General features: G+C 47.3%; 102 protein-coding genes, 1 riboswitch and 1 other annotated feature (1 of these 104 cut by a window edge). Of the genes, 37 read left to right on the top strand and 65 right to left on the bottom strand.

Annotated features, from left to right (window positions below; translation table 11 throughout):
- Nucleotides 1–21: 21 nt before the first annotated feature.
- Nucleotides 22–159 carry an anti-repressor SinI family protein gene (locus DRW41_RS12290; RefSeq protein WP_115452311.1) on the bottom strand — a complete coding sequence of 46 codons (138 nt, stop codon included), beginning with the start codon at nt 157–159 and terminating at the stop codon, nt 22–24.
- Between the two features lie 30 nt (nt 160–189).
- Nucleotides 190–279: riboswitch (cyclic di-GMP riboswitch) on the bottom strand.
- A 419-nt stretch (nt 280–698) separates the two neighbouring features.
- Between DRW41_RS12290 and DRW41_RS22995 the strand changes: the two genes are divergently transcribed.
- Entirely contained in the window at nt 699–866 is a 168-nt protein-coding gene (locus tag DRW41_RS22995) for a hypothetical protein (RefSeq protein WP_181884528.1), read from the top strand.
- 41 nt (nt 867–907) lie between these two features.
- On the opposite strand, the gene DRW41_RS12280 is transcribed toward DRW41_RS22995, so the two are convergent.
- The gene (locus DRW41_RS12280; RefSeq protein ID WP_115452294.1) at nt 908–1,282 is read right to left on the bottom strand and encodes a DnaJ family domain-containing protein; all 375 of its coding nucleotides are present in this window, start codon (nt 1,280–1,282) and stop codon (nt 908–910) included.
- Between the two features lie 180 nt (nt 1,283–1,462).
- On the opposite strand from DRW41_RS12280, the gene DRW41_RS22990 reads away from it, so the two are divergent.
- Nucleotides 1,463–1,636, top strand: a complete 174-nt coding sequence (locus DRW41_RS22990) for a hypothetical protein (protein ID WP_181884527.1) — start codon at nt 1,463–1,465, stop codon at nt 1,634–1,636.
- Nucleotides 1,637–1,721: 85 nt separating this feature from the next.
- Here DRW41_RS22990 and hutH read toward each other — a convergent pair whose 3' ends face one another.
- Nucleotides 1,722–3,239 (bottom strand): histidine ammonia-lyase, encoded by a 1,518-nt coding sequence (gene hutH / locus DRW41_RS12275; RefSeq protein ID WP_115452293.1) that lies wholly within the window; start codon nt 3,237–3,239, stop codon nt 1,722–1,724.
- A gap of 393 nt (nt 3,240–3,632) precedes the next feature.
- Between hutH and DRW41_RS12270 the strand changes: the two genes are divergently transcribed.
- Nucleotides 3,633–5,720, top strand: a complete 2,088-nt coding sequence (locus DRW41_RS12270) for a DNA topoisomerase III (protein ID WP_115452292.1) — start codon at nt 3,633–3,635, stop codon at nt 5,718–5,720.
- Between the two features lie 191 nt (nt 5,721–5,911).
- Here DRW41_RS12270 and DRW41_RS12265 read toward each other — a convergent pair whose 3' ends face one another.
- Nucleotides 5,912–6,277 carry a YkvA family protein gene (locus DRW41_RS12265; protein WP_115452291.1) on the bottom strand — a complete coding sequence of 122 codons (366 nt, stop codon included), beginning with the start codon at nt 6,275–6,277 and terminating at the stop codon, nt 5,912–5,914.
- 14 nt (nt 6,278–6,291) lie between these two features.
- Nucleotides 6,292–7,497 carry a hypothetical protein gene (locus DRW41_RS12260; RefSeq protein WP_115452290.1) on the bottom strand — a complete coding sequence of 402 codons (1,206 nt, stop codon included), beginning with the start codon at nt 7,495–7,497 and terminating at the stop codon, nt 6,292–6,294.
- Nucleotides 7,498–7,619: 122 nt separating this feature from the next.
- Between DRW41_RS12260 and DRW41_RS12255 the strand changes: the two genes are divergently transcribed.
- The 5 genes from DRW41_RS12255 to DRW41_RS12235 all read left to right on the top strand — a co-directional run bounded on the left by DRW41_RS12255 (nt 7,620) and on the right by DRW41_RS12235 (nt 13,702).
- The gene (locus DRW41_RS12255; protein ID WP_342771993.1) at nt 7,620–8,933 is read left to right on the top strand and encodes an MDR family MFS transporter; all 1,314 of its coding nucleotides are present in this window, start codon (nt 7,620–7,622) and stop codon (nt 8,931–8,933) included.
- A 15-nt stretch (nt 8,934–8,948) separates the two neighbouring features.
- Entirely contained in the window at nt 8,949–10,538 is a 1,590-nt protein-coding gene (locus tag DRW41_RS12250) for a M20/M25/M40 family metallo-hydrolase (RefSeq protein WP_115452288.1), read from the top strand.
- A gap of 470 nt (nt 10,539–11,008) precedes the next feature.
- Nucleotides 11,009–12,241 (top strand): aminopeptidase, encoded by a 1,233-nt coding sequence (locus tag DRW41_RS12245; RefSeq protein ID WP_115452287.1) that lies wholly within the window; start codon nt 11,009–11,011, stop codon nt 12,239–12,241.
- A 260-nt stretch (nt 12,242–12,501) separates the two neighbouring features.
- Nucleotides 12,502–12,906: a large conductance mechanosensitive channel protein MscL gene (gene mscL, locus DRW41_RS12240; protein ID WP_115452286.1), complete on the top strand. Its 405-nt coding sequence runs from the start codon at nt 12,502–12,504 to the stop codon at nt 12,904–12,906.
- Between the two features lie 160 nt (nt 12,907–13,066).
- On the top strand, nt 13,067–13,702 hold the full coding sequence (locus tag DRW41_RS12235) for a Bax inhibitor-1/YccA family protein (RefSeq protein ID WP_115452285.1): 636 nt from the start codon (nt 13,067–13,069) through the stop codon (nt 13,700–13,702).
- Nucleotides 13,703–13,764: 62 nt separating this feature from the next.
- Here the strand turns inward: DRW41_RS12235 and DRW41_RS12230 are convergent, their stop codons facing one another.
- Nucleotides 13,765–14,712 (bottom strand): magnesium transporter CorA family protein, encoded by a 948-nt coding sequence (locus DRW41_RS12230; RefSeq protein ID WP_115452284.1) that lies wholly within the window; start codon nt 14,710–14,712, stop codon nt 13,765–13,767.
- A gap of 181 nt (nt 14,713–14,893) precedes the next feature.
- Here DRW41_RS12230 and DRW41_RS12225 point away from each other — a divergent pair, with 181 nt between their 5' ends.
- On the top strand, nt 14,894–15,157 hold the full coding sequence (locus tag DRW41_RS12225) for a YbyB family protein (RefSeq protein WP_115452283.1): 264 nt from the start codon (nt 14,894–14,896) through the stop codon (nt 15,155–15,157).
- A 76-nt stretch (nt 15,158–15,233) separates the two neighbouring features.
- Entirely contained in the window at nt 15,234–15,950 is a 717-nt protein-coding gene (locus tag DRW41_RS12220) for a TrkA C-terminal domain-containing protein (RefSeq protein ID WP_115452282.1), read from the top strand.
- A 245-nt stretch (nt 15,951–16,195) separates the two neighbouring features.
- Here DRW41_RS12220 and DRW41_RS12215 read toward each other — a convergent pair whose 3' ends face one another.
- The 6 genes from DRW41_RS12215 to safA form a co-directional block, all read right to left on the bottom strand.
- Nucleotides 16,196–16,828 carry a response regulator transcription factor gene (locus DRW41_RS12215; protein ID WP_115452281.1) on the bottom strand — a complete coding sequence of 211 codons (633 nt, stop codon included), beginning with the start codon at nt 16,826–16,828 and terminating at the stop codon, nt 16,196–16,198.
- Complete coding sequence (locus tag DRW41_RS12210) at nt 16,821–17,867, bottom strand: sensor histidine kinase (RefSeq protein WP_115452280.1); 1,047 nt, start codon at nt 17,865–17,867, stop codon at nt 16,821–16,823. Before DRW41_RS12210 ends, DRW41_RS12215 begins: the two co-directional genes overlap by 8 nt.
- Nucleotides 17,864–18,598 (bottom strand): cell wall-active antibiotics response protein LiaF, encoded by a 735-nt coding sequence (liaF, locus tag DRW41_RS12205; protein ID WP_115452279.1) that lies wholly within the window; start codon nt 18,596–18,598, stop codon nt 17,864–17,866. Before liaF ends, DRW41_RS12210 begins: the two co-directional genes overlap by 4 nt.
- Nucleotides 18,599–18,820: 222 nt before the next feature.
- Entirely contained in the window at nt 18,821–19,465 is a 645-nt protein-coding gene (locus DRW41_RS12200; RefSeq protein ID WP_115452278.1) for a PspA/IM30 family protein, read from the bottom strand.
- A 21-nt stretch (nt 19,466–19,486) separates the two neighbouring features.
- Complete coding sequence (locus tag DRW41_RS12195; RefSeq protein WP_115452277.1) at nt 19,487–19,837, bottom strand: lmo0954 family membrane protein; 351 nt, start codon at nt 19,835–19,837, stop codon at nt 19,487–19,489.
- A 178-nt stretch (nt 19,838–20,015) separates the two neighbouring features.
- Nucleotides 20,016–20,627 carry a SafA/ExsA family spore coat assembly protein gene (gene safA, locus DRW41_RS12190; RefSeq protein WP_115452276.1) on the bottom strand — a complete coding sequence of 204 codons (612 nt, stop codon included), beginning with the start codon at nt 20,625–20,627 and terminating at the stop codon, nt 20,016–20,018.
- Nucleotides 20,628–20,784: 157 nt separating this feature from the next.
- Between safA and DRW41_RS12185 the strand changes: the two genes are divergently transcribed.
- Nucleotides 20,785–21,201, top strand: coding sequence for a DUF1360 domain-containing protein (locus DRW41_RS12185; RefSeq protein WP_115452275.1), 417 nt, complete (start codon nt 20,785–20,787; stop codon nt 21,199–21,201).
- Between the two features lie 257 nt (nt 21,202–21,458).
- On the opposite strand, the gene DRW41_RS12180 is transcribed toward DRW41_RS12185, so the two are convergent.
- Nucleotides 21,459–22,193, bottom strand: coding sequence for a CBS domain-containing protein (locus DRW41_RS12180; protein ID WP_115452274.1), 735 nt, complete (start codon nt 22,191–22,193; stop codon nt 21,459–21,461).
- Nucleotides 22,194–22,351: 158 nt separating this feature from the next.
- On the bottom strand, nt 22,352–23,500 hold the full coding sequence (locus tag DRW41_RS12175; protein WP_115452273.1) for a trans-sulfuration enzyme family protein: 1,149 nt from the start codon (nt 23,498–23,500) through the stop codon (nt 22,352–22,354).
- 223 nt (nt 23,501–23,723) lie between these two features.
- Between DRW41_RS12175 and DRW41_RS12170 the strand changes: the two genes are divergently transcribed.
- Nucleotides 23,724–25,247, top strand: coding sequence for an FAD-dependent oxidoreductase (locus DRW41_RS12170; protein WP_115452272.1), 1,524 nt, complete (start codon nt 23,724–23,726; stop codon nt 25,245–25,247).
- Between the two features lie 219 nt (nt 25,248–25,466).
- On the opposite strand, the gene DRW41_RS23625 is transcribed toward DRW41_RS12170, so the two are convergent.
- The 3 genes from DRW41_RS23625 to DRW41_RS12160 all read right to left on the bottom strand — a co-directional run bounded on the left by DRW41_RS23625 (nt 25,467) and on the right by DRW41_RS12160 (nt 28,792).
- Nucleotides 25,467–25,601, bottom strand: a complete 135-nt coding sequence (locus tag DRW41_RS23625) for a hypothetical protein (RefSeq protein ID WP_281272305.1) — start codon at nt 25,599–25,601, stop codon at nt 25,467–25,469.
- A 112-nt stretch (nt 25,602–25,713) separates the two neighbouring features.
- Nucleotides 25,714–27,198, bottom strand: coding sequence for an amidase (locus DRW41_RS12165; protein WP_115452271.1), 1,485 nt, complete (start codon nt 27,196–27,198; stop codon nt 25,714–25,716).
- Between the two features lie 433 nt (nt 27,199–27,631).
- Nucleotides 27,632–28,792, bottom strand: coding sequence for a DEAD/DEAH box helicase (locus tag DRW41_RS12160; protein ID WP_115452270.1), 1,161 nt, complete (start codon nt 28,790–28,792; stop codon nt 27,632–27,634).
- Between the two features lie 297 nt (nt 28,793–29,089).
- Here DRW41_RS12160 and DRW41_RS12155 point away from each other — a divergent pair, with 297 nt between their 5' ends.
- Nucleotides 29,090–29,350 carry a hypothetical protein gene (locus DRW41_RS12155; RefSeq protein WP_115452269.1) on the top strand — a complete coding sequence of 87 codons (261 nt, stop codon included), beginning with the start codon at nt 29,090–29,092 and terminating at the stop codon, nt 29,348–29,350.
- 219 nt (nt 29,351–29,569) lie between these two features.
- The gene (locus DRW41_RS12150; RefSeq protein ID WP_115452268.1) at nt 29,570–30,640 is read left to right on the top strand and encodes a diguanylate cyclase; all 1,071 of its coding nucleotides are present in this window, start codon (nt 29,570–29,572) and stop codon (nt 30,638–30,640) included.
- 199 nt (nt 30,641–30,839) lie between these two features.
- On the opposite strand, the gene DRW41_RS12145 is transcribed toward DRW41_RS12150, so the two are convergent.
- Nucleotides 30,840–31,859, bottom strand: a complete 1,020-nt coding sequence (locus DRW41_RS12145; protein WP_245959422.1) for a 4Fe-4S binding protein — start codon at nt 31,857–31,859, stop codon at nt 30,840–30,842.
- Nucleotides 31,860–31,995: 136 nt separating this feature from the next.
- On the bottom strand, nt 31,996–32,973 hold the full coding sequence (locus DRW41_RS12140) for a Gfo/Idh/MocA family protein (RefSeq protein ID WP_115452310.1): 978 nt from the start codon (nt 32,971–32,973) through the stop codon (nt 31,996–31,998).
- 180 nt (nt 32,974–33,153) lie between these two features.
- Here DRW41_RS12140 and DRW41_RS12135 point away from each other — a divergent pair, with 180 nt between their 5' ends.
- Nucleotides 33,154–34,812, top strand: a complete 1,659-nt coding sequence (locus tag DRW41_RS12135) for a glutamine--tRNA ligase/YqeY domain fusion protein (RefSeq protein WP_115452266.1) — start codon at nt 33,154–33,156, stop codon at nt 34,810–34,812.
- A 154-nt stretch (nt 34,813–34,966) separates the two neighbouring features.
- On the opposite strand, the gene DRW41_RS12130 is transcribed toward DRW41_RS12135, so the two are convergent.
- The 4 genes from DRW41_RS12130 to yknW are packed head-to-tail and all read right to left on the bottom strand — an operon-like array spanning nt 34,967 to nt 38,644.
- Nucleotides 34,967–36,160, bottom strand: a complete 1,194-nt coding sequence (locus tag DRW41_RS12130; protein WP_115452265.1) for an ABC transporter permease — start codon at nt 36,158–36,160, stop codon at nt 34,967–34,969.
- Complete coding sequence (locus DRW41_RS12125) at nt 36,157–36,849, bottom strand: ABC transporter ATP-binding protein (RefSeq protein WP_115452264.1); 693 nt, start codon at nt 36,847–36,849, stop codon at nt 36,157–36,159. The genes DRW41_RS12130 and DRW41_RS12125 overlap by 4 nt, the downstream gene beginning before the upstream one ends.
- A complete protein-coding gene (locus DRW41_RS12120; RefSeq protein WP_115452309.1) occupies nt 36,846–37,973 on the bottom strand; it encodes an efflux RND transporter periplasmic adaptor subunit in 1,128 nt (375 codons plus the stop codon). The genes DRW41_RS12125 and DRW41_RS12120 overlap by 4 nt, the downstream gene beginning before the upstream one ends.
- Nucleotides 37,973–38,644, bottom strand: a complete 672-nt coding sequence (gene yknW, locus DRW41_RS12115) for a YknW family membrane protein (protein WP_115452263.1) — start codon at nt 38,642–38,644, stop codon at nt 37,973–37,975. Before yknW ends, DRW41_RS12120 begins: the two co-directional genes overlap by 1 nt.
- 268 nt (nt 38,645–38,912) lie before the next feature.
- On the opposite strand from yknW, the gene DRW41_RS12110 reads away from it, so the two are divergent.
- Nucleotides 38,913–40,202, top strand: coding sequence for a purine/pyrimidine permease (locus DRW41_RS12110; RefSeq protein WP_115452262.1), 1,290 nt, complete (start codon nt 38,913–38,915; stop codon nt 40,200–40,202).
- Nucleotides 40,203–40,251: 49 nt separating this feature from the next.
- Here the strand turns inward: DRW41_RS12110 and DRW41_RS12105 are convergent, their stop codons facing one another.
- From DRW41_RS12105 to DRW41_RS12085, 5 genes are all read right to left on the bottom strand, one after another.
- The gene (locus DRW41_RS12105; protein WP_181884526.1) at nt 40,252–40,428 is read right to left on the bottom strand and encodes a DUF4083 family protein; all 177 of its coding nucleotides are present in this window, start codon (nt 40,426–40,428) and stop codon (nt 40,252–40,254) included.
- 72 nt (nt 40,429–40,500) lie between these two features.
- Nucleotides 40,501–41,115 (bottom strand): hypothetical protein, encoded by a 615-nt coding sequence (locus DRW41_RS12100; RefSeq protein ID WP_115452260.1) that lies wholly within the window; start codon nt 41,113–41,115, stop codon nt 40,501–40,503.
- Entirely contained in the window at nt 41,090–41,620 is a 531-nt protein-coding gene (locus DRW41_RS12095) for an RNA polymerase sigma factor (protein WP_115452259.1), read from the bottom strand. Before DRW41_RS12095 ends, DRW41_RS12100 begins: the two co-directional genes overlap by 26 nt.
- An 89-nt stretch (nt 41,621–41,709) precedes the next feature.
- Nucleotides 41,710–42,492, bottom strand: a complete 783-nt coding sequence (locus DRW41_RS12090; RefSeq protein WP_115452258.1) for a GNAT family N-acetyltransferase — start codon at nt 42,490–42,492, stop codon at nt 41,710–41,712.
- Nucleotides 42,493–43,146 (bottom strand): histidine phosphatase family protein, encoded by a 654-nt coding sequence (locus DRW41_RS12085; protein WP_342771992.1) that lies wholly within the window; start codon nt 43,144–43,146, stop codon nt 42,493–42,495.
- Nucleotides 43,147–43,310: 164 nt separating this feature from the next.
- Between DRW41_RS12085 and DRW41_RS12080 the strand changes: the two genes are divergently transcribed.
- Both DRW41_RS12080 and DRW41_RS12075 read left to right on the top strand, forming a co-directional pair.
- A complete protein-coding gene (locus DRW41_RS12080) occupies nt 43,311–43,664 on the top strand; it encodes a DUF485 domain-containing protein (RefSeq protein ID WP_115452257.1) in 354 nt (117 codons plus the stop codon).
- Entirely contained in the window at nt 43,661–45,187 is a 1,527-nt protein-coding gene (locus DRW41_RS12075) for a solute symporter family protein (protein ID WP_115452256.1), read from the top strand. Before DRW41_RS12080 ends, DRW41_RS12075 begins: the two co-directional genes overlap by 4 nt.
- An 81-nt stretch (nt 45,188–45,268) precedes the next feature.
- Here DRW41_RS12075 and DRW41_RS12070 read toward each other — a convergent pair whose 3' ends face one another.
- From DRW41_RS12070 to DRW41_RS11955, 24 genes are all read right to left on the bottom strand, one after another.
- Nucleotides 45,269–46,603, bottom strand: coding sequence for a PAS domain-containing sensor histidine kinase (locus DRW41_RS12070; RefSeq protein ID WP_115452255.1), 1,335 nt, complete (start codon nt 46,601–46,603; stop codon nt 45,269–45,271).
- 15 nt (nt 46,604–46,618) lie between these two features.
- Nucleotides 46,619–47,074, bottom strand: a complete 456-nt coding sequence (locus DRW41_RS12065; protein ID WP_115452254.1) for a GAF domain-containing protein — start codon at nt 47,072–47,074, stop codon at nt 46,619–46,621.
- Between the two features lie 15 nt (nt 47,075–47,089).
- Nucleotides 47,090–47,743, bottom strand: a complete 654-nt coding sequence (locus DRW41_RS12060; protein ID WP_115452253.1) for a response regulator — start codon at nt 47,741–47,743, stop codon at nt 47,090–47,092.
- Between the two features lie 57 nt (nt 47,744–47,800).
- Nucleotides 47,801–48,454 (bottom strand): sensor histidine kinase, encoded by a 654-nt coding sequence (locus DRW41_RS12055; protein WP_115452252.1) that lies wholly within the window; start codon nt 48,452–48,454, stop codon nt 47,801–47,803.
- A 33-nt stretch (nt 48,455–48,487) separates the two neighbouring features.
- Nucleotides 48,488–48,763, bottom strand: a complete 276-nt coding sequence (locus DRW41_RS12050) for a hypothetical protein (RefSeq protein WP_115452251.1) — start codon at nt 48,761–48,763, stop codon at nt 48,488–48,490.
- Nucleotides 48,750–49,061: a hypothetical protein gene (locus tag DRW41_RS12045; RefSeq protein WP_115452307.1), complete on the bottom strand. Its 312-nt coding sequence runs from the start codon at nt 49,059–49,061 to the stop codon at nt 48,750–48,752. Before DRW41_RS12045 ends, DRW41_RS12050 begins: the two co-directional genes overlap by 14 nt.
- A complete protein-coding gene (locus tag DRW41_RS12040; RefSeq protein ID WP_115452250.1) occupies nt 49,061–49,261 on the bottom strand; it encodes a hypothetical protein in 201 nt (66 codons plus the stop codon). The genes DRW41_RS12045 and DRW41_RS12040 overlap by 1 nt, the downstream gene beginning before the upstream one ends.
- Nucleotides 49,251–49,775 (bottom strand): Rieske 2Fe-2S domain-containing protein, encoded by a 525-nt coding sequence (locus tag DRW41_RS12035; protein WP_115452249.1) that lies wholly within the window; start codon nt 49,773–49,775, stop codon nt 49,251–49,253. The genes DRW41_RS12040 and DRW41_RS12035 overlap by 11 nt, the downstream gene beginning before the upstream one ends.
- Before the next feature lie 11 nt (nt 49,776–49,786).
- Complete coding sequence (locus tag DRW41_RS12030; RefSeq protein WP_115452248.1) at nt 49,787–50,350, bottom strand: 4Fe-4S dicluster domain-containing protein; 564 nt, start codon at nt 50,348–50,350, stop codon at nt 49,787–49,789.
- A complete protein-coding gene (locus tag DRW41_RS12025) occupies nt 50,350–52,554 on the bottom strand; it encodes a molybdopterin oxidoreductase family protein (protein ID WP_115452247.1) in 2,205 nt (734 codons plus the stop codon). The genes DRW41_RS12030 and DRW41_RS12025 overlap by 1 nt, the downstream gene beginning before the upstream one ends.
- Nucleotides 52,541–53,623 (bottom strand): hypothetical protein, encoded by a 1,083-nt coding sequence (locus DRW41_RS12020; RefSeq protein ID WP_115452306.1) that lies wholly within the window; start codon nt 53,621–53,623, stop codon nt 52,541–52,543. The genes DRW41_RS12025 and DRW41_RS12020 overlap by 14 nt, the downstream gene beginning before the upstream one ends.
- 223 nt (nt 53,624–53,846) lie before the next feature.
- Nucleotides 53,847–55,028, bottom strand: coding sequence for a hypothetical protein (locus tag DRW41_RS12015; RefSeq protein WP_115452246.1), 1,182 nt, complete (start codon nt 55,026–55,028; stop codon nt 53,847–53,849).
- A gap of 148 nt (nt 55,029–55,176) precedes the next feature.
- The gene (locus DRW41_RS12010) at nt 55,177–56,361 is read right to left on the bottom strand and encodes an HD-GYP domain-containing protein (protein WP_115452245.1); all 1,185 of its coding nucleotides are present in this window, start codon (nt 56,359–56,361) and stop codon (nt 55,177–55,179) included.
- Nucleotides 56,362–56,552: 191 nt separating this feature from the next.
- Nucleotides 56,553–57,782 carry an ATP-binding protein gene (locus DRW41_RS12005; protein ID WP_115452244.1) on the bottom strand — a complete coding sequence of 410 codons (1,230 nt, stop codon included), beginning with the start codon at nt 57,780–57,782 and terminating at the stop codon, nt 56,553–56,555.
- A 216-nt stretch (nt 57,783–57,998) separates the two neighbouring features.
- Nucleotides 57,999–59,297, bottom strand: a complete 1,299-nt coding sequence (locus tag DRW41_RS12000) for an ATP-binding protein (protein WP_115452243.1) — start codon at nt 59,295–59,297, stop codon at nt 57,999–58,001.
- A gap of 189 nt (nt 59,298–59,486) precedes the next feature.
- The gene (locus DRW41_RS11995; RefSeq protein ID WP_115452242.1) at nt 59,487–60,947 is read right to left on the bottom strand and encodes an alanine/glycine:cation symporter family protein; all 1,461 of its coding nucleotides are present in this window, start codon (nt 60,945–60,947) and stop codon (nt 59,487–59,489) included.
- Between the two features lie 224 nt (nt 60,948–61,171).
- Nucleotides 61,172–62,986, bottom strand: a complete 1,815-nt coding sequence (locus tag DRW41_RS11990; RefSeq protein WP_115452241.1) for an ABC transporter ATP-binding protein — start codon at nt 62,984–62,986, stop codon at nt 61,172–61,174.
- A complete protein-coding gene (locus DRW41_RS11985; RefSeq protein ID WP_115452240.1) occupies nt 62,967–64,709 on the bottom strand; it encodes an ABC transporter ATP-binding protein in 1,743 nt (580 codons plus the stop codon). Before DRW41_RS11985 ends, DRW41_RS11990 begins: the two co-directional genes overlap by 20 nt.
- Before the next feature lie 559 nt (nt 64,710–65,268).
- The gene (locus tag DRW41_RS11980; protein ID WP_115452239.1) at nt 65,269–66,288 is read right to left on the bottom strand and encodes a YflT domain-containing protein; all 1,020 of its coding nucleotides are present in this window, start codon (nt 66,286–66,288) and stop codon (nt 65,269–65,271) included.
- Nucleotides 66,289–67,907: 1,619 nt separating this feature from the next.
- On the bottom strand, nt 67,908–69,122 hold the full coding sequence (gene mtnK / locus DRW41_RS11975; protein WP_115452238.1) for an S-methyl-5-thioribose kinase: 1,215 nt from the start codon (nt 69,120–69,122) through the stop codon (nt 67,908–67,910).
- A gap of 144 nt (nt 69,123–69,266) precedes the next feature.
- Nucleotides 69,267–69,842: a TetR/AcrR family transcriptional regulator gene (locus DRW41_RS11970; protein WP_115452237.1), complete on the bottom strand. Its 576-nt coding sequence runs from the start codon at nt 69,840–69,842 to the stop codon at nt 69,267–69,269.
- A 3-nt stretch (nt 69,843–69,845) separates the two neighbouring features.
- Nucleotides 69,846–70,562 carry an MBL fold metallo-hydrolase gene (locus tag DRW41_RS11965; RefSeq protein ID WP_115452236.1) on the bottom strand — a complete coding sequence of 239 codons (717 nt, stop codon included), beginning with the start codon at nt 70,560–70,562 and terminating at the stop codon, nt 69,846–69,848.
- 175 nt (nt 70,563–70,737) lie between these two features.
- Nucleotides 70,738–71,178, bottom strand: coding sequence for a threonine/serine exporter family protein (locus DRW41_RS11960; protein WP_115452235.1), 441 nt, complete (start codon nt 71,176–71,178; stop codon nt 70,738–70,740).
- Nucleotides 71,179–71,196: 18 nt separating this feature from the next.
- A complete protein-coding gene (locus DRW41_RS11955; protein WP_181884533.1) occupies nt 71,197–71,958 on the bottom strand; it encodes a threonine/serine exporter family protein in 762 nt (253 codons plus the stop codon).
- Nucleotides 71,959–72,173: 215 nt separating this feature from the next.
- On the opposite strand from DRW41_RS11955, the gene DRW41_RS11950 reads away from it, so the two are divergent.
- Nucleotides 72,174–73,388 carry an MFS transporter gene (locus DRW41_RS11950; protein WP_439330870.1) on the top strand — a complete coding sequence of 405 codons (1,215 nt, stop codon included), beginning with the start codon at nt 72,174–72,176 and terminating at the stop codon, nt 73,386–73,388.
- 136 nt (nt 73,389–73,524) lie between these two features.
- On the opposite strand, the gene DRW41_RS11945 is transcribed toward DRW41_RS11950, so the two are convergent.
- Together DRW41_RS11945 and DRW41_RS11940 are read right to left on the bottom strand one after the other, a co-directional pair.
- Nucleotides 73,525–74,883 carry a TrkH family potassium uptake protein gene (locus DRW41_RS11945; protein WP_115452232.1) on the bottom strand — a complete coding sequence of 453 codons (1,359 nt, stop codon included), beginning with the start codon at nt 74,881–74,883 and terminating at the stop codon, nt 73,525–73,527.
- A gap of 161 nt (nt 74,884–75,044) precedes the next feature.
- The gene (locus DRW41_RS11940; protein ID WP_115452231.1) at nt 75,045–77,765 is read right to left on the bottom strand and encodes a tetratricopeptide repeat protein; all 2,721 of its coding nucleotides are present in this window, start codon (nt 77,763–77,765) and stop codon (nt 75,045–75,047) included.
- A 342-nt stretch (nt 77,766–78,107) separates the two neighbouring features.
- Between DRW41_RS11940 and DRW41_RS11935 the strand changes: the two genes are divergently transcribed.
- From DRW41_RS11935 to DRW41_RS11925, 3 genes are all read left to right on the top strand, one after another.
- Entirely contained in the window at nt 78,108–79,709 is a 1,602-nt protein-coding gene (locus tag DRW41_RS11935) for a glycosyl hydrolase family 28-related protein (protein ID WP_115452230.1), read from the top strand.
- 140 nt (nt 79,710–79,849) lie between these two features.
- Nucleotides 79,850–80,791, top strand: a complete 942-nt coding sequence (locus DRW41_RS11930) for a DMT family transporter (protein ID WP_245959421.1) — start codon at nt 79,850–79,852, stop codon at nt 80,789–80,791.
- Nucleotides 80,792–80,858: 67 nt separating this feature from the next.
- Complete coding sequence (locus tag DRW41_RS11925; protein WP_115452228.1) at nt 80,859–82,523, top strand: PAS domain-containing sensor histidine kinase; 1,665 nt, start codon at nt 80,859–80,861, stop codon at nt 82,521–82,523.
- Between the two features lie 64 nt (nt 82,524–82,587).
- On the opposite strand, the gene DRW41_RS11920 is transcribed toward DRW41_RS11925, so the two are convergent.
- Nucleotides 82,588–83,178 carry a DUF1836 domain-containing protein gene (locus tag DRW41_RS11920; protein ID WP_115452227.1) on the bottom strand — a complete coding sequence of 197 codons (591 nt, stop codon included), beginning with the start codon at nt 83,176–83,178 and terminating at the stop codon, nt 82,588–82,590.
- A 143-nt stretch (nt 83,179–83,321) separates the two neighbouring features.
- Here DRW41_RS11920 and trhA point away from each other — a divergent pair, with 143 nt between their 5' ends.
- The 3 genes from trhA to brnQ all read left to right on the top strand — a co-directional run bounded on the left by trhA (nt 83,322) and on the right by brnQ (nt 86,088).
- Nucleotides 83,322–83,969, top strand: coding sequence for a PAQR family membrane homeostasis protein TrhA (gene trhA / locus DRW41_RS11915; RefSeq protein WP_115452226.1), 648 nt, complete (start codon nt 83,322–83,324; stop codon nt 83,967–83,969).
- A gap of 11 nt (nt 83,970–83,980) precedes the next feature.
- Entirely contained in the window at nt 83,981–84,193 is a 213-nt protein-coding gene (locus tag DRW41_RS22685; RefSeq protein ID WP_142752231.1) for a hypothetical protein, read from the top strand.
- Between the two features lie 264 nt (nt 84,194–84,457).
- Nucleotides 84,458–84,703, top strand: a binding site (T-box leader).
- Nucleotides 84,704–84,756: 53 nt separating this feature from the next.
- Entirely contained in the window at nt 84,757–86,088 is a 1,332-nt protein-coding gene (gene brnQ, locus DRW41_RS11910; RefSeq protein ID WP_115452225.1) for a branched-chain amino acid transport system II carrier protein, read from the top strand.
- 209 nt (nt 86,089–86,297) lie between these two features.
- Here the strand turns inward: brnQ and DRW41_RS11905 are convergent, their stop codons facing one another.
- The 3 genes from DRW41_RS11905 to DRW41_RS11895 all read right to left on the bottom strand — a co-directional run bounded on the left by DRW41_RS11905 (nt 86,298) and on the right by DRW41_RS11895 (nt 88,965).
- Entirely contained in the window at nt 86,298–86,771 is a 474-nt protein-coding gene (locus DRW41_RS11905) for a flavodoxin domain-containing protein (protein WP_181884525.1), read from the bottom strand.
- Nucleotides 86,772–86,878: 107 nt separating this feature from the next.
- Nucleotides 86,879–88,225: an amino acid permease gene (locus tag DRW41_RS11900; protein WP_115452223.1), complete on the bottom strand. Its 1,347-nt coding sequence runs from the start codon at nt 88,223–88,225 to the stop codon at nt 86,879–86,881.
- Nucleotides 88,226–88,257: 32 nt separating this feature from the next.
- Complete coding sequence (locus tag DRW41_RS11895) at nt 88,258–88,965, bottom strand: DNA alkylation repair protein (RefSeq protein ID WP_115452222.1); 708 nt, start codon at nt 88,963–88,965, stop codon at nt 88,258–88,260.
- Nucleotides 88,966–89,468: 503 nt separating this feature from the next.
- Between DRW41_RS11895 and DRW41_RS11890 the strand changes: the two genes are divergently transcribed.
- Nucleotides 89,469–90,167 (top strand): CAP domain-containing protein, encoded by a 699-nt coding sequence (locus DRW41_RS11890; RefSeq protein ID WP_115452305.1) that lies wholly within the window; start codon nt 89,469–89,471, stop codon nt 90,165–90,167.
- Here the strand turns inward: DRW41_RS11890 and DRW41_RS11885 are convergent.
- On the bottom strand, nt 90,154–90,387 hold the full coding sequence (locus DRW41_RS11885) for a hypothetical protein (RefSeq protein ID WP_115452221.1): 234 nt from the start codon (nt 90,385–90,387) through the stop codon (nt 90,154–90,156). The two genes, DRW41_RS11890 and DRW41_RS11885, sit on opposite strands and share 14 nt — an antisense overlap.
- Here DRW41_RS11885 and DRW41_RS11880 point away from each other — a divergent pair.
- Nucleotides 90,368–91,075: a DUF3784 domain-containing protein gene (locus DRW41_RS11880; protein ID WP_115452220.1), complete on the top strand. Its 708-nt coding sequence runs from the start codon at nt 90,368–90,370 to the stop codon at nt 91,073–91,075. The genes DRW41_RS11885 and DRW41_RS11880 overlap by 20 nt on opposite strands.
- Nucleotides 91,076–91,202: 127 nt before the next feature.
- Entirely contained in the window at nt 91,203–91,778 is a 576-nt protein-coding gene (locus DRW41_RS11875) for a histidine phosphatase family protein (RefSeq protein ID WP_115452219.1), read from the top strand.
- A 208-nt stretch (nt 91,779–91,986) separates the two neighbouring features.
- Here the strand turns inward: DRW41_RS11875 and DRW41_RS11870 are convergent, their stop codons facing one another.
- From DRW41_RS11870 to DRW41_RS11855, 4 genes are all read right to left on the bottom strand, one after another.
- Nucleotides 91,987–93,297, bottom strand: coding sequence for a DUF4179 domain-containing protein (locus DRW41_RS11870; RefSeq protein ID WP_115452218.1), 1,311 nt, complete (start codon nt 93,295–93,297; stop codon nt 91,987–91,989).
- Complete coding sequence (locus DRW41_RS11865) at nt 93,290–93,811, bottom strand: sigma-70 family RNA polymerase sigma factor (RefSeq protein ID WP_245959419.1); 522 nt, start codon at nt 93,809–93,811, stop codon at nt 93,290–93,292. Before DRW41_RS11865 ends, DRW41_RS11870 begins: the two co-directional genes overlap by 8 nt.
- 99 nt (nt 93,812–93,910) lie before the next feature.
- Nucleotides 93,911–94,690: a hypothetical protein gene (locus tag DRW41_RS11860; RefSeq protein WP_142752230.1), complete on the bottom strand. Its 780-nt coding sequence runs from the start codon at nt 94,688–94,690 to the stop codon at nt 93,911–93,913.
- Nucleotides 94,657–95,118 (bottom strand): GNAT family N-acetyltransferase, encoded by a 462-nt coding sequence (locus tag DRW41_RS11855; RefSeq protein WP_115452216.1) that lies wholly within the window; start codon nt 95,116–95,118, stop codon nt 94,657–94,659. Before DRW41_RS11855 ends, DRW41_RS11860 begins: the two co-directional genes overlap by 34 nt.
- Before the next feature lie 154 nt (nt 95,119–95,272).
- Between DRW41_RS11855 and DRW41_RS23620 the strand changes: the two genes are divergently transcribed.
- Complete coding sequence (locus tag DRW41_RS23620; protein ID WP_281272304.1) at nt 95,273–95,407, top strand: hypothetical protein; 135 nt, start codon at nt 95,273–95,275, stop codon at nt 95,405–95,407.
- A gap of 152 nt (nt 95,408–95,559) precedes the next feature.
- A complete protein-coding gene (locus DRW41_RS11850) occupies nt 95,560–95,781 on the top strand; it encodes a hypothetical protein (RefSeq protein WP_245959418.1) in 222 nt (73 codons plus the stop codon).
- Nucleotides 95,782–95,832: 51 nt separating this feature from the next.
- On the opposite strand, the gene DRW41_RS11845 is transcribed toward DRW41_RS11850, so the two are convergent.
- Nucleotides 95,833–96,783, bottom strand: coding sequence for an urea transporter (locus tag DRW41_RS11845; RefSeq protein WP_115452215.1), 951 nt, complete (start codon nt 96,781–96,783; stop codon nt 95,833–95,835).
- Between the two features lie 180 nt (nt 96,784–96,963).
- Between DRW41_RS11845 and DRW41_RS11840 the strand changes: the two genes are divergently transcribed.
- The 7 genes from DRW41_RS11840 to DRW41_RS11810 are packed head-to-tail and all read left to right on the top strand — an operon-like array spanning nt 96,964 to nt 101,922.
- Entirely contained in the window at nt 96,964–97,266 is a 303-nt protein-coding gene (locus DRW41_RS11840) for an urease subunit gamma (protein WP_115452214.1), read from the top strand.
- Between the two features lie 23 nt (nt 97,267–97,289).
- Nucleotides 97,290–97,610 (top strand): urease subunit beta, encoded by a 321-nt coding sequence (gene ureB, locus DRW41_RS11835; protein ID WP_115452213.1) that lies wholly within the window; start codon nt 97,290–97,292, stop codon nt 97,608–97,610.
- A complete protein-coding gene (ureC, locus tag DRW41_RS11830) occupies nt 97,610–99,319 on the top strand; it encodes an urease subunit alpha (protein WP_181884524.1) in 1,710 nt (569 codons plus the stop codon). The genes ureB and ureC overlap by 1 nt, the downstream gene beginning before the upstream one ends.
- A 9-nt stretch (nt 99,320–99,328) precedes the next feature.
- Complete coding sequence (gene ureE / locus DRW41_RS11825; protein ID WP_115452212.1) at nt 99,329–99,784, top strand: urease accessory protein UreE; 456 nt, start codon at nt 99,329–99,331, stop codon at nt 99,782–99,784.
- Nucleotides 99,777–100,463: an urease accessory protein UreF gene (locus tag DRW41_RS11820; RefSeq protein WP_115452211.1), complete on the top strand. Its 687-nt coding sequence runs from the start codon at nt 99,777–99,779 to the stop codon at nt 100,461–100,463. The genes ureE and DRW41_RS11820 overlap by 8 nt, the downstream gene beginning before the upstream one ends.
- A gap of 23 nt (nt 100,464–100,486) precedes the next feature.
- Nucleotides 100,487–101,098 carry an urease accessory protein UreG gene (gene ureG, locus DRW41_RS11815; protein WP_115452210.1) on the top strand — a complete coding sequence of 204 codons (612 nt, stop codon included), beginning with the start codon at nt 100,487–100,489 and terminating at the stop codon, nt 101,096–101,098.
- Nucleotides 101,098–101,922: an urease accessory protein UreD gene (locus DRW41_RS11810; protein ID WP_115452209.1), complete on the top strand. Its 825-nt coding sequence runs from the start codon at nt 101,098–101,100 to the stop codon at nt 101,920–101,922. Before ureG ends, DRW41_RS11810 begins: the two co-directional genes overlap by 1 nt.
- 165 nt (nt 101,923–102,087) lie before the next feature.
- Here the strand turns inward: DRW41_RS11810 and DRW41_RS11805 are convergent, their stop codons facing one another.
- Nucleotides 102,088–102,578, bottom strand: partial view of an SWIM zinc finger family protein gene (locus DRW41_RS11805; RefSeq protein WP_142752229.1) — the 3' portion only. It continues 1,186 nt past the right edge of the window; the window shows 491 of its 1,677 coding nt (coding positions 1,187–1,677); its start codon lies beyond the right edge, outside the window — the gene reads right to left on this strand; it ends in the stop codon at nt 102,088–102,090.

Genomic DNA, 102,578 nt, shown 5'->3' with positions numbered 1-102,578 from the left:
TTTTTTTTTGAGCTAAAGCAATCATTTCAGTGCTGCTTTGTCGTTTTTGCTCAGGAAATCTCTGACCAAATCCGATTCGAGGCCTATCTCTTTTGCCTCCATGATAAGTGCGATCCACTCCTGATCCAGTCCCTCACAACCTCTTTCTTTAACTTGCACTTCCTCACCCCTAAAATACGATTTCGTATTCCAGGCAGCCCAGCCGTCATTGCACAACGTTACTGCAGAAGACCTGAAGCTTTGCGTCCCGCCCTTTCAAGCGGTTTGCCTTTTTCTGTTATGTACCTAAGCACAATCCCTCTTCTCTATTTTTAGTAACATGGATACATACTTAAGTAGTAGTTCTAAATCCATTATAGATAGTTCTTTTGGGGGAGGTTGTTAGATTTTGTCTTTTAAAAACCATAAAATCCCAATAAATTCATACAAAAATCTACAGTTAATATTCAGATAATTCAGCATATTTTGGATTTTTTTCTCTTGTTTTCTTATCATGTTAAAAAAGCTGAAGAAAAATTGTCGAAAGAATGTTTTTAAGAGAATGAACCATTCAATATTTAGGGGAAATTTGGCCGTGCTTTTCAAAAAGTGTTGTACGAAAATTGTGAATATTCTTTGAATTTTCTTCTTCCGTTGAATATAATATAAACAACATGAAAATGCAGAAAACTTCATATTGGTAGTTGGGAGGGATTGAATTGATCTTTATCCATATTTTAAATTACACAATCCCGATTGCGTTTATGATTTTCTTTGGCTTTTTACTAGATCGGATGTGCAGGCCCGCCCCCGCCCTACAGGAATCTGAAACTCCCGCGGAGGACCAGGCTGATAAACAGCCAATGAAAATTCAAACAGGGATATAGGATTGATTTGGGACCCGCCGCGCTGGCAGGTCCCTTTCACTTTATGTTAATTTCCTTAGCACTTTTTCTCCATAGTTTTTAAATACGGATGAGTTTGTTTTAGCCCCTCGTTTAGCCATCAAGCTATTGTACCTAAGGAGCTTCTGGTTGAGCTTTTTTTGCATGGAGGCGCGCTCGCTATCATCGGTACATTGGGCAATCATGCTTTCAAGCGAGACCATTTCCTGGCGCAGGGTTTTTGCTTCTTCCGTATATCCACCATTCTTCAGGATCCGGTATGCCATCCGCAATTCATCCGGAATACCCGCCAGATCGTCCGGCGGCAGCGGTTTGCCGAATCCGGGCAAATTTTCGAATTCACCATCATCATAAGCCTTTTTAATCCGGTCTTCCGATATGATTTGAAAATAATCCACCCTGTTTCCTCCTCAAATGGGAATGTGTATGGATGCGCCTGATGTTCTTATAAGTATACCATTTTTCCACTATCATCATCGAATAAACCCTTTGTCGAAGCGGTGTTTCTTTTTCATAAACCAGCAAGAGCAGGGAAAACTAACCTCGTGAAACCAGCTGAATGTGAAAGGAGTGCCAATATGGGCCGCGGCAAACAATTTGAGCACAAAAAGAAAGGGCATCCTGGCGAGTTCCCTCAGGATAGCCTTACCGAAAAGCATGTAAAGGAAGCAATTGGCGATGAGGAGTTCCTGGTCGTCAGAGAAGCGTTTAAAAACCGCGTCGAGCAAGGGGACGGGAACAGGTTCCATTAGCAAGCCCATTGTTCGTTTTCAGGCTATATATAAAAAACGGTTCCTACGCAGTTGGCGGAACCGTTTTTTTATTAATTTGGCATTTTTACACTTGTTCTTCTTTCGGGAGCAGGGCCTCGGCAAACTCCGCTTGCTTCAGCCAGACAGCGGCCGCTTCGATGTCTTTTGAAAAAACACGGTCATGGGTGATGCTCGGGATGATTTCCCTTGCTTCTTCATACATATGGCGTGTCGCAGTGGCTAATTTTTCCGGACCCCGGAATTCAGCGGCTTGCAGGCCACAGATTAGTTCAATTGCTAAAACCCTTCTTGCGTTTTGGACGATTTGCCAGGCGTGGCGGGCGGCGATTGTCCCCATTGAAACATGGTCTTCCTGGTTTGCGGATGATGGAATCGAATCGACGCTAGCCGGATGGGCCAGTGTTTTATTTTCCGAAACGAGCGAGGCCGCAGCGTATTGCATAATCATCGCGCCTGACTGAAGGCCGGGTTCCGGGCTAAGGAACGGCGGCAGGTCGTTCAGCTGCGGATTGACGAGTCGTTCAATGCGGCGCTCCGAAATATTGGCCAGCTCGGCAACGGCGATTTTCATGAAATCCATAGCGAGCGCAATCGGCTGTCCATGGAAATTTCCGCCCGAGACGATCATTTCGCCATCATGGAAAATGAGCGGATTGTCAGTCGCCGCGTTCAATTCGATTTCTAGTTTCTCACGAACATAGTCAAGCGCCTGCCAGGATGCGCCGTGAACCTGTGGAATGCAGCGGAGGCTATAGGCGTCCTGGACGCGCAGTTCTCCCTGTTTCGTCGTAAGCTGGCTGTCATTCAGATACGTGCGGATTCTTGCGGCTGTTTCAATTTGATGCTCATATCCCCTCGCCTGATGGATTTCGTCCGCGAATGCGTCCATGATTCCAGTCAGCCCTTCAATTGTCAGGCTGGCAATCAGTTCGCTTTGGAAGGCTAGCTGCTCGGCTTCAAGATAGCCGACCGCTCCCATCGCTGTCATCGCCTGCGTTCCATTAATAAGGGCAAGCCCCTCTTTCGCCTCAAGCGTAATTGGCACAATCCCTTCTTGCTGAAGCGCCGATGCCGCATTCATGCGGATTCCTTTATAAAAAACTTCCCCTTCACCAATCAGGACAAGCGCCAGGTGGGACAACGGGGCTAGGTCGCCGCTCGCGCCAAGCGAACCCTGCTGGGGAATAACGGGAATAATGTCGGTATTTACGAGATCGATAAGCCTTTCAATCACGACTGGACGCACTCCGGAAAAACCTTTCAGCAATGCATTCGCCCTTAGCAGAACCATCGCTTTTGAAACAACCTCAGGGAACGGTTCCCCAACGCCGCACGCATGCGAACGAATGAGGTTTAGCTGCAGGTCCCGGACATTGGCCTGGTCAATCAGCACATCGCTGAACTTGCCAAACCCTGTATTGATTCCATAGACGACCTTCTTTTCGGCGACAATCCGGTCGACTGCCTGCCTGCTTTTCTCCGCCTTCTCCATGCTATCCTTTGATGCTGCCACATAGGCCCCGTTATAAAGGACTTTCTTTACTTCCGCGAGCGTCAATGTGTTTCCTGTTAATGTAATCATCATTCTCACCTCTACCAATTTAGCAGGATAAAGAAAAAGGCTGGACGTCCAAACCTGTTAAGATTTGGGGTCCAGCCTTTTGTATATGCCTGCGAAATGTTTTATTTTCATCGGAATCATCCTTGTTTTTCAGAAAATAACGATAATTACCTTTATTGTATGCGTGCTGAGCTTCCATGTCAATCCAAAGTTTCCATCTCGCTTTCGATTACTCCTCATGATTTTTTGGGTCATCTATTAACTTTTAAGGATAATGATTCGTTTTTTGGTAAGTCAGAGGATCTTTCTTCACCCCGTTCATCTAGTTTTCAAAAATCCCGCATTTTCCGGTATACTTGTAAAAGGCCAGCCGGTCAGCCGGAATTGCCAGCCTGAATGAAAGGATTGAATACTGTGAAATCATTGGTACTTGCCGAGAAGCCAAGCGTGGGGCGCGAAATTGCCCGGGTGCTTGGATGCAGGCATTCATCTAAAAGCTATATGGAAGGCGATAAATACATTGTGACATGGGCGCTTGGCCACCTGGTGGAATTGAAGATGCCCGAACATTACGATACAAAATTCAAGAACTGGAACCTCGAGGACCTGCCGATCATCCCTGATAAAATGGGCATCAAGGTCATGAAGCAAACAAGCCACCAGTTCAGGGCAATTGAGAACCTTGCCAAGCGGAAAGATGTCGGAGAAGTTATCATCGCGACAGACGCCGGGCGTGAAGGAGAGCTGGTCGCACGCTGGATACTTGAAAAAATCCATTGGAAAAAGCCCGTTAAGCGGCTGTGGATTTCATCCCAAACCGACAAGGCGATCAAGGATGGTTTCCGGCAGCTGAAACCTGGTTCCCAGTTCGAAAGCCTTTATGAATCAGCTGTCTGCCGCGCTGAAGCGGACTGGCTGATCGGTTTGAATGTAACCCGGGCCCTGACAACGAAATACCAGGATCCCCTTTCCGCTGGCCGCGTCCAGACGCCGACATTGGCGATGGTACTTGAACGCGAGGATCAGATTCAGAAGTTCCAGCCTAAGGAGTACTGGACGATTTCCCTTGATTCGGGGCCGCTCTCGCTTGAATGGGAAAAGAACGGCGAGAAGCGCATTTTTGATAAGCAGAGAGCAGAAGAGATAGCCAGTAAAGCAAGAAATGCCAAAGCTGAAGTGGTGAAGATTGAAAGGAAAACAAAATCCGAGCCGCAGCCGCTCCCGTATGATTTGACCGAGTTGCAGCGGGACGCTAACAAGCGTTTTGGCTTTTCCGCTAAAAAGACGCTGAACACGATGCAGCGCCTGTACGAGCAATACAAATTGGTTACGTATCCAAGGACCGATTCCCGCTACTTGACTACCGACATGGAAGCAACGATGGCTGACCGCCTTGGCGGAGTCGCTGGCGCTTACAAGGAAGAGGCTCGGCCTGTACTGGGAAAAAGCCAAGTCCTCGCCAAGCGGGTCTTCAACAATGCGAAGGTGACCGACCACCATGCGATTATCCCGACCGAGGAGCGGCCGAACCTGTCCGAGCTCGATTCGGATGAGCGGAAAATTTACGACCTTATCGTCCGCCGATTTCTCACGCTCTTCTACCCGGCGTACGAGTACGAAACCATCTCGTTTGAAGTGGCGGCCGCGGGAGAAACGTTCACGACTAGAGAGACAGTAACGATTGAGGCGGGCTTCAAAAGGGTTCTTGGCAAGGAAGAGACTGTACCGCTAAAGCCGGCCGTCGCCGCGTTAAAAGTGGGCCAGGCGCTGGCAGTTTCCTCCGCGAACATAAACCAGAAATGGACCGAGCCGCCGTCCCGATATTCCGAGTCCGATATCCTTGGACAGATGGAAAAATTCGGCCTGGGCACGCCGGCAACCCGCGCCGAAATCATTGAGCGGCTCGTCGAAACGGAAGTCGTAGAGAGGCAGAACGGCCGCTTCCACCCTACCCGAAAAGGCAAGCAGCTGATCGAACTTGTCAATGATGATCTGAAATCGCCAGAGCTGACCGCAAAATGGGAAGATGAGCTTGAGAAAATCGCGAAAGGCAAAGGGGATGCGAAAGCGTTCGGCAAGAGAATCCGCGAACAAACAAAACTGCTCGTTTCCGAGATCAAAACAAGCGACAAATCGTACCGACCGCCAAACCTGACGGGTTCGAAATGCCCGGAATGCGGCTCATTCCTGAAGGAACGGAATACCAAGGAAGGCAAAGTCCTCGTATGCTCCAGCCTCGACTGCTCCTACCGTAAGCGGAAGGATCCAAAGCTGTCGAACCGCCGCTGCCCACAATGCCATAAGAAAATGGAGATGCATAATGGCAAAGCGGGCATGTACTTCCAATGTCGAACCTGCAATGTCGTAGAAAAAGCCGAGGAAAGAAAAAAAGCAGTCAACAAACGCGAGGAGAAAAAGCTTGTTCAGAAATACACAGCTAAGGAAGATTTCGGAACAAGCCTCGGTGACCTGCTTAAAAAGGCTTTGGAGAAAGAAGATTAATTATATGAAGACCGTTTTGACCGGGTTTCTCATTTGAAACGTCCTTCACATTCAACTAATTCCCAGAGGAAAACCGTTTCAATGTGAAACGGTCTTCAGGGCCTTTATGAATGTCCTGTTACTGAATAGACCATCAAAAAGAAGGGCCTGGCACGCATAAGCGCATCAGGCCCTCCTTGGGAGGCTTGTCCCTATTTTAAAAACAGCGCAGCCAAAACCGCGCCGATTCCCAAGGCCCATAGTAAAATGATAAAGGCCGCCCCCAACTTGCTGACCGGCCTTTTTGCGCTTTCCGCCTTTATAGCTGCTTCCCGCCTGAGTTCCTCAGGTATCAATTTTAAGGCTACCCAGATTCCCAGGGGGAGCAGGATGACGTCGTCGAGGTATCCTAGGATTGGGATGAAGTCGGGAATCAGGTCGATCGGACTTAGCGCATATGCGGCAACCATGGCCGCCACTAGCTTCGCATGCCACGGCATCCTGGGGTCCCGTACCGCGAAATAAAGAATCATTATTTGCTTTTTTAGATGTCTTGCCCATTGCTTCAGTTTTTGCATATATTCATTCCTGCCTATTCTTCAGGGTATAGGTAAAGGATATCCCCCTGTTTTCTGTAAGTCCCTTTTATTTCGCCGATGCCAGCCAGGACGAGTGCATCCTTCATTTCGACGGGCGCGGCATCCGAAATAAGATGCAGCTCTTTTATATGGCGATAATCCTCTTTAATGACCGCGACCACTGGCTGCTGGATGAGGTAATCCTTTTGGCCGATCGCCGCTTTAAGGTAATGGTTATGCAACAACTTCTCCCCATGCCTGAAGATATTCATCGGGTCGATGCCTTTAGCCGCCATATTTCCTTTTATGCAGACGCGCAACCCGGGCTTTTGATAAAAACGGTTGAATTCCTCTTCCCTTATTTCAAGAATCTCCTGGACAATGCCCCTGCTCTCCCCGCTTACAGATAACTTTACCGCGGGAAGTCCCATCCCATGCAAGGCTTCTTTTAAAATACCATATAACGTCTTATCGGATTCCATGAAAGATTCCTTCCAGCGCGGTGAAACTTTGTCGAGGATCAAACATAGAAAGATTCCCGTATAATAGCAGCTTCTGCGCAAATGGAAGGAAGATTCATAAGGTTCTTTGAGGAAATCCGCATAGTGTTCGAGAACTTTATCAAATGGAATCGGGCTTACGAGCGACTTTGCCTTCGCTTCGATATAAATGGCTGGCCCTTCGACGGTTTCAATTTTGTTTTCGTAATCGAGTGCTTCTCCAATCAGTTCCGAACGCTTTTCCCTAAGTGCTATAAAACGACCGATAAATTCACGCTTCAGGTCCATGCTGTCCGCCATGAATGCTTCATAGAGCGCTTGCCTCTCCTGAATCCTCGCCTCGACATTTTCCCCCAGGATGGGGTACATGATTCCGAGAAGTTCATTCGGAAACCGTTTTTCCCCTTTACTATATTGATAGCCATGGAAGAGTTCGTGGACCACGGTGGAAAAGAGCCCTTCATAGCTGTCATGCATTGATAGATTGGCTATCGCGGTTGGATGCCCTTCAAAAAGGATTATCGTTTCAGCGATGAACGAATCCGTCCATGGCAACACGCAGTAAGGCTTTTCACCTCCCGCAGGATAGTTTGGATGATTGAACAAAAAAACGTCCTTATCATTATAAAGCGCGAACGCAACATATTGAAAGCCTGGCCATATTTCTTCCGGGCTCGTTTGCCTCAAGTCTTCTGCTATCCGGTCGATCGTGCTATCCACGGAAATCCCCCCTCTTGTTTCATTCAAAAGTATAGTTCGTTATTCTTCATGGAAAAACCTTTCGCCAATACAATTATAGTATGCAACGAATCCATTATTGAAATTTCTTCCTCCAGGATAGTATGATTAAAAAGCTGTCCACTGTTAAAAAGAAATGGAGATTTACCATGAGACTTAAAGATTGGGATACGAATTTGCGCATCCGGCTCGCAGCCGAGGCGTCTTTTAATACAATGTTTTGGATGTTCTTCCCGTTCCTGGCGATCTATTTTTCCGAGGAATTCGGAAAAAGCAAAGCCGGGCTGCTGCTCGTCTTTTCACAAATATTCTCGGTTGCCGCTAACTTGATCGGAGGCTATTGCGCGGACCGGTTTGGCCGGAAAAGGATGATGGTCCTGTCCGCGGCGGGCCAGGGATTGTCCTTTCTCGTCTTTGGAATGGCCCAGTCGCCGTGGCTCGATTCCCCGATGCTCGGCTTTATTTGCTTCGCGCTAGCAGGGGTATTTGGCTCGTTTTACTGGCCTGCCAGCCAGGCGATGGTTGCGGATTTGGTTCCTGAAAAAGACCGCAGCGAAGTATTCGCCGTGTTTTACACCTCGATTAATATTTCGGTCGTTGTCGGGCCGATCCTTGGATCGATCTTTTTCGTCCGCTACCCTTTCGAGGTGCTGCTTGTTTCGGGTTTCATCGGCCTCCTGCTTTCATTTGTCCTTTTAAAATGGATTCGGGAAACAAGGCCATCAGCATCTTCTGATGCCAAAACCCGCCGTAACAGCTGGCATTCAGCGATCGTGGGCCAGTTCAAAGATTATGGAGTCATCATGTCCGATAAGATTTTCCTGCTGTTCATCATCGCCGGGATTGTTGTTGCGCAGACGTTCATGCAGCTCGATTTGCTGTTCCCTGTTTACATGAAGGAATTTGTCGGGACACAGACTGTCCTGAGCTTTGGGGACTGGGCTTTCAAGGTGAACGGGGAACAGGCTTTTGGCCTGATTCTTTCTGAAAACGGGCTGCTTGTCGCGCTGTTTACAGTTTTTGTGACAAGGTGGGTGACAAAATATAAGGAACAGCATGTATTCATCGCTTCGTCCATTTTATTCGCGATTTCAATTGTTCTGTTTGGGCAGACCGTGTGGATTTGGGGACTTATTTTTGCAATGGCGATCTTTACCCTCGGGGAACTTGCGACAGCTGGCGTCCAGCAAGGGTTTGTTTCAAAGCTTGCCCCTGAACACCTGCGCGGACAATATTTCGCCGCGGCCAGCCTCCGCTATACAATCGGCAGGACGATCGCCCCCCTGTCAATACCGCTGACCGAGTGGATCGGCTATAATTGGACGTTCGCCACCCTGGGCTTCCTGTCGCTTTTAAGCGCTGTGCTGTACTGGTTGACCTTTAGGATATATGATAAGCAAAAAGCGGTTACAGGCTAAAAGGAGGACCAGAACATGTTTTGGCAAACAAAACCTCAATTATCGGATCTACTGGCGCGGCTCGTCAGCATTCCCAGCATAACCGGGACTGAATCAGAAGCGATTTTCCCTGATCTGCTCGCGCTTGAGCTGAAAAAACTTCCCTACTTCCAGGAGAATGCCCATCATCTGAATGTCCATAATTCGGAAGACGGTTCATTCCTCTCTGCTTTTGTGGAAAAGAAGGGGTCAAAGAAGACAATAGTGATGATCAGCCACTTCGATGTCGTCGGGGTTGACGATTATGGGCAACTGAAGGAATTTGCGTTCAATATGGAAAAACTGACTGAGTTTTACCATAATGATCCCGGGCTGCTTCCGGACGCTTTCCGGGAAGAGTTCCAGTCCGGCGAATGGGTTTTCGGCCGGGGTTCAATGGATATGAAGGCAGGCATCGTTGCGCAGCTATCCCTTCTGGAAAAAGCCGCGGAAGGTAAAATTGATGGGAATCTCCTGTTCGTTACCGTTTCGGATGAGGAAGTCAGCTCAAAGGGAATGTTGAAAGCGATTGATGAAATCCTTCGCCTGAAAGAAGAACATGGGCTTGAGTACATCCTTTGCCTGAATTCAGAGCCATCATTTAAAGAACACCCGCATGATACAAACAAATACATGTATACCGGAACGATTGGGAAAATGATGCCGAGCTTTTTATGTATCGGCCAGGAAACGCATGTCGGGGAACCATTCGCCGGCCTGAACGCCTCACTAATGGCGGCCGCGCTGACGATGGAGTTTGAACTGAACAGCAACTTCGCCGAAACGATTGGCGAAGAGCGCACCCCAGCACTTACCAACCTGATGATGCGGGATTTGAAAGCGGGCTACAATGTTCAGACGCCAACCTCAGCGGTAGTGATGTATAACCTTCTGTATATGGAAAAAAAGCCTGAAGAATTGGCCAATGGGATTTTGGCGGTAACCAAAAAGGCCGCCGGAAAGATTGTAGATCTCTACCAATCAAGAGCCGAAGAAGCCGGTGTGCACGGTTTGCCTTTTAATATTGCCGTTTATACATGGGACGAGCTGTATGCGAAAGGAGTGTATTCGATTGGGGCTGAAGGAGCCGAACAATTGATTGCCTCCGCGCTTGCTGCCGCCACCGGGGAGGATGAACGCGGGAAGACTCTGAGGATCGTCCAGGAGTTTTCAGGGTTTGTGGATTCAAGGCCTTGTATCGTGTTTTATTTCAGCCCTCCATTCTACCCGGCTGTTTCATCCAGGAATTCGCAATTCATCCAGTTGCTTGCCTCTTTTGTGAAAAGAGAAAATGAAGCAATTATCGAACGAGGCTTTTTTCCCGGCCTTTGCGACTTGAGCTATGCCTCAGCGTCCATGTCGGAACAGGATGCCAGGATTCTCGCCGGCAATATGCCGCTCTATGGCCAAGGGTATTCGATCCCGTTTGACTCAATCAAAAAACTCGATATGCCAGTATTCAACCTCGGTCCCTACGGAGCTGACCCGCACCAGAAAACAGAACGGCTTGAACTCGGCTTCTCATTCAGCACGCTTCCCGAGCTCCTCGAAAAACTTGTCCAGCAAGCTTTTCGGCTATCCAAGTGAAGCAGGGGCGTATTTTGATTAATTTAGGCAATCCACTTTTGGGTTGCCTTCTTTTTTATAATTTTCGGCAGCCTTCCCCTGCCATTGGGCGCTTCCAGGGGCACTTGCGGTTTTTAAAGGTTTTTGTCAATATTCTTTTGTGAAAAATTGGTGAACTTTTAATTGAACTGTTTAAAAAATGAGCGTATACTTCGAGTTAACAGATACTTAACCATGTTGGGATGGTGAAAATGATGGATTGGATGTCTCCTACCTCCTTGTCAGGGATCATCGCATTCGCATCGCTGTTTTCCTGGGGGATTTACTTAAATATAAAATTGTACAGTGATATCGAGCAGTAGGCGGAGCCTGCTGCTTTTCGTTTGCCTTTTTTAGCTAAAATTTTTTGAAAACCCGCGTGTATATTATTTCTTTTTTTTCCAAAAAAACGATAAACTGAGGAGGATGAAACAGGAAGAGAGGTACATACGATGAATGATTTTCAAACAAGATTGGAAAAGTACGCGGAGCTTGCGGTCAAAGTTGGGGTGAATGTCCAGCCAGGCCAGACGCTTGTTATCAATGCGACGCTTGACGCGGCCGAATTTGTCAGGGTTGTAGCGAAAAAAGCATATGAATCCGGCGCATACAATGTCGTCGTCAACTGGAACGATGATACCGTATCCCGCCTAAAGTATGAACTCGCCCCAGAGGAAGTATTCAATGAGTACCCACAGTGGCGGGCGAAGGAAACAGAAGAGCTTGCCGAAAATGGTGCGGCATTCATGTCGATCGTTTCTTCAAGCCCAGATTTGCTGAAGGGTGTGCAGCCGCAGCGGATTTCCAGCTTCCAGAAAGCGGCCGGACAGGCTCTTGCCAACTACCGGAGGATGATTCAGTCCGATAAAGTTAGCTGGACAGTAATTGCCGTCCCTTCCCGCGAATGGGCCGCCAAAGTATTCCCTGATGCTCCGGAATCCGAGCAGGTTGAAAAGCTCTGGGATGCGATTTTCAAAGCTGTACGCGTCGACTCGGAAGATCCGGTCCAGGCGTGGAAACATCATGACGAGACCCTCCACGAAAAGGTCCGTATCCTGAACGGCAAGCGCTTTAAATTCCTTCACTACAAAGCTCCCGGCACAGATTTGACAATCGAGCTTCCAAACGGCCATCTGTGGGTCGGAGCCGGCAGCATCAATGAAAAAGGCTTTGAATTCATGGCCAATATGCCAACGGAGGAAGTATTCACCGTTCCGCTTAAAACCGGCGTTAACGGAGTCGTTTCAAGCACAAAACCGCTCAGCTATGGCGGGAACATCATTGACAGGTTCAGCCTGACGTTCCAAAATGGCCGGATTGTCGATGTAAAAGCCGAGGAAGGCGAAGAAATCCTGAAAAGGCTTGTGGAAACCGATGAAGGCTCCCATTACCTTGGCGAAGTGGCGCTGGTCCCTTACGACTCGCCAATTTCACAGTCAAATGTATTGTTCTTCAACACACTTTTCGATGAAAACGCGTCAAACCACCTGGCAATCGGAAGCGCGTACGCATTTTGCATCGAAGGCGGCAAAACAATGACTGCCAAGCAGCTTGCAGAAGCAGGGCTGAACGAAAGCCTTACCCACGTGGACTTCATGATTGGTTCCGCCGAAATGAATATCGATGGAATTACCGAGGACGGCAAATCAGAACCAGTCTTCCGCGGCGGAAACTGGGCCATTTAACTAATTGATCAAACGTTTGATCGAAAATGGTTTATCCCATGATAATGAGCATGACTTCATAAAATCAATCAAACGTTCGATTGAAAAGGCAGGCGGGGTTGAACAAACTCGGCCTGTTTTTTTATAAACTTTAAGCTTTTCCTAAATTCCTATCATTACTTATACGGGCAGGTGGGCCTCTCCTTTTATGTTTAAGACGGTGACAACTCCCTGTTTTCCTGGTAAAGTAGGCATATCATTTTTAAAACGGGGGATATGGAATGCTACAAGATTTCAAGAAATTCGCAATGAAAGGAAATGTGCTTGACCTGGCTGTCGGGGTCATCATCGGAGCGGCTTTTGGAAAAATTGTCACTTCGCTCGTACAAGATATCCTGATGCCGATCATAGGCCTGCTAATGGGAGGGATCAACCTTAAAGGCTTGAAAATTAAAGTTGGAGACGCCGAGGTCCTCTACGGAATTTTCCTTCAATCATTTGTCGACTTCCTTATTGTTTCTTTCTCGATCTTTCTTTTTATAAAGATCATCCAACACTTCAGGCATAAACATGAAGAAGAGGAGGAACAGGAAATTGAAGAGAAAGTCGATAAAACCGAGGAACTGCTGACGGAAATCCGGGACCTTCTCAAAGACCAGGCAAAGCAATCAGCGGACAGGGGCTAGCATTTTCCTTTTTAAAACCTTTGTAAACTTCATTACAAAAGGTCTTTTTTTACAGGCTGGCACTGCTAATAAAATCACATTTTTTTCAAAAAAATTGAAACCTTCAAATCATCCCGTCCGTACAACATTTATACCAAAAAAACTATGAGGTGAAGAACTGATGTATGTACAAACCAGCACGGAACATTTGCCATCCGTAATGAGGGCTTTCGCGATGTCGATCGCGTTCGCGCTCCTTGGCGCAATGGCTGGTGTATACGTTCCACCGGCATTATTCCTGCCACTAATTATCCTTGAAATCGGCATGCTGCTTTTCGCATTTTTGATTCGCAAGAAGCGGACGATTTCCTACACATTCCTATATGCCTTTACGTTCATTTCGGGTATAACCACATACCCAATCATTTACCACTACATGGCACAATCTGGCGGCAAAGTCGTCTTTCTTGCACTAGGTACAACAACGGTCGTTTTTGCCGGAATCGGCGTTTACGCGACAAAGACAAAGCGCAATTTCTCCTGGATGGGCGGCATGCTGATGGCAGCCCTGCTCGCACTTATCGCGATTTCAATTTTCAATTTGATCTGGCCGCTTAGCTCGACTGGAATGCTCGCTTTCTCATTCGTCGGCGTCCTTGTTTTCAGCGGCTACATCCTGTTTGATTTTAATAGAATGAAGCATTATGGCGTTACGGCTGAAGAAGTTCCGCTTATGGCCCTTAACCTGTATTTGGACTTCGTCAACCTGTTCATCAATTTGCTGCGCATATTCGGCATTTTGTCGAGCGACGATTAATATGAGTTCCCCCTTTTTGAATAGATAGCAAAGGCAGGCCTTCCCCCGGGCCTGCCTTTTGCTTATTTAAAGAAGGAATTCCGCTTTTTCCCTCGTAAAATATCCCCTGACCAGCCTTTTTTCCTCAGGACAATATAGAGGATAAGGGTCGAAATGGCAACCAATGCTATCGCAAACAAATACCCGTACTTCCATTCCAGCTCCGGCATGTTCCGGAAGTTCATTCCCCATAAAGCTCCAAGCGCGGTGATTGGGGTAAACAGTGTAGTCAGGACAGTCAATGTTTTCATAATTTCATTTCCACGGTGTGATGAAACGACTTCCTCGAGTTTAATGAGTGTATCAATTTCAGTCTGGTATTCGTTGGCGATATTAAATCCCCGTTCAATTTTCAGGGACGTTCTTTTGTATTCAGGTTTTCCTGAAGCCCTTTCCCCAAACGCTTCTTCCATGGCAATTTTTATTTCCTGAAGGGGAATCATCAGATGTTTAAGGACAAGCAGTTCATGGCGGGCATGATAAATTTTCTCTAGCAGCCCGGTACTGTTCTCTTTTTTTACCTTCCAAAAAAGGTCATTGAGCTTTACCTCAAATGGGTCGATTTCCAGAAGGCTGCTGGTCGTCATTTCCCCAATCAGTACAGAAAAGCCTTCAAGGGCATTTTCTCCATGGCCCATTTGTTCTTTAAGAAGGTTGTAATCTTTTTTTCCAAAGACATCAAAATCCAGGCCGCTGGTAATCATGAAGTTTTCCGCGACAAAAAAATGAAAATAGTGATAGTCTTCCTTATCCGTTAAACTTTGTTTAAAGACGAGCGTTCCGGCCAACCATTCCTCTCCCTTATGAAATGTATCGACCATGATATTATTCGTTTTCATCTTCGGTATTTTAGCTGCCCATTCATCTATATTATAGGGGCGCTTTTCCTCGGCAAATTTCCTGATTCCGGCAGTATCGGATTCCGGAAACTCCAGCCACTCCCAAGCCCCGTTTTTAAATACATGTCTCATTTACTGCCACATCCCATTCCATTCAATAAAAGGCAATTAGCTCTATTTAAAACATCCCCCCAGGAAGCCATTTCAAAACTTTTTTACACGGAAAGGGGCAGGAATGTTTTTTCGGACTGGCCACCGGGTAAATAAAACTTACACTCTCAAGAGAGAATATACGAAAAGGAGATGGGCTTGCATGAATAAGAATACCCGCTATATGGTCGCCGGCGCTGGAATTGGGGCACTCCTATGGTACGCGTTAAAACCATCCAAAATGAACATGAAAGAAATGGTTAATAACGTTGCAAGCAAGCTTCCATTTGGGAAAAGCAGCAATGAGCCTGTTGTCGCAAAAGCGGGCCTCTCCGATCCGATGGACCTTGATGACAACAAAATGGTTAGCGAAGGGTCGCAGTATGGAGTCCATTATTACAACCAGAACGAGCAGGATAAAGCCTAAAGGAGCCTTCCTTTAGGCTTTTTGTTGATTAATTGGACGCTTGGTTCTAATCAATCTGCAGGCGGAGGAAATCGCGATGGGTTATTTATTTATATTAATTTATATCGGGATTATATTGCTCGTAGTGGAAGTATGTACGACCTTATTTGTCCTGACAGGGTTAGAATCACCTATTGCCCGCTTCCAGGTAATCTCCATGCTCACAAGTACTGGTTTTACTACCGGTGAATCCGAGCTGATTATTTCCCACCCAATCAGGAGGAGGCTCGGCTCATTCCTAATATTGTTTGGGGCATTTTCCCTTGCTGTTATCATTTCCGCTATCAGCGGCATTCTCCAGAAAAATTTTCATATAACCGAACTCGGCATTATAGCCGGAATTCTCGTCCTGCTTTTGGCCACCCTTAAACTCCCTTTATTGAAAAAAAAGCTCTCTGCCAAGCTGGAGGAAGAATTGGAACATAACTTTAAACTCGAAGACCTTCCAATCAAAGACGTCCTATTGCATAATGACGATGATTACTTTGTCGATATCCATATTCACGAGGAATCGGATATGATTGGGCATACACTGAATGATAAGATCAAATCTGAGGAAGATATCAACATATTGTTTATCAGGAGGGGAGATGTAGCCATCCGCCACGAGCGGCACAGGGAAAAAATCCAGGCTGGCGACCAACTGATCCTTTACGGGGATAAATCACTTCTCAAGGAAAAGTTCGCTTCGGAAATCAACGCGCATAATGAAAAACTAGAGGAACATTCAGAAGCGAAATCCCACATGAAATGATTCTTTTATGTGCGGCCAACCTTCTAGCTATTGATAGCAAAAGGCTAGCATTTCCTAGCTTTTAGGAACCTGTTCGATAGATATATGAACCAGGTTAGAGTTTTATGGACCTAGTTAAGGTATTATGATCCTAATTATGGTTTACGAACCTGTTGAATAAAATAGGCCTCCTCCATATAAAAAAAGCCTCCGATCTCCAGAACGGAAGCTTTTCTATCTTCTAATAATCAAGGTTCCCACCCCTGCTATTTCGTAAGGTTGTGCTTGAATGCATAGATGACGGCCTGTGTCCGATCCTGGACTTGAAGTTTGGAAAGGATATTACTGACATGGGTTTTTACTGTTTTTAACGCGATGAATAGGTCGTCGGCAATTTCCTGGTTCGTTTTTCCTTCCGTCATCAACAGCAGAATTTCCATCTCCCGTTCCGTGAGTTCCTCGTGGGGCAGGAGTTCTTTTTTCTGGCGCATCTTGAGCATCATTTTCCCGGTAACTTCCGGTTCCAGAATTGATTGGCCCTCATATGTAGCCCGGACGGCGTTGGCGATTTCGCTTGCCTTCGATGTTTTTAGCATATAACTCGTCGCACCCGCTTCAAGGGCGGGGTACACTTTTTCGTCGTCAAGGAAGCTAGTAACAATAATGATTTTCGCCTCTGGCCATTGCTCGATAATTTGGCGCGTCGCCTCGATTCCATCCATCTCCTTCATCACAAGGTCCATCAGGATAATATCTGGCCGCAGTTCGAGCGCCATTTCGACGCCGCGTTTCCCGTTGTCCGCTTCGCCAACCACCTCGATATCCGGCTGCGCGGTTAGATAGGATGATACACCAATACGAACCATCTCATGGTCATCAACAAATACAACTTTAATCATTTTTCCCATCCCCATTCGACACAGCCGGAACCTTCACTTCAAGCCGCGTCCCTTTATTCTTTACAGAAACGATCTTCAGCGTCCCGCCTATTTCAAGCGCCCGCTCATGCATATTTTGCAGCCCATACGCGCCGGCTTTCCTGTCTTCTTCGTCAAATCCTACCCCGTCATCAACAACTCGCATGATTATAAGCCCATCCCTCTTGATCAAAAGCACCTCGAGTGACTTTGCTTTCGCGTGCCTGAGCGTATTCGAGACCGACTCCTGAAGGATCCGGAACAGATGGTCCTCCACTCCTTTATCCATCGGAAAGTCCTCCGCCCTCCAGGCAATGTCCATCATTACCTTCTGTGAAAGCTCATTAAGCAGCTCAGCGATACCTTCCTGAAGCGATTTCCCCTTCAATGCCGCCGGGCGGAGATGAAGCAGGAGCGCCCTCATTTCAATTTGGGACTGATGGATCATCCCTTCAACAAGCTTCAGCTGCTTGGCTTCAGGGCCTTCCTCTTCCCCTCTCGTTTCGGTGACGGCCGACATAAGCATTGAAGCGGCGAAAAGCTGCTGGCTCACTGAGTCGTGAAGTTCGCGGGCAAGCCGGTTTCGCTCCTGGGAGATGATTTCCTGAATCCTTACTTCCTGCTCTTCGGCTTTTTCGGTGGCGAGCCGTTGAGATACCTTTGCTTTTTCCGACAGCTGGGCATTCAGCTTTTGGAACCGTTCATGGATTTCCTGCATTTCATATATAGTACAGTCATCCTTGAATTCCGCTTGATGGCCTTCCTCAATCTGGCGAAGCGACTGTCCGATTAGGGAAAGCTGCGATTTCCAAAAAACTCCGGAAATCAAGCCGAACAAAATTCCAAATGCGCCGATTGACGCGGGCAAAAAAATGATGAACGGGATGCCCATCAGCTGCCTCTCCCAAAGCTGAGACAAGTCGGAAATCGGAAAAACGACAAAAAAAGCCACTGAACCAATCCCCATCAAAACGAAGGCGAACCCGAGGCTCCAGATGACTTGCCTTTGGATAGCGCTCATATCCGGCTCACCTCGAGATTCCCAACGATTAATGATGTAAAGATTTTAACCTTCTGGATTGATTCATCATAATCGGCTGTTTTGAGCTGATAGACCTGGTTAAAAACCTTCTCTTCCTCCTCGCCGAAAATCGTCGTGGATCCCGCCATCACCGAGTGGTTTATGCTGACCTCCATCTCATATGGGACAAGGATTTGGACATTGCCGATGAAGTTCCGGATAAAGATGACCGTCTCCCCTTTTGGAAAAACGGTGTAGCTTAAATCAATGGTCGTATCGCCAACCCCCGCCTGGATGTTGATGTCATTCCAGTCATAAACATGGCCCGGGGTCTTTTGCTGTCCAAACAATATATTTTCAAAAAGCGGTTTTGTCCTGGCCATTTGTCTTGGCCCGCCCTCAGGATTGGGTACTTCGATGGCCGGGGCAATCCGCTTCGGTGTCTTTTTCGACTGGATGAACTGGATGAAAACCATAACGAGCATCCCAATCAGCACTAATTTCAGTGTAATCATATTCATCAGGCTCGCGATTAAAACGGCAATCCCTATCCAGAAAAGGAACTTTCCAAATTTGGAAGGAGACTTTTTCCTGCCGATATAAATCAACGCCACAGACAGGAAAATGGAAAAAACAAGGCCGCTGTTAAAAAACGCGATTTCCAATAAAAGTATGATTCCGCCTCCAAAAATGAGCCAGCCCATGTAGTCCCCAGTCATTTTCCTATCCATTCTTCTTCCTCCCCGAAAGCCGCTTCTGTTCTATAAATCTTTGCGCCCTCTTTAGAATATCATTTACCATTGGTGGTTGTCTTTAACATATATATAATTGCGAATTGGGAGGGGCTGCCTCCGCAAACTTCCACTATTTTACAAATAGGGCGTCCCAGAGATTTCCCGGATCCGCCCCAGATTTCTATTGTAGTCGCATTCCCTTGCATCTACCAGCCAATCTTATTGCGCGTTTTGCAGTCCATCCTGGTCTTTCAGCTGTTTTTCTAGCTGGGCAATCCTTACATCGATTGTGCTGCGTATATAGTTGTTATTTGCATCATGTTCGATCGAATCAAGATAGGTTTCGATTTCACGGAAACGGTTTTCCGATTTCAGTTCGCCCGTTTCAACCACCTGGCTGATACGGTGATTGGCCCTGCTCATATTTTCCCGTCCCATCAGTTCCAGGCGGCGGATATTCATATCCTTCAGCTTGTGCTTCATTTCCTCGTATTTCGATTCAAGCTCATTGTGCTGCCTTGTGGCATGGGCAATCGCTTCTTCCAGCCGGGCTGCGCGCTCGGAGTATTGCAGGAATTCCCGTTCGGCAAATTCCTGAAGGCTTAGTTCCCCAGCTTTCGAGGCAATGTCCCCCTGATGCTTCCGCTTTGCGGCCATATCTTTTGCAAGGTGGAATTCGCGTGTGAATTCCTCCTTCAATGCATGCTGCCGTTCAACAAGCTTCCTTACTTTTTCAGTTTCTTTCTCGCACTGGCGAAGATACTCGTTCAGCATCGCAATTGGATTTTTCCTTTCCTTCTGGTCCAACGCTTCGTGCAGATCCGCCATCACTGTGTTTTTTAGTTTAGTAAATAGGTTTGCCATTTTCTTTTCTCTCCCTTACGATTAGTAGTTTTTATGCAGGTCGTTCCACTGCTTTTCAAAGTTGACGAATGGGTCCGATTCTGTAACGGGTTCGGAATACTTTGCTTCATTCCAGTTTTTGTACACGAGGTACAGCACATACGCCGCCGCGATTCCGAACAGGGCAGGCGCATTGCTTGCCGCCGCCGACAGAACGATCAAACCAAGGATGCCAAGGCCAATCCTCGCCGCCGTCGATTTTGTCTTCAGGAACTGCTTAATCACAAAGTACAGAATTGCCAGGCTGATGACCATTCCGGCGATCGGACCGATTGTCGATAACAAGACGATGGCCGCGATTCCTCCCGCCACGAGTAAACCAAATTTCTTCATTTCATTTCCTCTCCTTTCATGTCTCTATCTTACCTTCAAGCAGAATTTTCAATAACGTGCTCTAGCCAGATTTTCATCTAGGACTTGAGGCGGAGGACACGCTCGGACCAGCGGTATGACTGGCTTTTTTTAAAAAAAGAAAAGCACCCGCTTTGGAAAGCGGATGCCGGAATTAATCTTATTTCGAAATGAACATCTGTGTCCAGTAATGGCGCTGGGAACCGCCTGCCGCATAGCCAACGCCGATATGCGTATAGCCCCGGTTCAGGATATTCTCCCTGTGGCCCTGTGAATTCATCCATGCCCGGACTACTTCCGCCGCGGTTGTTTGCCCAGCCGCGATATTCTCACCGGCAGACCTGTAGGCAATGCCGAAATTCTTCATCATTGTGAACGGTGAACCGTACGTAGGGCTCGTATGGGAAAAATAGCCCTTGTCCCTCATATCGACTGACTTATATCTCGCCACCCTGGAGAGCTCCCAATCATGCGCAAGCGCCTTAAGCCCATGTTTGGCGCGCTCTTGATTTGTCAGGGTGATAACCTGCTGTTCAACCGACTTCGCGCCAATTGTCGGAATGGTTACCTTTTGGCCGGGATAAATAAGGTTCGGATTTTTAAATTGCGGGTTTGCCCTAATCAATTCATACAGCCCCACATGATATCGAACGGAAATTTTCCAAAGTGTATCCCCGCGGACAACTGTATGGGTTGTCTGTGCGCTTGAAATCCCCGGTACTGCAACAATGGCCATGACTAACACAAGTAAAATCAATAAAGCTTTTTTCATCTTATCGCCTCCTCGGGATAGATTGTGTTTTTTTCACAAAAATATACCGAGAAAGAGGGTCATAGGGCTTATTCTTTGGACGGGCGGGAAAACAGGTACTGTACCCTCATTCGTATTTGGGAAGACTACTATCGAAAGTTTTTACAGGAGGCGCAACATGGAAAACCTAACGTGGCTGGAACTGATTGTCCTCATTCTGGCGAGCTACCGCCTGACCCACTTGATTGTTTTTGATAAAATCACAGAATTTATCCGCAAGCCATTCATGAAAAAGAAAAAGATCAAGACTTCGCATGGGAGCGAGGTTAAAGACGTCCCGAAAAACATGTTTGGCTACCTGCTTAACTGTTATTGGTGCGCGGGCATTTGGAGCGCGATTTTCCTTGGGGGAGGCTATCTGCTCTTTCCAAAAGCATTCCTTGTCCTCGGCCTGATCCTCGCTATTGCCGGAGGGCAGTCCGTCATTGAAACATTTGTTGGTGTCAACATCAAAAAGGTCGCCTACTATTCGGCAAAGGAGCATGAAAGCAAAACCCCTGATGTCGGCCCGCCAAAGGAACATCCGAAAGGCTAACACGTAAAAAAACTCGCCAACCGTGGCGAGTTTTTTATATGAAAATGCGAACAGTGCCTGTCACTCCCCGAAAAATCTTGTTTCACAGGGTGTTTCACGGGAGAAAAATGCGAACAGTGCCTGGCACCACCCGAATTTTCTTGTTTCACAGGTGTTGTTTCACAGCTAATGATGGTTCGGCCGTGATGTTTTTAAGATTAACTTGGCAGTCATTTACCTGCTCAAAAAGGAATGGGCAGCATCCTGAAGTATGCCATTTAGTCCGTATCCATTTTTATCAAATCCCACGAGGAAACGATTCCGATTGGCATTTCCTTTTGGGAGCCATTTTCCGTAATAATGACGGCCTCCAGCTTGTTTTCATGCTCTGGACGCGAGTCGTACAAATCCTGGAGTTCGAAGATGTTCATATCCTTGGATACAATCTTAACCGTATTAGTCTTTTCATGCTTTTGGACATCGCTCAGCTTTTGCCCGGCGAGGTCGATTTCGGAGCCTTTCAGCCTGCTCGCGAAATAGCTCCTTAGCCCGCTTTCAGTCATCAGGAATTTAAAGTTCTCTCCCCGATAAACCGGGTACTGGGTAAATTCATGTTTTTCCATCTCTAAAAGCGCATCCCTGACATCTTCATCCGCTTGGAAGGTTTTGACCGGCTTTGAAGCGACCGTCAGGATTGACGGTGGGACCCGCAGGAATTCAGCGATTGCTTCTATTTGTTCAACGACCTCGGGATGGGGTTCGGCGATATAGAAATTTTTCCGGCTCTTTTCATGAACAAGCGCGTTGCGGAGCCTTGCATAGCTTTTTAAATCGTCAAAATAACGGCGGATGGGCGCATGCCTATTCTTCACTTTATGGAGCAGCTCGATGAAATGGTCCGTATCGGCATTTTTCTCGAGTTTTTTTAATTCAGTATGGATCTGGTTGAACGCCACCTCAAAGCGTTCGGATCTCTCTCTTTGCCTTTTTATCTCTTTTGGATTATGAGCCATTGGCTGGCCTCCTTAAAATTTCTAGCTTCCCATTACTTATTTACCAACCCGGAGGTGATTCTGAAACATGGCAGTTTTTGCGTATCAGGAACCCTATAGGTCTTTCGTGACAATAAAAAACGCACCGGCCTTTTGGGCTGGTGCGTGGCCCTTACATTTTATTTCCTTTTAACGGACTCTTTGATTGCTGATTCAAACTGGCGGATGATGTCATTCGCATGCTCGATTCCGGCCGAAATGCGGACGACCTGGCGGTTGATACCGAGCGCGGCACGGGCTTCAGTAGACAGCGCCCGATGTGAAGTCACTTCAGGGTGGGAAACCGTTGTTTCTACTCCAGCCAGTGTCGGTACGATTTTAATCCAGGATAGCGCCCGGAAAAATGCATTCATATCCACCTTATCCGAAAGCTCGGCTGTTACAATCGCGCCATAGCCTTCTTTGCCATTCTCGAATGGATAATACACTCTTTTAACATCGGCGTTATCTTTTAGCGCCAGAGCTAGCATTCTCGCATTGGAAGATTGGGCTTTCATTCGCAAGGCAAGCGTTTTTAACCCCCGGGAAGTCAGCCACGCTTCAAACGGGCTCAAGTTGGCTCCAAGATTGACGATTTTCCCCGCAACCTTTGCAATTAGGTCTTCCCTTCCCACAACAACCCCTGAGGTAACATCACTGTGGCCGCCGATATACTTCGTCGCGCTGTGGGCAACAAGGTCGGCGCCAAACTCATAAGGGCGGACATGCAGCGGCGTCGCAAACGTATTATCCACGAGCGTGAGCAGGCCTTTCTTTTTTGCAAAAGAAATAACGGCCTCGAGGTCCTCGACGCGAAGAAGTGGATTCGTAATCGATTCCGTATAAATCAACCGGGTGTTTTCTCGCACTTCCTTCTCAACGTTGGAAAGGTCCGTAAATGAAACAAACGTAGTCTCAATGCCAAAGTCTTTCAGTTCTTCCTTCAGCATATGGTAGGTGCCGCCGTACACATCGTCTGCCGCGATGATATGTTCGCCGCTTTTAACCACCGCAAGCACTCCGGCAAGGATAGCCGACAATCCCGATGAAGCCGACAATCCGGCAGGCGCGCCCTCAAGCCTGGCAACCGCGTCTCCAAGCTCATCCGTATTCGGGTTTCCGACCCTTGAATACAGATAGCGCCCATTGCCTTCATAAAAACCTTCAAGCTCGTCCAAATCCTTGAATGTAAACGCCGAGGTCTGGTAAATTGGCGTGGCCTTGCTTGCAATCTCCCTGTTGCCTTTTTTGTCCCCATGCAACACTTTTGTTTCGAATTCCTTTGCCATTTAAGCCACCTTCTTCTATAAGATATCCTTTTATTCAGAGTATGAGGGTGAGTATATCAGCCGGAGGATAGTGAGTCAACGCAATTCTAAATTCTTTAAATTGTCAAAAGATATCATATAGAGAAAACTCGGCAGCCAATTTGGTTTATTTTCCCCGGAAAGGGAACAATAAAGTGAATTGCAGATTGCAAAAGCGCAGTTATCCGGTACAAGGAGGAATAATATGGACGGGCAAAGTAGAATGCCAAAGTATCCGAGAACGTATTGGCGGGAAATTGACCTGCCGAAGTTCGGCAGGCTTGAAGGGGATCTGGAAGTCGATGTTGCGATCGTCGGGGCCGGAATGACGGGAATCACGGCTGCCTACCTGCTTTCAAAACAAGGTAAAAAGGTGGCGATAATCGAGGCCGGCAGCGTTCTGAACGGCACGACCGGGCATACGACCGCGAAAATCACCGCGCAGCACGGCCTTTTGTATGATGAACTGATCAGCCATTTTGGCGAGGAAAACGCGAAGCTTTACTATGAATCCCATTCCGATGCGCTCGGTTTTATCAGAAGGGTCATTAACGAGGAAAACATCGATTGCGACTTCAGCGAACAGGATGCCATCATTTACTCGGTAACCGATGAATACAAATCGAAAATCGAGACCGAAGCCGAAGCTTATAAAAAGCTTGGCATTCCGCACGAATTGCGCACAAGTATACCGTTTAACATCGAAGTCAAGAATGCGCTCGCAATGAAAGATCAGGGACAGTTCCACCCCCTTAAGTATTTAAGGGCTCTTTTGAAAAAAGCCGTAGATGCAGGGTGCCAGGTGTTTGAAAATACCACCGCGAAGGACATCACCCTTGAAGGCGGAACCGTGGTGCATACGAAGGAAGACAAGAAAATATCGTGTGGGCATGCGATCATCGCCTCGCACTGGCCATTTTTTGATAAAAGAGGGCTTTACTTCGCAAGGATGTACGCGTCCCGCTCGTATGCAATCGGCGTAAAATCGGACAAAGAGTATCCCGGCGGCATGTACATAAGCGCCGATTCTCCTACGCGCTCAATCCGCTATACGCCTCATGATGGGGATAACCTGCTAATTATCGGCGGGGAAAACCACCGGACCGGGAAAAGTGAGAATACAGAGAAGCATTATCTGGCGCTCGCTAAATTCTCGGAGGATGTGTTTGGAAACGGGCACTATATGTACCGCTGGTCTGCACAGGATTTGGATACGCTCGACAAGCTTCCATACATTGGGCCGTTGAAGGACGATGAGGAAACAATCCTTGTTGCGACGGGCTATAAAAAGTGGGGCATGACAACAAGCACACTCGCCGGCCACATATTGGCGGATTATGTCCTCAATCTTGAAAGCCCGTACAAAAAGCTTTATCACCCATCCCGATTCGAACTCGACCCGGCGTTAAAAAAAGCGGTCAGCTTCAATGCGTCTGTAGCCGGCCATCTTGTAAAAGGGAAATTGGAGTATATTCCCAAGTTCCCCGGCGATCTTGCGGTTGGCGAAGGCGGCGTTGTTCTGGTCGATGGCAACCGCGCCGGCGGCTACAAGGACGAAACCGGCAAGTTGTATCTGGTTGATACGACATGCACACATCTTGGCTGCGAATGCGAGTGGAACAGTGCCGAAAAGACATGGGACTGCCCATGCCACGGCTCGCGTTTCGCTTACGACGGCGAAGTTGTGGAAGGCCCGGCAATCGAAAATCTTAAAAAGCTGGAAGGCTGAAAAAATGAGGCAAGGGACGGACCCTTTGCCTCATTTTTGTTAGGCACCCTTAATTTATGGAATGCTCATCAAATTCTACAGCCTGAACGAATCCTCTTTTACAAAAAGAACGGGGTAAATTATTCACTTATAATCTTGTTGCCGGTTAAGTTGCAAAAAAACAGAAACACACAAAAAGCCACTCCCGAATAGAAGTGGCTTCCAAAGTTCAATCGAGCATCAATCATCATTCGGCCGATTCCGAACCAGCCTGTCCTGGCCGGTCGTAAACTTTACAAGCTCCGAACTTGTCTTGCCCACACTTTTATTGTTGTTGATCTGCGCATTTCTGTTTCCAAGCTTCTTTCTGCCCATCCGAACCACGTCTCCTTTTTCAGGATATCTTTAGTTTGGGCACTGGAAACGGGTTTATTCACTTTGGAAAAGTGGCAGTTTCTGCTTGAAGCTCCAGGACATTTTTAAAAAATCACTCTGCAGCCTCGCTTTTCCACAAGGCTGGCGTTTTCCGGGCATGCGTTTCCTGCTCAAACGCAAACGCGAGCTGAATCAGCTCCGGCTCGCTCCAGGCTGTTCCGGTAAATGTGATCCCGACAGGCTCGCCGCCATCCGTAAAGCCCGCTGGCACGACAATCGAAGGATAGCCTGCGCGCGCCGAAAGATCCGCACCCTCATCATGTGGGAAAACAATCGCATCAAGCTGATATTCATACAGCACATAATCGATGCCATTGTCTTTCGCATGGTACTCATTGAATTCGAGTGAACGGATATAGGCTTCCTCATACAATCCCCCGCTTGTAGCCTCCGAGCCGATCAAGACTTCCTGGCCGTACTTGAGCATTTCCGCCTCATTTTCCTTATTGAAGCTTATCACGTCAGCAAGCGTCCGCACCTTCGCATTTGACCCGAGCCCCTTCAGGTAGGCGTTCACCCCTGCCTTGAACTCGTAGGTGAGGACCTCCCAATCCCATTGCTTTTTTGCGGAAGGAATCGTTATATCAATCACTTCAGCACCAAGAGATTTAAGCTTTTCAATCGCCTTGTCGACGACAGCCGCCCTCTTTTCCCCCGCTTTGGAAAAATAATGTTCTCTAGCAACCCCAAGCCTTTTACCGGAAAGCCCTTTTTCCAAATGGATTGTAAAGTCCACCCCGCCGAGCCTGCTCGCCAATGTCGCCGGGTCTTCTTTATCCTCGCCCGCAAGCACGGTCAGTAATAACGCCGCATCCGCAACGGTCCTAGCCATCGGGCCCGCCGTATCCTGGGTATGGGAAATCGGAATGATCCCCCTTCTGCTGACCAGGCCAACAGTCGGCTTGATGCCGACAAGCGAATTTTGCGCCGAAGGATTCAGGATTGAACCGGAAGTTTCCGTTCCCACAGCTACCGCCGCGAAATTTGCCGCAATCGCCGCGCCCGAGCCCGCACTTGAACCGCCAACGTCAAACGTACCTGGCCCATATGGGTTAATCGTCTGGCCGCCCCTTGAACTATAGCCGCTCTTCATGCCGATTGCCATGAAATTGGCCCACTCAGTCATGTTTGTTTTCCCGAGAATGACTGCCCCCGCTTCACGGAGCCTGCGCGCCACTTCCGAATCCGCGGGAGCATACGAATCCGCCAGCGCCTTCGAACCCGCGCTCGTATGCATACGGTCCCCCGTATCAATATTATCCTTAATAAGCACCGGAATCCCATGAAGCGGCCCGCGCGCTCCCGAAACTTCACGCTCGGCATCGAGGGCGGCCGCAATCTGTACGGCGTCCGGATTGATTTCAATCACCGACTTCAATTCCGGCCCTTTCCGGTCATTCTGGGAAATCCGGTATAAATACATCAATACAAGTTCCTTGGACGTCAGTTCCCCAGCCATCATTTTTTCCTGCATATCGCCAATTGTCGCTTCTTCAAGCCACGTATCATGCAGTTCCTTCAATCTTGGATTTTGCAAACAAACTCCCCCTGCTGCTTTTTTTAAATGCTACCTGTTAAATGACCGGTTTTTTCGAAAAAATTCTCGGGCAGGTCTTTAAAAACCCATAAGAATAAATCTTAAGATCGATTGGTTTTTTAACTCTTATAAAACATCGCGTTTCATATAACAGTCAGCCTTTTGAGTAGCGGTTTACACAAAGCGGGTTAAAAACAGAACTGGACTGGAAACTCCATCCGCTTACATACATTCGATAAAAGCGCTTATGAATCCTTTTTTGTAAAACACCCTTAGTGACCTAAGCAACGGCTGGCCTCTGCTGTTCGGGCGCTAAATCCTCCTTTAGTGACCGAAAGACTGGCTGGCCATCCCTGTACGAGCACTTTACTGAACTAATTATCCACAGACCGAGAAATTATAAAGGGCGCCACCTGCGTGGACGCCCTGTTTCCTACCGTTTTTTCGCCCGTTCGAGCTCCCTGGCATTTTCAACGGCAATTTTCCCTTTATAAAAAATGCGCTTCTCAACAGCGACGCCAAGCTTGCGGCCATATGCCTTCAGCTCGCGCTCCTCCCGCTCCGTCACGAGCGAAATGACCGTCCCGTTCGCGCCCATCCTCCCTGTCCGGCCGGAGCGATGGATATACTGGTCGATATCTTTCGGGAAATCAACGTGGACGACATGAGTAACACCCTGGATATCAAGCCCGCGCGCCGCAACATCTGTGGCAACAAGTATTTTGATTTTTCCGTCGCGGAAATCCTTTACCGCCTTTTGCCTGTCCATTTTCCCAATCTCGCTATGCAAAAGGCCCACCGACAGTTCCTTGAACTGAAGCTTCGCCGTAATGACCGGGATTTCCGTAATATCGTTAATGAACGCCAGCACCTTAATCCCATCCAGGCGGGCGATTTTTTCAAGCAGGAGCATCTTTTCGCGCGGCTCGCATGAAAAATAAATGTGCTCCACCGTCCCCTGCTCTATCGCTTCATCCTTCGTAATCCTGATAACCTCGGGATTTTCCGTCAAATTCTTCGCAAGCTGCTCGGTCTCCTGCTTCATCGTCGCCGAAAACAGGACAACCTGGCGATCCTTCAGAGCCGACTTTACAATATCAAGCACCGGCCCGAAATGTTCACGGACCAACAGCTGGTCCCCCTCATCCAGGACGATCGTTTTCACCTCATGCATTTTCAGTTTTTTCTGCTTGATAAGCTCATTCATCCTGCCTGGCGTCCCAAAAACGATATGGGGCTTCTTCTTCAACTTCTCGAGCTGGCGCTTCACATTCGCCCCGCCAATGAAAGTTGCCCCGCGAATCCCGCTCCCCTCCGACCATTTCTGGAATTCCTGGTACACCTGCATAATCAGCTCCTGGCTCGACGCAAGCACGACCGCCTGAAGCGCCTGGCTCGAGCTGTCGACCTTCTCAAGAACCGGCAACAAATACGCCAGCGTTTTCCCCGTCCCGGTCGGCGACTCCGCAATCAAGTCGCGCCCATCAAGAATCGCCGGAATCGCCGCCTCCTGGATGGACGTCGGCCGGCTGAAACCCGACTTCTCCCACACATCATGTATAAATGGCTTAAATGTTTCCTGTATCGTTAGCATAGATTGCTCCTTTTCAGCTTTTGATTGTCCTTATTATAAGGAAGATTGCCCCATAAATCCATTTAAGGCCAAGGCCTTTTTTGGAAAAATTGGCCCATGCCACCAAGGTGTTCGCCTCATGGTGCACACACCACTGTTTGGCACAATATTCACAACTTTACACCCAGACAGCAAATTTCCAAAAATTTTCACATCAAATATGAAACTATTGTGAACAATGCCCGCTCGGCCCCTTCCGGCAACCTTTCGATGTTAAAATAAAAACATCACGATAATACCATATCGGAGTTGAAAACAATGTTAAAGAAAATTCTAGTTATTTTCGGACTTTTGTTCCTTTTTATATCGAATCAAGCAATTTCACCTACACATACAGGCAGCAGCCAGCCAATCGCCTTGGCCGCCTCATCCGGCGGGGAAACGCATAAGCCAGCCAGTGAAAAATCCGTTGAAGCCCCATCACCAATCCATGGGTACATCCTCCCCGGAATAGCAGGCATCCTCATTATCGGGGGCCTCGCCTCCTACTGGCTCGTCTTCAGGAAAAAAGTTGTCTGACGTACGTTATAACCAGCCTGGAAGTAACTCGGGCTGGTTTTTATTTTTCCAAAATGGTTTCAATCTTTGGAATTCCTGCGTGGCATAATATTTTCCACAGCAATAATAAATAAGCGGCGCTTGTTTTTGTCATTAATTACAGGAACAAACTGGTTTATTCATATATCTTTCATACTACCCTAAGGTTAAGAATGGATATGTGTATTATAATGGTTTCATGTGAATGGAGGGATCGTTATCCTGCAGTCTTTTTTATCCAACCTCGGCATCCTTTTGCTGATGCACTTGTGTATCAATACAGCTTACCATTTAACCGATGAGAAAAAAATCCGCGCGGCATGGTTGCCCGTGATACATATTTTCATTGTCGCATTGACAGTCATTTCAATGTTTCATTTCCCATTCATGAGCGGGGGCCACCGAGTCGATTTACGGATTATCCCGATTGTCCTTCTCGGTTTCTTTCATGGCTGGAAATATGTATTGCCAGTCGCGGCCATCGCCTCACTTTACCGGCTTGGGCTTGGCGGGCCGACCGCCGCGCAGGGAGTCCTTTTCGGGATTCTTCTTCCAGCGGCTTTTTCAATCCTTGCCAATTACCTTGGAACGAAAAGGCAGATTCATTGGTATCTTCTTGGCGTGATTGTTCTTTCATGGGCCGCTTCCGATCTCCTCTCAGTTAAAATCAGGCTCTTTTTGCCGGTTTCAATCGCGGCCGCCCATCTTGGCGCGCTGCTAATGGCATTCGCCGTAATGTATTTTTTCGTCGAAATGGGAAGGCGCCATCTCGAAATGACCAGGAAGCTCCAGTTTTATGCCGAACGTGACCCGTTAACCGGCCTGTACAATATGCGGAAGTTTGAGAAGAAGCTTCAGAACCACAGCCGGACCGGAAATCGGATGTTCATTGCCATGATCGATATCGACCGCTTTAAGGAAATCAACGACAAATTCGGCCACCAGGCTGGCGATGCCGCAATAGGGAACGTGGGCAGACTCCTTCTTTCCCATTCCGGCAAAGATATTATCGTTGCCCGCTACGGCGGGGATGAATTTATTTTGTACATGGCCACGGAACGAATTTTAACCGTAAAGCAAAAACTTGAGGAAATTCGGAAAGACGCCAAGAAACAGGCAACCCTTTCAATTGATGGGAATCCTCCTTTTCCGCTTTCCCTTTCGATAGGAGTCGCTGAACTGTCCGAGCCCTCCCGCCTGAAAGAAGCGATAGAAGAAGCCGATAAACAACTGTACCTTGCAAAAAAGCTTGGCAGGGACCGTGTGTGTTAATTAAGAAAGGTGCAAGCGCCCGTTCAGCGCCGTATGGACTGGAGGGCCCCGATGGAGATAAAGGAAACACGATGAGCCAAAGCGAATCGATGTTGACTTATCGTAGCGAGGGGACCGAAGTACACTAGGCGCTGGGCGCTGCAGCTAGACAACTTTATAATGGTCTGCCCCGAAAATGGGCAGGCCTTTTAATTAGAGTTTAATGGCCGATATTGTAAACGTTCGGGATAAGTATCCTGAATTCCTCATAAGAGATCATTGTATTCCAGTGGCCTGTTGCCTTCGCAATCACGACGGCGAGGAAGAAGGCGGCGAAGAAGGCGGCGGGAACTGCCCATTTATTGACCTTTTTTCCGGCAACCGTCATGTTCAGCGTGTCTTTAACCGGGCAAACCTCCACACAAGACATGCAGGCCGAACAGTCCGGAGTCCGGACAGCTTTCACCTTGGCTACGGCAATACGCTGCGGACAAACCCGTGTGCAGGCGTTGCAGTCAATGCATGTTTCCTCGTTGCGTTTTATTTTCGTAATCCCGAAAACAGAGCCAATGCCGATCATTGCGCCATATGGGCATAGGAAGCGGCACCAGAAATTTTTTACGAAGAGGGACAGGATCACAAGAACAAGAATCACCTTCAGCCCGAGGCCGCCCATATGCAAAAAGAACAGCATCATTTTCACATCGGATATCTTGTTGTAATCGCCGGCCATGAAATCAATCGCATAAAATGCCGGCATATCGATGACAATGAATTTTATGAAGAACAGCAGGATTAAATATTTTATTGGCTTCAGTAACCAACCAAGCCACTTCGGAACATCAAAATTCCGTTTGAAAAGCTTTTTGCCAAGCCGGCCAATCCATTCGCTCAACGTGCCAATCGGGCACATCCAGCCGCAGAACGCCTTCCGGAAAACGAAACCCGAAGCGACGAAAAAAGCGAACAGCGCGAGCCCAGCAGGGTGAATCGGGTCGAATATCCCGGTTGTAATCCATACCTTCAACGCCACCAGCGCGCTAATCGGGAGAAAGCCTTCAACGGCGGACGGCCTCGGTACAAAAGGCTCGGCCCCCAGGGAATTAAAATGCTCATAAAATTGATAAAAGCGTAAACCAACGAACAGCAGGAACAGTGTGAACACAATCTGCACCGCCATCCTTGTGTACTGAACCGGATGCCGCTTCATTCTCTTGTAAAACCGGGTGAAAGCAGCCACGATATTCCCCTCCATTTCATTCCTATATATCCATCATAGAAAATCATCGCAGAAGAATATGTGATATACATAACAAACTAAACAATGTCAGAAAACTGTCACAGAACGTAAAGTGGCCCATTTCATGTCCGACACCCTAAAGGCCGAAATGAATTCCGCTTTGCAGCCGTACTTGTTCCGTTAATTCGAGAACTGTCCGGCTAAGCTGCTTTAGTTGTTCATATGTGCGGTAGTCTCTTTTCTCGATGATGCCGGCGAAGCGCGCGGCTTCGTATACCATGTCCTGCTCCTCAAGGTTTTCACCTAGTTCTAACTCGTCCTTCGTATGGCTGTCAATGAAAGAGATGGTTGAAATTGGGGCGGCGTCGCCAAGTATGAATGTGCCATTTTCCCCATGGATTTCGCATGGAATGATTGAAGTTGATACTTTCGAGCACATGATTGTACAAACAAACCCGGGGTACGTCAATACGAGAGTTCCCGAACCATCAACGCCGGTTGGCAGGATGACCGGCGAGTAAACAGCCCGCTCCGGTTTTCCAAACAGGGCCACTGCGAGGAAAAGAGGATAGACCCCGAGATCGACAAGCGCGCCGCCGGAATAGGCCGAAGAGAAAATATTCGGTTCTTCCCCCTTTAAAACAAGATCGTAGCGCGAGGAGTAGGATATATACGGAAGGATCGCGCTTCTCAGCTCCCCAGCCCTATGGAGCTCCCGCTTGAGAACATCCAAATTCGGAGAATGAATATTCCGGATGGCTTCAAATAAATAAACGTCATTTTCCTCGGCGGTCCGGAACGCTTCCTCCAATTCGTTCATATTCGAGAATATCGGCTTCTCACAAATGACGTGTTTTTTATTTTTCAAAAAAAGAAGGGCTTGTTCGAAATGGAGCGAATTGGGTGACGCGATATACACTGCGTCGATGTCCTTGTTTTTCGAAATTTCATCAAGGCTTGTAAAGGCTGATGGGGCATTGTTTTCCTCCGCGAATCGCCTCGCTTTTTCCTGTGACCTTGAATAAACTGCCTTCAGTTCAAACCTTCCGCTCTGCCTGGCGGCGGATATAAACGCTTCCGTAATCCAGCTCGTGCCAACCGTGCCAAATTTAATCATTCCTAAAACCTGCTTTCCTGATTTTCTTCAATTGTAGACTTTGTTGCCGAGTATTTGAATTATTTAGGGGCTAAGCCGGATGTTTCCTTATTAAATCGCCGGTATTATGGAAAAATAGTAGTATTTATGATATATATACAAGTATCATTTATCGCGATTTGAAAGAGGTAGAAAACTGTGGACAATCCGTCTAATTTTATACGCGACATTATTATCAACGATTTGGAAACGGGTAAGCGAAAAACAGTCGCCACCCGATTCCCGCCTGAACCGAACGGCTATTTACATATCGGCCACGCTAAATCGATCATCCTGAACTTCGGGCTTGCCGATGAATTCGGCGGCACGACAAACCTTCGTTTCGATGACACGAATCCTTTGAAGGAGGATGTGGAATACGTCAAGTCTATCAAGGAAGATGTCCAATGGCTCGGCTTTGAATGGGACAATCTTTACTTCGCTTCGGATTACTTCGAGGAAATGTACAACAGGGCGGTTCTTTTAATTAAAAAAGGCGTCGCTTATGTCGATGATCTTTCCGCCGAAGAAATCCGCCAATACCGTGGAACACTGACGGAGCCAGGCAAGAACAGCCCGTACAGGGACCGGTCCATCGAAGAAAACCTTGCCTTGTTTGAACGGATGAGGGCCGGTGAATTCGGGAACGGCGAGAAGGTCCTTCGGGCAAAAATTGATATGGCTTCGCCAAACATCAACCTGCGCGACCCGGTCATTTATCGGATTGCCCATGCAACCCACCACAATACCGGCGACAAATGGTGCATCTATCCAATGTATGCATTCGCCCACCCGCTCGAGGACGCCATCGAGGGGATTACCCACTCGATCTGTACAATAGAGTTCGAAGACCAGCGCCCGTTTTACAACTGGGTTGTCGAGCAGTGTGAAATGGATGCGACCCCGCAGCAAATCGAGTTTGGCCGCCTGAACATCACCAATACGGTGATGAGCAAGCGGAAACTGAAGCAGCTTGTTGACGAAGGCTTTGTTGACGGCTGGGATGATCCGAGGATGCCGACGATTTCCGGTATGCGCCGCCGCGGCTACACGCCTGAAGCGATCCGCACGTTCGTCCGTGAAACAGGCGTTTCCAAGGGGTCCGGCGCGGTTGATGAGCAAATGCTCGAGCACTTCGTCCGGGAAGACTTGAAACTGAAGGCTCCAAGGACAATGGGTGTTTTGAATCCGCTCAAGGTAGTTATTACGAATTATCCCGAAGGCGAAGTGGAAATGCTTGATGCCGAGATCAATCCGGAAAACCCTGACATGGGAATCCGCCAGATTCCGTTCTCGCGCGAAATTTACATCGAGCAGGATGATTTCATGGAGAATCCTCCGCCAAAATACTTCCGCCTCTTCCCTGGCAATGAAGTCCGCCTGAAGCACGCGTACTTCATCAAATGCGAGGAAGTCATTAAGGATGAAAACGGCAATGTCGTTGAGCTCCGGTGTACGTACGACCATGAAACAAAGAGCGGTTCCGGCTTCACCGGCCGCAAGGTAAAGGGTACGATTCACTGGGTGGAAGCGACTCAGGCCGTTCCTGCCGAGTTCCGCCTGTACGAGCCGTTGATCCTCGATGATAACGGCGAGGAAGACGGCGAAGACGATTCCAAATCGTTCCTCGACAAAGTGAACCCGAACTCCCTGGAGGTACTTCAGGGCTTTGTCGAACCAAACATGAAGGATGTCAAGCCGCAGGATAAGTTCCAGTTCTTCCGCCATGGGTATTTCAATGTTGATTCAAAGTACACTTCATCAGAAAAACCAGTATTTAACCGGATTGTTTCGCTGAAGAGTTCCTTCAAATTATAGAAAGAAGAATCCCCTTTCCGCCTGTGGATTTATAGGCGCGGAAGGGGTTTTTGCTTTAATCGGCTATGTGCTCCACCTTAAAAGGTAAACCCATAGCAAATAAAAAAAGCCCCTTCTATACGGCTGTTGCCGCAAAGAATGGGCTTCTCCATTATTATTCATACCTCAGCGATTCAATCGGGTCTAGCTTGGATGCCTTGTTGGCCGGCAGAATGCCGAATATGATGCCAATCACCATCGAAAAGAGGACGCCGACTACGACGACCTGCCACGATACAAGTGATGGCCACCCGGCAAAAAAGCTGACAAGTGTCGCGATTCCCCACCCGAGGCCGATGCCAAGTATCCCGCCAATCAGGGTCAGGGTGACAGATTCAATCAGGAACTGGGTCAGGACTTGGTTCCTTGTCGCCCCCAGCGCCATCCGGATGCCAATTTCGCGCGTCCTTTCGGTGACTGAAACAAGCATGATATTCATAACGCCAATGCCGCCGACAAACAGCGAAATTCCCGCAATGCTGCCGATGATCAAGGTCATGATTTTCGTCACCTGGCCGACGCCTGCCGCTATTTCCTCCATATTGATAACCTGATACGATTTTTCGGTGTTGTGAAGGGAATTCAGTGTTTTAGCGGCTTTTTTTCCCGCTGCCTGGATTTTATCCGGGTTGGCCGCCTGCAGCGTAATCTGGGTATAGTCGGATTTTCCGTAAATGGTCCGCCATGTTTGGAACGGAAGATATACTTCCATTGACCCAAACGCAAACAGCCCTTCCGGCTTTTCCAGAACCCCAATAATTTCCACGGGATGATTGGCGACGAGGATTACTTTGCCGATCGGCGACTTACCTTTGAAAAGCTCTTCCTGCAGCTTGTGGCTTGCCAGTGCCACCCTTCTTCCCCCAAGGAAATCGGACGCCGAGAACGTCCGGCCTTTTTTCACCTTAAGCTCGTGGAGGCCGATGTAATCCTTCGTAATCCCGGTTGCTGAAACATCAATAGTCTTATCCTGCAGGCGCGCGGATGAAAATTGCGAGCTTGAGGCGACAACCTGTTTAATTTCCGGAATCCTTTCAAGGGCGCGGATGTCCTCCTGGGTAAAAGGCGCCCTATTGAACACGTTCGGGTTCGCGCGGATTTCTTCATCGGAAGGCTGGTAAAACACTTCTATCGTATTTCCCGGACCTGTTATCTGGGTTTTGAGCATCGCTTCGCCACCCTGGCCAATGGCGACTACGATGATGACCGCGCCGACACCGATGACGATTCCAAGCATGGTCAAAACCGACCGCATTTTATGGGCTTTCAGCGAACCGAGTGCCATTTTGAAGTTTTCCATCACACTCATTTGCCCACCCCCCAATCAGGGGATTTGGCCGATACGATTTCCCCGTCACGGACAAGGATGGTTCTGTTCGCATACTCGGCGATTTCGGGTTCATGGGTAACAACAACGATCGTCACCCCTTCTTCATTCAATGCCCGGAACTGTTCCATGATGGTTTGGCTTGTTTTCGTATCAAGCGCGCCTGTCGGTTCGTCTGCGAGAATCAGGGAAGGCCTGTTCACAATTGCCCTGGCGATGGCGACCCGCTGCTTTTGCCCTCCGGAGAGCGCATTGGGCAAATGGCCCATCCTGTCGCCGAGGCCCATTTTTGCAAGAGCCTCCGCTGCCCTCTCTTCACGCTCCGCCTTTGTCACGCCGGCATAAATCATCGGAAGTTCTACATTCCTTAACGCTGACAGCCTTGGGAGCAAGTGGAACTGCTGAAACACGAACCCAATCGACGCATTCCTTACCCGGGCAAGTTCGGCTTCCTTATAACCGGAAACATCCTCGCCATCGAGGAAGTAAGAACCCTCCGTAGGTTTATCAAGGCACCCGATAATATTCATCAGCGTCGATTTTCCGGAGCCCGAAGGACCCATAATGGCGACAAATTCTCCGTCTTCAATTGTAGCGGACACATTTTTTAGGACATCAATTTTTTCGGTTCCCACCATATATGACTTCGTTATCGATTTAAGCTCAATCATTTTACCGACACTTCCATGCCATCTTCCAATTTTTCCGGCGGATTGACGACAACCTTATCGTCTATTTTTATCCCTTTAAGGATCTCCACTTTCGACCCGGACATGATTCCCGTTTTTACTTTCCGCTTATGGGCAATATTGTTTTCGACGACAAACACATACTGGGAATCCCCTTGGTCTACAAGAGCCGTATCAGGTAGGACAATGGCAGTTTTTTGTTCCGTCTCGATTTCCATAATAACCTGGAACCCCGGCTTCAGGACGGGATTCGGCCCGGAAAGCTGCACGATGACAGGATACTGGACCGTTTGGCTTGCCGCCATACCTCCCTGGGATTCCGGAAGTGTACCCACCTTTATTACCTCGCCCGGCCACGACTCATCAGGCACCGCATCGGAACGGAGGGTAACTTTCTGCCCGGCGCTCACCTTCAGCGTATCGTATTCAGATAAAAGTCCTTTGGCGACAAGCCCTTCCATCTTTCCTATTAAGACAATCGGGCTGCCGGCCGATGTCCCTTGAAGCGAACCATTTTCATTTACAAGAAGGACCGTGCCGTCTATCGTACTTTTAATCTCCAACTCTGCGGTTCTTTTCTCAATGCTCTCCCTCTGCAACTCCGCTTGCCTCTTCTCCAGCTCAGCTACTTTCAGTTCCATTTCAAGCTGGGAGATTTGCGAAGTGATTTGGGCAGATGCGGCTGGATTCGGAATGGGACCTACAGTCAGTGTTTGCTCCTGGTCTTTCAAACTACTGATTTGGTCTTCAAGCTGTGTAATCTTCAATTCATTGGATTCAAGGGATAACGCATTTTGTTCATCCTCCAGCTGCAGCTGGGGATTTTCGAAACGCGCGATCGCGGTCCCTTTTGCTATGGATTGGCCTTCTTCCACGAGAATTTCCTTCAGCGCCCCACGTTCAGGCGTCATATACACGGCCTGTTCCTCCTCGAGGGCTATGGTGCCAGGCACCATCAAGAAAGCGGAAATTGCATCCTCCTTGGCCTTAAAAACTTTCACGGAAGGCCCTTGAGCGTAAACTTCACGATATACGCTGACGCTAATCATTGATAACAGCAAAAGGACAATTGTAGAACCGATTAACAGTTTCTTTTTCTTTTCCATCAAAGTTTAGGCGCTCCTTGCATCAAAGTTCCAATTGCGGCCAGCCCAATTCCGAAAAGGAAAAAGACGATGGCAACCGCCCAGGCAAGCCCTTTTGGAAAGCGCGCCGTTCTGTAGAGCCCGATTGCCGTCAGCACCATTCCCCAAATTGCGAATAATTCAATTGCACCAAGGACCCCTGAACTGCCTTTTCCAAGCAGTCCGCCAAGGCTTGTTACATGGGTTTCCGCATCCGCGCCTATCAGATACCCAACAGCCATATTAAGCAGGTGGCCGATAGCGGCGACAAAACTTATGTAGGTGTTCATGGAAAACAGCTGCCTGAATGTAACCGGGGCATTGGAAATCTTCGCGACAGCTATCATAATCGCACTTGAAATCAGCGCGCCGATTGCGGGAGTGATGACTCCGGTCGCAACCATCGCAATCCGGGTAAAGCCAAGGATGGTATCAGCATTTTCCTCTGGCACCCCCTGTTTAATAAGCATGTCCGAATCCATCATCATTGCCATGATTCCCATCCCAACCGCATTAACAACCGCTACAATCAGAAGCGGCACCCAGATTTTCGGGTTTGTCCTAATCCTTTTAAACTGCTCTCCCGGGCTCGTAAAGATGCCGATTAGGGATGGCGGCTGCTTCGCCGCATTTGTTTCAATTTGGGTTTCCATAGTTGTTCCTCCTCTTTTCTCCTTATGGAAAACGTACCATAATAAGGGATATGGTTAAATAGATATATGGCATTCCGGTAATTTTTTTACAAATGCCTGGAGTATTTCAAAGGAAACTCGGCATCCTTAACGGAGTATTTCCTTTATGGCAATTGTTTTCAGAAAAGATTGAATTTAACACTCGGGCACTTGCCAGGTTGACCGTCCTGAAGCGGATATGATAGTTTTTTTATGCATCAAGTGATTCGGACAGCGAAGGGGTCTTACTTTGAGGAAACTAATTGCCTCTATTCAATGGTTTTTATTTATCGTTTCGAGCAGTATTGTGGTTCCCGTTTCAGTCGGTGCGCTTTATGGAATTTCCGGGCAGGACTCTATTGATTTCGTCTCCAGGACTTTTTTTGTCCTGGCTTTAACCGGACTTTTGCAAGTTGCTTTCGGCCACAAACTGCCGATCAACGAGGGACCTGCCGGTTTATGGTGGGGATTTTTCATATTATATGCGGGAATCGGGAAAACCCTGTATGGTTCCGCCCATGAAACACTGAAGGTAATGGAATTTTCGCTTATCATCAGCGGAATCATCGCCATCCTTATGACGGCTCTCGGCCTTGTGAACCGTTTGTCCAAACTGTTTACTTCCACCGTTATTGGAACATATCTGATTTTACTGATTGTCCAGCTGAGCGGTTCGTTTTTGAATGGGATGCTCGGGGTAACATCCAATGGTGCTGTCAGCCTAAAAATAGTGTTCGTATCCGCTTTTACAGCGGTTCTCTCGTTTGCACTGGGGCGCAGCAAAATGCTTGGCCAGTTCAGCATCATCATCAGCCTTGGCGCCGGCTGGGCGTTATACTCAATTTTAAACCTCGGCTCAGGAGCTATTGCAAAAACGGAGCACGTGTTCCAGCTTCCTTCCATGTTCGTTTTTGGGGGACCGAGAATTGAACCCGGCATGCTGCCGATTATTTTCCTGATCACCATCCTCTTAATTACCAATATGATCGCAAGCATTAAGGTTGTCGAAAAAGTCGTACAACCACATACCGAAACACCGCTCAAGCCAAGCTCGATGAAAGCGGGAATCACCATGGGCATCAGCCAAATGCTCGGCGGCCTGTTTTCCACCATGGGGACCGTGGCCATCTCGGGAGCTGCTGGCTTTATTCAGACGAATAAAGTATTCACAAAGGGCCCATTTATTATCGGGTCCGGCCTCGTGCTTGCGGCCAGCCTGTTTTCACCGATTATGGCATTTTTCTCAACACTTCCCGTCGCGGTGGGCTATGCTGCAATCCTGCCGGTTTATGTGGAGATTTTAACCCTTGGCTTAAAGGAACTCTTCCATAGCCAGGATGCGGAAACAGTAATCAAAAAGGCGGCCATCCCTTTATTCACGGGCATAGGCTTAATGTTTATCCCTTTGAACTCTTTTTCGGTGCTCCCGCCACTTGCTGTCACACTGCTTAGCAATGGCCTGGTCGTCGGCACGTTGATCGCCCTTGCCATGGAAGTGTTTACTAGGAAAAAGGCGATCACTGATAAAGAAACGGCATAACTCCACGCCTACAATTTTAACCCCTGGCTATTCAGGCCAGGGACTCTGTTTATGATTGCTGTTTTTCCAGCAATTTAATGATGTGGTCAAGTTTTCTTTCAATTTCCATGGTTGAAGCGGTCCGTTCCTTTTGATTCCGCACCAATCGGTTTACAAACAACCCTAGGGACACAAAGAATACCAGCATGAGAACAAGGGGGAGCAATTGAGAAATGACATCACCCATCTTCATCCACCTTCCTTTTTACACTTATACGAGCGGGAAGCTGATTAGTTTCGAATCTTTTTTTAAAATGCACTAATCCCCTAGCTTTTTCCCGGTGATGATTTCATACAACTCCTCCGAGTCTTCCTTTGACAGCTTTTTATATTTGTTTTCACCATTCACAATAATCTCCAGCTGGTCGCTGCTCGGAGTGAGCCAGACCAAATACCGATTATTGAGTTTCCAATCAGGCGGAGTGGCCATTTGCATCTTCGCATTTTCCCATTCCGCATCTACTAGGATATCATTGGCATTGTCGATTTCGGTCTGGTCTGTGATTTCCTTTGTAGCGCCGTCCCCGGTTTCAACAACTAATTTCCCGTTGAAATGTGGCGCACTCTCGGAAGCATCCCTATCCTCGGAGACTTTCGCATCATTCTTTTGCCCCGACATTTTCGACGACTCGCTCGAATTTGTCTGCGGACCCATCGAAAATCCAAGGAACAGCATCATGCAAAGCGCCGCGGCACCGGCCATTCCCATTGCTGTTTTTTTCAAAATTGAACCCCTTCTTACTCTCCGATCTAACGCTTCGGCCTCAATCATTAGACGCTGATGGATCTCATCGAACGATTCCGGATTTAATTTTTTAGAAGGAAGGCTGTTCAATTGTGATTCCAACTCACGAAATTCGTCCTGGCTGTTCATCAAGGCCACCCCCTTTTTCCTTCCTGAGCGCTTTTAGGGCGCGGTGGTAATTGGACCGGACCATATCCTCGGTCCAGCCAAGCACCGCGGCTGTTTCCGAGACGCTCAGCTCCTTGATTCCCCGAAGGATTACAACGTCACGATAATTTTGTTTCAGCCCGTGGATTGCCGCCAGCAGCTCCTGCGCCTGCTCATTCCCCTCGAAAATCGTCTCCGGAGTTTCCCTGTCCATCCCTTCATTCGACTTATCTAAACGGGAAATTTTGTCCCATATCCTGTTTTTCTTTTTCCGCGCTTCGTCAATTGCTTGGTTCCGGGCAATCGTAAACAGCCACGTCTTCGGGCTTGAATTGTAATTGAACCGCTCCAGCCCCTTCAGCGCCTTGATGAACGTCTCCTGCACCAGGTCCTCCACATCGCGCTTCCCCGTATAGTAAATCAAAAAATTGTATACATCATGGCTGTACTGCCGAAACCACTCTGAAATAATCTCTTTCCTCGACATCGGCTATCCTCCGCTTTCGCCTCATATAGTAGACGGAACCATGCGCCATTTGTGGCAAAAAATTAAAAATTAACGACGCAGCACTCATTCTATTTAAAATAAAAATAATACGACTCGGTATAAGACCTGACGCTGCATCCATTCCGCTCAAATACCCGCTGCATCGCCACATTTGCCAGATGCGTACTCCCAACATAATAGTCGGCTCCAATGGCCTTAAGCATTGAAAGGGCATTTTTATGTAAAAACGCACCAAGCCCCCGCCCCCTTGCCTCAGGTAGGATTCCGAAATAGAAAAGCCTTCCCTCACCAGGCATTCCAGGTTCGATATGGGGAATGCCCACACCAACCGCTTTCCCCTCTATATAAAAGACACGGCATGCACCCTTCCACTCTGCCCCGAGCTCCGCCTTGACCGAAGCAAGCTGCTGGTCCATCGACAAAGAGGATGCCTGATTAGCGGAAAAACGCATCGCTTGCTCCCAGTAATCTTTAAACTCCTCTTCAGTTAGCTCCGGAGATTCAAGAGACCTCCACATTAGTTTTTCATCGGGTTTCTCGTGTTTATTTAAATCCTTGATTACATCCACTTTTGAAGAGAAATGTTCAAATCCCTTTTCAAGCAGAAGATTGCCCAACATCTCTGCTTCCGGGTTTCCTTTATGCAAAGTGACCCCAACGCGTTCCACTCCAAGTTCTCCTGAAATCTCAATGAGTTCCGAGACTTTTTCTTCCCAATCCGGTACTGTTCCAGGCTCAATTTGTTCGAGTACAATTGAAATCGGAAGGCCTTCCAAGATTTTAAACTCACGCTTGAACAAGCCACGAATACGGCTCACTTTTTCCATCACTAATTCCTCGTATCCTTCCACCTAATTCCACTCCCAGATCCTCTTAATCTTCGGGCTATTGCCTTTAAACGTGAGTTCAAACACATCCGGATTCGAGAGGGACTTCCATAGTTCGAACCCATAGCTATTGTCATAGTGTCTGAGAATTGTGGCCATCAGATTTCCATGCGTGACAACCACCGCATTTTTACCGCTCTTTTCAAGGACTTTATTAATAGCATCAATGCCGCGTTTCCCCGCCTCGGCTGCGGACTCTCCTCCTTCAAAAGCCAAGCCGGGATCACTGAACGATTTTTCCAGCATCTCAAGCCAATTCGGTTTTGGCGCCCCCGACAATACCCGCTCCGTAAGCCGTTCGTCTGTCTCTATATCCATTCCAGCTTCCTCCGCAAATGGGCGGATGGTCGAAACCGCCCTTTCAAATGGGCTTGAGACGATCCTATCGATTTGTTTGTTCTTTAAAAATGCCGCAAGCTCCCTCGCCTGGCTTTCACCGGCTTTCGTAAGCCTTGCTTCCCTTTCCTGGCCTTCCGCCTGGCAATGGCGGATAAGGTAGATTGTTTTCACGGCAGATTCCGCCTTCCTAACCAATTTGACTTTAATTTTTACGCTGCAAATGGTAAATGTCAACTTCTTCCTATAGCCGACTACTGGCTTTGCCCTCGTTCCATCCATTCCGCTAGCAAAAATACAAGCCTATTCTATTAAAATCGCATTGGGAAAATCACAATAAAAGCACTGTCATTCTGACATATTCAGAATTTACAAATTATTTTGATAGTTATATAATAGCCATGATTTTATTTGATATTATTTTTTCCATCAAGGAGGAAATGCTCATGGCAATGAAAGAACGGCAATTAAAGGAAAAAGATCTTTCTTCTCCCTCTTTAGACTATTCAAAAATCGTCCAATCGAGTTCCTTCCAGCAATTGCTCCGGGAAAAGCGGCAATTCTTGCTGCCAGCCAGCTTATTCTTCATGGCCTTTTACTTCACGCTTCCTTTTTTGACCGCCTATTCAACCATCCTGAACACCCCCGCGGTAGGCCCAATCAGCTGGGCATGGGTATTCGCGTTCGCCCAATTCATCATGACATGGGCGTTATGTATCATTTATACAAAAAAAGCTGCCGGGTTTGACCGGTTAGTCGAGGAAATCAAGCAGAATGTTGGACGGAGGGCCCGGAAATGAACACTGTCGCGTTTTCACTATTTTTGTTTATCGTACTCCTTACGCTCGTAATCACGTATTATGCTTCAAAACGGACAAAGACGACAAGCGATTTTTATACTGCTGATTCCAGCCTTACAGGTTTCCAGAACGGGCTCGCCATCGCAGGCGACTATATGTCAGCGGCGTCTTTCCTCGGAATCGCCGGGATGGTCGCGCTCTCCGGCTTCGACGGGTTCTTCTATAGCATCGGTTTTTTAGTCGCCTATCTTGTTGTCCTTTATCTCGTCGCTGAACCATTAAGGAATCTTGGGAAATTTACGATGGCCGACATGATTGCCGCCCGATTTAAGGAAAAGAAAGTACGCGGGGTCGTTGCGCTAAATACGATCACAATCTCGATTTTTTACATGATCGCCCAGCTCGTTGGCGCGGGGGCGCTGATTAAACTGCTCCTCGGTATCGACTATATATATTCTGTACTCATCGTCGGCACGCTCATGACCGTTTATGTCGTTTTCGGAGGCATGACCGCCACCTCCTGGGTGCAAATCGCGAAAGCCGTCCTGCTAATGGTGGGGACTTTCATTATCTCCGTCATCGTTTTCGCAAAATTTGATTTCAGCGTGTTCAAAATGTTCAACGAAATGAAGGCAGCGACTCCGCTGGGGGAGGCCTTTTTGAACCCTGGCAATAAGTTCAAAAATCCGTTGGATACCATTTCGCTCAACCTTGCCCTTGTTCTGGGAACGGCCGGACTTCCTCATATCCTAATCCGCTTTTTCACAGTAAAGGATGCAATCACGGCCCGGAAGTCAGTAATCTACGCAACATGGATCATCGGCATCTTCTATGTGATGACGGTATTCCTCGGTTTCGGTGCCGCCAAATTCGTCGGCTATGATAAAATAGTCGCCGCCAACGCGGCAGGGAATATGGCCGCGCCGCTTCTCGCGGAAGCGATTGGAGGAGAATTCCTGTTTGCGTTCATTTCGGCGGTCGCCTTCGCGACAATACTAGCGGTGGTAGCAGGGCTGGTGCTTTCCGCGGCATCCGCGTTCGCGCATGATTTCTATGCCCATATTTTAAAAAAGGGAACCGCTACGGAAAAACAGCAGGTCAAGGTGGCTCGCTTTGCTTCAATCGGGGTGGCGGTCCTGTCAATCCTTTTAGCCCTGTTTGCCCAGAAGATGAACGTGGCGTTCCTTGTTTCCCTTGCGTTTGCCGTCGCCGCGAGCGCGAACCTGCCTGTTATTTTACTGACGATATTTTGGAAAAAGTTCAACACGGCCGGCGCCATCACCGGGATGATTGTTGGCTTGGCAAGCGCCCTGCTCATGGTTGCGATATCACCAAATATATGGTCACCTGAAGCTGGTGCGGCCATTCTGGTCGGAGAACCGCTCGTTACCCTGACAAACCCAGGAATCGTTTCCATTCCAATGGGCTTTTTAGCCGCCATCATCGGCACCCTTTTATCCTCTAAGAAGGAAGATGCAAGAAATTTCGATGAAATTCTCGTAAAGGCGAATACTGGTCTATAAAAAAATGAAAACCGGCTGTGGATACCCGCAGCCGGTTTTCTTGTTTTCATTTACGTTCCTTATATCATAAACCCACATTCATCAACCCACCGGGACTTCAAGGATTACCTTCGTCCCCTTATTTGGCTCAGATAGTACTTGAAGCTCGCCGCCCGATGCCTTGGCGCGTTCGTCCATGCTGAATAGGCCGACCCCCCGTGGGCCGCCGCTGACAACAAACCCTTTTCCCCGGTCTTCAATTATGACACGGACGGCATCATCGTATTCACGGATGACGACCCAGGCCTCATCCACATCCGCATATTTCCGGGTATTGGTCAGCGCCTCCTGGATGACGCGGTAAACCGTTGTTTCAGTGCCTGCCGGAAGCCGCCGGCCAAGGACACACTCGAAATGGACGGAAATCTTGTAATGGCTCGAGTACCGGTTTAAAAAGGAACGAATGGCCGGGACAAGGCCAAGGTCATCGAGGACTGATGGACGAAGCTCCCAGGAAAGGTCCCGGATTTCCTCAATCATTTCCATTGCCTCCTCCTGCATCTGGACGAGAAGTGGATGATCGATTTCAGACAGGAGCCGATTAATTGTTATCAAATGACTGTACAGATTTTGTCCTAGGCCATCATGGAGTTCCCGCGAGAGCCGCTTACGTTCATCTTCCTGGACATCGATGATCCGGGTCATCATTTTCTGCAGCTCACCCTCCATCCGCTTCCGCTCGGTTATTTCAAACCGGATGGCCAGGTATTGATACGGCTTCCCTCCTTCATCCAAAAAAGGCACAATCGTCGTATCAACCCAGTAAAAGCTGCCGTCTTTAGCCCGATTTTTGATTTCTCCCTGCCACACGTCACCCGATGAAATCGTCCTCCAAAGCCTTGCGAAAAATTCCTTCGGATGGTAACCCGAATTGATGATCCGGTGATCCTGGCCGATCAGATCTTCTGCCCTGTATTTCGAGATCTCGCAAAACTTGTCATTCACATATTTAATCACCCCGCGCCTGTCTGTTATCGCGACAATCGCGGACTGGTCTAGCGCGAACTTCAGGTCTACCAATTCGTTCAGCGGTTCGGATAGCTCCTTGTCAAGCCTTTCCCTGTTTTTAATATCCTGGATGACAACGAGGCTATATTTATCTCCGTCCAGCCAAAAGCTGTTCATACTGAAAAAGAGCGGAAATGTCTCCCCCTCTGCATTTCGTCCATATGCACCTGTAACGATTCCTTCAGACACAGTTCCAAGATCGATATCAGGAAGGAAATCACGAAAATAAAACTCCATTTGCTGGAGCGGTTTCGCACTATAGCCAAATTTCAATCGCGCCTGTTCATTTATGTAAACGACCTTGCCGCTAAAGTCCGCAAGAAAGACTCCGTCGCCAAAATTCTTCTGTATCAATCCGTCTTCTGTCATCACAAAGAGCCTCCATCATTCAAAGTACACTTGCCCTTCAAGAATCTTCTCCAGCGCCGCTGCTGTTTCCTTGGCCGCCGTGCACGATTGAATGCTGAAGGAGCTCGCCGCCCTGTTCCCGGCCAGCAGGACCCCTTTCGGCACTCCCCTGAAAAACAGAGGCACCGCATAGGAGGAAATCAGCTTTTCGGCCAGCATGATCGGATAGTCGGTTGCTTTGCCGAGAATATTCTCCGGAAAGTTTTCTACAAGGAGCGGGCTCCCGCTTGAAATCACCTTACCGGCAATTCCTTTACCATATCGGACTGTAATCCGCTCGTATTTATCATTCCGATTGCCTGATGCGAAATGCCAGCGGATATCTAGGCCAACCCTGTTCTGGAGGGCGAGCCCGACAAAATCGCAGCCAATTGACTCCCGCAGCTGCTCGCATTTTTCGATGACAGGCTTTAGTCCCCTCAATTCCTTCATCCCGGTTAACTCCCCTTACAAGCCGTATCCCAACAGCCCTTTTTTAATGGCGTATTGGACGAGTTCGGGCCTTGTTTTTAACTGCAATTTTTCCATGACATTTCCTTTATGTGTCTCCACCGTTTTGACAGAAATCACTAACTGCTCGGCAATTTCCTTGTTCGAAAAACCTTTGGCAATCAGGGTCAGCACTTCCTTTTCTCTGTCGGACAGAAGATTGAACGTATCGGTGCTCCCTTGCCTTACCGCGCCCATATACTCTTCCATGAGCCTTTTTGTCGCTGACGGATGCAGATACGCATCGCCTTTCGCAACGGTCTCGATCGCCGCCAAAAGCTCATCGTGCGGGGCGCTCTTCAATATACAGCCGGACGCGCCGGCCTGGATCGCCCTGAACAAATATTCTTCATCGTCATGCATCGTGAGAATCAGGATATTTACTTCAGGCATCAGCTTTTTCAGCTCACCCGTTGCCGAAAGCCCATCCTTGCCGTGGGGCATGCTTAGGTCCATAATAACAACATTCGGTTTATGCTCCAGGGCTTTTTGAATCCCTTCGTTCCCTTCCGACGCCTCACCAACGACCCTCATATCGGGGTGCGTATTCAAAAGCATTGAAAGGCCCATCCTGACTACGGCATGGTCATCTACTAGCAGGATTTTTATCAAAGCAAACTCCCCTTTACTCATCGGACAGCTTTTTTAAAAAAAACCCAGCCGGCTTGCTTACAGCGGCAGGGTCAGTTCGATCAATGTCCCTTCCCCTATTGTAGAGGAAATATGGCAATTGCCGCCAGCAAGAAGCATCCTTTCCTTCATTGCGGCAAGGCCGGAAGACTGGAATGCAATAGCGCTCTCATCAAGATTGAAGCCCTTGCCAAAGTCCTTGATGGACACGGTCAATGAATCATGCGACCATCGGATTCCAAGGCTGACATGGCAAGTATCCGCATACTTCGCGATATTCGCCAATGCTTCCTGGCAAACCCGGAAAACGGCAATCCTGCCTTTTTCGGAAATGGCCTGTTCTTCGCCTTCCACCTCGACATCGACAAGAATCCCGAAAGTTGAAGTATAAAGTTTAATATAGCTTTTAACCGCAGGAACGAAGCCTAGGGTGCTTAAAGTAGGAGGATGCAATTCAACGGATAGAAGGCGGATTTCCTGGATTGTCCGCTCCATTAGCTGGGACATTTCGTTCACATACGCCTTCATTCCCGGATCCTGTATCGAAGCCTGGATAAATTGAAGGCCATTGAAGACGCTGTACAGATTTTGGCCGACACCTTCGTGAAGGTCGAGCGCGATTCTTTTTAATTCGTCTTCCTGGGAATGGATAATATATGAGCTAATGTCTTTATTTCCCGTCAAATCCTCCATACCATTTTCCTCCTTCTTTTCCATGGGCCGCCTTTACCGCTTCATTTTTACGGAGTAAGACAGGCCGCTCGCAGCATCGTATGCCGTCAGTTCCTCGTCCGTTCCGCCAAACTCACTCGATACCGGCACGGCAAGGAATTTATTTTTGTCAAAATAGAATCTCACGTGCGTTGCATCCGGGCACATCAGGACGTATTTGATCGTCTTCCTGATGGCAGGAGCTTTCTCGCCGCCTTCCCTGTCCGTGATGGCCAGTTCGACATCGGTACCTTCAAAGCGTTTCAGCTCTTTCAGCTTAATGGGTTCCACAGCTACCGCACCCTCTCTTATTAGGATAAACAAAGATTTTATACCCCTGCAGATAGTGCCAGAACGGTTCCCCGGCATTTGCTTCGATAAAGGCGATTGCCTCTTCTTCTGTCTGGAAGGGGCTCATCCCTTTTATTTCGGCAATGACCACGTCCGCACCATCGGCCTGCTTTTCTTCCAGGAACCAGTTCAGGCGCTTCCCGGAAAAAAGATCTTTTAACAAGGAATCCACTTCAGGAGAAAAGTTCCCCTCTCCCTTTCTGGCAAAACAAAAGTCGATGTACGTCTCGCTGTTCATCATAGCCGTTCACGCTCCTGTTTCCGTTCCTTCTTATAAATGTACAAGGCGAACGGGAAAAGCACGATATTCATGGCTCCGAAAATGAGCGAGTTGACATAGTTTTCGAAGAAGTACTGCTGGACCATGAAATGGGTGCAAACGATATTCAAAAACAGGACAGCGCACAGGATGAAGAAGTTTGCTTTACTAGGCTTCATAGCGTTTCACCCCTGTTGCGTATACTGAACCCTTATCTACCTTTACATAGATTTCCGGCAGCGGCCTTCTTGGCGGCCCCGCGGTCGGAGCTCCTGTTTCAACGTCAAATTTTCCATGGTGGCACGGGCAAAGCAGGTCCTTCTCTTCCTTGTTCCAAAAAACAGGGCAACGGAGATGTGTGCATGCATTTTGATAGGCAACGAATTTTGTCTCGGACAGCATGATCATAATCGCGCTGTCATGCTCACCGGGAAAAGCGAATTCAACTGCATCCCCGACAGCAACCGAATCGAGGCTCGCAATCTTTTTGCGCGGGTATTCCTTTTCGCCAAGGCCCATCAATTCCTTCGCGGCCATCGCCCCCCATGGAAGGGAGGAGACGGCGAACACGCCCGCCGCGCCGACAAGGGTTTTCATGAAGCCGCGCCGGTCCAGCTTCCGCTCGTTGTTGCGGTTTATATTATGTGTATAGTTATCTTCTTCGAACGGGATTTTATTATTTTTCTCTGTCATGCCAATCCCTCCTAAAACAGTTTCGTGACGCCCTGAAAAATGCCAGGCAGGTTCACTTTGACGTTTGTTTCGCCTTCAAGGTACGGCAGGCTTGTCACCCATTTGCCGCCATTATCAAGATTGAATTGCTTTCGCTTCGCATCAATTTCCTCATCTGTAAGCCACTGAAGCGTATTCGTTGGACAGACGCTCGCGCACATTGGCGGGATGCCGTCCTTGGAACGGTCGATACATAAGTCACATTTGTACATCAGGTTCTGCTCAGTATCAAATTTCGGGATGCCGTATGGGCAGGCGATTGTACAGTTTTGGCAGCCGATGCATTTCTCCACGAGGGCTGAGAGGACCGCGCCTGTTTCATGGATCTGGATGGCCTGGGCCGGGCAGCTTCTCGCACATGCCGGATTCACGCAGTGAAGGCACATAAGAGGCATCGTCTGCCGGTCGACAAGCGGATTTACGTCGTAAACGTAGTTCCGGTTCCGCTCTTCATGCCCGCCGCACTGTGTGCAGGCAGCAAGGCATGAGCGGCATCCTATACAGTTTTCAAGTTCTATATAAAGCCTCTTATCCATCATTGCACCTTCTTCAATTCGGTATTTACGGCTTGCACCTTCTTGATCTCAGCGGCGCATGCCTTGAACTCCGGCATCCTGCTTATCGGGTCAAGCGCCGGGATTGTTAGTAGGTTGATTGATTTTTCATGTCCCCATGAATAAGGAACGAAAATGGTATCTTTCCGAATTGCTTCGGTGATTTTCACCTTGTATTCCGCTTCACCGCGGCGGGTGAAAAGGAGGACCTTTTCCTCATGCTCGATTCCGTACTTCGCCGCTGTTTCCGGATGTACCTCGACAAATGGTTCCGGACACATATCATGCAAAAATTGAATTCTTCTAGTTTGGTTGCCTGATAGATAATGATAGACAACACGGCCTGTCGTAAGGCGGAGCGGAAATTCATTATCCGGCTCCTCTGCTGGAGGTGTGTATGGCAGGGCGAACAGCTTCGCCTTCCCGTCCGGATGGTAGAACTTCTTATCTAGGAACAGATGAGGCGTTCCTGGATCGTCTTCGCTCTTGCATGGCCAGAAAACGCCATCCTGTTTGTCTATCTTTTCCCATGTAACTCCCGAGTAATCCGCGATTCCGCCTTTTGATGCGCGGCGCAGTTCATTGAAAATGTCCAACGAAGTTTTCAGGTGGGAAAAATATTCTCCCCGTCCCATAAGCTCGGCAATCTCAACCTGAATTTTCCAGTCCGGTTTCGATTCTCCAAGCGGTTCCTGGGCGCGGTTAATTTTAATAATCCGGCCTTCAACATTCGTTGTCGTCCCCTCGTCCTCAGCCCAAGTTGTTGTTGGCAGGATGACGTCCGCGAATTCAGCGGATTCAGACATGTAAAAGTCGACACAGACCATGAAATCGAGATTTTTCATTTGCTCCCTGACATAGTTCAGGTTCGGGGCGGATACTGCCGGATTCGAGCAAAGCAGGTAAAGAGCGCGAATTGTTTTTTGCTCCATCAAACCAAACATTTCATAAGCGGATACCCCTGCCTGAGGCATTTCCTCTGGCTGAATTCCCCATACTTCAGCGATTTCCTTTACATGCTCTGGATAGGCAATTTTACGGTAGCCCGGAAGCGCATCAGCTTTTTGGCCGTGCTCGCGTCCGCCCTGGCCGTTCCCCTGGCCAGTGATTGTTGCGACGCCTGCTTTCGGACGTCCGATTTTACCTGTGACAAGCGACATGTTCACATAGGCTGAAACATTGTCGACACCTTTCTGCTGCTGCTCAATTCCGCGGGCGAACATAACGATTGCATTTGGTGCCTTTCCAAACAGCTCGGCTGCGCGGATGATTTTTTCCGGGGCGACGCCCGTAAGCTCACTTGTGTATTCAGGCGTGAATTCTTTTACGAGTTCTTTCAATTCAGCAAAACCATTCGTATGGTTGTTCACGAATTCTTCATCGGCATAGCCGTTTTGGATCAATAAATTCACAATGCCGTTTGCGAGCGCAAGGTCCGTCCCCGGCATCAGGTCTAGGTGGACATCTGCTCGGCGCGCAATTGGTGTTTCACGCGGATCGGCGATAATCAGGTACCCGCCCCGTTCCTGGACGTTCCAGACGCGGAACATCGAAGTCGGATGGCACTCGGCTGTGTTGCTTCCGGCAATGAACAGGCAGTCCGTTTCATGGACATCGGTCCAAGGAACAGTTGAACCGCGGTCGATTCCCAAAGAACGGTTCAGCCCACCGGCCGCGCTTGACATACAGAAACGGCCATTGTAATCGATGTATCGTGTTTGCAATCCGACACGGGCAAACTTCCCAGTCAGGTAGCACTTTTCGTTCGTCATGGACACGCCGCCGTATACAGACAGGCTATCCTTGCCGTATTCCGCCTGGAGCTTTTTGAAGTTCTTGACAATCAGGTCATATGCTTCGTCCCAGGATGCTTCACGGAATCCCTCTTTTGTTCCTTTTATAGATTTATCATCACGGATTAAAGGCTTCAGAATCCTGTCCGGGTGGTTAACCTGCTGGTAAGCGGTAACCCCTTTCGGACACATTTTACCGAGCGTCACCGGCCAGTCGTAACGAGGCTCAACGCCGATGATTTTATTCGTAACCGTATTTACCCTCAAGTTCATCCCGCACTGCATCGCGCAATAACTGCAATGGGTTTTTACGAGCGTTTCATTCGGGTGGTTAAGGTTCTCTACTTCTTTGAAAAATTTATCGCGTTCGTTCCTGAACTCAGCCTTTAGCATTCTGATTGGCCTCCTTGACTTTCACGTGGTGGGTCGCAAACCCCGAAAACTGGGCGATCCGGTACTTCCGGCGGCATGGAAGGCAAAGTTCCGCAAGATGGAAGCCTTCCTTCGATTCGAATTCCATATTGTTGATTCCGAGTACACCGATGACATCATTTGATTGCTCGACAGACACGAACCCTGTTCCGCAAACCTTGCATTTCTTCGTTCCCTGTTCCGCGTAATGCTCGCGGTAGTTCCTAGCGAATACGCTCAGCGGACGGAACGGGATGTGGGCAAGTTTTCCAAACGGCATGTAAATCAAGGTGATGATAACCGAGTACTGGTGGACCAGTGACATAACTTGGTGCCCGTATCCGTGGAGCACGATATTGATAAAAGTAAGGGCAAGGCCCGTTATTGACACAAAAAGCAATAAGTATAAAGGCAGGAAGTCGTACATGAAAGTCTGTTCCGCGCGCGCCTGCATGTTCTTCAGGCGGCGGTACAGCGCCATTGAAACGCCTATGATGACCATGAACGCCGAAATGTTAAGGGCGTTATACGATAAAAACGCAATAAAGCCATCAGCTGGCACCGTCATGATGTCCATCCCGAACAGGACGATTGTGTACATGCCATTGTCCGCCATCGTAAAGTACATCCAGCTGAAAACTAGAGGAAAAGTTACGAGAAGCGCAATCACACAGCCCCAGCCCATCATGATATGCTGCGTCCAGCGGTACAGGCCCCTGTTCCAGATGAACCGGTATGTAACCAGCTGCTCCGTCGCCGTTTTGGGAGTCGTTTTTCTAAAAAGAAGCTTGATGCCCTTTTTTATAAAAATCTTTGTCGGTGGCCTTTCTCCCCAGGCAATGAACCTGTAGAAAAATCGACCGAGGAAAACAATCGTCCCAACCATATATCCGTAAAGGTTCAAATCAACGTGGGTAAACATTCTCGTACCAATGAAAGAAAGGATGGCAAGGCCGAGTACCGTCAGAAACATCGACTTCGCAAAATGGGATGCAAAAGCATCGTTTACAGACCGGCCAGGTTTTTTTACAGTATCAAGATTTGCCTGCATGGGAGTTCCTCCTTAAAAAATCGCACTTTCTTTTGTTACTCCCATTGTAAAAAAACCAGTTCTTCTCCTGAATAGGGGTATTCCCCCATCCTCGGGGGAAAATTCCCTTACTTCCGGCGATTCCGACAAAGTTTTGACACAAAGGAGGCGATAAGGGGGCAAACTCTTAAATTCATACAACAAAAAAGCCATCCCGGATCGGTATCCGAAATGGCTAGATCGCTTATTCTTTTTTGAGCCGGTACTTTTTGTACCAGGAGTAGAGGAGGAGGCTTAAACCTGTCAAGGTTTGAACCAAAACAATCGCCCCATCAAAGAAAGGTTTTGAAAATAAAGGGCTGCTGAGCCTATCGATTGAATGGCTCATTGTCGTGATGATTTGCGGGATGGAATAGAAAACAAAAACAAGTATGGTTAAAAGCACACCAATGAAGTAGATGACGCTATACGACTTGATCGTCCTTTTCTCTTCCTCATAAACAGCTTCCCCAGCTTTTCTGGCTTCTTTTTTGAATTTACTTTTTATATAGTGATGGGCATTTTCCATAAGGTTATAACTGCCAGAGATATTTTCAATCACAAAATATAAATCAGTTTTCATATACACACCACACTGAAAAATGAAGCGGATGAATATATCGATAACTAAAATCTTCATGATAGCCAGGAGCAAAGCAGGGCCAGTTGGATAAAAATACTGAATAGACAATGCACAGGCAAAGGCAACCATATCAAAACAGAGGCCGCCTAAATAAAGGACATTCCTCTTACCGGAAGGGAGTTTCCAAGCGGCGGCCATATCTGTTTCCAAGGCTATAAAAAATAGCCTATGGCCAATTGATAATCTTGTTGGAAGGCCATTTGCCCTCATTGCGATAATATGCCCAAATTCATGCAAAATGAGTAGGGCCCCACCAATCCCCAGCCATAATAAAATGTTTAATGACATCCATGAAAATATAAAATAATCTTTATAATTTGGCAGAAGGTGATGATTCGTTAGTAGTATGTAAATATTGAATAACAACAAACTAATATAGAAAATATAACTATATTTATTAAAGAAAAATCTGCTCACACTTTCTGGAATCCACAGAAATCCAGTCGGTCCAAATTGATCAACTTCTTTTAAAATCAATTCGCCATTAACTTCGCTGATTAATTCTAAATCCAATAACTGATTGGCAAAATCGATAATATCTATATCTTCATTGGGATATTTAACCTTTAATATCTGTTCAATATCCCCCAGTGGTTTCCCCTTGTTAATAAGATTAATTGCATCAACAGCAGGATTGGGCATTTCGTAAAACTCGCCATTTTTCCTATCTTCTACGATATAATTTTTTCTATCTTCCCTTATAATAATAGGATTCAGTTTAACTATAGAGAGTTTATTTATCATTTTTTTCACCTGTTCTTAATTATAAGAGGATGCATATTTAAAATACGCATCCTCTTAATTTATCCTATAGCCAAAAGCACCACCAGCAAGGAATAACGGTTACTTTAACTTTCTTTAATTTCCGGATTTTCATAATTTCACCTCCTTTTTAACCAATGTTTAAGTTTGAAAACCTTTCTGTAGGGTTTTCATTCCATTCTTTATGGATTTCCTTCCATGTTGGAAAAACTCTTTTAAAGACTTCCACCAATTCTGGATCAAATTGAGTTCCTTTACCTTCTAATATTCTATTGTAAGCTTCCTCGACAGACAGAGCTGCTCTATAAGACCGAGAACTCGTCATGGCATCAAATGCGTCCGCAATTGAAGTTATTCTTGCTAAATAAGGTATTTCCACTCCTTTAAGTTGATCAGGGTACCCTTTGCCATCCCATCGTTCATGATGCGAACGGATAACTGAAATGCTTCCCTGGAGACCATCCACATTAGAAACTGCTCTTTCACCGATTTCAGGGTGGGATTTTATAATTTCATATTCTTCCTTTGTAAGAGCTGTGGGTTTCATTAATATATTATCAGGAATATTCACCTTTCCAATATCATGAAGGAGACAAGCATAATTATAAGTTTTTAGTTCGTCTTTAGAAAATTGGCCCAATTCTTTTGCCAGAATCATGGCGTAATTCGCTACCCTTTCACTATGACCCCTTGTGTAAGGGTCTTTGAGCTCCAATGTAGAAATGACTCCCTTTACTATCCCCACAAGCTGTTGATCATAAGATGTTTTAACTGCGTTAACATACGATTGGAATCGATTTAATATTATATAGGCTAGAACAGCCAGTATTGCAATTAACATAATGGCAAAAAACGCATTCGGGGCTTGAATTACAATCCCCGCAATAAGATATTTTGCTAATGAACCTAACGATACAACTAAAAAGAAGGGAGTGCTCACAAAAATTGGTGAGAGTAATAGCCAAAATATCTCAACTGGATTTCCACTTCTATAAAGTTCCGGATTTCCTACAAATGTTAAAATATCATTAATTAAATACAAAACAGTATAAGAAATAAAATAAACATACTTTACTAGATAGGATTTCTTCTTCTTGATTAAATATATTGCGACTGGAATCAATGCAAACAAAAATACATATATCCAATATCCGAAAAAATATGAAATTGAATCTCCACCATTTGACATATATTTCGGAACAACTAAATCGTAAAAAAGATCAAACAACAATGAGATAATATAAAACAGAGCGATAAACCATTTTAAGGTTCTCTGTTCCTCATTCAATAAACTTTCATAAATTGGTTTCTGCATGTAAATACCTCGCTAGTAAAAGTCCTCTTCTTAACTCTATTGCTAATATCTAGTTTTTCTTCCATTTTATACAGTATCCCATACATTATAAAACAATTTTCACTATCAATACATAGCTCTTGAGGCATAAATATGAATAATAGTAGAAATTTCCCCCAAAATGTTAAGCACTAACTCAACAAAAGGACGTTTTACTGCAACTTTGGAAGCAAAATGTCAATTTTTGTCCCTGTATTTATTTCACTCTGAATTTCGATTTTTCCACCATGATCCATCACAATTTGGTTAGTTACCATCAGCCCTAATCCCGTACCGTCCTTTTTTGTTGTAAAAAAAGGGTCGCATAACTTCTTAATGTGTTCTTCAGGTATCCCATATCCTTCATCCGCTATAGACAGGACGATTTGGTTTTCATCAAATGACCTCAGGGAAATTTTAATAGTACCTTCCTCAGCCATTGATTCAATTGAATTTTTAACTAAATTAATGATAACTTGCTTTAGTTGCTTTTCATCTCCCTTTATAAGGGCAGGATTTGCATCGAACTCCTTTATAAAGGTAATCCTTGTTCCTCTCGCAAATTGCATGGCTATGGAAAGGCCATAATCAATCATTTCCTTTAAGTCAATTTTAGTGAAAGAGGCGCTTTTTGGTTTCCCCAAAATCATCAAGTCATCTACGATTGTAGTCAGCCTGTCAATTTCCTGATTCATAATCAAAGAATAATCCTTACTGTTCGATGTCTCTTGCTGGAGCTGAATAAATCCTTTCAAGGCTGTTAAAGGATTCCGAATTTCATGCGCTATTCCTGTAGCCATCTGTCCAACGCTAATGAGTTTTTCCTTTTGCCTTAGTTCTTCATATACTTCTGTAATAGCCATTAAATGGGATGAATATCGATTCAATATAATAAAGGAAATGGATGATATAAGCATGTATAGAGCCATAGGTACAAAAACCTCTGTTGTCTGAAGGACCAATCCACAGAACAAATACTTAATAATAGTTCCGATGCAAATTACCCAGAAATATCTTTTATTAACAAAAGTCGGAACAAGCAATATGAAGATAAGCTCAACAAAATTCGAGCTTAAAATGTTACCGGGAGAGTTCATATAGGCATAGACTATATAGTTAAAGTCAACAATTGAAAAACAAATAAAAAACAAATATTTCACCGAAAAAGGAGAATATCTTTTAATCCAGTATATTGATAATGGAAGCAGTCCCAAAACAATAAGATAGTACCACGCAACCTCAAAAGGATCTAACACATAATGGGCTGAGGATTTGGTTCCCCTATACGCAAGGAATAAAAATAGGTCCACTACAATAAATGTAGGATAAAAAAGATAGAAAAAAAGTTTAAGAGCCTTCACTTCTTCCGAGACGAGTCTTACATCTTTTAAGTTTTCATTCATAGGTTTCTCCCTTAAAAAATAACTTTATTCTTCTTTATTTTACCACCTTCCACAATAGTTAATTACATATTTTTTTAAAAATCGCCAAATTTCGTCATTTTTCGCTCCCAGCGGTTTTAGAGGTTAGGGTGTTTTGAAAATTCGCATAAGTAATGAAACCTATTCATAAAAAAAGAGGACCCTTATTAGGGACCCCAATCTGTAATCAAATTCATTTCACTTTGCTACTTGCAACATCCCCTGCGTTTGGTTCGGGCAACTCATTTTGCTTACCGGTAAAAGCAGCGTCACCTTGGTCCCTTTATCCAATTCACTCGAATAAAAGACACGGCCGTCCATTTCATTAATAATTCTTAGGGATACACATGTCCCCAGGCCTGTCCCTCTTTCCTTGGTGGTGTAAAAAAGTGTACCAATCCTTGAGAGCTGCTCCTGTGTCATTCCCCTGCCATTGTCGGTAATTTCAATTACCGCTTGACCGTCCTTCCCATTAAGGCTGACAGAAACCATGCCTCCTTCTTTAGTGGCCTCTATTGCATTTTTCAACAGGTTGACAATCGCCTGTTTTAGCTGGTTCCGGTCCGTCTCGATATGAAGGTTCTCCTTTGACAAATTGCCCTCAAGGGTTACTCCTCCTTTAGCGGCAAGCGGGTTTAGCAGGGCAATGATTTCCGAGAGCACTTCATGGTAGCAGCATTCCTCAATTTTATGGAACTGCGGCTTTGCAAAATTAAGGTAATCACTAAGGATCATTTCCGCGCGCCCTACTTCACTCAAGGCGAGGGTTAGATATTCATGGTTTTTTCCGGTTTCATTTTGGTGCATCAGCTGCATAAACCCTTTTACGACAGTTAGGGGATTCCGTACCTCATGTGCAAAGGAGGCAGCGAGTTCTCCCATGGTATTCAGTTTTTCACTTCTTAAAATATCGTCCCGCATTTTTTCCCTTTCGATAAGTTCCTCAATCAATCTGGCCGAGAAACCGATGCCCGCAATGCTGATTGCTCCAAACAATAGAATATCCGGCGATAAAATCAGGTCCCTATCCAAATCCCTCCCCGCGAGTGTCCGGAAAAGCACGAACATGGAAAAGGAGAAGAACATCGACCATCCGCTGCCCAGGATTGCTAGTTTAATCCGATTTGAAGGCGTGTACGTCCAGAACTTTTTATACCAAAAAATCGCAAAAACAACTGTGGCGATACTTGTAAAATAACTGTAAATAACCGCCTCGCCGCCAATGAAGGTTCTAGTTACGAGAATGACGACAAATACAATCAGGCCCGCCCCCGGGCCGCCATAAAGGAGGGCCAGGACAAACGGGACGTACCGCAAATCCCAGTAGAATCCTTCAAAGTGATAAGAAAACACAACACATAAAAAGGCTGCGCCACCTTGGAATATCCCAAAAATCAAACCATTATTCTCCAGCCGCCTATTCTCTGGCAGGAGGCTGAAGAGAAGTACGGGGGCCAAAATCAACAGGGCCTGGAGAAGCAGCTTTTCCTCAATCATTCAATGCACCCAATTTCCCAAATGACAATTTGTTATATTTATTTTACGACAAATCTCTTCCAAATCCTTTACATCACAAGAGTATTTCGTCCGACAATTACTAAGCAATTCCCCTAAAAAACGACACGAACGAACTTATCGGACACAAAAAAACGGGATGCATAGCACCCCGTTTTTCCAACTTCTACTTTATGATACTCTTTCTGTCTCGATTCCGTTGTAATCCTCTTCCCAATACTCGGCATTTTTAATGCCAAGCTTCTTTGAATTGAAAACTGGATCCAGCCCGGCCTTTTTCTGGGCCTCATAGTCCTTCAGCGCCATCAAGGCAGGCTTAGCGAGGATCACTACGGCGATCAGGTTAAGCCATACCATGATCCCGAGGCCGACATCTCCAAGCGCCCATGCAAGGTTGGCTGTTTTAACTGCACCGTAAAAAGTTGAAGCCATCAATACAAGCTTAAGGACAAACATCGGCCATTTGCTGCTCATCCCCCTCGTCAGGTAGGCGATGTTCGTTTCTGCAATGTAGTAGTATGCCATAATTGTCGTAAAGGCGAAGAAGAAAAGTGCCACAGCCACAAAACCTGCTCCAAAGCCCGGAAGCGCAGTATCAACAGCAGCCTGTGTAAATCCTGGCCCTGCTTCCACCCCTGGCAGATTTTCAGTAATAAACGTCTTCCCGTCCGTACCTACTGTGTTGTACATACCTGTAAAAAGGATCATGAAGGCTGTTGCAGAACAAACGAAAAGCGTATCGATATAGACTGAGAAAGCCTGGACGAGACCCTGCTTCGCAGGATGGGATACTTCAGCCGCACCCGCAGCATGCGCTCCCGTTCCCTGTCCGGCTTCATTGGAATAAATCCCCCGCTTAACGCCCCACTGGATTGCAAGTCCAAGCAGCGCGCCAAACGCCGCGTCCGCGCCGAATGCACTTCTGAAAATAAGTGAAAAAACTTCAGGGACTTTACCGAAATTGACGGCGACGATATAGAGTGAAACAAGAATATAACCAAGGGCCATAAAAGGAACCACATAAGAAGCTACAATTGAAATCCTTTTTACTCCCCCAAAAATAATCGCACCAAGAATAATAACAATGATTGCTCCCGTAATAGTCCTGTCCACTTTGAATGCGTTTTCAATTCCGATTGCAATGGAATTGGATTGGATGCCCGGCATTAGGAAGCTCATTGCGACCAGAGCCGATAATGCGAACAGGATTCCGTACCATTTCATTCCCATGCCTTTTTCAATGTAATAAGCCGGTCCCCCGCGGTACTCCCCGTCCTGCTTTACCTTGTAAATTTGCGCTAGAGTCGATTCGACAAACGCCGTTCCGGCTCCGATGAAAGCGATAGCCCACATCCAGAAAACAGCTCCTGGTCCTCCAAATGCGATAGCCGTGGCTGTACCCGCTATATTACCTGTGCCCACTCGCCCGGACAATGCCAGCGATAGCGCCTGGAACGATGAAACGCCCGCATCCGAACTCTTCCCTTTAAACATCAGCATGACCATGTCTTTAATGTGTCTTACCTGGAGAAAGCGGGTGCGCAATGAAAAGTACAGCCCTACCCCAAGGCAAAATACGATCATTGGTGTACTCCAAAGCCAGCCATTCAACGAGTTAACAAATTCGTTCACAAACATCCCCCTTGTGTGTTTCAGAATTTTCTCTTCATTCTGAATTATAGAATAACGACCTGCTGTAAACAACAATTTTTATCACATTATTCTAAATTATCTTACAATCATTCGAGTATAATAGGTTGTTTTTTGAGGGTAAACACTGAAACACAGAAAATTTATATACGATTTTAATAGTATTAAAAACTTCAAAAGAAAAAGGCCGGGAGTAGATACCCAGCCTAATTTTTATTATTATTCAGTTCATAATAAAATCCTTTATTCCCAAGAAGGGATTCGTGGTTCCCTTCCTCAATAATCTCCCCATTTTGAAGGACAAGGATTTTATCGGCATTCCGGATAGTGTTCAAACGGTGGGCAATAACAAAACTGGTCCTTCCCCTCATCAGCCTTCCGAGCGCGTCCTGGATTTTCAATTCGGTGATCGTATCGATAGAACTAGTCGCTTCATCCAAAATTAAAATCGACGGGTCGGCCAGGATTGCCCTGGCGATTGATAGGAGCTGTTTTTGACCCTGGGAAATACCGCTACCATCCTGTTTCAGGACTGTGCCATAGCCCTCAGGCATCTTTTCAATGAAGGAATGGGCATTTGCCATTTTCGCCGCCTCGATTACCTCTTCATCCGTTGCCTCCAACCTTCCATAACGGATATTCTCCAAAATCGGCCCCTCGAACAGGAAGGAGTCCTGAAGCACAAAGCCCATATAGCTGCGGAGGCTTTTTCTTTTAACGGCGGATGTATCGTGCCCATCAATCAAAATCGCTCCGCTATCAGGGTCATAGAAACGTGATAGCAGATTGATGATTGTCGACTTTCCGGCACCCGTCGGGCCGACAAGGGCAACCATTTCGCCGGGATATACCAGGAATGAAACGTCTCTGATTGTATTCCCTTCCTTCTCATATGAAAAAGAAACATTGCGGAATTCAACCTCTCCAATTACCTCATCCAGCTCGATGGCACCGGATTCATCTGTCGATTCGGCATCCTCATCAAGAATTTCAAATACCCGCTCCGCCCCGGCGACCGCTGACAGGAGCGTGTTGAACTGGTTCGCCAAATCATTCAAGGGCCTGGTAAACTGGCGGGAGTATTCGGCGAAAACGATGATGACACCTATTGAAATCATACCTTTTAAGGCAAAGATTCCGCCAATCGCCGCGATGATGGTGAAACTGACATTATTCAGGACGTTCATAAGCTTCGGAATGAACCCGGAAAAGGTTTGCGCCCAAAAGCCCGACTGCCTTAACCGGCCATTTTTTTCAAGGAAAGCATCAATCGCCTTCTGTTCCTGCGAAAAGGTTTTGACAATCCGCTGGCCTGAAATCTTCTCTTCGATAAACCCATTTAATTCTCCGAGGTTCCTCTGCTGCTCTTTGAAAAGGATCCCGGTCCGGTTCGTAATCCATTTCATACCGAGGAACATGAGCGGAACAATAATAAGTGAAATCAGCGTCAATAGCGGGCTCAGCCATACCATGACGGAAATGGTGCCAACAAGCATGAGCACGCTTGAAAAAATCTGGATGACCGAGCTGTTCAAGGTCGAACTGACATTCTCAATGTCATTCGTTACACGGCTCATAAGCTCACCGGACTGCCTTTTGTCAAAAAAGGAGATGGGCAGCCGGTGTAAATGGCTGAACAAATCGGTTCTGAGCCTTGACACCGTATCCTGGGCAATGCCAATCATCAGATATCCCTGCAGAAAACTTGATAGAGAAAACATAAAATAAACTCCGAGGATTCCCGCAAGCAGAAGCGGAAGGCCCGCTGTTTCCTTCGTAATAATGTAATCATCGACAGTCCTTCCAATCAGGATCGGCCCCAGAAGAGATAGGCCGGTGCTCAGGATGACAAGGAACAGGACAACGGTAATGCCCCCCTTTTTTACGGAAAGATAGTCCCATAATCTTCTGATCGTGGCCGCCCAGTTTTTTGCCTTGGCCTTTTTCTTTTGTTCCGGCGCGCCTTTTGCTTTCAGAACTGGTTTCGGATACAAAAAGGGCTTAGTTAATGCCTTCAGCATACAATCTGTTCTCCTCTTCAAGCTGAGTTTCGTAAATCCTTCTGTAAAGCGGTTCTGTCCGAATCAGCATCGCATGGGTTCCGGCAGCCTTGATCTTTCCGTCTTCGAGCAGAAGGATGGAATCAGCGCTCATCGCAGTCGAAATTTTTTGCGTAATGATCAGGGTCGTGCATTTGTACTTCTTTAAAGCTTTTAAAAGGTTGGATTCCGTCTTCATATCGAGCGCGCTTGTACTATCGTCCAAAAGAAGAATCTTCGGTTTTCGGACAAGGGCCCTGGCAATTGAAATGCGCTGCTTCTGGCCTCCTGAAAGGTTAACCCCTTTTTGTCCGATCCTTGATTCGTATCCTTCAGGGAACTTTTCAATCGATTCATGGATTTGCGCATTCACCGCGGCCTCGGTAATGTCCTGCTCTGAGGCGTTTTCCTTCCCCCACGAGATGTTTTCCGCGACTGTCCCTGTAAATAATAGGACGTCCTGCGGCACATACCCGATTTGCCTTCTAAGCGTTTCAAGCTTCATTTTCCGGATGTCAGCCCCATCAATCAGGATTTCTCCTTCCGCTATATCATAAAGCCTTGGAATCAGCTGAAATAAAGATGTTTTCCCTGACCCAGTAGCCCCTAGGATCGCAACGGTTGAACCTGGCTTGGCGGTAAATGAGATATTTTCAAGAACTGGCGTGCTGGTCCCGGGATATTGGAATGAGACAGATTTGAATTCAATTTTCCCATAAGGCACAGGCTTTTCCTTATATGGCAATGGAGCATCAACGAGGTCTACCTCGGTCTCGAACACCTCGGCAATCCTCTGGCCGGACGCCCTCGCCCTCGAAAAAATCATGATGATCATCGATACAATCGACAGGGCGGAAGTGATCCTCGTACCATAGTTGATAATCGCAACGACTTCCCCCACCTTTGTTTCTCCAGTGCTTACTTCAAAGCTCCCAAACCAAAGGACCGCGAGGATTCCAGCATTCATGGCCAACATCAGCACAGGGGTTGTGTATTCAATCAGCCTGAAGGCGGAAACCGTTTTTTCCCTGAGGCGCCCATTGGCTTCCATAAATCGGCCAATTTCATGCCCTCCGCGCAAAAAAGCCTTGATAAGCCTCATGGCGGTCAGGTTTTCCCTGAGAACGGAGTTGACCCTGTCAAGATTCTTTTGCATTGAAAGAAAATAGCCGCGCGCTTTTATCATCGCCCATGAGAGGAATAGGATAAGGAACGGTGTAACCCCCGCAAGAATTAAACCGAGCTTCAGGTCTACCACCATCGCCATCACCAGCCCTCCGATAATCAGGAGCGGGGCGCGAAGCATGATTCTCAGGCTCATGAACACTGTGTTTTGAATCATTGTTACATCATTGGTCATCCTTGTGACTAAGGAAGACGTCGAGAACCGATCGAAATTGGCAAATGAAAAAGATTGGACCTTTTCAAAAAGCGCCTTGCGCACATCATAGCCAAAGCTTTGGCTCGCGTGGCCGGCGTAAAAGGAATTAATGATTCCCGATGCAAAGGCCAGAGCCGAAACCCCAAGCATAATTGCCCCGCCCTGAAGGACCAGATTCAAATCCTTTTTAAGGACGCCTTCATCAATGATTCTTGCCATCAGCAATGGCTGCCACAGCTCGACGATTAATTCTACGAGCATTAAGAAAAGAGCGATTGCCATATGGATCCGGTATGGTTTTAAAAAAGAAAAGATTTTTGACACGGTCTGCCACCTGCCTGAATGGATATATCCCAAGCTGCGGTACCGGAGGACAGTACCAACGCAATACTTCGGAAATCTAAATATTCTTGCAAATCAATCATACTGCTTTTTTCCATTTTTTTAAATGTTTATGTGAAAATTTTATTAACATAAAGTCCATTGCCAAATTTACTTTTTTATGGTATTATAAATAATTGTTCGCTTGAGTAACTTGAACACACGGATTGCAAAGTAATACAGACTGGCATTCTGCTTATGTTTTAAATAGATGGACTTATTCACACTGGCGCGGCTTCGGAGCCGCAAGGACGCAAGAGAGGTAGGGCTTACGTCGTTTAGGTTTTAAACAACCAGGTGGAATATTGAACCGCGGCAAACGATTGTTAACGTTAAACAATCCAAACTTTTATCTATTGCCTTGCAACTAGCTGCAAGTTACTTAACATGGCGCGAAGCTCTATGGGCTTATCGCGCGGACCACGGCGCATGTTTGCGCCACAAATTTAAAAAGGCAGGGAAATGTCGCCATTTCCCTGCCTTTTGCAATTTTAGCGGTCAGTTAACGTTTTGAGTTGTCTCTTCCTTCGCCGCGGAACCTGTCATCGAAGCTGTCGCGATTCTTGTTCGTTTCCCTGAGGGTGTCATCCGTTCCCCTGAATGGGTCATTGCTGATCATCGAATCGCCCATGCTTGATTCAGGATTGGCATTAGGCACATTGGAAAAGTTCGGGTCGGAACCAAGCCCGGCATTGTAGCCGGCCCCTGTGCCCATTGTCGCGTTTCCGCCAGTGCCCATGGTCGAATTTCCACCGGCACCTCCCATGACCGTGTCTTCATCGGTTCCGAACGCGGCTCCTTTTGTATCGTACCTGTCAGTGGAGCCCACAGGGTAATCATCCATCATACTGGATCTTCCCACCGATGAACCCCCAGACATCATGCCGCTCACGGAATCATCGCTCCAATTTGTCGGGTTTCGATCGTCCCGGGTATTCAAGTTTCCGCCGAGAGTATCGTAGTTTGCGTCCACTGTTCCTGTCCCGAATTCATTTCCGGTTCTCATTGTCGGATCGTCCATTGTCGTGCTGCCCGACCAGTCATTTGTATTTCCGGTCACGGCACCTGTCCTGCCCGCTCCCAGATTTCTTTCGTCTTCATCGACAAGAACAAGGATTTTGCCGGACTTTACGTCCCTTTCATAACGGTCCGCTTCGTCTTCCGGAATACCCATGCCGATCAATGCGCCAGTCAATCCGCCAGCTCCGGCACCTACCGCAGCACCTGTCAATGTCGCTGCGATCGGTCCAGCTGCTAAAATTGGCCCAACACCTGGAATCGCCAATGCTCCTACGCCTGCAAGGAATCCAGCCAAGCCTCCAAGCACTCCTCCAGTCGCGGCCCCAGTAGCAAGTCCTTCCTCTGTTTTCGTACCAGTTTCATCATGTATGTCGTCAATGTCGTCTCTGTCTCTAGCAACTACAGAAATTGCATCCCTGTCATAGCCTTGTGCTTTTAAGTCGTCAATCGCTCGTACCGCTTCATCTCCGTTGTCAAATACTCCAACTACTCGCTTATCCATTGATCTTCCTCCTTTAAAGGTTGATACAAAGATTAGTTACCCCCACAGGTTGTCCATTAATCCTCCAATAAATTACAATTACATTTCAAATGCTTGTCCGATGCGGGTTTCGACAGATCTTGCAACGGGTTATCCGAGGAGGATTGGCAATGTGGAGGGAGCCGGACGCCAATAGAGGGTATTTGGGTATGGTGGGCTTTGGGGCAAAAATCCGGGGGCAGAGGTTTAGCTTTATCTTGTTTGGGCGATTTGAGGTGTTTTGGCAATTTGAGGTGACTCGTCCGAATTTTGCGTGACATTCAAACCCGGTTTTGCCCTTGGAATGTCACGTATCCGAACTTTGCGTGACATTCAAACCCGGTTTTGCCCTTGGAATGCCACGCATCCGGACATTGCATGACATTTAAACTGGTTTATGACCTTCGAATGTCACGCATCCGGACTTTGCGTGACATTCAAACCCGGTTTGACCCTTAGAATGTCACGCATCCGGGCTTTGCGTGACATTCAAACCCGGTTTTGCCCTTGGCATGCCACGCATCCGGACATTGCATGACATTTAACCTGGTTTATGACCTTCGAATGTCACGCATCCGGACTTTACGTGACATTCTAACCCGATTATGCCCTTCGAATGTCACGCATCCGGACTTTGCATGACATTCAAACCCGGTTTGACCCTTAGAATGTCACGCATCCGGACTTTGCGTGACATTCAAACCCGGTTTTGCCCTTGGAATGTCACGTATCCGAACTTTGCGTGACATTCAAACCCGGTTTTGCCCTTGGAATGTCACGTATCCGAGCTTTGCGTGACATTCAAACCCGGTTTTGCCCTTGGAATGTCACGTATCCGAACTTTGCGTGACATTCAAACCCGGTTTTGCCCTTGGAATGTCACGTATCCGAACTTTGCGTGACATTCAAACCCGGTTTTGCCCTTGGAATGTCACGTATCCGAGCTTTGCGTGACATTCAAACCCGGTTTTGCCCTTGGAATGTCACGTATCCGAACTTTGCGTGACATTCAAACCCGGTTTTGCCCTTGGAATGTCACGTATCCGAGCTTTGCGTGACATTCAAACCCGGTTTTGCCCTTGGAATGTCACGTATCCGAACTTTGCGTGACATTCAAACCCGGTTTTGCCCTTGGAATGTCACGTATCCGGGCTTTGCGTGACATTCAAACCCGGTTTTGCCCTTGGAATGTCACGTATCCGAACTTTGCGTGACATTCAAACCCGGTTTTGCCCTTGGAATGTCACGTATCCGAACTTTGCGTGACATTCAAACCCGGTTTTGCCCTTGGAATGTCACTCATCAAAACTTTGCATGACAACCAAACCCGCTTTAACCCTTCGAATGTCACGCATCCGGACTTTGCGTGACATTCTAACCCGATTTTGCCCTTCGAATGTCACGCATCCGGACTTTGCGTGACATTTAAACCCGGTTTTACCTTTCGAATGTCACGCAAAAAGCGCTTGAATAACAGCCGAAACGATATCCGCCGCGCAACTGGGGTTTAACCCGAGTTGCCTTTCCTTTAATTGCAATAAAAAACACCCGCACAAATGGCGGGTGCCGTTACTCTATCTATTGTCCTCTGACTCAAAACCTTACTTCGAAAATACCGCTGCGCTTTGGCGGATTGCCTTCGCAAAATCCCCGCCCGTTTTGAATAATTCTCGGTTCAGGATGAACTCCTTCCCCGCGGTCAGGCAGATTTTTTCAGCCATTGCCCGAGTTTCCGGTTGTTCAATTGAGGTGATGTCCTTTACATGCGCCAGGCCGATGATTCTCCTGCACAGTTCCAGGCCCGCTACCGCCGCTGTATCCCTTAGTATCGAATCCAGGTAATATTCCCTGAATCCTTCATAGCGCGCGGTCCGCTCGACTGAGTTTTCGTCCCATAAAGCTAAAAACTTTTCCTTAAACAAATCAATCACTTCGGATATCGTGCGCTCCAAGTATTCCACTTGATCCGAAGGGCCCGTAAACAGCGCATTTACGTAGGCGAATATCAGGTTGGCCACGACATTGCCGACATCATATCCAGCAGGGCCGTAGAAGGCGAATTCGGGATCAATTACTTTTGTCGAATCTTCTTTAATAAAAATGGAACCTGTATGAAGGTCTCCATGGATGAGCGACTGCGCATTCGCCATGAATTCGAATTTCAGCTTTGCCGTTTCAAGGGAAAGCTTCCTGTCTTCCCAAATGAATTCCCTTACAAAATCCCTTGAACCGGGAAATACATCGTTCCTCGGACAATCATAAAATGGCTCGGTGTACACAAGGTCCTCGGAAATCTCGCATAACTCTGGATTGATGAATGATTTTACAAGTTCCTTCTTCTCTTTATGTCCCATCGCAACATCGGAAGTCAGCAAAAGGGTTTGGGCCATGAATGTTGAAATGTGATCCGCGAACAACGGGAATTGCTTATGCTTCATAAGCGCGCCCCGCATAATTTCGTGGTCTGACAAATCCTCCATCACACAGCAATTCATGATTGGGTCATAATGGTACATCTTCGGCACGAATCCAGGCGCGAGTTTATCCTGGAGCGAAAGGATTTCGCTTTCAATCCGGTTCCGGTCCGGAGAGAGTTTAAACTCATCGGAAATCCTTGCGACCGGCCCAGCTTGCTTGATGATAATCGACTTTCCGCTATTCACATCCACGACACGGAATACATAATTCAAATTCCCGTCGCCAATTTCTTTGCATGTTAATTCGGCATCCGCGGGGAAAAAGCCAAGTTTCGCCTTCGTGAATTCAATTGCTTCATCTTCATTCATAGTGAAGTATCCGTCTGTAAAAACCGCCATGCTGCAATCCCTCCAGGAGCCGCTCATTAATGGCGCGGCTGAACTTTTCAAATTATCTAAATTTTAACACGGCGGGACATGCGCAACAATATTTTTTCAATTTTTCTCCTATGGTTCGCCAAGAATCTTACCTGCTATACGTATTTAACACCTCCTGGCGGCAATCCCTGCCATGAATGCTTCCACCATGAAGGAAAGGCTTTCATTCAAGCTTAGATTCAGGCCGAATCCTCCTTTTTGTTCGAGTGAACAAAAGCCATGGATCAAGCTGCGCAAACCGCGGACCGCATGGAGTGCTTCCTCTTTTTCCAATCCGAAGGCGCCGAGGCTATCAAGGACGAGGCCGACAATTTTGCTTCCCGCGTCTTGTACTTCAGAGTCGGAAGGGTCCGGAGCATTAAAGGTTGCCTCATACACCCCTGGATGCTTCCTCGCGAAGCCCACATAACCAATGCTCAAGGCCAGTACAACATCCTTTTTTGAAAAGTTTTCCTTCGCATCCTCCAATGCCTGATAAAGATTGTTTATTCCGTAAATGGCCAGCTGTTTTTTAAGGCCGGGCAAGCCATCCACGTGGTTATAAAGCGATGGGGATTTAATATTCAATTCCTTCGCGAGATTGGCTAGAGTCACGTCCCCGAATCCCTTTCTATCCGCCAAATCCGCAGCAGTGCGGATGATCGTTTCCATATCGAGAGAGGTTTTTGGCCTTGGCGACATCTATTACACTCCTTTTTCAATCCTGCGTTCAACCCGCCTGATTGCTTTTTCCATTTCCTCAAGGGGGTCCTTCAGCATAACCCCATGGCCGCACGCGAGCACGCCTGGTTTCAATGAAGCAAGTTTCCTTCCGCTCTCAAGTGCTGTTTTCCGGCACCATGTTCCAAAAGCCGGGAACGGGAACATCGGCTTTAAATCACCGGCAACCGCAATCCCTCCCCTTGTCTGGAATGCATCGCCGGCTATGATGGCGCGCGATCTTATATCCAAAAACGCCATAGATCCGGGGGTATGGCCGGGGACATGAATTGCCTGCAATGAACCGACACAATCGCCATCTTCAAGAAAGAAGTCCGGTCTTGCCAATAGCTTTTTCGGCACTCCTCCTTTAATAGGCGTCTGGGTTTCGCGCGGATCCAGGCTCCGGTCGTTTTCCATCAGCCGCGCATCCCTGCTTGATATATAAATCGGGACATTTCCCAACGATTCCTTTAAAGAATCAAGAGCGCCAACATGGTCCTCATGGGCGTGTGTAAGGACAATTTTTGTAATCGGCTTACCAATCGACGCGGCCGCTTCAAGTATTCCCTTGGAGCTGAAAGGCAGCGCCGCATCGATGAGTGTCAGCCCCGTCTCCTCCTCAACGAGATAGCAGTTGACCGGAAAGATCCTGGGCATAAAAGCCAATTGATAGAGATAACCTTCTTTTGTTATTTTCACGTTTATCACCTTTAACTAATGTCGTTAGTTAAATTTTAACTAATGGCATTAGTTAAGTCAATCTCCGGATATAAAAAATTTCCACCCCAAAGGATGGAAACCTAATTTTCTATTTTTACTTTTTTTCAGGCCATCCTCACAAAGCCACCCAACACGTTTCATTACTGTGCCAAGATTATTTATCAGGGGAAGTTATATGCCTCCATATATGGTTCAATACCTCGGAAAAAACAAGGCCCATCGCTATGGCCCCGGAAAGCAGAAATGCCTTGCCCGCAAGGCTTAAAGCGGTGCTGTAATCGATTTCGACGAAATGCCGCATCGCATCATAGGATATCCCTCCCGGAACAAGCGGAATGATTCCGGACACGCTGAAGATAATGACTGGAGTACGATTTTTTTTTGCAAGCATATGGCTGATTACCGCTACCACAAACGCAGCTGCAAGCGTGGCCGAAACACTATCAGAGATGTATTTTTCTATTAAGAAATACACGAGCCAGCCGGCCATCCCTACAATACCGCATTTGCCAAGCATATTTCGGGGCGCGTTAAAGAGGATGCCAAAACCCGCCGTAGCAAGGAAGCTCGTAATGAGCTGTTCTAAAATTTCCAAACTTTACGCCCCCTCTCCTCAAACTAACATCAAGACAACCGCTACTCCCGAACCGATCGCAAAGGCGGTCAGGGCAGCCTCGGCCCCTTTTGAAAGCCCGGCAATGAGGTGGCCGGCGATTAAATCCCGGACAGCATTCGTCAACAGGAGGCCTGGAACGAGCGGCATGACCGAACCAATAATAATTTTATCCAGCTGGACTCCCAATCCCGCATTAACAAAAAGAAATGACACAATGCCAATGATCAACGAACCGCTAAACTCCGCGAAAAACTTGATTGGGATAATTTCTTGCAAATAGGTGGACACAAGAAATCCGAGTGCCCCCGCAACCAGCGCTGGCAAAAAATCAATCCAGACACCCTTGAACATAATCATAAAGCATCCGCTTGCGAGGGATGCGGCCACTGCCTGTATGGAGATTGGAAACGTGTGGCTCTTCTCATCTATCTCGGCGAGAAGCTTCACGGCCTCATCAAGGCCGATTTCTCCATCACTTATTCTTCTTGAAACAGAATTGACGAGCGTCACCTTTTGCAAATCTGTTGAACGCTGTGAAATACGGATGAGTTTTGTAATTCCAGGCCCTCCGTCTTCGGCTGTAAAAATAATCCCTGTGGGAACAACATAACTATGTGATTGCGCTATGCCAAAGGACGACGCTATCCGTGTCATTGTATCCTCGACCCGGTAGGTTTCAGCCCCGCTTTGGAGCATGATCCTCCCCGCTCTTAGGCAAACTTCCATTACGCCGTATAGTTCACTCCGCTGCTTGTCCAGTTCCATCACTCCAAATGACGTAAATTATTCTTGTTATTATATACTTTTTCATCAAGAAACTGAAAAGATATTTTTAGCAATAAAAAAAGTCACTTTTTCCGCCCCATACTTCAAAATTCCCTAGTTTAACTGGCTGAGATTTTCTGGTATTCTATTTAGGGAGGCGAAATATTTTTTCGCCTCAATACATGCATCCAGAAAGAAGTGAATCCAATTTGGATGAACAAAGATTGCTAAAACGGAATTTACTGATTATGTGGTTTTCGAACTTCTTTGTTGGCGGCAGCATGACAATGGTTCTCCCGTTTATTTCCCTTTATATCAAAACACTCGGGAATTTCTCCGAAACATACGTTCAGCACTGGGCGGGGATTACGTTCGCTGCAACCTTCGTGACAGCCTTCTTCTTCTCCCCGGTCCTGGGAAGGCTTGGGGACAGATATGGCAGAAAAAGAATCCTCATCGCGCTCGGGATGGGTATGTCGGTCTCCCTCTTCCTGATGGGCGTTGTCGAAACGGTTTGGCAGCTGTTCACCCTCAGGCTGTTCATGGGGTTTTTCGCTGGTATGGTTTCCATCACGCAAGCATTTATATCCACCCAGACCCCGAAACATATGGCCGGGAGGGTTTTGGGCACCTTGCAGACGGGCAGCATTGCCGGAACGCTGCTTGGACCGCTGATTGGCGGTTTTCTTGCCGATTCATTCGGCTATGCCCTTACGTTTAAAGGTACTTCGGCAATTATCCTGATTTCCGTCATCCTGATTTTCTCGGCGCGGGAACATAAGCTAAAACCGAAGGAAGATAAAAAAACGTTTTATACAAGAATTGAAGTTATCCAGCATATCCTTGGGAATCCCGCCCTGGCGACGGTTTTGTTCATCTCCATGCTGATCCAGGTTGCCCTGTTCAGCATCCAGCCAATCCTGGCGCTCTTTGTCAGTGAATTGCATGGACCGGAAAACCTCGCCTTTATATCAGGGCTCGCCTTTTCGGCGGCCGGTGTCGGAAATTTAATGATGGCAAGAAAATGGGGCGATCTCGCCGACAGGAAAGGGTATTTGAATATCCTGATTATCCTGCTTCTGTCAGGTGCGGCCATCTATACGTTCGGCGCTTTCGTCACGGAAGTTTGGCAGCTAGTCCTAATCCGATTCGGGCTTGGCATTACAACTGGCGGAATCATACCTGTCCGGATGGCCTATATCCGCCAGGAGGCACCGATAGCGATTCAAGGGGAAGTACTTGGCTACAATACAAGCCTGCGCTTTCTTGGGAATATCGTCGGACCTGTTCTGGGCGGATTCCTGGCCGGCAGCCTTGGATTCGCATCAGTCTTCATCGTGACAAGCGCTTTGCTGCTAATCAGCGGATTGACTTTATTGGCCGTTACACGGAGGATGCATCTATTGAAAAGCGGGGCGCATTGAGTGCCCAATACAAATAAGGGAAGGGCTGTTTTATAACGGCCCTTCCTTTTTTAATTTTTATGGGCATTAATAGGATTGACCGTTAAAAGGCAGGAAACCAACCTACTGTTGGCCCTGCCTTTTAAAATTGCAACAGTTACCCGATAATGATACGCTCCCTTGAATAGTGGAACTTTTCTTTCTTCGGTTTGCCCCTCAGCATAAACAGAAATGAGAAAATTCCAATCCTTCCGATGAACATCAGGACCATAAGGACCGATTTCCCCAATGTGCCGAGTTCCGGAGTGATGCCCAAGGACATTCCGGTAGTCCCGAAAGCGGAGGAAACCTCGAATAAAATTTCCTTTATCGTAAACGAGGGTTCAATAAATGTCATAAAAATAACCGAAGAACCGCAAATAATGAAGGCTGTCATGATGACGATGAACGATTTGACGATATCCTCCGGCATGATTTCGCGGTTGAAAACCTTGATTGTGCTATGGCCCCGAGCATATGAAATAATGGCCAGCAAGGCTATCGCAAACGTGGTTGTCCGGATTCCTCCACCGACACTGCTGGGCGACGCCCCGATGAACATGAGCAAGCAAAACAGCAGCTGTGTGGGCGTCGAAAATTCACTGATGTCGATTGTTGTTAAGCCGGCGCTCCTCGTTGAAGACGAATGAAAGGCTGAATAGAAAAAAACTTCATGCCAGGTTTTCCCGACAAACAGATGGTTCGACTCAAAAATAAAAATGAAGACGGTGCCGAACACGAGAAGGGCCGCAAAAGTACTTACCGCTATTTTCGTAAAGAGGGTAAACCGGAACTGATTCTTTTTCCGCCTGCTGGATAGGAATTCCCTGAATTCAAGAAGGACAGGAAATCCAATCGCGCCAACGATGATTAGAAGTATATTGACCGTCTGGACAAAGTAATCATTGGCAAACGGAATCAGCGATTCTCCCGTAATGTCGAAACCGGCATTCGTCGTGGCGCTCACCGAAGCGAAAAAGCCCTGCCTGAAAGCTTCCTGCCAGGTCGGAAAATAATCCAGGAAATGGACGCCCAATACGATAGCGCCAATCAGTTCGATTGCAACTATCAGAATAAGAACTTCCCTCAGCAACTTTACCATCCCGGATAACGCGGACTGGTTTTGGTCGGCCATAATGAGCATCCGTTCCTTGAGCCCGATTTTTTTCCCTAAAAGAATCCAGACGAATGTACCAAGCGTCATGACCCCTACGCCGCCAATTTGCAATATGAAAGCCAGGATAAATGTTCCCGTATAGCTTAATGTCTCATGGAGGGAAACCGTCGAAAGCCCTGTTACGCTTACGGCGCTGACGGCGGTAAACAGCGCGTCAATAAATGGCAGCTTTACATTTCCCTTCAGCGTAACCGGCAACATCAAAAGGAACGTTGAGAAAATGATTGCTGAAAGATAATAGAGCACGATAATCTGCACGGATGAAAGGCGTGCGGTTATTTCATTCAATTTAATTTTCATAACCAACCTCGATCTAATAGGATGATGGAATATCCACATTATATAAGATTAGCCTCGAAAACAGAAAGGGGAACCTAATTTGGCAATTGGCAAAAAAAATCCCCCGGCGTCTCGCCGAGGGATTAACTGCGGTTTTAAGCCTCTTGACTTTCGGTAATACTCTATCCGTTGCCGCTCCCTGCCATCTCCAGCCATTCAAGCTGCCGGAGCCTGATTCCGAACAGCGCCATCGGATCATGAAAGCGGGCTGGATTTTTCTTCATATCCGCTGCTTTCTGCCTGCAATCGGCAAGATCTTCCTGGGTTGCCGCGAGCGTTCCAAGGAGAACCTGGTGCGGGTTGAGGAAAAAGAGTGCTAAATCCCTCGAAATTGCTTTTTCAAACAAATCGAATTGCATTAAAAAGCGCTCATTTACCAGCCTGGCTGTATCAAGATAGTCTTCATTTTCCACAAAACTTTTGTATCGGTTATAAAGCATTGCATTGTTTTGCGGCAGGGCGCCAAGAAGCTTTCCTGCTCCTTTTAAAAAGATCTGTGACGGCGTCCTCCTTAAAAGCACATTCACCTTATCCAGCTGATAACTGTTGGCCATACGCCCGATATCTCTTTGCCAGTCGTCAAGGACGCGGAAATCACAATCAAGCCTGATCCATTCCCGGCCGTACAGAGTATTGAAGCTTTCTGCCATTTCATCAAGGAACTCCTGGATTTTGGAAAGCTCGGCGCCGGTCTCCTCAAGCCACTCACCGAGCGATACCCGTAATTTCGGAAGGGCCGTTTCATTCAGATAGGCATTCAGCCTCCTGTTCATCTCATCATTCAGGCTGAGATGTACCGTTCTGAAATCACTGTCCTCCTTAATGAAATCCGCCGTACCACGGAGAAGTTCAGGAATATCGGCCAATGTCTCTGCTTTCGCTTCATCCAGCCTCTTCCGGTAGGATTTCCGAACTTTTTCAATTCTTTCCGACTCGATATCCTCGAGCTGGTGAATCGCTCCAGTGAGCTTTGCAGCCATTTGTTCCTTGCTTTCGATTGTTTCCTGGATTCCTTTTTCCTGCTCAGCCCTTTGGACGAGAAGGTGGTCAAGTGTTTTCCGGATTAGAAGAAGCAGTTTATCAGTCCGGCTGCCAAGAATGCTTCTTTCCGGCGTTCCGATAACGGCAGCCTTCACAATGCTTTCAAATAAGCGTTCCCTGTCCGGGACAGGGCCGGCTTTAATAACTTCGGAATTTGGAAATGACCCTTTTATGACCAATGAAGCCTGCTCAAAAGCATGGGGGTCTGGCTCACCTGATTGGGTCAGCATAAAATGTATCGGCAGTCCCGGCGCCTGTTCGCGGATTTGCCCGAGGGCTTGCCGTTGGTCTTCTGTAAGCGGATCGGAAGCATCGACAGCAAAGAAAAGGCTATCCGCCAGATCGATATAGTCTAAATTTTCGGCGCTTAAAAAATCCCCTTCAAATTCCGGCAGATCGATGATTGATAAGCCCGCGTCTTTTAAAAATGGTACTGGCAGCAAAAATGTGCAAATCCCATTTTTATTTTCAGCTCCATCAAGCCCCCCAAGTTCTTCAGCCTCCAAAACCCCTGTGTCCGTTACGATGCTGACAGCTGCCTCATCGCAGTATTGGAAAGCCAGCGCGGAGGAAGCGATTGTTCCTGCTTCCGGGTAGGATTCCCCAAGAATCTGGCTGAGGACATGCGCTTTTCCGCTCCCTTTCAGCCCGGCAGTAACGATATGCCTTGTCCTGAAATTGGCAAGCTCTCCCGCAATCCACTCCAATCGGGGGCCGATATGCATACCCTGGCCCTCAGCCCATGACGAAATTTCCGAAATGAGCGCCAGCCCCTCCGCAAAGTCATTCTCTGTCCGTTTTGAATGAGCAAGTGTGGCTTCAGCGATCTCAACTGATTCCCTTGAAATTCCAGCGGGGTATCTCCCGCCCCACGCAAGCAGCGCGGATGCGGCCAGTCCAATGGCCCTTCTGTCCTCAATCGCCAGCCAGTTCGAGAGCAATGAAGGCATAATTGGCGCCAATGATTGAATCGGGTAGTTTCCCGAGGTAGTAAAATCCAGATAGCTTTCTTTATAGAGCAAGGATAATTCCGGCCAAATTCCCGCCGGTACCCCGTCCAAACCGCCGAGGAGCAAGTTGAATTCCTTAATCCAATCGAAATAGGTTTCCCTTCCCCGATAGGTTTTCCAAAGAGCGGCGGCAAGCTGGCCGAACCTGTTTTCATCCGTCTCGTAAAGGACAGTAAGGACTTTATTAAAATATACCGGCGGATAAGAAACAGTCGCTTCCCTTTCCACATAGGAAATGAGAATATCAGCCCATTCAGCGGATTTTGTCCTTACGATTTCATTTGCGGCTAATTCCGTGGCACTGTCCCAATCCGAGCGGCCTTCAAAAAACGAACGGGCCAGGCCTGCCGCGTCCGGATAGCCCGGATTTTCTGAGATAAGCCCTTTGATCGTCTCCGAAGCAGCATCTTCCCTGCCTTTTTCAATGTAAAGCGAAAACAGCTGAAGCGCGACCTCGGCTTTCAGGGAAGCATTCATCGATTCGACCGATTTATAAAGGTCTTCCGCTTTCGCAAGATCCCCAAGCTCGTAATAGGCATCCGCTGTATTCTTCACAGCCCACTGCCCAAGTGATCCATCGCTCCCTTCCCACTTCTGGATAGCGGCCTCGTAATCACGGAAGGCAAAATATACTTCCCCTTGCGCAAATCTGATTTCCGGAAGCCCCTTTCCCCCTTTTCGCCTCGCATCCAGGTATGCTTCCGCAAGGACGAGTGCCGGATGTTTCTCTACACTGCCCTCCATAAAACTTTCATAATACGTCTTTTCGATCAGCATTCTTTCGAGATTCATAGCGGCCCCCCTGATACTCACTGGATTTTGCATCTTGCAAAACTATTTTCCCAATAATTTTGATTATCCATTTTATTTTAACAAAGTAGTAGTAAAGATGCGAAGCGGAAGCAGTCCGGGCGGCGGGCGGTGGATGACGCGCCAAAATGGGCGGATCCCGTGGCTATATCCACTTGCAAGCATACTGTATAGGGACTTTTACCTATAATAATAAAAGGAGAATGCCCCACTGCATCCTTATGAGCATCTGAAGACTGGGCCCTGCTCTTTTGATGATTACCGCCTTGCATGGCGGGAATAGAATAGGAATGGATTTTTCTTTGAGCAAAGGAGGGCTGGAGCATGATTTACCTCGATAAAAAACATGATCCCCGCAAAAATGCCGGACTCATCTCGGAACTTATGGACGATAGCCCGAATGTGGGTAAAGCGGTCGCCCGGACGGAACAGCTTTTCATGGAGCACAGCGCCGACCCTGGAAGCTACTCCTTTGAACCGGAACAAAAGAGGCCGGTTTCAGGAATAATTAAACAATTTTTCACAACGATGCCGGTTTTCTTTTTTGCTAAAAAGACAAAGGCTGCCCTGGACGGCTCAACTACTGTTGTGGATGAAGAGGGAAAAGTGTACCCTTCCTGGAAATGCCTCCTTGACGAGGAATACAGACACTTGAAAACGGTCGCCGTAAAGGAAGTGAATGTCGAGGATTTCGGTGCCGTCGGGGACGGTGTGACAGACAATACCAAAGCATTCAAAAAAGCGCTCGGCATGGGACGGGTGACTGTCAGGATTCCTAAAGGCATTTTCGTTACGAATGAGATCCTTGTTCCATCGTGGACATGCCTTGTGGGAGAAGGGAAAGGAAAAACCATCCTTAAACTCCACGGCAAGGCGCCCAAGTCTTCCCAGCTTATAACCAATTCATCCCATTGGAAAGGCAATCGAAATATTCTGGTAGAAGGTTTGACGCTCGACTGGAGTGTGGAACGGCTAGGGAACGAAACGAAAACAGCAGCAGGTAATAATTTTTCAAGCTGCCTTCTTTTCGCGAATGTAACCTTTGGCTGGGTAAAGGATGTGGAGGCCATCAATCCTGGGCTCCACTGCTTCGATGTTTCCTCGACGATTTATAATTATTCGGGCGACGGCTACCGTGCGAGGGGCGGCAGCAACTATATTTGGCTTGATGGGCTGAATGGGTACGGCTTTGGGGACGATGGTGTCACGACCCATCATAGCGACAACATCCTTATCTCGAATTGCCATATGTGCGACCCAAGCGGCCGTGCCCATAAAAAGGGATTTTCGAATTCAAACGGATTTGAAGCGGATGACGGTTCCCGGAATGTGTGGCTCGTCAACAATTCGTCAACCCGGTGCTTCGGCGGAATCGAAATCAAGGCGCATGCGAATTCTTCGGCCGCCTCCAACGTCCACATCATCGGGCACCTCTCGGTAAACGACAACCGCTCCTTTAACTGGAGGCATATCGGCCATCATAAAAGCACAGATCCCGTTTCGAAGACCGCATTCAATATTAAAGCGACGAATCTCGTTTCGATTGCCCCGATACGCACGAACCTTTATGAAAACTCAAAACCAAGGGCGCTTGTTGTATCGGGTTACAGGAATGTCGCCATCAACAATTTTACCGCGATTGGTGATCCCGATTACGATTACCGGGGAGAACCAGTCATGGCCATCCAGTACCGCTCAAGGAATGTTGCCCTGGACAATGTTTCGGCCAGCGGTTTCCGGACGGCGGGGGCGGACATCAAATTATACGGCGGCGACAATTGCACGGATTTGGTCGCCATCCATAAACTTACTGTCCGAAATTCCGCCAGAGAAGCCATCCAGATCGGCAAAGGCGTCCAGACGGCCAGCGTCGGAACTGTACTGGTCAAGGGGAGCGAAAACCGCCCCCCAAAAAGATTAGTGTAAAAATTTTCGCGGTGCCTGTTTTCCAAAAACCTGCTATACTAAATTTTATGGATTTGAACAGAAAGAGGGAAGGATCTGCGCATCCTCCCTCTTTATCATTGCTCCGGCCTTGTCCGGAGACGGAAAGAAGGAAACGGAAAGTGGAACGAAAACAGAATTTCCGGACTTACGCCATACTGGTAGCGGTAATGGCCGCTTGGGGATTGAATGTAATCGCGACAAAAATCATTGTCACAGCATTCACTCCAGTTACCATTACTTCACTCAGGATTTTTACAGCCTGTGTTACCGTATTCCTGGTGCTGTTCCTTTTAAAAAAGGTCAGGATGCCAAGCCGGAACGAACTTATTTATACATTTGCCGCTAGCATCTTTAATGTGGTCTGCCACCACTATTTCCTGTCCGTTGGCTTGACGAAAACAACCGCTTCAAACGCGGGATTAATACTTGGCCTTGGACCTTTGCTATCGGCAATCCTTGCCGCGGTTTTCCTCGGCACCCGAATTACGGCGATTCGCTTTTGTGGAGTCCTGGCGGGGCTCGCCGGCGTTTCGTTCATTGTCCTTGAAAACAGCCCAGGTATTGGCGCTGTCTCAATTGGCGATTTTTTCATCTTCCTGTCCATCCTCACCCAGGCAGGCAGTTTTATTTTAATAAAAAAGGTATCCAGGACTATGGATGCGCGCCTGATGACAGGGTATATGCTTCTATTTGGGTCACTAATGCTCTTTTTTATCAGCATTGTACAGGAACCGGGCGCAATCAAGGAAATTCCCGGCGCTCCCGCCTTCGTGTGGCCTGTTTTTTTCGCATCAGCCATCATCGCGACCGCGCTTGGGCATATGTCCTACAATTCGGCCATTAGCAAAGTCGGTGTGGCGGAATCGGCGATCTTTATCAACTTAAGCCCTTTTTTCTCACTCGTGGGCGCCGCAGTCTTTCTTAATGAAACCATTACATTTTCCCACCTGGCCGGATTCATTTTGATTCTAGCTGGGGTCCTGCTTGGATCGGGCGCGCTTGAAGAATGGCACGCACGGGGGAAGAAGCCGTTCTGGAAACATAAAGCCCAGCAGCGATGATAAGAAATGCGCAAGCGCCCGTTTGTTTCCATTTGCCTAGTGAAACAATTTTTCCAGGAGTGGTTTTATGGAAAAGAAAAAACTGATTTTGTATTTTATTATCAGCAGCATCGTGTGGATTTTTGGAACCAACATGCTGCTTGCCCAATTTGAACCAGCACCTTATATTAGGATGATTGGCCATTTGAAAGAAACTTTCTTTGTTGTGGCCACAGGCATTCTTTTTTATTTCGCCCTTAAAAAGGCGGAAGAGCTAGATACAACAAAAATGGATAAACAGCGGTTATCCACATTAATCAATTCAATGGTCGACTTCGTCAATTTCAAGGACGGCGAAGGACGATGGGTGGAAGCGAACGATTTTGGCCTAAAGCTTTTCGGCCTTGAAGGTATTGATTATCGGGGGAAAAAGGATTCCGAACTCGCAGCCTTCAGTGCAAATTACTCGGATGCCCTTATCTATTGTGAAAAGACCGATGAGGAAACGTGGAAAAACCGTAAAATTACGCGGGTTGAAGAGGTCCTTGTTGGCCAAAGTGGCACAGAAAGGATTTTTGATACGATTAAAGTGCCACTCTTTCACCCGGACGGAAGCAGAAAAGGCCTTGTGATCATGGGCAGGGATATTACTGAAAAAAGGCGGCTTATCAATCTACTTGAGGAAAGCCGTCAGCAATATAAATCCCTATTTCAATACAGCCCGGACATCGTCTATATGACTGACCTGGAAGGAAGATTCATTGACCTTAATCCAAGATTCAAGGAAGTAACCGGCTATGACCCTGAGGAAGTGATCGGCAGGTATTTTCAAAAACTAATTCCAAGAAAGTACAAGGCAGCGCTGGAGAATTACTTTTCTATCGTCAGCAACGATAATGAGCCCCAGCATATTGAAATCGAAGTTAAAAGCAAAAATGGCGAAAAAATAATCCTTGAATGTACTTCCGTCCCAATGATCATCCATGGGGAAACAAGGGGTATCATCGGTTACGGCAGGGATATAACGAAGGTAAGGAAGACAGAGGAAAAATTGCGCCGTACCGAAAAGCTTTCGGTCGTCGGCGAACTCGCAGCAAGCGTCGCCCATGAAATCCGGAATCCACTGACGTCATTAATCGGCTTTGTTCAGCTTCTTAAGTCGGAAGATGAAAAACATCAATATTATTTTTCAATCATGGCGGATGAACTGAACAGAATAAACCATATTACAAGCGAACTGCTGCTGCTCGCGAAACCCCAGCAGCTCAAATTTATCCAGACGGACCTTCATTTGCTCCTGGCCAATGTTATTTCACTCCTTCGGCCAGAGGCGGCCCTGAATGAAATTGAGATCGAATCTTCCTTCGGAGAGAAGGAAAGTATCATTGAGTGTGAACCGAACCAATTAAAACAGCTATTCATCAATCTTATTAAAAATGCGATAGAAGCTTCACACCCGGGTGGCAAGGTTGCTATTTCAACCGATTGCCGCGATGATGGGCAAGTTGCCATTTCCATTTTGGACGATGGAGTTGGGATATCAAAGGAACGGCTTGAACGAATCGGTGAACCTTTTTATTCATCGAAGGAAAAAGGGACTGGCCTCGGCCTCACGGTCAGTTCCAAAATTGTTGACGCCCATCACGGGAAAATGGAATTTAGAAGCGAATTGAATAAAGGGACGAAAGTGATCATCAACTTCCCAGCCAATTGCATACCGAAAGGCTGCACTCCGATTTTGGAAGAAGCCTAAATCCTAATGAAAAGAACCTGGACGTTTAGTCCAGGTTCTTTTTTAGCAATCACCTTTGCTCTGGTCATTTATTTTCAAGTGCGTCCAGGCTTTCTTTTTGGAGCTCGTCGGCCAGTTTTTCGGCGAGCCTTCTATACATATTGCTCATATTGACAAGCGAGGCAATGAGCAGGGTCTTTTCCAACTCTTCGTCTCCTCCCTGGAGACGGCCTGCTTCCCTAGCGGCCCCGCTACTGCGTATGCCGGCTTCCGCTCGAAATTCGCGTTCATTTTCAGCTGATAGCGCAAGGAAAGCTGAATAAAATTCCCCAAGGTCCAAGCCCCCATTTACGGCCCGGGCGTTGATGCCGCTTAGAACGCCTTTGATATCCGTAATCGATAACGAGCCTTTTAGCTGGTAAATAAGACTAATCAAAATCAGGTGTCCGCGGGTGTATTTTTTCTTTTTAACAGGGAAAAACAGATTGCCTTTGGCATAATTGTTAATCATTGTTTTGGTAAGGATTTTCTCCTCCTCGTTCCGTCTCGTTTCCCCAAACGTATTTTCAAATAGCTGGATAACCTGATCCATGTATAAATCGATCGAGGGCATGTCCTCAAGCTGGATTTGTTTCTCGAATTTCAGGCTATCAATTAGTTCATCAAGGTCCTTCATCAGAAGCCTCCAATATATCTATGTGATTTAATTCCATTATACAAAAATTTTACGATTTTTTAAATATTGACTACATATCGTAATAGTAATATTATTTAAAGTAGTTATTGAAACTACATATTAAGTTAATGGGAGGTAATCTTATGAATGCATACATTCGTGAACCAATCAATGGATTAACACATCTTGCAGGCGCTGTGCTCTCGTTCGCAGGACTGCTCGCGATGGTCATCAAGGCGTCCTCCGAGACGGCTTCACCACTTGCGATTACGGCCGTAACCATTTTCGGAATCAGTATGATTCTCCTTTATTCTGCTTCGGCCACGTATCATATGGTCATTGCCAAAGACAAAGCGATTGCCTTTCTGCGCAGGCTTGATCATTCGATGATTTTTGTATTGATAGCAGGAACTTATACCCCGTATTGCCTCATCAGTTTAAATGGCGTGACAGGATGGGTGATGTTTGCCATTATAGCCACGGCTGCCATAAGCGGGGTTATTTTCAAAATGGTTTGGTTCAATTGCCCGCGCTGGCTGTCAACGGCCCTGTACATTGTGATGGGCTGGATGGTCATCTTCGTCGCATCGCCGCTTGCGGGAAGCATCCCGCGCGAAGGCCTGGCCCTTCTCGTCCTTGGCGGCATTTTATATACAATCGGAGGAATCATCTACGGCGCAAAGCCAGGCTTCCTCCGGACTAAGCATATGGGTTTCCATGAAATCTTCCACATCTTCATCCTGTTGGGAAGCCTTGCCCACTTTCTCAGCGTCTACCTGTACGTGTTATAGGAAAACCATTGGTGCTTGATTTTCTGCGAATCGCGATTGGAGCGGAACGTAAGCGGAAGTCTTTCCCTACGATGCCAATTCCGGGTGGCCGGGCGGCTATCCATTGCTGTTCGGGCGCTAAGCCATCTTTGAGTGCCAGAAAGAATGACAGAAGATTCCGATTCCGCACTCCAGCGGGCAGGCTTGATCTTTTGCTCGCCCTTATTCATATAAGAAAGCGGTAATTTTCGCTTTTAGCGGCGCTCATCTCAAATTTCCGAAGAATTGGTTGGGGCGATCCTTAACCTTTTCGTGGAGTTAGATCCACTTTATATGGGAAGAACCAAAAAAATTTACTTGTTAATTCCTACCTTATGGTTACCGCTTTCATTGCCGGATTGGCGGCTTTTTGGTTTTGGCGGGTTTATTGTTGTAATGCATGAAATAGTTTAAATTGTCAAATAAGTTGTTGACACAATAAAGTGTCTCTGTTAAATTATTTTTAAATAAAAAATTCGATGACGAGAAGAGTAAGCTGGGAAGACTGTTCCCCAGAGAGCCGGCACATGGTGGAAGCCGGCGTCCAGTGCCTGGCCGAAAATCATCTCCGAGATGCAAAGCTGAATCAGAGTAGGCTTTGACGGTCTTTCCGCCGTTACAAAGGAACACGTATGATTGTACGTTGGCTGAGTGCCGCACGCCTTTTGGCCGCTGCGGAAGTAGGGTGGTATCGCGAGTATTAACTCGTCCCTGTATTTTTACGGGGGCGGGTTTTTTATTTTAAAATAACAAAAAGGGAGAGTTAGAGATGAAAAAGTTTGATACATTGTTTATCGGATTCATGTTATTTTCGATGTTTTTTGGAGCTGGCAATCTAATTTTCCCTCCAATGCTTGGCGCCTTATCAGGAACATCCTATTGGCTCGCAATGGCGGGATTTATCATAACGGCAGTCGGGCTTCCACTTGCGGTCTTGATTGCCGTTTCCCTTGTAAAAGGAGGAGCGGAAGCGCTCGGCAACAGGGTCCATCCTACATTCAGCGCAATCTTTATGGCCGTCGTCTACCTGTCAATCGGGCCTTTCCTGGCAATCCCTAGGAACGCGTCTGTTGCATTCGAAATGGGCATCTTGCCTTTCGCTCCTGAATCTTTTAATAAAACGTTGGCATTGTTTGTGTATTCGGCTGTTTTCTTCCTCATCGTTTACTTAACAGCCCTAAACCATAAAAAGATGGAGAAATATATGGGGCGCTGGATTACTCCGGTCCTTCTTATTTCAATTGTCACACTATGTACTGCCGGTTTCATAAAATTGGGCGGCGATTCGAACGCTCCGACTGGCGGATATGAAAAAGGGGCTTTCTTTAAAGGTTTCATTGAGGGGTACAATACAATGGACGCCCTTGCCTCACTGGCATTCGGAATTGTTATTTTAACTGCCGTCAAACAGCGCGGCATCAGCAATGAGAAGCAGCTTACCCGTTATACAGTGAAAGCGGCGGCGATCGCAGGCTCACTTCTGGCGCTTGTTTACGTATCGCTCGGCTATGTTGGCGGAAAGATGGGTATAACAGGAACTTTCGAGTCCGGAACGGAATTGCTCACCGCAACTTCCGCCTTCCTCCTTGGAAATAGCGGCCCAGTCCTGCTTGGCCTGATTTTCACACTTGCCTGCTTTACAACGGTTGCCGGCCTTACAGTCGCATGCGGACAATACTTCTCGAACCTTATTCCAAAGCTGAGCTACAAAGCGGTTGTTTCCATGGTGGCACTTGTCGGGTTCGTCCTTTCAAACGCCGGTTTGGCTCAAATCCTTAAAGTTTCGGTTCCATTCCTGGTTACCGCATATCCGCTCACAATTGTGCTTATTACGCTGAGCTTCTTCCATCGCTATTTTAAAAACCCTCGCCGGGTTTATGGAACCGCGATGCTGTTTACAGGAGTTTTCGCGGCAATCAGCGGCTTAAGCACCTTTGGGCTGGACCTCGGGCCAATCCTTACATTAAGGAACGCACTTCCATTTGCTTCAGCGGGAATGGACTGGGTAGTTCCCGCGCTAGCCGGCACCTTGATTGGCATGGCAATGGGCGGCAAACCAAAAGAACTCCCAACTCAAAACACAGAACTTAAAGCATCCTAATTAAACATAGTGAAGCAGGGGCCATCCCCTGCTTCATTTGATTTCCAACGAATTTTCAACATTGTATAAGTTTAGCTAAGCATCTCGCCGCCTAATTTCCCCAAATTCACTCAACTCAGGGCCCTAGAAGCTTCTATCGGGGAATTCTGCCCCGAATCAAAAATAAAGCCATTCCCAGCAATAGAGGAATAGCCCACTCCAATTAACAATCAATTAAATTTCGCAGCAAAAGCCTCTATGGCTTCCTCATTTAGTCCCACCTTATCCACCTTCTGCCTCAGGATGGACTTAGCGATGCTCCTTTCAAGCGGGTTCAGCTCCTGAAAATGAATTTGGTACCCAAAAATAGCCTGCGCCTCCGCGCGGTCTCTGAATTCCTTGGGAAAAGCATTCTCAAGTTCCTTTTCACGTTCCGCGGGATCCGGGTGGGCTCCACAAATAAACAGTCCGAGCCTTTTTCCGAGCAGCTCTTCCCGGTTCTTCACCATGAACATTGCGAGTGTTTTTTGAATTTCCCCAAAATAGATCGATCCACCGATTATGACTGTGTCAAACTTGGAAAGCTTCGGCAGTGTGTCCGAAACCCTGGCCGTCCTTGTCTCTCCATGCAATTTTCCCGCCAACAGCGCCACGGCATGTTCAACGGTGCCATGCTTTGTTTCATACACAATCAATGTCTTCATAACAACCGGCCTCCGTTTCGATGCATTCTCCATTCCTGTTCCACAAAAATGGCCGGCGAAAACAAAATAATTCCAAATTAAATGTCCGTTCACGAACAGGAGCATCCTTAATGGCTTTCCTTCATTTTATAACTTGTAAACAGTACCGCGAACCAAATCGGCGCGACAATGAACGCTACCGCCATTCCTTCGATAAAGGCCATGGCAACGACGACTGCCGTCAAGGCCGCAAGCGCGAAATAGGAAGAGTACGGATAAAACGGCATAGGGAATAATCCACTTACGCTTCCGCCGGATTCCCTGAACTTCATATGCGTCAGAATGATGACCGTCCAGCTTGTTACCGCGGCCACAGTCGCAATCGATGTTATATAATAAAACACCTTTTCAGGGACAATGTAATTAAGGAAAACCGCAACCAGCAATATGGCTGCTGAAAACAGGACACCGCGGACCGGTACTCCCGATTTGCTCAATTCCCGGAAAAAAGCTGGCCCGTTGCCCCCGTTGCCCTGGTCCGCCAAACTGAACAGCATCCTCCCCGTTCCGTACATGCCACTGTTAAATGCGGAAAGAGCAGCGGTAAGGACAACAAAATTAATTATATCCGCCGCGGCGGGCATGCCAATTTTATCAAAAATCAGGACGAACGGGCTGCCGGATGTGCCTATCTCATCCCAAGGATACAAAATCATTATGATTCCAAGCGCGCCGATATAAAAAATAAGGACTCTCCAAATGACATTGTTGATGGCTGAAGGAATGGTCCTCTGTGGATTCTCGGCCTCCCCCGCTGTCAATCCGATCATCTCAATCCCGCCAAAGGAAAACATGACCATTACAAGCGAAAGGAGAAGGCCGGATACCCCATTTGGCGCGAAGCCCCCATGTTCCCAGAGATTCCCGAATCCAACCGGCACTCCGCCATTGCCTAACCCAAATAGAATGATGCCAAGCCCCGCGATAATCATGCCGACTATCGCTACTACTTTAATTAGTGCGAACCAAAACTCGAACTCGCCGTACGCTTTAACATTTACCAGGTTGATTAGCGTCATGATCACCAGGGCGGCAAGCGCCGAAACCCATTGCGGAACCTCCGGAAACCAATGATTGATATAAACCCCGACAACCGTAATCTCCGCCATTCCAACGACAATCCAGTTAAACCAGTAGGTCCAGCCTGTCAAATAACCCGCAAATGGACCAACGTATTTATTCGCATATTCGCTAAAGGATCCGGAAACGGGATTGGCAACCGCCATTTCCCCTAACGCCCTCATGATGAAATAAATAACGGCTCCCCCGAACAAATAGGAAAGCAGGATGGCGGGGCCGGCAAGCTTGATTGTCGCGGCTGAACCATAAAACAGCCCCACACCAATTGTTCCGCCCAAGGCAATCAGTTGGATATGCCTGTTGCTTAATCCCCTTTTTAATTTGTTCTCTTCCATGCTTCCCGCACCTTTCCGAGTTCATTAAAGCATTAGCAAATGCATGTCTTCTTCTTTACCCCAATTTTTCCTTTTTGCTCAACTTTTTTAATATAGTCTGCGGCTAAAGGGACCTTACAGGCAGTATTTCCTACATTTACTTGAACCTTCCCAATGACTTCGGCAACCCTAATTGCCTCTTCATGCAACGGCTTTACAAATGAACCCGCGCAAATCACAAACAAATTCATTACATAGCGAACCCTGTTTCTCTCGGAGTGGATGGATTTCTCAATGCGTTTCAATAATCCCCTGATTTCATCAAGGTCAAGTTTTCCGTCCGGGATAATGGAAATATAATTGGCGTAAGTGCTCCATCCACAAACAGCAATATTTTCTTCCCCGGATTCTATCCATTCCCCGGCAAGTTCAGTGGCGAATTTGCTTTCGGCTGCCGCGCCCGCGACCGTATATTCGGCAAGCCCATGCCAATTCGCCCCTTCTGCCCACTCCTGAAGCGTGGTTTTCTCCATAAGCTTTGGATTTATGGCAAGCCCCGCAAGGTACATGGCATCATAATTCCCTGTATTGTAGAGCGCCAAAGCGAGCTCCTGGTCCTTCTTTATGTATTTCACAAGCTTTTTCAAATCGCCAACCTTCACCCCAAACAGCGGCTCAATGGCACCATGCCGCAAAAAGGTTCTTTTCGTTTGCTCCGTCCCCATCTCCGCGAGCTTTTCCATTACTTCTTCTAATGTCATTTCCCATCCCCCTTTATTATTTTTACTAATTATACCACTATCCATCAAAACCGCTTAAGGGGACAGCCGGACAGCATCGTTTCCTTTTTATAGCCATAGCCCACCTTATTTCCATTTATATTTTGCCCATTCCGTCGAAAAATAAGGACGTACCACTATATTGTCCAAAGGAGGCGTACGATTTGATAAAAAAGACCGTGGGCATAATGGCAGCAAGTGTCCTGACGTTGGGCCTCGCAGCCTGTAACGCCAACGATAACAACAATAGAAACAACGCAATGGATCACGGAACGGGAGCTTACAATGTCCGTGACAATAATGGGGACTGGGACAACGGCAACAACAACCTATTCGGCATGGACCATGAAGGCCTGCTGACCGAAGAGTGGAATCCAGGCCATGATGATGACAGGAATGACCGGTTCGGCCGTGATAACCGGAATGACCGCAATGACGGGTTTGGAACGTTCAGCAACAACCGCCATGGTAAAGACCGGGATGGTATGTTTAATATCTCCAGTTACGAAACCACAATGGATAGCCAAAATTATCCGGAAACTGGAGCGATTTTAGTTCAGCCAGCCAAATACAAGTTTCTTCGAATCGACCCACGTACCGGACAAATCCAAAACTATCCGGACGGGGACCGGTATTGGCAAATCTCTATCCCGCAAAACTCAGGCGCACAGCCTCCGGTCATGCAACCAGGCCAAGCACCTAAACAACAGGCAGCTCCTCGGCAGGGACAGGCAGCAGCGCCTCAGCAGCAGCAAGCTTCGCCAAAACAAGCTCCTGCAAAGCAGCAAACTGAGCCAACAGCAGGAATTAGCAAAATGGCACAGCAAGTCATTGACCTTACCAACGTCCAGCGCCAGCAAAACGGGCTTCCTCCATTAAAGGCGGATACAAAGCTGAGCGGCGTCGCTTTGAAAAAATCACAGGATATGCAGCAGAAGAACTACTTCTCGCATACAAGCCCTACCTACGGATCGCCTTTTGACATGATGCGCGACTTCGGCGTCACCTACACAAGCGCCGGAGAAAACATCGCAATGGGGCAGCGCACAGCAGAGGAAGTCGTGCAAGCCTGGATGAACTCGGAAGGCCACCGCAAAAACATCCTGAACCGCGATTTCACCCACATCGGCGTCGGATTTGAGCAATCCGGCTACCATTGGACACAAATGTTCATCCGCAAATAAAGCCGCAAGCCGGGTTCCAGTGGAGCCCGGCTTTTTTGGTAAAAGAAAAAGCCGCAATTAACTCGCTTCCTCCACTACTTCTTTCGGCGCCTACGCACCAAACTCCATCCTGCAATATTATTTTTTCATCCGCATCAAGCCTCAAAAATGGAAAAGTATAGTATTCTTGAACAAAGGGCACTAACGAAGGAGGCGTCTTTATGCTGGCGTTATTTTTCATACTAATGGGCACCGCCCTGCTGCTCCTCCTGCTCGGCTGGGCAGTCAGTAAAGGCGGGTACTGGCTCATCTCTGGATTTGCCTTTCGGCCGAAGGAAGAGCAGGAAAAATTAATAGAGGCCGGTTTTCCGCAAAAGGTAGGGAAACTTTTAATGGCTACTGCCGCCGGAATGGTCTTATTGCTCCCGCTCCTGTTCACTTCATTTCCATACGCGGTCGAGGTAATAATCGGTTTCATGCTCATCTTTTTGCTGGGCGGCATCATTTATCTTTCACGTTATGAAGTTCCGGAAAAACGGAAAAAGAGCTATATCATAAGTTCCGGAATTGCCCTGATTACTTTCGTTTCACTCGGGGTCTTAATGTTCTTTGGCTATCAGGAAACCGAGCTGATTTTTAAAAAAGAGGGAATTGAAATCACCGGGATGTATGGCGAGGAAATTCCTTACGGGGACATACAGAACGTGAAGCTCCTTGAAGAAATGCCAAAGGCAACGGTAAAAATCGACGGCTTCGGCACGAGCCTGATTGCAAAAGGCAAATTCAAACTCGATGGCTACGGGCCAAGCCTGCTGTTCATCCAAAAAGGCAAACCGCCCTACCTTCAAATCAAAACAAAAGACCGCCACATATTCATCAACAGCCCTGACCCTGATATCACCCGCTCCTGGGTGGAAAAACTTAAGTGAAGCATTGCCAGCGGGCAGCGAATCATCTGCTCCATTCTTCGTTTCGCAAGTTGTCCATCCACAGGGAAGAAGGAATCCTTTTGTGCAAACGAGAACATCTAAATGAATCATCACATTGGAGGCCATTATGACAAAATTCGGTTTTATCCGCCACGGAAGCACGGCATGGAACAAAGAAAGGCGCGCCCAAGGAAGCTCTGATATACCTCTTGACCAGGATGGAATCAACGAGGCGCGCATGCTCGCGGACAGGCTATCCGGCGAAGAATGGGATGCCATCTACGCCAGCCCATTGCTGCGTGCCAGGCAAACAGCTGAAATAATTGTAGGCAGTCTCGGAATAGAAGAAATCCACTTTGACCCAAGGCTACGTGAAATTGGCGGCGGCCAAATAGAGGGGACAATCGAAGAGGAGCGCATTGCAAAATGGGGCAGCGGCTGGAGGGAACTCGACCTCGGAGTAGAAAAGCACGAAGAAGTACTGGAGCGCGGGCTCCCCGCCATTAAGGATATTACGGAAGCCCACCCTGGCAAAAACATCCTCATCGTCAGCCATGGGGCATTTATCAGGAAAATAGTCAGTGAACTCGTACCAGCCATGAAAAATGAACCCCCTCTCAACAACACCTCAGTTACCCTTGTTGGGCATACAGGCGAGGTATGGGAATGCGGGCTCTACAATTGCACGAAACATCTTGGATAAAGGTAGCAGGAGACTGGATCTCCTGCTTCAATTGGCCTTCGCAGGAACCGGAATAGGGGTTATGTCCCGAAAGTTCACTTGACGAAGCTTTCTAAGTCCTATCGGGTTCAATGATCTGCTTTTTTTTGCAGAAATTGTTCCCGGATAACCATTATTTCTTTTTTTATGTTAAAAAGGGCAAACCCGCCCGCGGAGCTTGCCCATCACCTTATTTTATCCGTATTTTTTCCTCTGATTGAATCCATGCAGGGTAAAAATTCAATTCCATGGACAAGGGATTTTTATATTTTTTAAGGTTAGGGATACTTATCGCAAACTCCGTATATCCCTCTACTTCATATTTAGTAAATCCAGCCGTAAAGACTTCTTTGCCTTCTGCATCTCTCATCATCCCATTTAGAAAGTAATTGAATTCCCCTTTCGTATTCATTCTCAGGGAGAGTTCGTTTCCGTTCGACACTTTTGCATGGCCAAATTTCCATGGATGGGGCTGCTTTAGGATGGTTCCCTGTTCCGTATCCACTATTAAATAGGCTTCACTCTTGTCAACCGCCTGGATTTTCCCCGGAATAAGATAGAGCTCTTTCGGTTCCCTGAAATAATTGCTTTGAACATAAAGAACTCTTTTGTCATCGGCAACACCCCCGGATGCGGTAATGCCGTTCGAAATTTTATTCCACGTCTCGCCATGTTCATCCACTAGCCTGATTTCATCAAAGGATAGAATTCTTTTTGAGTTATCAGGGTCCATTTTGACATGGATGGCTACCCTGAGCGGATAGATTTCAACTTTTTCAAAAGTAATCTTTTGTCCCTCGATTGAAACGGTTTTATTCAAGATGAATTCTTTTTTCGAGGAAATTTCCTTATTCAGTTTAAAATCAATCTCATGTTCATTACCCTCAATCTTTACAATTAAATTAAAGGATCTCGCTTCAAGTGGTTCCTGGAAGGTAAAGTCCATGGTTCCGGTAAATGATTTCTCACCTTCTAGAGAATAATGCGGCATACCAAAGCTGGAACTCCCTAGTAAGAACGTTTTCCCATCCGTATTTTTCAGCCTGGCATCCTGAATGATAATTTCCTTACGCTCTGTCACCGTATCTATCGTATAAAACAACAATAAACCCGTCTCATCCGCGATTGCCCGTGTAATGGTAAAGGTAACTCCATCCTTTGTGCTCGAGACACCGATTTCCTGGTCGTATTCGGATTCAAGCGCAGCTATAACACCTTTATCGCCTTGAATTAAGTCAACGAGCTTTGCAAATCCTGGCAGTTCTGAAATATATCCCGCGAAAGCAGGGGAAAGTCTGATCGAGGCAAAAAAGCTTATTAAAATGACGGCTGCGGCGGCAATGGAGAAAATGCTTCTCATCCGCTGCTTAGCCCTCTTCTTCTCACGCCTGCCCTTTTCAAAGCCTTGCAATATAGCTTCATCCAGTAAATCTTCCGGGACAGGAAGGCCATCAACAATCCGTTTGTAATCGGCAAGCTTTTCTTCTTCCAAACTATGCACGGTGCCTTCCCCCTTTCTCGTCCAGTTTGTCCCTAAGCGACCTTAGCGCCCTGTTTAGCCAGGTTTTGATCGTGCCTTCAGGATGGTTGAGGGCCACCGCGATTTCACTGATTTTCAAATCCTGAAAATACTTCATTGCCAGGATTTCACGCGAGCGGGCGTCAAGCCCATCCATCGCATCCCGTATTTCGAATCCTTCATGGCGCTCAAGTCGCCCTTCTTTATGGATAAATGCCTCATCAAGGACCACCCGCTTCTTTTTGTCCAAAACATCATTGCAGTAGTTGATCATGATCCGGATCAGCCACGTTTTGGCAAAAGAAGGTTCCTTTAGCGAGCGGATTCCCCTATAGGCGCGAAATGTCACTTCCTGTACAGCTTCCAAGGCATCCCCATCGTTCCTTAAAAATGCGAGGGCCGTTTTGTATAAATCGATCTTGCAAGCCTGCATCAAGTCGAGAAAGGCCTCGTCATCCCCCTTGATGGCATCCCTCGCCAATTGTTCAATTTCCACCAACCCGCCCCCTTTCTATCCATTAGACAGCCGAACCACAAAATAGTTTTAACTTTTTTATAAAAAAAGGAACCGATAAGGTCCCTCTCCGACAAACGCTTATTTTCCAGTCCGAACCGAGGTTTCACTAATCACATAACTTAGTTCAAGGCGGCCCAGCCATTTCTCGGCCTCGCTTATTTTCCTGCTGATACCGTTCGTATCTTCGTGATATTCAAGGCCCTCAACAGGAAGATAGCCGAACTCCGATTTTGCGATCCTGCGTGCAATCATCACCCATTCCGCGTCTGTCATCTTTCCGTTCGAGAATCCCTTTATGTATTCGGCGTTCTTCCTTGAAAACGCGCAGGAACCGGCCGTAATATCGACTTCCTGCCCCAGTTCGAGGGAAACGATTATATTGGTGATCCGCTCGGTTTCCTTCCACTCGACCGGGTGGGTTTCCATCGCCCGTTCCGTCCGCCCCAGTATAAGGTAGCTATACTCGGGAATCCTCTGGATAATTTGCTTCAATTCACCCAGGTGGTTCTTCCCCCAAGTCAGCAGCCTGTCAAAATCGCAATAATGAAAATGCCCGGAATCGCCTGTTAGGCCGAATCTGACCGATTCCCTGCGCGCTTCGGCCGCCCCCTTTTTAGGAATGACCTTCACATTGAACCCGCTGCGTTCCATCACCTCAACCAGTTCGGCGGAAGACTGGTCGCTGATTGCAATGAACAGCTCCGCATACATGCTTTCCAAATCGTTTTGCAGCTGCTTGAAAAGCTCGACTTTTTTACCACTTGGATCATGAACGACTGTTATTAGCGCCACCTTGCCCATTTCGCCACCCCATTTACTATTCGTTATGACGGAAAATACTCCATCGGCTCTTTGCAATGTGAATAGCCATTCCTTTCGTAAAAGGGAATCCCTTCCTCACTCGGCCACACGATGATGAATTCATACTGGTTCTCTTTAGCCCATTCATTTATGGCTGTTATCAATTTGCCGCCAATTCCCTTGCCCCTGTATCCCGGCACCGTAAACACATTGGTCATGTAGGCAAAAGGGCGGGTAACCCTGCCTGGGCGGGGCACTTTTTGTATTAGATCGATGTAGATATGGGATAAGACCCTTCCTTCTTCTTCAGCAACCCAAATGAACCAATCACCGCCATCGATTGCCTTTTCCAAAAAGGCCCTGCATTCCTTTTCGAATGCTTTATATTCGCTGTCCAGCGCGGCGGATGGATAATCTTCCATCGTAAAATCCCATCTCATTTTAATCAATTGATCGATATCTTTTTTCCCGGCAAGCCTGATCATACTCTGTCTCTCCCTCAATCTATGTCTCTATGTATACAATTCCCTTTAAATCTGCCAACTCCTTTTAAATTCCTGCGTTTTCTTTTGTTAAATTATCTGAACGCTTCACCAAACAATGGCAGCATGTACGAATTCTCACAGAGGGGAATGGATCATGGCTAAAATTCCATTGGCTGAAGCCGTTAAACTAAATCGCATCTTATGTAAAAGAATACAGGTACTTGAAGGGGAAGTGGACCGAGTTTCATTTGCGAAGATGGAAAAAGGCGCGAAACCGGCTACCAATTAGTGCAATGACGCCTGATAGCTAAACTAAGGCTATTTTTGCTTCCCCCGTGAATCCCTCTCCCGTTTTTGGGAGGGAATTTTTTGGTCCTGGAGTAGTATTTCAGCATTAGCGTATAATGTAAAAAGCAGCATAGAATTGCAGGAGGGATTTTCTTGATTGAAGATTTTAACGTAAACCTGATGTTTGAGGACCAGCATCATGAACGCCATAAATTTAAAGTAACCGCCAAAGGAATGGACTTCCGGGGAATCATGCATAAAGGAGAAATAAATTGGTTCCATCCATATCCCCATCGGCATTTTGAAGAAGAGGACGTACAGGTAATTGAAACAAGAGTCCATGAATTATTTAACGACGGCACAATAAGCGGATAATCTGGAAGACACCCCGCCTGTATGAGTCGGGGTGCCTTTTTGTCCAATCCCTTAAAGACCCGGCAGAACCTTTCTTACCAAGAGAATAATCCAGGTAGTAAATACAAATGGCATCGTTAAAGCGGGTAATCCATATGGCATTAGCCACGTATCGAGGCTCGCCGTCAATGGAACTGTTAAAAAGGCGGCAATGATTCCGGATAAAAGGTGCGGGATACCCCCTTTTTTGTCACGAAAGACATATGCCGCAGCAATGGCAGCTAAAATTGCGTTATAACCATAATGCCCTTCATAAATCAGTGTATGTTCCCCTCCAAGCCAGTAAGCAGTGAACAACGCAATCACATTCCCCAAAACAGCGAATAATGCATATCTCCATCCAGCGACGATTACCGCGGCAAAAAGCAGGACACCTGCTGCTGTATGATCAATGAAAAAAATCTGGCTAAGCCCGCTGACTGCCCCTTCAATCCAATTGATTTCCCCTTTAATATTCAATTTCCAGTGTGCCAACGACTGTGGAACAAGATCCTGAGACAGTTGAAAGGATTTTAAGCGATAGGAGACGAGCAGCATGGACCATGTTAAAAGGATGTAGGGAGCGGTCAGTATGGGAATTTTCGTATTCCTCATCCAAAACATCATTACTGCGGTCAAAATCGCGGCTGCCGCTGCTCCGAATAAGGCGATTATCCAATCATTTGGCCCACTGAGAAACATAAACAGCGCAAGGCCGGTCAATACAGAGTTATAACCGAAGAGGCCTTTGCTTAAGCCATCTCCATCAGCCCTGCCTTTTTGGGCGACAAGCGTTCCTATTAAGGATGAAATGAATGCTATAATGGCAAGTTTATACGATGCGATGGTTATTGCGAGCAAAATAATCATTCCAGAAATGGCATTTTCAATAAGCAAGACTTGCGAAAGCCCTCTCAATGTTTCTACAATTAAAGTTTTAATTTTTCCCTCATTCCAGGAAAGCACCGCCTTATCCTTTTCCATTTCTTCATCCCCTTTTCCAATCTCCCGCCCTCATTTTAGTGTTGTCAGGAGCACGTTAAACATACGGACGGTATTCATTGAAAGACAATTTAATTTTTATCGTGTAAAGAGACTATTAATTGTAAATAATAGGCAAAGTGTTATTGCCTAGATTTTAAAATTAGTAAAGGAGGCCCTGCCATGCTGTTATCACCGCGCGAAGTCGAAAAACTGATGATTGTAGTCGCTGCCGATCTTGCAAGGAGGCGGAGGGAAAGGGGATTAAAATTGAATTATCCGGAAGCGGTTGCCCTGATTACCCATGAAGTGCTTGAAGGAGCCCGTGACGGCAAAACCGTTTCCGAGCTGATGGAATACGGCGGAACAATTTTATCCAACGATGATGTAATGGATGGCATTCCAGATATCCTGGACGATATCCAGGTAGAAGCAACATTCCCGGATGGGACAAAGCTGGTGACCATACATAGCCCAATAAGATAAGTGACGACAGGAGAGAAACATGCATGCAGCCAGGACAATTATTTTTAAAAGAAGAGGACATCACCATTAATGTGGGACGGCCAAAAACAACCCTTAGAGTAAAAAATACGGGGGACCGCCCCGTCCAGGTTGGTTCCCACTTCCATTTTTTCGAAGCAAACGAGGCACTCCAGTTCAACCGGGAGGAAGCACTCGGGAAGCGCCTGAACATACCCGCGGGAGCCGCCGTCCGTTTTGAACCGGGAGATGAAAAAAAAGTCGAATTGGTCTGTTATGGCGGAAAACAAAAAGTTTATGGGTTTAACAACAAAGTAGATGGGTCTGTTGAGAAAGGGTGCAAATAATGACCAACTTATCACGAAAACAATACGCCCAAATGTATGGCCCGACAACCGGGGATTCCATCCGCCTGGCTGATACCGATTTATTCATCCAGGTTGAAAAGGATTATACGACATACGGAGAGGAAGTTGTCTTCGGCGGAGGGAAGGTCATCCGTGATGGAATGGGGCAGCACCCTCTTGTAACGAGAGGGGAAAATGTCCCTGATGCAGTTATCACGAACGCCGTTATCCTCGATTACACCGGAATCGTCAAAGCCGATATTGCCATTCGCGACGGCAAAATATTTGCAATCGGAAAAGCCGGCAACCCGCTTGTGATGGACAATGTCGATATCGTCATCGGCGCAGCGACCGAAATCATCGCTGGAGAAGGGATGATTGTCACGGCTGGCGGTATCGATACGCATGTCCATTTTATTAATCCTGCGCAAATTGAAACGGCGCTTGCCGCTGGCCTGACAACCCTCATCGGCGGAGGGACCGGTCCGGCTGCTGGGTCGAGGGCGACAACGGTTACGCCCGGTCCGTGGAATATTCACCGCATGCTTGAAGCGGCTGAAGGAATGCCCATAAACGTAGGCTTCACCGGCAAAGGGCAGGCCGCTTCGGAAGAGCCGCTGGCCGAACAAATCCGCGCTGGCGCCATCGGTTTAAAAGTCCATGAAGACTGGGGCGCGACAGCATCAGCCATTGACCATGCCTTAAGGGTTGCCGACAAATACGATGTACAGGTCGCCCTTCACGCCGATACCCAGAATGAATGCGGATTTATGGAAAATACGATGGCAGCCATCAACGGAAGGGTTCTTCACATGTACCACACCGAAGGCGCTGGCGGAGGCCATGCCCCTGACTTGCTTAGGTCAGCGAGCTATATGAACATCCTTCCGTCATCGACCAATCCTACCTTGCCTTATACAGTCAATACAATTGACGAGCATTTGGACATGATGATGGTGTGCCACCATTTAAACCCTTCAATTCCTGAAGACCTCGCTTTCGCGGATTCGCGTATCAGGCGTGAAACGATTGCCGCCGAGGATATTCTTCAGGACATGGGCGTTTTGAGCATGGTCAGCTCGGATGCCCAGGCGATGGGCCGGATTGGCGAAGTTATTCTTCGTACGTGGCAGGTCGCGGACAAAATGAAAAAACAGCGTGGAACGATGCAGGGTGACAGCAAGCTTTCCGATAACAACCGCGCAAAACGGTTCGTAGCAAAATATACGATTAACCCGGCCATTACCCATGGCATTTCCGAGTATGTCGGATCTGTGGAAGTTGGAAAAATCGCCGACCTCGTCATTTGGTCTCCCGCCTTTTTTGGCGTAAAGCCTGAAATGGTTATTAAAAATGGATTTGTGGTTGAGAGCCTGATGGGCGATCCGAACGCCTCCATCCCTACGCCCCAGCCGGTTATTTACCGGCCGATGTATGCGCAAATGGGAAAGGCGCTCTATAAAAGCTCCATTACATTCGTTTCGCAAGCGGCAGTTGATGACAAAGTGGATGAAAAGCTTGGTTTGGAAAAAATGATTTTGCCAGTACGTGGCATTCGAAAGCTGACGAAAAAGGATATGAAGCTGAACTCCGAAACACCGGAAATAACAGTCGACCCCCAAACCTATGAAGTGAGAGTAAACGGAGAGCTTATTACATGCGAACCTGTTTTCGAAGTCCCTATGGCCCAAAGATACTTTTTATTTTGAGGTGAGGAAATGATTATTGAAAATATCGTTGCAAATATAGATGACCTTGAAAAAGCGGACTTGGAAAAACGCCATATTGAACGGGTCTACCTCGAAAGCGCACATTTGGTGAAACGCATCCAACGGGTGAAAACTGACCATGGGAAGGAAATAGGCATCCGCCTGAAAAGCCCCCGGGATTTAATTGCTGGGGACGTGCTCTATATGGACGAGAAAAATTTAATAATGGTTGACGTGCTTTCCGATGATGTCCTGGCTATCCGTCCTCGGACCGTGATGGAAATGGGCACGATCGCCCACCAGCTTGGGAACCGCCACTTGCCCGCCCAGTTCGAGGGCGACGAAATGCTTGTCCAGTACGATTATTTGGTGGAGGAGTTGCTTCAGGATTTGCAAATTCCTTTTTCAAGAGAGGAACGGAAAGTAAAGCAGGCCTTCCGCCATATTGGGCACAGCCATGGATAGCCGGCTCCTCCCCTTGTTTCAATTTTGCGATTCAAGCTTTCCTTCAGGGGCTTTCAGCCATTCATTCGGCCTTGAAACGTACATCCAGGAAAACGAGGTGCATGATGAGGCTTCCTTTCTCAACTGGCTCCAAGTCTATCTGAATGAACAGCTCATTTATTCCGACGGCCTTGCATCAAGGCTGGCCTATGAAGCCATCGCGGAGCAAACTTATGAAACGGTATGGCGGCTAGACCGATTTCTTACCGTCCAAAACCTTCCAAGGGAAACCCGGGAAGGAACGCAGATGGTCGGGGGGCGGATGCTAAAGCTCGCGAAAGTGCTGTACGACATTCCCGTACTGGAGGAATATGAAGCCAGGATCCGGAAAAAGGAATCCTTTGGGCACCCCGCGATCGTCTTTACCGCAATCGGCCATCACCTTGGCGCGGGATCAGCCACCACTACTCGGCTCTATTTATACTCCACGGCGGCAAACCTTGTCCAAAATGCGGTCCGGGCCATTCCGCTCGGTCAGACTGCCGGCCAAAAAATCATATACTCCCTGCTAGGAATGGTAGATTCCGCTACAGAGAAGATACAGGAACTAGGAGAAGATGATTTCGGGATCGTTTCACCAGGACTGGAACTATCCCAGATGAAACATGAACGTGTGAATGTCCGGATATTCATGTCGTAAAACAGGTAAAAGGAGTGTTCTGAATGGATCCAATTAAAATCGGTGTTGGAGGGCCTGTCGGAGCAGGCAAAACCATGCTTGTCGAAAAGCTGACACGCTTTATGCAGGAAGAAGTCAGCATGGCGGTTGTGACGAATGATATTTATACAAAAGAAGACGCCAAGTTTTTGATGGAGAACGGTGTCCTTCCTGATGACCGGATCATCGGGGTCGAAACCGGCGGATGTCCCCACACCGCGATTCGGGAAGATGCATCGATGAATTTTTCCGCCATCGAGGAATTAATCGAAAGGCATCCGGATTTGGAGCTTATTTTTGTCGAAAGCGGCGGGGATAATCTTGCTGCCACATTCAGCCCCGAACTCGTCGACTTTTCCATTTACATTATCGACGTGGCCCAGGGTGAGAAAATTCCCCGCAAAGGCGGACAGGGAATGATTAAATCCGACTTGTTCATCATAAACAAAACCGACCTGGCCCCGCATGTCGGCGCCCGGCTTGAAGTGATGGAGTCAGATACAAAGGTATTCCGCGGCGAAAAGCCGTTTGTTTTTACCAACCTGAAAGATAACGATGGCCTGGATAGCGTGATAGATTGGGTCAGGGAGAATGCCCTTTTAAAAGGACTGGCATAATGGGGAACTGGACCGGGATTTTACGGCTCGATGCGGAAGAGCGCCGCGGAAAAACAGTTGCAAGGAATGTGTATTTTCAGGGGGCATTGAAAGTCATGCGCCCGATTTACCATGATGAATCGGGCCAGGCTTGCTATTATATCCTGAATCCTGGCGGAGGCTATCTTGACGGGGACCGTTACCGGATGCAATTTTTGCTTGAGGAAAACGCAAAGCTGACATTGACCACCCAATCCGCGACAAAGGTTTACAGAACCCCTAAGCTGGACGCCTACCAGGAAACCGAGGTCATTATGAAAAAGGGAAGCTATCTGGAATACATTCCGGATCCGCTGATCGCATACAGGAACGCCAAATACAGGCAAAAAAACGTTTTTCGCCTTGAAAAAGGAGCAACCCTTTTTTACACAGACATTATCACGCCAGGCTGGTCGCCTGACGGGAAACTGTTCAGCTACAGCATGCTGCAATTAATGAATGAGATTTATATTGATGATCAGCTTGCTGTTTTTGACCATATAAAACTGTCACCTTCATCACAAATTATTGCTGGCCTTGGCTTTATGGAGGGATACACGCATTTGGGCTCCATGATTGTTGTAGGCGAACAAACAAGCCGCGAGCTCCTCGATCGCCTGTATCAAGATGTCCATTCAACGGAGAAAACGTATTCAATCGGTTTATCGATGCTCCCTGTCCCCGGATTCGCAATGCGGATCCTAGCCAATTCGACACAGGTGATTGAAGGTATATTTTCCGATTGCCACCATATTCTTAGTAAGGACTGGTTCAACAAACGGCCAAGCTTCCTTAGGAAATATTAGTCCATAACCCGCCAACCGACTTGGCCGGGTTGTGGTTCTTTTTTTAAAAACCTTTATTTCTCAACACTGAACGAAATTCAATCAAACGTTTGATTGAATTCGCTGAAACCTTGTTAATACAAGAAAGCGCCCGGTTCCCCAGGCGCTTTTCGCATTCGAAATGTGCTATTTGATTTTGTTGAGCTCCTCAATAAATGCAGGGCGTCTCTGGTATTGGCTCTTTAGATGATCAATTAGTAAATTGGCATCTCCTGAACCGCAAGCTTTTTTATATGTGCGGATAACTTTGCACACTCCCTTATATTTCTTTCGGTCTCCCGCCTCTTTGGATTGCTGTTTGATATAACTGCTGAAAAGTACACTTACTTCTCGCGGGTAATCCTCTATAATATGCTCATATAAGTTCATGATTTCAATCTTGTGGTTTTGGCAATACAGCAGGATTCGGCTCGTTTCCGACTCACTTTCAATGATATGTCTGTACACACTGGAGAAATTTTGATTCTCTAATTCATTAAGAATTGATTCCTTCTCCAGTTCCCATTCCCCCGGCGGGAACAACCCCTTATAAATCGGATAAAAATCCGAGTTGTTATTCATTAATAATTCACGGGCCAGCACTTTTTGATTTTCGATGTCGCCCATTTGCTCGTATG

It is taken from the genome of Neobacillus piezotolerans, from assembly GCF_003362805.1.
Classification (GTDB): Bacteria; Bacillota; Bacilli; order Bacillales; family Cytobacillaceae; genus Bacillus_D; species Bacillus_D piezotolerans.
Note: the sequence above shows the minus strand (reverse complement) of the source record. Positions and strands in the feature narration are given on the sequence as shown.

What these genes read in the sequence shown, in the direction of transcription:
- DRW41_RS12170 (WP_115452272.1), top strand. Translation starts at nt 23,724, where the DNA reads ATGGACGGGCAAAGTAGAATGCCAAAGTATCCGAGAACGTATTGGCGG.
- DRW41_RS12030 (WP_115452248.1), bottom strand. Translation starts at nt 50,350, where the DNA reads ATGGATAAGAGGCTTTATATAGAACTTGAAAACTGTATAGGATGCCGC.
- DRW41_RS11925 (WP_115452228.1), top strand. Translation starts at nt 80,859, where the DNA reads ATGGAAAAGAAAAAACTGATTTTGTATTTTATTATCAGCAGCATCGTG.
- DRW41_RS12215 (WP_115452281.1), bottom strand. Translation starts at nt 16,828, where the DNA reads ATGATTAAAGTTGTATTTGTTGATGACCATGAGATGGTTCGTATTGGT.
- safA (WP_115452276.1), bottom strand. Translation starts at nt 20,627, where the DNA reads ATGAAAAAAGCTTTATTGATTTTACTTGTGTTAGTCATGGCCATTGTT.
- DRW41_RS11990 (WP_115452241.1), bottom strand. Translation starts at nt 62,986, where the DNA reads ATGCTGAAGGCATTAACTAAGCCCTTTTTGTATCCGAAACCAGTTCTG.
- trhA (WP_115452226.1), top strand. Translation starts at nt 83,322, where the DNA reads ATGAATGCATACATTCGTGAACCAATCAATGGATTAACACATCTTGCA.
- DRW41_RS12045 (WP_115452307.1), bottom strand. Translation starts at nt 49,061, where the DNA reads ATGAACAGCGAGACGTACATCGACTTTTGTTTTGCCAGAAAGGGAGAG.
- DRW41_RS11970 (WP_115452237.1), bottom strand. Translation starts at nt 69,842, where the DNA reads ATGTCGCCAAGGCCAAAAACCTCTCTCGATATGGAAACGATCATCCGC.
- DRW41_RS12080 (WP_115452257.1), top strand. Translation starts at nt 43,311, where the DNA reads ATGGCAATGAAAGAACGGCAATTAAAGGAAAAAGATCTTTCTTCTCCC.
- DRW41_RS12235 (WP_115452285.1), top strand. Translation starts at nt 13,067, where the DNA reads ATGTATGTACAAACCAGCACGGAACATTTGCCATCCGTAATGAGGGCT.
- DRW41_RS11885 (WP_115452221.1), bottom strand. Translation starts at nt 90,387, where the DNA reads ATGAAAAATAACGCCAGCATAAAGACGCCTCCTTCGTTAGTGCCCTTT.
- DRW41_RS12245 (WP_115452287.1), top strand. Translation starts at nt 11,009, where the DNA reads ATGAATGATTTTCAAACAAGATTGGAAAAGTACGCGGAGCTTGCGGTC.
- DRW41_RS12250 (WP_115452288.1), top strand. Translation starts at nt 8,949, where the DNA reads ATGTTTTGGCAAACAAAACCTCAATTATCGGATCTACTGGCGCGGCTC.
- DRW41_RS12225 (WP_115452283.1), top strand. Translation starts at nt 14,894, where the DNA reads ATGAATAAGAATACCCGCTATATGGTCGCCGGCGCTGGAATTGGGGCA.
- ureE (WP_115452212.1), top strand. Translation starts at nt 99,329, where the DNA reads ATGATTATTGAAAATATCGTTGCAAATATAGATGACCTTGAAAAAGCG.
- DRW41_RS12200 (WP_115452278.1), bottom strand. Translation starts at nt 19,465, where the DNA reads ATGGCAAACCTATTTACTAAACTAAAAAACACAGTGATGGCGGATCTG.
- DRW41_RS11890 (WP_115452305.1), top strand. Translation starts at nt 89,469, where the DNA reads ATGTTTAATATCTCCAGTTACGAAACCACAATGGATAGCCAAAATTAT.
- DRW41_RS11895 (WP_115452222.1), bottom strand. Translation starts at nt 88,965, where the DNA reads ATGACATTAGAAGAAGTAATGGAAAAGCTCGCGGAGATGGGGACGGAG.
- DRW41_RS23620 (WP_281272304.1), top strand. Translation starts at nt 95,273, where the DNA reads ATGGCTAAAATTCCATTGGCTGAAGCCGTTAAACTAAATCGCATCTTA.
- DRW41_RS11880 (WP_115452220.1), top strand. Translation starts at nt 90,368, where the DNA reads ATGCTGGCGTTATTTTTCATACTAATGGGCACCGCCCTGCTGCTCCTC.
- DRW41_RS12055 (WP_115452252.1), bottom strand. Translation starts at nt 48,454, where the DNA reads ATGGAGGATTTGACGGGAAATAAAGACATTAGCTCATATATTATCCAT.
- DRW41_RS11840 (WP_115452214.1), top strand. Translation starts at nt 96,964, where the DNA reads ATGCTGTTATCACCGCGCGAAGTCGAAAAACTGATGATTGTAGTCGCT.
- DRW41_RS11845 (WP_115452215.1), bottom strand. Translation starts at nt 96,783, where the DNA reads ATGGAAAAGGATAAGGCGGTGCTTTCCTGGAATGAGGGAAAAATTAAA.
- DRW41_RS11980 (WP_115452239.1), bottom strand. Translation starts at nt 66,288, where the DNA reads ATGGATAAGCGAGTAGTTGGAGTATTTGACAACGGAGATGAAGCGGTA.
- DRW41_RS12070 (WP_115452255.1), bottom strand. Translation starts at nt 46,603, where the DNA reads ATGACAGAAGACGGATTGATACAGAAGAATTTTGGCGACGGAGTCTTT.
- DRW41_RS11855 (WP_115452216.1), bottom strand. Translation starts at nt 95,118, where the DNA reads ATGATCAGGCTTGCCGGGAAAAAAGATATCGATCAATTGATTAAAATG.
- ureC (WP_181884524.1), top strand. Translation starts at nt 97,610, where the DNA reads ATGACCAACTTATCACGAAAACAATACGCCCAAATGTATGGCCCGACA.
- DRW41_RS12000 (WP_115452243.1), bottom strand. Translation starts at nt 59,297, where the DNA reads ATGATTGAGGAAAAGCTGCTTCTCCAGGCCCTGTTGATTTTGGCCCCC.
- liaF (WP_115452279.1), bottom strand. Translation starts at nt 18,598, where the DNA reads ATGGATAGGAAAATGACTGGGGACTACATGGGCTGGCTCATTTTTGGA.
- DRW41_RS11820 (WP_115452211.1), top strand. Translation starts at nt 99,777, where the DNA reads ATGGATAGCCGGCTCCTCCCCTTGTTTCAATTTTGCGATTCAAGCTTT.
- DRW41_RS12160 (WP_115452270.1), bottom strand. Translation starts at nt 28,792, where the DNA reads ATGCTAACGATACAGGAAACATTTAAGCCATTTATACATGATGTGTGG.
- DRW41_RS12230 (WP_115452284.1), bottom strand. Translation starts at nt 14,712, where the DNA reads ATGAGACATGTATTTAAAAACGGGGCTTGGGAGTGGCTGGAGTTTCCG.
- DRW41_RS11810 (WP_115452209.1), top strand. Translation starts at nt 101,098, where the DNA reads ATGGGGAACTGGACCGGGATTTTACGGCTCGATGCGGAAGAGCGCCGC.
- DRW41_RS12015 (WP_115452246.1), bottom strand. Translation starts at nt 55,028, where the DNA reads ATGATAAATAAACTCTCTATAGTTAAACTGAATCCTATTATTATAAGG.
- DRW41_RS12085 (WP_342771992.1), bottom strand. Translation starts at nt 43,146, where the DNA reads ATGGATGGAACGAGGGCAAAGCCAGTAGTCGGCTATAGGAAGAAGTTG.
- brnQ (WP_115452225.1), top strand. Translation starts at nt 84,757, where the DNA reads ATGAAAAAGTTTGATACATTGTTTATCGGATTCATGTTATTTTCGATG.
- DRW41_RS12035 (WP_115452249.1), bottom strand. Translation starts at nt 49,775, where the DNA reads ATGACAGAGAAAAATAATAAAATCCCGTTCGAAGAAGATAACTATACA.
- DRW41_RS12210 (WP_115452280.1), bottom strand. Translation starts at nt 17,867, where the DNA reads ATGAGCGCTATCCAAAGGCAAGTCATCTGGAGCCTCGGGTTCGCCTTC.
- DRW41_RS22990 (WP_181884527.1), top strand. Translation starts at nt 1,463, where the DNA reads ATGGGCCGCGGCAAACAATTTGAGCACAAAAAGAAAGGGCATCCTGGC.
- DRW41_RS12020 (WP_115452306.1), bottom strand. Translation starts at nt 53,623, where the DNA reads ATGCAGGCAAATCTTGATACTGTAAAAAAACCTGGCCGGTCTGTAAAC.
- DRW41_RS23625 (WP_281272305.1), bottom strand. Translation starts at nt 25,601, where the DNA reads ATGGGCAGAAAGAAGCTTGGAAACAGAAATGCGCAGATCAACAACAAT.
- DRW41_RS12180 (WP_115452274.1), bottom strand. Translation starts at nt 22,193, where the DNA reads ATGGCTCATAATCCAAAAGAGATAAAAAGGCAAAGAGAGAGATCCGAA.
- DRW41_RS12105 (WP_181884526.1), bottom strand. Translation starts at nt 40,428, where the DNA reads ATGGGTGATGTCATTTCTCAATTGCTCCCCCTTGTTCTCATGCTGGTA.
- DRW41_RS12195 (WP_115452277.1), bottom strand. Translation starts at nt 19,837, where the DNA reads ATGAAGAAATTTGGTTTACTCGTGGCGGGAGGAATCGCGGCCATCGTC.
- DRW41_RS12220 (WP_115452282.1), top strand. Translation starts at nt 15,234, where the DNA reads ATGGGTTATTTATTTATATTAATTTATATCGGGATTATATTGCTCGTA.
- DRW41_RS12005 (WP_115452244.1), bottom strand. Translation starts at nt 57,782, where the DNA reads ATGAATGAAAACTTAAAAGATGTAAGACTCGTCTCGGAAGAAGTGAAG.
- DRW41_RS12095 (WP_115452259.1), bottom strand. Translation starts at nt 41,620, where the DNA reads ATGTCGAGGAAAGAGATTATTTCAGAGTGGTTTCGGCAGTACAGCCAT.
- hutH (WP_115452293.1), bottom strand. Translation starts at nt 3,239, where the DNA reads ATGATTACATTAACAGGAAACACATTGACGCTCGCGGAAGTAAAGAAA.
- DRW41_RS12025 (WP_115452247.1), bottom strand. Translation starts at nt 52,554, where the DNA reads ATGCTAAAGGCTGAGTTCAGGAACGAACGCGATAAATTTTTCAAAGAA.
- DRW41_RS11920 (WP_115452227.1), bottom strand. Translation starts at nt 83,178, where the DNA reads ATGAAGGACCTTGATGAACTAATTGATAGCCTGAAATTCGAGAAACAA.
- DRW41_RS12040 (WP_115452250.1), bottom strand. Translation starts at nt 49,261, where the DNA reads ATGAAGCCTAGTAAAGCAAACTTCTTCATCCTGTGCGCTGTCCTGTTT.
- DRW41_RS11875 (WP_115452219.1), top strand. Translation starts at nt 91,203, where the DNA reads ATGACAAAATTCGGTTTTATCCGCCACGGAAGCACGGCATGGAACAAA.
- DRW41_RS12255 (WP_342771993.1), top strand. Translation starts at nt 7,620, where the DNA reads ATGATTAAAAAGCTGTCCACTGTTAAAAAGAAATGGAGATTTACCATG.
- DRW41_RS12065 (WP_115452254.1), bottom strand. Translation starts at nt 47,074, where the DNA reads ATGAAGGAATTGAGGGGACTAAAGCCTGTCATCGAAAAATGCGAGCAG.
- ureG (WP_115452210.1), top strand. Translation starts at nt 100,487, where the DNA reads ATGGATCCAATTAAAATCGGTGTTGGAGGGCCTGTCGGAGCAGGCAAA.
- mtnK (WP_115452238.1), bottom strand. Translation starts at nt 69,122, where the DNA reads ATGGCGGTTTTTACAGACGGATACTTCACTATGAATGAAGATGAAGCA.
- DRW41_RS12010 (WP_115452245.1), bottom strand. Translation starts at nt 56,361, where the DNA reads ATGCAGAAACCAATTTATGAAAGTTTATTGAATGAGGAACAGAGAACC.
- DRW41_RS11940 (WP_115452231.1), bottom strand. Translation starts at nt 77,765, where the DNA reads ATGAATCTCGAAAGAATGCTGATCGAAAAGACGTATTATGAAAGTTTT.
- DRW41_RS12185 (WP_115452275.1), top strand. Translation starts at nt 20,785, where the DNA reads ATGGAAAACCTAACGTGGCTGGAACTGATTGTCCTCATTCTGGCGAGC.
- DRW41_RS12155 (WP_115452269.1), top strand. Translation starts at nt 29,090, where the DNA reads ATGTTAAAGAAAATTCTAGTTATTTTCGGACTTTTGTTCCTTTTTATA.
- ureB (WP_115452213.1), top strand. Translation starts at nt 97,290, where the DNA reads ATGCAGCCAGGACAATTATTTTTAAAAGAAGAGGACATCACCATTAAT.
- yknW (WP_115452263.1), bottom strand. Translation starts at nt 38,644, where the DNA reads ATGGAAACCCAAATTGAAACAAATGCGGCGAAGCAGCCGCCATCCCTA.
- DRW41_RS11900 (WP_115452223.1), bottom strand. Translation starts at nt 88,225, where the DNA reads ATGGAAGAGAACAAATTAAAAAGGGGATTAAGCAACAGGCATATCCAA.
- DRW41_RS12120 (WP_115452309.1), bottom strand. Translation starts at nt 37,973, where the DNA reads ATGGAAAAGAAAAAGAAACTGTTAATCGGTTCTACAATTGTCCTTTTG.
- DRW41_RS11905 (WP_181884525.1), bottom strand. Translation starts at nt 86,771, where the DNA reads ATGAAGACATTGATTGTGTATGAAACAAAGCATGGCACCGTTGAACAT.
- DRW41_RS12130 (WP_115452265.1), bottom strand. Translation starts at nt 36,160, where the DNA reads ATGAGTGTGATGGAAAACTTCAAAATGGCACTCGGTTCGCTGAAAGCC.
- DRW41_RS12125 (WP_115452264.1), bottom strand. Translation starts at nt 36,849, where the DNA reads ATGATTGAGCTTAAATCGATAACGAAGTCATATATGGTGGGAACCGAA.
- DRW41_RS12265 (WP_115452291.1), bottom strand. Translation starts at nt 6,277, where the DNA reads ATGCAAAAACTGAAGCAATGGGCAAGACATCTAAAAAAGCAAATAATG.
- DRW41_RS11935 (WP_115452230.1), top strand. Translation starts at nt 78,108, where the DNA reads ATGATTTACCTCGATAAAAAACATGATCCCCGCAAAAATGCCGGACTC.
- DRW41_RS12075 (WP_115452256.1), top strand. Translation starts at nt 43,661, where the DNA reads ATGAACACTGTCGCGTTTTCACTATTTTTGTTTATCGTACTCCTTACG.
- mscL (WP_115452286.1), top strand. Translation starts at nt 12,502, where the DNA reads ATGCTACAAGATTTCAAGAAATTCGCAATGAAAGGAAATGTGCTTGAC.
- DRW41_RS12100 (WP_115452260.1), bottom strand. Translation starts at nt 41,115, where the DNA reads ATGAACAGCCAGGACGAATTTCGTGAGTTGGAATCACAATTGAACAGC.
- DRW41_RS12175 (WP_115452273.1), bottom strand. Translation starts at nt 23,500, where the DNA reads ATGGCAAAGGAATTCGAAACAAAAGTGTTGCATGGGGACAAAAAAGGC.
- DRW41_RS11945 (WP_115452232.1), bottom strand. Translation starts at nt 74,883, where the DNA reads ATGAAAATTAAATTGAATGAAATAACCGCACGCCTTTCATCCGTGCAG.